Here is a 115343-nt window from a genome sequence, read left to right on the forward strand (position 1 = left end):
ACCATTGCTGCCAAACCATTGCTGCCAAACCATTGCTGCCAAACCATTGCTGCCAAAAGGTGGGGACATATAAAAAAAGCCAAAACCACATTTTTTTATCGACAATCGCTTATTTTTCGCCACCCAAAGTCAAGCCAGCCAAATTCAAGATAGACGGCAAGCGTATTCAATACCCCCGAATTTTGTTAAAATAGGCAAAAATTTATCTAGCTGAGAGCCCCATGAATTCAAATAACTCAAATAACACGACAACTAACCAATTACTGTTTAAACAAGCCAAAGCCCATATCCCTGGCGGTGTAAATTCACCTGTGCGGGCATTTGCAGGCGTGGGGGGTACGCCTGTCTTTATCAGCCGTGCCCGTGGCAGCAAAATGTATGATACCGAAGGCAAACCCTACATAGATTATGTGGGCTCATGGGGACCGATGATTTTAGGTCATGCGCACCCCCATATTATCGAAGCGGTCAAAAATGCGGCAGATGACGGGTTAAGCTTTGGTGCCCCCACTACGTTTGAGACCACGGTGGCGGACAAAATCTGTGAATTGATTCCCAGTGTTGAATTAATCCGTATGACCAGCTCAGGGACTGAAGCCACCATGTCCGCCATTCGTCTAGCACGGGGCTATACAGGGCGCGACAAAATTGTCAAATTTGAAGGCTGTTATCACGGTCATAGCGACAGTCTACTGGTCAAAGCGGGTTCGGGCATGCTAGATATCGGTGAACCAAGCTCAAAAGGCGTCCCTGCCGATTTTGCCAAACATACTATCACCATTCGTTACAACGACCCGCAAGCCATCAAAGACTGCTTTGCGCAATTTGGCAATGACATCGCTTGTGTAATTGTCGAGCCTATCGCCGGCAACATGAACATGATTGTACCCACGCAAGAATTTCACGATACCTTGCGTGCCGAGTGTACCGCGCATGGCGCTGTGCTAATTTTTGATGAAGTGATGACAGGGTTTAGGGTTGGCTTACAGTCAGCGCAAGCCCATTTTGGCATTACCCCTGATTTGACCACGTTTGGTAAAATCATCGGTGCAGGTCTGCCAGTCGGGGCGTTTGGTGGTAAACGTGAGATTATGGAGTGTATCGCGCCGTTAGGCGGTGTGTATCAAGCAGGCACCTTATCGGGCAATCCACTGGCGATGCGTGCCGGTATTGCCATGTTTGATTTGCTCACGGCTGAAGGTTTTTATGAAGCATTAAGCGAAAAAGTCGTTTACTTGACTGATAATCTTGAACAGTTGGCGAAGGAGGCGGGTATTGGCTTTAAAACCACGCGCTGTGGCGGTATGTTTGGGCTGTTCTTTACCGATGGCGCTTTTGACAACCAGCTACCACAAAACTTTGAAGAGGTGTGCCAATGCGATGCGCAAAAATTTGCGACCTTCTTCCACGGTATGCTCGATCGCGGTGTGTATCTTGCGCCATCCGCCTTTGAGGCAGCCTTTATAAGTAGTGAGCATTCACAAGAAGATTTGGATGCGACCTTGCAAGCGGCAAAAGAAGTCTTTGCGATAATGGCGAAAGTATAACGGTTGCACATAAAAAATTTGCCAAAGGATTTTTAATTGCGTTTGGACGGTTGCCTTTGGTGAAGTTTGCCAAAGGTCAGAGCGCAAATAGTGATTTAAAGACTATCAATTTTCAATCAAATAGATTTTAGAGAATAAAAACCACCCATGCGACAACTCCCCCAAGCGTTAACCCCAGAATCTATTGCACAGCGTAATCTTGAAGAAAGTCAGCAGCCGCAACACTTTTTTGATGAGTTTGCCAAATCTGTTACCCTCTATCGTGATGACGACATTTGGGTCGTCGACAAACCGCATGGGCTGTTATCAGTCGATGGTAAAGAATTAAAAGTCAGCCTACAATCGCGCCTGCTAAAAGCCGACCCCAACGTCAAACTTATTCACAGACTTGATATGGACACTTCAGGGATTATTATTTTTGCGCGCCATAGCGAGGCGCAAACCCATATCAGCAAACAATTTATCGACCGTATTCCGAGCAAAGAATACCAAGCGCTGGTCTGGGGAACGCCGCCGCAGCAAGGCGAAATCGATGTGCCGGTGCGCTACGACCCACCACAAAAACCCAAGCATATCGTCGATATGAGTTGGGATAAACGCGCCTATACGAAATATGAAACCTTGCACCACGAACTGCGTGAGGGTAAGGCGGTGAGCCGTGTCGCCTTGTACCCTGTCACAGGGCGCAGCCATCAACTACGCGTTCATATGCTGCATATCGGGCATGTGATGCTTGGCGACCCCATCTACGCGCAAGATGTATTGGATGGTCAAGCGTTTGATTTATCGCCTAGGCTTTGCTTACATGCACGCAAATTGCGTTTAAAGCATCCCAATACGGGTGTGTGGATGGAATGGGAAAGCCCCGTGCCGTTTTAACCGCGTGGGTTGTTAGCAATCTATCTTTTAAAATGATAACGTTTAGAGTGCTGTTTTCATCCTACTGTTAGCGTCAAACAAGGGGCATAATCACCATGCCCCTTGTTTAATTATCCATGTTGGTGCAACCAATCAAGGGTTTGCTGCCAGAGCAGTTGGTTTTGTCGGCTAAAAAACTTCATATGACCGATATGCTGTAAGCCATAATCTTTGGGCTGTAGTGTTTTGGTGGTCGCTTGCATGTTGGGGAACACCCGAATCATATCAGCGACATTCTTATCATTGGCGATATCATCATCTGGGGCATTCACCCACATAGCAGGCAAGTTAACCTCATTGTAATAGTGGGTTTTCACTGTTTTACCAAAAGCGGTTTTGATATAGCCTGCGCCATTGCACCAATCTCGCCACTGTTTGGCAATATTTTTGGGCAAGTCTTCGCCCATGCCAATCTTGCTTGATTGGGTATAGCCAAACAACACATTGGACACGGGAATAAATACATCCATAAACCACATGGCTTTGGCACGATAGGGCATCGCCATATTGCGAATTTGCCCAGACGAACAGGCAACGTTAAACACGGATGTGAACTTGTGATGATTGGGCATCAAACCAAATAATTGACCGCCCGCGCTATGACCGACCAGATGATAGCTGGTATTGGGAAACTCTTCAATCAGCCTATCAAGCACCGCAGTCATATCGTAGCGTCCCCAACTAATCAATGACGCATTAGAGTGCTTGAGGTCGCCTTGCATCGACTCGCCAATATCTTCATTGTCATAGCTGATGACGCCATAGCCATGCTCCATTAAATACTGCGCAAAATTTTGATAAAACTGCCGTTTGATACCTGTTGCGGGCGCAATCATCACTGCTGCTTTAACCGTATCGGGTCGAAACACAGTCGCCGCCAGTGTGGCAGGGCGTTTGGTGGCTATTTGAATGGTTTGCTGCGTAGTGTGTGTGGCTAATGCTGACGGTGTTTTTAGGTTCAGGTTAGACATGACGGTTATCTTCCTTGGTAATCAACTTTTTATACAAGCTTATACGAGCGCTTTTTATACGAGTAGTAAGCCAAATTTTGACAAATGATGAGCAGACTCGTTTAAAAGCGACTATACCAAACAATTTATGGGTGCAAAAAAGTTATCATGAACATAACAGTCATAAAAAAAGCAATCAGCGGCGGCTAATTGCTTGCTTGAATCGTTGACGAAAAAGCTAAGGGGTTTTAACGACAACTTTTTGGTTGGTGTTGATTAAAATCTCAGAAGGTCCATCAACGGTGACGCGCACTTGGTTATTATTAGGGCGCTGTGAGCGAAAATATTGGTCTTCAGCAGGGGTACAGCCCAAGCAGCGATCGAGTGCCGCCAGTGGCTCAAGAATCAGCTTGCGTTCTACCTGATCGATTTCATCGTTATAGATGGTAAATGGCATACTGGCAATCGCCGTCACCACGCCGCCCACCACTGCCAATGCACCCAATGGCTTACCCACAATGGTATCAGCGACCATGGAGCCATAGGTTGGACCAAAATCTTTTTCATCAATTTCGGTAGCGGCAAAGCTGCAAGTCATCGTTGCAACCATCAAGGCTACGGCTGACGCAATTGTAGTTAATAGTTTCATAGCAGGTTCCTAACTGGCAGCAAGCCCCCATTAACGAGGTAACTAGCTAACTAACTAAATTAAATGAATAAATAATTAGGCAACTAGATAACCAAATAACTGGGGTTGACTGACGGGTTGTACCTAACAAGTTTTGCTAGGTTGTTGCTGAATAGTTCAGGAACATTACATCAATTTTGCCAAGAATTATCAAGTAAAATTGTCTTTGGCGCAGGTTTTTTTACGTTAATGCAGAGCATTTATTTTCTGAACGTTTTTTTGAGGGGTTTTTTCATTGATTTTTTCACGGTTTTTTTGTGGGTTATCAGCGGCTGGCAAGTGGGACAGAACGTGCTCGCCCGCTGATTAATTTTGACATTTTCGATGGTAGTGCCACAGCTCGGACAATCGCCGCCTTTATACCCATACACCAGTAACGTTTGCTGAAAATACCCCGTTTGTCCATCCGCTACGGTGAAATCTTTTAACGTTGAGCCGCCTTTTTCAATCGATGTTTGTAGGACTTGTCGAATATGGGCGACCAAGGTGGTGAGCTGTTCGTGGCCGATAAGATGGGCAGGGGTCAACGGATGAATTTTTGATAAAAATAGGCTTTCGGTTGCATAGATATTGCCCACACCGACCACAATCTCTTGCGCCATAATCAACGATTTGATGGGGCGTTCAATCGGTTTTTTGCGATTATGGATATGGTGATATAGATAGTCAGCGCTAAAGTATTCTGACAATGGCTCTACACCCAAATGGGCAATCAGCTTGTCTTTATAGTCCTCTAGCCACAGTAACATGCCAAACCGCCGTGGGTCATGATAATGCAGTTGGGTGAGTTTTTTGCCATTATTAAACGTCAAAATCACGTGATCGTGTTTACGCTTGTCAAAACCCATAGTATGCTGCTGTAAGCTACCCGACATCCCCAAGTGGATGAGCAGTTTTTTTTGCGCCGCGCCGCCTTTAAAGGTGAGAATCAGATATTTAGCGCGGCGCTCAATGTCGATAAGTTGATAATCTACCAAACTTACCAAGTCATCAGGCACCGCCCAACGCAATTTGGGCTGAAAGACGCTAACTTTTTCAACGGTTTGATTGAGCAAAGGTTGCAGACTCGTCGCTGTCGTCTGCACTTCGGGCAATTCTGGCATATGCCGTGTGACTCCTATTTAAAGCATTAAGACTTGTTGTTATTGACGATACGACGCGCCAAGATAATACCATGTTGCTGCTCTAGTTTTGCCAAAAGCTTGGACAACTGACTTAGCCCTGTCACTTCTATGGTAAAATTCAACCGCGCGATATCATCATCCCCGCTTAGGGTATCGACTTGGCGGATATTGACATTTTCTTGGTCGATAATTTGGGTAAGATCTTTGAGCAAGCCACGTCTGTCATACGATTCAAGGTATATTTGTACCAATTGGCTTTTGCCTTTATTGCCATACCAAGCGGCACTAATGGCGCGTTCAGGCTCACGCTCCACCAGTCGCTCGTATTCGACGCAATCACTGCGATGGACGGATACGCCATTGGACTGGGTGATATAACCCGCAATTGGCTCACCTTGCACGGGCGAGCAGCAATTTGCCAAGTGAATAGCGATGTTATCTAAGCCATCGACTTCGATTTTATACGCATCTAGCTTGCCTGTGGCTTTGGGGTGAATACTGGGGATAAGCTCAGTATCAGTGACTTCGGGTTCTAAATCTAGATGACGACTGATATGACCGGTCAAATTATGCAATTCAACGTTGCCGTTGACTAGCCCTACCAAAATATCATCACTGTTTTTGGCATTAAAAAATTTGACGTAATCATTTAAATCGATACTGTTAGGGTGTACCGACATGCGCGCCAATTCTTTGGTTAATATGTGCTTACCTGTTTCGATATTTTTATCACGGTCTTGCTTATTAAACCATTGGCGCAGTTTGCTGCGAGCGCGACTGGTATTGATATAACCTAAGGATGCCACTAGCCAATCACGGTTTGGCTCGCGTGATTGCTTGGTAATAATCTCAACTTGTTCGCCTGTTTTGAGCTGATAGGTCAGCGGCACATAGCGTTTGTTGACGCGAGCGGCTTGGGCGCGATTGCCGACATGGGTATGCACATGATAGGCAAAATCGAGCACGGTTGAGCCTTTGGGTAATTCGATGATATCGCCATCACGACTAAACACATAAATCCGCTCAAATTCCCCAAAATCAACGACTTGTTCTTCTTCATCGAGCTCGCCATGCTCATGCTCAACATGTTTATCTAGTACAAATTTTAAGGGGTCATGATTGTCAGCATTTTCTTGATTGAGCAATAACTGACGCAGTGAGCTGATTTTTTTGGTCAGATAGTCGTCTTTTTTGTTTTTGGTGCCTTCTTTGTAGTTGACGTGTGCACACATGCCAAGTTCAGCTTCATAGTGCATGTCAAAGGTACGAATTTGTACTTCTAGCGATTTGTTCTCAGCAATCACTGCGGTATGTAATGAGCGATAGCCATTGGTTTTTGGATTGGTGATATAGTCATCAAACTGTTCGGGGATATAACGCCACAAACCATGCACCAGCCCCAATACGTGATAACAATCGGCATTGTTATGCACCAGTACCCGCAGTGCGCGGATGTCATATAGCTGGTCAAACGACAGTGATTTGAGTTTCATCTTACGATAAATCGAATAGATGTGTTTGACACGACCGGTGATTTCCCCGTCAATCCCTTGGGCAGCTAACGCCTCGCGCAGTTGTTGGGCAACACGGTCGATATAGGTTTCGCGCTCGCTACGTTTTTCAGAGAGTAATTTGGCGATTTCTTTGTAGCGATCAGGCGCAAGATAACGAAACGATAAGTCCTCAAGCTCCCATTTAAGCTGAGCAATACCCATACGATGCGCTAGCGGCGCATAAATTGTCATGACTTCACGCGCGACCCGTTGCTGACGCTCTGGACTGGCATACGACAACTCTCGCATCGCAAAAGTACGCTCAGCCAATTTGATGAGCACCACGCGCACATCGTTGGTCATCGAGATGAGCATGTTATAAATGCCCGATAACTGCTCGCGCTGGTTGTTGTTAAAGTGGTCTTCTAAGCGCTTGTTGTTTTCTATCAAATCCGACAGTCGCCCCAGCGCTAGGGTTTCTTGAACCAGCTCTGCGACTTCATCGCCAAAGGTGGCTTGGATTTGTTTGGGGGTAAAAATTTGGATACGCGCGGCACGATATAACATCGCAGCAACGAGCGTGGCTTCATCTTGGTACAGATAACCCAAAATATCGGCAATCCCAATCCCAGTCAAAAACGCATTAGAGCGGTTGCTTTCAGTACTTAAATCTTGATTTTTGAGTAGTTGACAGGCTTTGGTCAGCTCAGGCAGCTCGGTGAGATGGGCGCGTTTTGCCATCGATACCAGCCAAGCTTCGGTATCAATGGTATGCTCATCGATGATGTGGCTGGCAGGCTCAGAAACAATGGGCAAGTCAGTATGGGTGAAATGACGCTGGCTGGCAGTAATACTCGCAATCATTGTGGTACTATCATGATCAACGTCTTTTCCATCCAATAGCGGCAAACTTTCTCGTATTTTTACCATGTCAATTCTACACCTTACTTACCAGATTTCCTCAAAGAGCAAAAAAACTAACCTTGTTCGTTTAAAATTATCAACTCACTTTCCCTGTGAATTTTTGTGTGATTAAGTTTGAGTTGATACTGCCCTAGCAATAATAAAATATGACAGAGTAGTCGCTATAGCAGCGCGTTTTAGCTATGATAGTGCGTTGGTTTTGGGCATGTTAACCCTTAAAATAAATGTTAAAGGTTAAAATAAAATAAATGCCATAGCCACTTTATATATCTTAACCGTTTTATATATCATAACCGTTTTGGGGTGCCCACGTTTAGCCATTTAACACTAACTTTATTACGTTTACTCATGTGTTAATTTTATTAAGATGTGTCTATTAGCAAACAATTGCAAGTCAACACGTCGATAAAATTTTTGTATCATTCAAATGAGTGTTAGGCAACGACCCAATCAGCGATTTGAGTGAATCTCAATCCAAATTAAGATAAAACTATCTTGTTCAGTATAGGTGAGTTTAATGAAATTACCATCTCATTTTGTTACAAATGCGACTACTGTAGCGTCAGATTTTACCATGACCCGCTCAACAAGCCTTGCGAACTTTGGTAAAACCCTGTCGATGTTGGCGATAACGCTGACTTTATCGCTTGGGTTGACAGGGTGTGATTATTTTCAAACGCAAACCGACGTTAACTCGCCCATTGGTGCCAAACAAATTGCCAAACTGATTCCCAAACGTGGACAAGATAGCAAAAGCTGGGCACAAGACATCAACCAAATATTTGATACCTTAAAAATAGAAAAAAACGCGCAAAATATTTGTACCGCTGTCGCCATTATCGACCAAGAGTCTAATTTTAAAGCCAATCCGCCCGTCCCAAATTTAGGGCAATCAAGCCTAAAAGCGATGAATGAGGAGTTGGAAGAAAAATTGGGCTCAACGCTAGCCCCGTATTTTCGCACCATGCTAAAAACTGAGCCTACGCCCGATAACAGCTTTGAAAAACAAATCGCTAAAGTCAAAACCGAAGAAGAACTTGACGACATTTATCATCAGATGTTTGCGTATTTTTCAAGCAAATATTATGCCAGCAAGCTGAACAGCGTCACCAAATTGGTGGGCGGGGATATCGAAGAAAAATTAGACCCGATTACCACCTTAGGCTCAATGCAGGTGCAAGTAAGTTATGCGCGTGACCATCGCCGTATGAATGGCAATAACCTTGAACTGCGTAAAGACCTATATAGCCAATATGGCGGATTGTACTACGGTATCCATCGCTTGCTACTGTATAAAGCCAATTATCAAGACCCGATTTATCGCTTTGCTGACTACAACTCAGGGATGTATTCAAGCCGTAATGCGGCTTTCCAAAAAATGCTAAAAGAGTTATCCAAAGCCGAAATAGACTATGATGGTGATTTATTGATTTATGAAAAAGGCAATAAAATCAGTGCCAATATCAGCCAAAGTGAGCAGGCGCTGATATCAATGATACAACAAGGCATGATTAGCCTAACAGAACGGCAAATACGTATGGATTTGGCAAAAGAAAAAAGCCAAGATTTTGAAAATACCGAAACCTACCGCACCATTGGTAGTCTTTACAAAATGAAAACTGGCAAAAACGCACCTGCCGCCATCATGCCACAAGTGGTGATTTCTGGGGCAAAACTCAGCCGCGATTACAATACCAAATGGTACGCCGACAAAGTCAACGTACGCTATTTAAATTGTATGAATAAAGCCAAATTTTAGCGTTTCTCAAATCGTGCAATGCTTTCCACATGCCCTGTGTGGCAGAACATATCCATCACGCCCGCGTGGGTGAGTTTATAGCCTTTGTCAAGTAGCACAGCGGTATCGCGAGCAAGCGTGATGGGATTGCACGATACATAGACTATGCGTTTGGCATTGAATTTATCCAGATACTGCATCACTTCTAAGGCACCTGAGCGGGGTGGGTCAATTAGTAGTGCATCGACTTGCCCCACCCAAGGCTCAGCAGAAAAATCTTTGGTCAAATCTTGGGCAAAAAAGTCGGTATGGTGCAAGCCGTTGGCGTTGGCGTTCATTTTGGCACGCTGTGTCATCTCACTGCTGCCTTCCACCCCAATCACAAAGCCAGTTTCACCCACTTGACGCGCCAGTGGCAGACTAAAATTGCCCAAGCCGCAAAACAAATCAAGCACTCGCTCGCCTGGCTGCAATGCTAACAAATCAATTGCCAGCTTGGTCATTTTACGATTGACTGACAAATTGACTTGGGTAAAATCCAGTGGCGAGAATTCAAACGTCACATCAAACTCAGGCAACCGATAAAACAAACCGCCCGTCGGTGGCACAGTCAGGCTTGATGGGCGAGCGTGGGGATTATTTTCATATAATGGGTCAATACGATGTACCGTATCGCTACCTTTGGGCTGTAAGAATAACTGCCAGTTACGCTCGGCAAAAAAGGCTTGCAGTTTTGCGATATCATGCTCACCTAAATCCACCATGTGACGGACAATAACGGCAATTGATTTTTTGCTATCGATAACATCCTCAAGCGTTTCACCCATCGCTAACTCAAGCTGTGGAATATGGTCACGGGCGTCAAGCGAACTGATAAGCGCTTTTAAGTTCTCAATTTCAAAGCCGACACGCGGGTCAAGCACATGGCATTCATTTAAATTTGCCAAAAAATTGCTGGCGCGCTCACGAAAACCGACCAATGCCGTGCCTTTTTTCTCGACATAGCGCACGCCCATACGTGCCTTGGTGCGGTAGCCCAAACGGTCAGCAACCAATGGGGGAAGCCAGTGTTCAGGCTGGATATGGGCTTGGTGTTCGAGCAGCTCTGCCAGTACCGATTGTTTAAATTGAATCTGCCCATCGGGTTGCCAGTGCTGTAAGCTACAGCCACCACATACCCCAAAATGCGGGCAAGGTGGGGTGGTGCGTTCAGGGTTTGGGTTTGCCAACACTTCGACCGCGTCACCTTCTTCCATACTTTTACGTGAGCCTGTGATTTTGACGCTCACGGTCTCGTTGGGCAGAGCAAAGCTAACGAATACTTTTTTGCCATGTTTATCGAGGTGATGGTCGGGTTGGTCACCGTAACTTGCCACGCCCCGTCCGTCATGGGCAAGGTTGGTCACTGTTAGGGTAACGGGTGGGGCGTCTTGCAAACGTTTACGCACCCGCGCGGTGGGTTTGATTTTTTTGCTTGGATTTTTGGTGAGTTGTGAAGACGACGTTTGGTCAGCGGTAGCGTTTGGCATTTATTAAAAAACCTATTTAATCGAGGGTCAGTGTAAATATTTATTACAAAATTCATCAAAATTTTGTGGTTATGATAGCTTAAAATGGATTTTTTTTATATCAATACCTGACTTTACATCGCTCAAAGAAGAAGGTTTGGATGTGATTGCGTAACTGGCCATCATTTATCATAGGGCGTTATGTAAATGCTTTAAAATTTTACCAACAACAAATGAGCCAAGTGGTTATTTTTAAAAAGCAAAGTTGTGCTATTATGGTGTTTTATCCGTTAGCTATATAGGTTAATCGACACCATCATGCACGAACTAGAACTCAAGTTTGCTGTCCCAAGCTATCAACAAAGCGCCTTAAGAAAAAACATCGATACCAAAACTGCGCAGCAACAGCGGCTATCGGCGTATTATTTTGATACCCCCAATCAACATCTTGCCAAAAAAGGCATTGCCCTGCGTATCCGCTTTGAAGACAGCCAATGGGTACAAACCCTCAAAACAGCGGGTGATGGCGTTGCCAAACGCGTTGAGCTCAATACCGTGCTGAGCCTGACGGGTACGCCAGATACCCTTGATGTTAGTAGCCTTGTGCCCGATGTTTCACTGATTACAGAGCCAACAGTCGTAGCGCAGTTGACTAGCATCATGCCGCTTGATGAGCTCGCTCAAGCCTTAACTGTCCAATATTTTACCGATGTCCAACGCACTTCTCGCCAAATTAAGAAAAATAACAGCCGCATCGAAATCGCTTATGATATCGGCAAGGTTGGCATAGGTCACCTAAATTCACAAAAATCCGCCAATAATCATGGGTTAACCCAATCGGATATTCATGAAATTGAATTTGAACTCCTTGAAGGTGACCCAAGTGATTTGATTGAGGTGGCTAAAACTTGGTGCAAAAAATACAAATTATATTTATCAACCGTTACCAAAGCCCAGCGGGGTAGTTTGCTACTCACGAATAAGCAATTTGCCCAGCCTGTCAAAGCGGATTTGGCTGTGCTGCAATTACACAAAGGCATCAGCCAATTTGCGTTTTTGCAGGCAGTGGTCAATAACTGCCTAGTGCAGATTTTGCCCAATGCCTCTGCAATTGCTGAAGGCAGTCCCGATGGCAACTTAGTGCACCAACTGCGTGTCGGCATTCGCCGTTTGCGTACTGCTCTCAAACACTTCAAATTTGCCCCAGATTATATCGACCCAAATTGGCTGATGGTACTCAAACAAACCTTTAGCCTGTTAGGGGAGTATCGCGATAAAGAAATCTTGAAAATAAAAACCCAGCCGCTGCTAGAATCAGTCGGTGCACCGCATGTCGAGTGGTCAACGGCAGTCGATATCATGCCGATTGATGCCGTCAGAGCCAATGATTTTCAAATTCTGTTGTTAGAGCTGATTGGTTTTACCCATTTGCCCGTACCTGCGGATAACCCAAAAGCCAAAGCCACTGTTGCCAAAAAGTTGGAAAAACTATTTACCGCGATTGCCGCGGCGAGTGATAAATTTGCCAGTCTTGATACTGACAGCCAGCATGGTGTCCGTAAAGACCTCAAAAGCCTGCGTTATGTCAGTGAGTTTGCTGCGCCGCTTTTTGCCAGCCAAACCAATGGCAAAAAAGGGAAAAAAGCAGCTGAGCTCAATGCTTTCTTGCAATACTTAGAGCCTGCACAAGACGTACTCGGTGAATACAATGACAATGTGGTCGGTCATGCCAATTATTTGGAAAAAGCCAAAACCGACCCAAATGCACTATTTGCGGTGGGTTGGTTTAGCGGGCGTGAGCAAGCGAGTGCCGAGCAATGCGCGGTGAGTCTAAAAACGGTTAAAAATGCGCCAAAGTTTTGGTAGTAGTTTGGCTTGATTGTAGACATGTGAATTAAAGAAAATTGCCTCTGCAGAAAGCACTAATCAGTCAATCACTGTATGACTAGTTAGGTCAGTCATGGATGACAGCATTTAGCCGCTAATTTCGATACCGACAGTAGATAATATGCGGTATATTGTCGGGTTTTTACTGAGCTAATTTTTTAGTTAATGGCAATCAAATTTATATAAAAAAGCCAATACCGTCAGATATTGGCTTTTTGCTGTCACTAGCACTAGCACTAGCACATGCATTGTAGTGCACATTAAAAAATTATTTTCCGTAAACTTTTAAGCGTTTTTCAATAGGTTCAAAGGTTTTTTCACCTGCTGGGGCGGCGATACCACCAAATACCATCTGCGCAATAAGTTTCCAGTTGCTATCGATGTTCCATGTTTCTGCCACTTTTTCATCAATCACGCCATTGTAATGCTGTAAGTTTGCACCGATGTTGAGCGCGGCTAAGGCGTTCCAAATCGCATATTGGTGCATGGCACTGGTGTGTTCTGCCCATACTGGGAAATTATGCGCATACAGCGGGAATTGTTCTTGTAAGCCTTTGACCACTGATTGGTCTTCAAAATACAAGATAGTCCCTGCACCGGCTTTAAACATGGCCATTTTATCGGCAGTTGATTTGAATTTTTCATCATCATTCACCATCGCACGTAGCAAATCTTCGGTGATTTGCCAAAGTTTTTGATGGTCTTCACCAAACAATACCACCAAGCGGCTTGATTGTGAGTTGAATGAAGAGGGGGTATGTAACACGGCATGTTCAACCAGTTTAACTACCTCATCTTTTGAGACAGGTAATTGGTCATTGAGCATATAGATAGAACGGCGAGTTTCTGCAATATTGTGTAATGTTTCGACTGACATAATCAGCTCCTTTTCATTGTTATTTGATAATCAATCTACCTTATTAATTAAAGTTAAAGCCGATTGATGTGACACGGCTATTATATGCCTAAAATACTAATAAATAAAAACTATTTTGTAATTTTTTTTAACCATTAATTGTATTTATTAATTTTATCTAATATATTATTAAGGTTAATTTTGATAAATTTACGGCAAAATTTCGACCGCTGTACCAATATCCACTTGGTCATACAGTGTGATAATGTCTTGATTGCGCATGCGGATACAGCCATGAGAAAGCGGAATGCCCATCGGCTCGGTATTGGGCGTCCCATGAATGTAAATGTAACGCGCCTTGGTATCACACACCCCTTGCTCATTGGCGCCTTTATTAAAGCCCGTTTCATTTCCCTCTAACCACAAAATCCGTGTCAAAATCCAGTCTCGATTGGGGAATGTAGTTGCCAAATGATCGTCATAAATTTCGCCGGTAAATTGACGTGCCACAAATACACTGTTGATAGGTAAATTATCACCAAATTTTTCGCTAATCACGTGCGCACCGAGCGGTGTGCAGCCAGTATCCTGCAGTTGTCCAATACCATTTTTGGCGGTAGAGATGGGGTAAGTTTGTGATTGGTTGCTACTAAGACATAAAGTAAGCTGTTGTTTTTCAATTGAAATAATGATTTTTGGGTAAGGCATAATCGACTCGTTCAATATTAAGCTTAGACTATCATAACAAAAAAGCCCATCATATTCATGACAGGCTTTTTAAGAAAAATTTGAAAACACACAATCAGTTATTTGATGTCAGCAGTGGATACCCATAAGGTAGAATCAGCAATGTTCACAAAGCCATTTTTGGCTAATACCCAGCTAAACTTGACGCCTTTGGGCAGGGTCTGCACCACGGGGCATAGACGATTGGGACAAGAACGTACAATCGCCTCTTTTTTGGTTTGTGCTTGATGAACGCTATCGGCTTGCGCAGTGAGTGGTAAAACCACCCATACCAAAGCCGCAGCCAAATTTGTCAGTTTATAGTTAGCAAGGAATGATTTAATGATCGCGCTCATGATTTTTCAAAAAATACAGTCAAATAAATACAGCCAAATAGTGAGAAAATTTTATCAATAAATTATCTATTAAAACGAAAAAACTATTGTCATATTCACGTAAAAATACTGTGACAATAGGTATAACAAAAACTTAAAAAAGAAAAAGGCCTACGAAAACGTAAGCCTTTTTAATTTGGTCGGAACGGCGTAAACCAAACTAAAGGCTGTAGGTAAGTTGTATCAAGGCTTTCAAAAATTGAATTTAATTTTATACCACCAAATATACCACCAAATTAAAAAGTCACCGCATATTCTAGCTTATTTTTGGCTTAAAATTTAGCTTAAATTACTTTCTGTAACCTTCTAAATCATGCCGCCTAACGTATGCAAAAAGTAGGGGTTACTGCTCCGAAAAATCACTTTCTAACGTGTGCAAAAATTCCTGCTCGTACTGTCCCGAAAAGTCCACCGCCTAACGTGCCTAAAAATTAACTTCCCTACTAGGATAATCAGCCTTACATGGGGTTAAATTTCAAAAGGCTATTAAATGCCTAAATCCATTAAACCTTTTAACGGGCTGTTACGTTCTTTTTCTCTGTACTCGATAGCCCTGCCACCGCCAAATAACTTTGCTTTGGATAGCGTACATAATAAGGCGGTTTTGTAATCGTCATTATCTAGGGCTTGCTGCCTAACTTCGTTGATCTCATCTAGTAAGTTATCTAATGTAATCGTGTCTTTGGTCTGCATGGTTATAACTCTCTTTGACTAGGTAACGTGATATTCATACGTTGACAAGTAACGCCTAGTATCTGCTCTACTAACTTGGTGTGTTGCCATGTCAATTTAAAATAGGTTTGGTAGTGCATACCCTTAGGCTTTGCCCCATGTCCGTTTGCAATGCCTGCTTGCCATCCTAAGCGGTGGCGTATCTTTTCCACTTTGTGAAACAATTTATCATAGGGCTGTTCTAACTGGCTGGCATAGTTTGCACCAATGCAATGCCTGCAGACAAATACCCCTGCTAAATATAAAACGCCTACACGTTTATTGCAGTTTGGACAATTAAACCAATAACGATACCCGCCATAATTACACGCTGTTTTTGATACATTAACTCTATAGCTGTAGGGCTTGCCCTTGAAATTGTAGCTTAGGTTTAAATGGTCTGATTGACTTTGCAGCAAACTATCCTTAAAGGCGGCTATTTTTAATTTTTGATAGTTGCTAAGGCTGTGAGTAGTTGCTAACTTTGGCATTTTGATATCTAAATTATTAAGCAAATTTGCTTTATCCTATCATATAAGCAAAATTTAAATAAAAAAAGCTAACTAAAATATATAGTTAGCTTGAAAAAAAACTAAAATTTATTAATTTATATTATTTTTGGTTCTTAAAATTTTCAAAAGCAGCTTTAATAATAGTAGATGTTTTCATATTGGAAGGAACATAATTCAAATTATCACTGTTATCTTTGACTGCAAGTAAGCACAAATCTGCAGTTTTCATACTGTCTGGAAGTTGTCGAAAATAACTAGGATCATTTTTGTATAAAGTATGATGCATATTTAATGTAAAAAATTCACTTGGAATCAAATCTTTTACTGAAAGGTCTATAGCAAGTGCGTTTGAGCAAAGTTTTTGTGTAATCTCATTTTTTTCTAAATATGCTAGATTAAATGGATTTTCTTTTATCAAATCTAAGTACATTTGCTCAGCAATATGAGAATCAGTAACGTTTTCTCTAATCCATAAAAATAGGTCTTTAGAATGTTTATTTCCCAAATTCTTTTTGATTTTTCTTTCTGAAAACAAAGAGGTTATTGCAGATATTAACGGCATTTGAAATTACCTAGAACATTTCTAAAACAACTAAATAGTATCTAATTACTTAGTACTAAAAAGATTAGTTACTTTTGAGCAATAAAATGATTTAAAGCAAACAAATTTAAACAATTTTACAGTATTTAATGTAACTTGTACATTCTATAGAATTATTAAATCTTTGATTTTTTTTTCAATTTTAATTATTAAAAGTTTATTGTTTATCTAAAATATGTGTTGTCTAATCAATCATGCTTATAGTTTGGCTTTGCCGTTCAATAGGCTGTTCACTTTCTGCCAATGCCTTGTTATTGCTGGCTGTGGTGGTGTTCATTTTTGGGCGTTCTCGTAATGTCCCCAAAATCCCCCTTTTTTATGGACTCTAATTATTATTTACTGTGCCTTTTGATGGACTAAAAGAATTACTACTAAAATTTTAATTTTGCGGTGGTATTTTTTTAGTGGTGTGGGCGGTCATTTATCATTAATCGGCTAAACTTTTACTATGCCCCTACCATGCAAAAACTGTAAAAAAATTAAGTTTTTGGAAAATAGGATTTTTTTTCTAAATGAAAGGGCGGGCGGTGTCCGTTGGTGGTGTCGCTTTCAATAATCTGATACCCCCCGCCATTGCTCACCATTTGCGCTATGTGGTGGCTTTGGTTGTTGGTGCTATGTTTACCTATCTAATGGGTTAAAGTGGCTATAGGGTGCTATGGGTGGGCTTGGCTTTCAAACTGTAACTAGGTTGTCTTAATCATGCCCGCCTAATGTATATATATCTAACACTAACGTGAAAACGGTGAAAGCGTGAAAATGAATACCTTTACCCCTTGATATATCTAGCATTTAGCATTTCACCAAAATAATAACCATGTGAAAACGGTGAAAACGGGCATTAATGGCTGGCTAGTTGGTGCTATTTTCACTTTACTTTCACCACTTTCACCAATCACAAAAAAAGGTGAAAACATGAAATACCTTGATATTACTAGCTTTCACAAGGTCAATTTCACACTTTCACCATTTTCACCACTTTTAAATATAAATACTAATTTAATGCCTGCGGGTTAATCTCAATAAATCGGCTGTTATCCTGTGTAGTCACTTGAATATAACCTTTATCAGTTAACAAACTTATGGCAAGTTCAAATTCAGCTTTACGCCTTAAGGCTCTTACACTTACCTTGCTTTGGGCTTCTGCATAACTTAACCGCTTAACACCCTTTGTCTTACACTGTTTAACTAGCCAATCCATTAACTTTTGGCTGTCGCTTTTTTCATGGGCTTTAATATCTAAATAACGTAACCTTTCGGCTGTTGAATACTCTACTAACTTAAAGGCTCTTTGTAGATCATTCACTTCTACCGCTTGGCGATTATCAAAAAAAGCCATTAATGAGGCTATGCGGGTAGCATTTTCAGCCATACGGCTAGCAAAAGCCTTTAAATATTCAAGGGTTCGCCCTTTAGCTTGGCGGTGTTCTATTGATTGTTGGTAATCTGCTAAAGCCTGCCTTGCCCCATCACCAAAAGGCATATTTACCCTTATTGGCTTGCCAGCTTCATCTAAGGGCTGTTGCTGGTTTGGTGGTGGCTCTAAAAGTATATCGCACCTTGTCCAATAGGCTAACAATCTTGGATCATCATAGGGGCTTTGGCTCATGCGCTCGGCTGTATTCCACACCCTTTGTCCTTGTAAGCTATCGGGGCAAGCTATCAAGCTACGGGCTAAAAATCCTTGTCCATTCATCACGGGGTCAGTTAATGCGGGTTCAAGTATTACCCGTTGCCCCATGATATCTAGTGTTAATCTAGCGTCATAGGCGTTTGTTTGTGGTACTGCAGTTTTACCCCGTTGTGATCGTAAACGGCTAGCCTCTCCATCACTCCATAACTTTGTAAGGCTTGATAGGGCATTGCCTGCGGTGTCGCTTTTCATAGTATGCCCGTTAAAAAACTGCCCCGCCTCGTCAGTTGTCCATGATAGGTTAGCTAATTCATCTATGATAAATTTATCTAAAACCGCTTCAATCGTTGCGTCAGTAACTAGGATTGTATTGTTTTTAGGCTTTGGGGTGTCTTTGATATATTCGGCTTTCTCTTTACCCTTAAGGCTATCTAGATCCGCTTGCCATTCTCTAAGTAAAGTTAAAAATACTTGATAGGCGTTTTTATCCCATTGCTTAATGCTGTAGTGTGATAGCTTGCTGGCAAAAGTTTTACCGCTCCCGCTTTCGCCCTCTGTGACTAGGTAAAGGCTAGCGGGTATGTGGCTATGTCCAAAAGGTGCATTAATATAGCGTTGTCCTATGGTTGCCAATGCCCCTAAAATACATTGCCCCGCCATTGCTAGGGGTACTTGTGCATGGTGGGCTATGGCTTCAATCGCTTGTCTTAAAACGCCTTGCCATGCTTCAATAGGGTAACGGGTGGCGGGCGTGTTTGTGTCCTCTAGTGGTTCAAGTTCACCCCATTCAATACCGTTTAGCTCTATCACTTTGGTATCGCTTAAGGTCAAAATATCATCAATACATTGTTCAATGATTAAATCATCTATAAGGTCAACGATTGATACAATTTTGACGTTATCGCCCTTAAATGTCCGCTCGTACTCTTTGCCATGCTCATAATCGGTTAATATCATAACTTGGCTTTGGCTGGCATGGGCTTTAACTAGGCTGTCAAAATGCCATGTATTAAGGGGTGTTATCACGGTGTAATTTTCGCCCCGTGTTTTAGTGTAGATTGCTACGATCATGGCAATAGTTAAATCACGGATTGCCACCACTTGCCCGCCATTACCAAAGATAAACCCATCATTGTTGAACCCATGTAATAAAAAAGGCTCTTTATTGTCTAATGGAAATATAGCAAGGTTTGATTGTTGGTAATGCTGATTGTATAGAACCGTTGCTATGCTATTGGCGGTAGGCTTAACATTTTCATCTATAGTAATATCACAATCTACAATCTTTAACTTGTCATCATCTAATAAACAAGATAAATTACTTAGCGTCTGTGTAGTTAGATCTGTTTGGTTTGCTGTTTTAAAATCCGCTATGAATTTTACGAAGTCCATGCCGCTATCGGTGTGGGCTTTTTCATTTGTCGGTATCGCTAAATTATTCATTATTCCCCCTTGCCAATGGCTGTAAATTCGTTTTGTAGCTGTTTTGCGGTGTTGGTGGTATAACTGCACCGTCTAAGCAAATAAAGGGCGTTAAGCCCCTTATTTTTGCCACAATTTAGGGCGGTTTTATTCATTCTTTGCCCCCGTTTGGTGTAATGGGTGTTTTTCAATTTCCCAATTAACGCCATCTAAAAAATCACTCGTTAAATGCTGGGCAATGAATAGGGATTGTTTAGCCTGTTCTATCGCATAGTAAGGGGCGTTACCGTTGGTTAGGTCATCAATAGCAGTATTAACCATTTTCCATAGCATAGTTAAATGCTCACGGTTAAGGGTCAATTTGTCGTAAACTTCACTGTTTAAGCTATCAATTTGGCTTTGTAGTTCGGCTTGGGTGGTTGCCTGTAGGCGTGGGGTGTGGTTTTGATTAGCCATGATTAGCTACTCCTTTCGATTGTTGAGTTAATAAAGATTGCCAATCCCAAAAAGGGGGAAGGCAAGGCTCACTCTTGGCTCGAAAGAAACCACCTCGCATATTCACCGTAAAGGCTATTTTATTTTGCGATGTCACCTCGCCATAATTGGTTACGCTGTGGGCGTATATATGACGGTTTAACCCTGTGAAATGGGTTAGGGGTGCTATGCTGTCTATATCGTTGACTTGAGAGGTCAGGCGATAGTTAGGCATAAAAAAAGCCAATGAATAACGGCTTGGCTGTCCGCTTTCGAGTTTTGAGAGGTCTTTATTATCAATCACGCCCGCCACACTTTGCAAGTTATTTTTAGGGTGGGCTTGGTGATAACTGCTAATGAGTAGCAATAAACCAATCATCAAAACCGCTAGTAATATGCTTTTTATCACATCACTAAAAGTTACCTTTGTGCTAGTGTCAATTTGCCCATTTTTAAGCGTTTCTAGCGTGTTTGGCTGTTGGGCGGTGTCTTTATAGTGGTTCATAATTCTGCTCACTGTATGCGGTTAATATTGCCTTGATATACGCCCAATTCATCTAGGCGGCTTATCACTTCACTTTCATCTATGCCAAGTTTGGCGGCTATATCTGCTGCGCTATAAAGCGGTTCGCCATCATCACTGTAACCGCTTATAGGTGGCATCAAGTCCAATTCTTTAGCCTTTGCGTGGGCTTCTTGCTTGATATACTCGGGTGATAACTCAAACACTTTCATAAACTGGTTAAGGGCTTGTTCGCTGTCCTCGCCGTGCTTTTCTACGATACGTTTATACTTATCAAATTCAGTAAAAAACGCTGGGTTTATTGGCTCATTCATGCGCTGGTTTCCTGTAGGTAGTATTTAACAAACGGTTCGCCCGTCACTGGGTCTTTGCAATCAAGGCTAATGATATCCATGCCCTTTTTGCGTAATAGCCATATGATATCGGTGGGGCGGTTAATACCCATTTTGATAATGTCACGCACGGTTAAAACCTCGCCCGCTAAAAGGCGGTTTTTGACTTGTTGAATTTTGGTTATGCGCTTTGGTTTGCTTGGCTGTGTATTTTTGCTAGTAGTCATGGCTGCCCCCTTATGCTGTTGCCTGTTGTTCTAGGCTTTCAAGCCATGCCAATACATCAGCATTGCGCCATACGGTAGTATTTGCGCCTAATTTGATTGGGGCGGGGAATTTTCCCTCTTTGACAAGTTTGTAAAATGACGTTTTGCCAATCGGTAAAAGTTGCAAAATTTGCTTGGCACGGCTTACGCCTTGAGGGGGTAGGGTAAAAGGTTGGTTTTTGTTCGTCATGGTGTGATAACTCCCAAACGTGGTTAATTAAGAACCGCTTAACTCTTTTTGGTTCGCTTGGGTTTATTTTATGTTCAAAAACTAAGAAATTAAAAGCCTTAAAAAATCGTAAGATATTGATAATCAAAGTTTTATGTACATGTACAGACATGTACAGACATGTACGGACATGTACGGACATGTACGGACAATCAAATAATTTTGTTAGTTTTTGTAAAATATTGCATTAATGCATATCAAGCGTATTTATTGAATACCGATATAAAGTTTTGCGGTTCGCTTGGGTGTAGTTTAGGCGGTGGGGTAAATACAAAAAATCCCCTAACCGCTAAGGGTAAGGGGATTGCCTAGTGTTTTAAAAGGATAGGATAATTATTTTTTCAAGGTTAGGATAATTGGCGGCTGACTTTTCGGTGTGTTACCTGCTTTGCTTGCATACTTTGGGGCGTGGGGTCTTATCCAATCCTTAATTGTATCATTGCCTTGTGGTAATGCGTTGTTATCAAACTCATGTATCAATGGGTAAAGCTGGGTTGCCATTTCGCCAATGCGTAATTGTTGGTTGGTGTCTATATTCCATAAAAATTTAGCCACAATACTAGCAAAAGCCTTTGCCTTATCTTTATCATAATTAACCTTTGCAATTCCCTTTAGTGGCTCATCTGCTGCCATGTCGCTTGGCTGGTTTGGTTGTTGCTCAAGCTGGGCTTTTAGGTCTGCTATCTCTTTGGCTTGCCTGTCTATGGTCTCTCGTTGCTTTTGTATTAACTTATCCTTATCAAGGGTCTGTTCTATAAGATTTGACTTAGTTGTAAAAATTATAGGTATAGCATCATAAATTTTATCTAAATCAGATTTTAAAATAACGATATCATCAAAAGAGAAATATTTAGGATAATCAATTGACCAATTGCGAGTATTATCAAAAATACTGATTTCACCTTTTACTTCGAATATAGGTTTATGATTTTCACCATTGATATAATCTAAGAAATTATTCAGTAAATATTCTCTTAAATGTCTATCAATCATCATAGGGTTATGAAAACCTAAGAATAAATCAATATTTTCTGTTTTTATTAAATCTAAGATTATTTTTAAATTTTTCCGTTCGGCTGATTTATGACTATCACCTAAAGGAATAATGTTTTTTAACTGCAAATATTTTCTTACATCATCTATTTTTAAAAAAGTTTTTCTTGGTAAATACATTAAAAAAAAATGTTTTAAAAGCTGTATTTCCCTATTTAAATCATGTGAAATATTTTCCATCATTCGCACCATACGCACCAATAAAAGAGGGTGCAAGGCGGGCGGGGTTTGGTGCGAAAATTCCCCGCTTTCGGGCTGCAGTTCCTAGCCTTGCAAAACTGGTATTAATCGTTCATAGCTTTTTTAATGTTGTTACTACCAAAATGAATAACATTGTCCATCTTGCCTGCCTTAACATCATCAATAAACTTTGCCCATTCATTCATCATCTTCACCCTGTAGGGCAAGTGCTTCGCCCCGTTGTAGGCTTTACTGGTCTTGCTTTCGCTATCGTGGGCAAGCTGTAACTCAATGGCTTCATGCATATATTGGCGTTCGTGTAGGGTCGTGCTTGCCAATCCCCTAAATCCGTGACCTGTCATTACATCACGATAACCCATCTTTTTAAGGGCGTTGGTAAATACATTTTCGCTATAGGGTTGCTGGCGTGATGAATTAAAAAAAACATAAGTATCGGATAAGCCAAAATCTTTAATCTGTTTTAGGATATCTAAAACCTGCGGGGCTAACGGTACAATATGCGGGCGGTTCATTTTCATGCGTTCGGCTGGTATGCGCCATAACTTACCTTGCCAATCCACTTCATTCCATTGCATAAAGCGTAACTCGTTAGTACGAACGAACGTATAAGCCAAAAGGTAAAAACCTAGCTTTGTGAGCGGGTCGCCTTTGTAGCTGTCTATATCGCTTAGTAGTTGCGGTAACTGATTGATAGTAATGCGTGCAAAGTTTTTTTGCTGGCGTGGTGTCAATGCTTGGCTTAGTTTGTAAGTAGGGTTGTAAGTGACAATACCTAAACGCATAGCATAGGTGAATACTTGTCCTATTTGTCCAATGGCACGCCTTGCCATATCACCTGCGCCCCTGTTCTCGATACGGTGGGCAATGTCTAATATTTCAAGGGGGGTAATGGTGGTAATGTCTTTATCACCAATGAAAGGCTTAATATCACGCTCATATAAACTATAGTCACGGCTAAAAGTTCCCGCCTTAATAGTTGTTTTGCGTTTGTCATGCCATTGCTGGGCTAAATTAGCAAATTGATTTATACCACTATCTGCGGTGGTATATTTTTGGGCTTTAGGGTCAATGCCTTGTTTGATTAACTCACGAACTTCATTATTTTTAAGCCTTGCTTGCTGTAGGCTCATAGCTGGGTATTTGCCAATCACTAGATTTTGACGCTTGCCATGTAATCTGTAATCTAATACCCATGTTTTGCTGCCTGTGGTTCTCACCCATAATTGCAAGCCATTACCATCACTTACCTTATCGGGCTTGTTTGGCGTGCATTTATCGCTAGGTAATAAGGCTTTGATTTTTCTGTCGTTGAGTAGCATGGTGGTATAAAAAGCCGTGAAAATGATTTATACCACCAAATATACCACCAAAATAAAATATGTTCTATACAGTTCAATAGGGTTTATATAGTTCAAAAACCCTGCAAAACCGCATAAAAAGGGGGCTTACGAACTAACGTAAACCCCCTTGATATTGTGTTTGGTCGGAACGGCGGGATTCGAACTCGCGACCCCTTGCACCCCATGCAAGTGCGCTACCAGACTGCGCTACGCCCCGAAAGGTGTACTATTCTACCAAAAATGACAGAATTTGCAATACAAACTTATCCAATTAGTTCTTTTAACAGCTGATTAACTTGAGCCGGGTTGGCTTTACCTTTAGAGGCTTTCATCACTTGACCGACAAGACCGTTAAAGGCTTTTTCTTTACCTGACTTGTACTCATCGACCATCGCTTGGTTGTTTTTCAACACATCTTCGACAATCGCTTTAATCGCGCCTGTATCGGTTTCTTGTTTTAAACCTTTATCGGCAATGATTTTATCCACGGCTGTTTCATCGTCACCGCCTTCGCCAGCGAATAGGGCGATAAAGGCTTGTTTAGCCAGCTTGCCTGATAGCGTATTGTCTTTGATACGCTCTAGCAGTTTGGCAAATTGGCTCACTGAAATCGGGCTTTGCTCAATGGTTTTTTCATCTTTGTTGAGCGCGCCGAGCAGGTCACCCATTATCCAGTTAGCAGCCAGTTTGGCGTTATCGTGACCGACTTTTGCCACTACTTGCTCAAAGTAATCAGCGAGCGAACGGCTAGCGGTTAAAATACGGCTATCATATTCAGGTAAGCCAAGCGCCGATTGAAAACGCTCACGACGTGCCACTGGCAATTCTGGCATGGCGTTTTTGATTTGTTCAAAAGTTGCGGTATCAATATGCACAGGTAAAAGGTCTGGGTCTGGGAAGTAGCGGTAGTCGTTGGCTTCTTCTTTGGTACGCATTGAGCGCGTTTCGTCTTTGTCGGGATCGTACAGGCGAGTGGCTTGTATGACTTTGCCGCCGTCTTCAATTAAGTCAATTTGACGCTCGATTTCCACCGTGATGGCGCGCTCGATAAAGCGAAACGAGTTAAGGTTCTTAATCTCACAGCGAGTACCCAAGTCGGCACCGGGTTTTCGCACGGAGACGTTACAGTCGGCACGGAACGAGCCTTCCGCCATAATGGCATCAGAAATACCGAGCCAAGTGACCAACTGGTGAATGGCTTTGACATAGGCAACCGCCTCGGCAGCTGAGCGCATATCAGGCTCCGAGACGATTTCAATCAGCGGCGTACCGGCACGGTTTAAATCCACGCCTGTCATTTGTGGCACCGCATCATGCACCGATTTGCCCGCATCTTCTTCTAAGTGAGCACGGGTAATGTGAATACGTTTGGGATATTCGTTTTTTTCACCTTCATTGACCACGATGTCGATATAGCCTGTACCGACAATCGGGTGCGCCATTTGGCTGATTTGGTAGCCTTTTGGCAAGTCGGGATAAAAATAATTTTTACGGTCAAAGGCGTTCATCATGCCAATTTCAGCATTGACGCCAAGCCCAAACATCACCGCTTTTTCTACCACATTTTTGTTGAGTACAGGCAGCGCCCCTGGCATGGCTAGGTCAACGATATTGGCTTGGGTGTTGGGTTCTTGCCCAAATAGCGTTGATGCGGAGGAGAAAATTTTAGTGTTGGTGTTGAGTTGGCAGTGGATTTCGATACCGATAACCACTTCATAGCCATCCACTAAAGGCGCTTGCGGTTTATTTTCGTTTGTCATAACAAGGCTCCTTAGGCTTTGGCGATGGGTGATAGTTGTTGGTGAAAATCAGTGACTTGCTGATACGCATCGGCAGTTTGCAGTAGTGTCTCTTCATCCCATGCTTTTGCAATCAGCTGTAAGCCGACAGGCAGATTGTCACTATCAAAACCCACTGAATGGCTTAATGAAGGTAAACCGGCTAAATTCACGCCAATGGTATAAACATCCCCCATATAAATTTCGGCAGGGCTAAGGCTTGCACCGATTTTATAAGCCGTCGTTGGCGCAGTTGGGGTGGCAATGACATCACAGCTTTCAAAGGCTTTGGCAAAATCTTGGCTGATGAGGCGGCGCACTTTTTGCGCTTTGACATAATAAGCATCAAAATAACCCGCTGATAACGCATAGGTACCCATCAAAATACGGCGCTGTACTTCGGCACCAAAGCCTTCAGAACGTGAGCGGGTGTATAAATCTTCCAAGTTTTTTGGGCTGTCACAGCGGTAGCCATAACGCACCCCATCATAACGCGATAAGTTAGATGAAGCCTCGGCTGGGGCGAGCAAATAATAAGTGGCAAGGGTGATTTCAGGTTTGGTCAAATTCACATCCACCAAGCTTGCACCCAGGGCCTGGTATTGTTTTAATGCCGCTTCTACACTGGCTTTAACCTTGCTATTTAAGCCATCGGCAAAGTATTCGGTTGGGATACCGATGCGTAACCCTTGAAGCGGTTTATCATGGCTGGCATTGGCTTGGCGTTTGCTGGTCAAACTAGCGACAAAATCCGGCACATCTTTGTTGGCGGATGTTGAGTCTTTGCTGTCATGACCTGATAACACGTTGAGCAAATAGGCGCAGTCTTCTGCGGTTTTACCAAAACTGCCAGCTTGGTCAAAACTTGACGCATACGCCACCATGCCATAACGTGAAACACGCCCGTAAGTTGGCTTAATCCCTGTCAAACCACAAAATGATGCAGGTTGGCGAATCGAGCCGCCGGTATCTGAGCCTGTGGCAAAGGGCGCAAAACCTGCCGCAACCGCAGCTGCGCTCCCGCCCGATGAACCGCCTGGTACACGGCTGATATCCCAAGGGTTGTGCACGGCGCCAAAGTAAGATGACTCATTGTCCGAGCCCATCGCGAACTCATCCATACTGGTTTTGCCAAGCATGACTAAGCCTGCATTTAGGCAGTTTTCAACGATGGTGGCGTTGTAAGGCGCTACAAAATTTTCTAGCATTTTTGAGCCACAAGTGGTTAAAACGCCTTGGGTACAAAAAATATCTTTATGAGCCAGTGGCACGCCCGTCAAGTCTGTACCTTTGCCTTCTGCCAATAATTTATCGGCGGCGGCAGCTTGCGCTAACGCTTGTTCAGGCGTGACTGTGATAAAGCTGTTGATGGCTTTATCATGCTGGGCAATCCGATTGAGAAAGTGCTTGGTAAGTTCGGTACTGCTAAAGTCTTTATTTTTTAGACCTGCTGCCAATTGGGCAACCGAAAACGTATGTAGTTCAGACATAATTTTCACTTATAATTAATTAACAAAAATTTGACAAGTTATTCGATGAGCTGTGGTTTATTCAATGACCTGTGGCACAAGGTATAAACCATCAGCGACACTTGGCGCAATGGACTGATTTAGCTCACGATTGACTTCGACCCCATTACCGCCAATAACATCTTCACGCAGTGGCTGGGTCATATCATGGACATTGGTAAGCGGTGCGATATTGTCAGTATTGACCTCTGCCAAAATATCCATCATCGATAGGATTTTGCTTAGGTCATTAGCATAACTATCTGCCTGCTCAGCGGTCACGCCAAGTCGAGCAAGTTTGGCGATGTTCATAATTTCATCAGTTGAAAGAGTCTGCGACATGATGAGTTCCTTAAGTACAAACAAAAATAAAAAACGGACAAACAAGGCAAATGTTCGATGCGATTTTAAACCAGCCCATTATAGCAACAGCCTATAATAAAAGAGGATAAAACCTGATAAAAAACAGTTGCTTTAGTTTAGTTACTTTTAATAACAAATTTGAAAAAATAGGGTGATGTGACCTAAATAATTTGTCACAAAAAATTCGTGAATAAAGATAGAATGTGATTAAATCACTATATTTTGCGATATTTTACCGCTATAATCTAGCACTATTCTTACTAAACGCAAATTAATCGCATTAAAGTCACTATTGCCTAAACCTCTTTAAAATCATCGTCACCTTTTTTATCTAAAAAGATAGCCTTTTAACTGTGAATCGTTAAGAGTTTCTTGCTATTTTTTATGTAAAATACAGCGGCTGTAAGTAGCTTGCTTCAGATTTTTTGCTAGTGGGCACAATAGGGTGGTTTTGAAACATGGGCATTAGAAACATCGGCATTAAAGGCTTTTAAATAAACTCTTTTAAAAAATGCGTTGTTGACTCGATGTGCGATTAAACACCCCGCTAATTTCTGCTTTGCTTGCAGTGTAGTTTTGTTATCACTGGGAAATGATACATGAGCCTTTTCGGATTTTTATCAAGTAATATCGCCATCGACCTTGGCACTGCCAACACGTTAATTTTCACCCCAGGTAAAGGTGTGGTCCTCAATGAACCAACGGTTGTTGCGCTTCGTAGTAACCGTACCCAAAATCCTACCGTTGCGGCCGTCGGTCTTGATGCCAAACAAATGCTAGGTCGTACCCCAGATAATATCACTGCGATTCGTCCACTCAAAGACGGTGTGATTGCCGATTTTGAAGTGACTCAAAAAATGCTCAAGCATTTTATCAACAAAGTGAAAGTGAAACGTTTTTTGGCCAATCCAAACGTGATTGTTTGTGTGCCTTGTAAATCTACTTTGGTAGAACGTCGTGCGATTCGTGAAGCGGTTGAATCGGCAGGCGCAAACAAAGCCTTATTGCTTGAAGAGCCTATGGCAGCTGCGATTGGCGCAGGATTACCCGTTCATGAAGCCAGTGGTTCGATGGTGGTGGATATTGGTGGCGGTACCACAGAGATTGCGGTGATTGCACTATCAGGCTGTGTGTATGCCGACTCCATCCGTATCGGCGGTGATGTGTTCGATGAAGCGATTATTACTCATGTCCGCCGTACCCATGGCTGTGTGATTGGTGAAACCACGGCTGAACGCATCAAAACTGAAGTAGGGACGGCAATTGAAGATCCTGAAAACCCCTTGGAAGTGGAAGTGCGTGGTCGTAGTATGGCAGAAGGGGTGCCTAAATCATTTGTGGTGACATCCGCCGAAATCCAAAAAGCCTTAAGCGACCCTATTGCTGGTATTATCTCAGGTGTCAAAGCGGCGCTTGAGCAAACCCCGCCTGAATTATCAGCCGATATCGCAGAGCGTGGTATTGTATTAACCGGTGGTGGTGCACTATTACGCAATCTTGATGAGCTGATTTCGCGCGAGACAGGCTTGCCTGTCACGGTAGCCGAAGACCCTTTGACTTGTGTCAGCCGAGGTGGTGGTAAAGCGTTAGAGTTTATCAATAACAGAGCATTGAATATGATTTTTGTCTGATGTTAACTGATGTGTTACCGTTAACCGCTATTTTTTAATAGCGGTTTTATTGCTTTATTGACAAGATGATTTTACGATAGCTTTGTTTAAAAGATTTTTGCTATCCTGATGGCTTGTTATCGCGCGCTGTATTGGCCGTCACGGATTTTGCTTGGATGTTACTTATGTCACTTACTATTTTTACCCAACAACCGCTCGCCATTCGCAAGACCATTATTGTGGTGTTTGCGGCGATTGTGCTGATGTTATTGGATAGTAAAAATAGCAGTTGGTTTCAGCCAGTACGTACCGCGACCCATGCCGCCATGCAGCCCATCTATCAAGTATCGGCTTATCCAAGTTTTTTTGCAGGCTGGCTTGATAGTACTATGACCGAAAAAGAAGCGTTACGCCGTGAGAATGTCCAGTTAAAAGCTGAGCTTGTGCATGCCAAAGCGCAATTACAGCAGCAAGATTATCTTGTTGCGCAAAATGCCCGACTGCAAGGGATTTTATCCGCCACCACGCCAGACCAGTTTAATTTGCTGTTGTCGCACGTGATTGGTACCGATAGCAATCCACTGCGGCAAATGGTGGTCATCAATAAAGGCAGCAAAGACGGAGTGATTGTCGGGCAAACGGTGATTGATGAAAACGGCATTCTTGGACAAGTCGTCAATGTTTATCCCGATACCTGCCGTGTGGTGCTAATCAGCGATGACCAACAATCGGTTGCCGTGACTATCAAACGTACCGGGCAAAAAGCCATCGTGTCGGGCAAAGGTAATCCACAGTATTTGGTGCTAGATTATATCTTTAAGGCATCGGATGTACGCATTGGTGATGAGCTAATTTCATCGGGGCTTGGTGGTCGTATTCCTGCCGGATTTCCTGTTGGGCGGGTGGCAAAAGTAGAGGCCGAGCAAGCGGGGGGCTATGCCAAGATTATGGTGAAACCCGCTGCCAATTTTATCAATACGTCTTATGTTTTACTGCTTCAGCAAAAGGTTTAAAATCACTGATTATGGTCGTCGTTCAGCGCAAAAAAACCAAACAGCATTTATATATTGTGATGGCAATCAGTTTTATCATCGCATCGCTACTTAGTGTGTATCCGCTGTCGGCAGAGATTGCGCTATTTCGTCCGATGTGGATGATTATGATGCTGATTTTTTGGCTGATATTTCAACCGACTTTGATTGGCATGGGATTGGCGTTTGTGGTTGGTCTGTTTGCTGATTTACTCACAGATAGCCGAATCGGTCAGCAAGCCTTATGTGCGGTGCTGGTGGCATTTTTTATCAAATTTGTCAGTGGTTATTTACGCCAACTGTCCTCAAACTTGGTATGGCTGCTTGCTGGCGCCTGTTTGCTGATTTATCAACTTGCGTTAATTTTTCTGCATTTATTTACCCAAGGGGTGTTTGCACCCCAATTACTTTATACCGTTGCCGTCAGTACCTTAATTTGGCCGCTGTTAGTCGCTGTCATGCTCCGTTATACGCGATAAGCGTATTAAGAAGTTATTATGTATCAATTTAATGCCACTATACCGATTATCTTGGCGTCCACATCACCTAGACGGCGTGAGTTGTTAGATCAAGTTGCGGTGCCACATACTTGTGTGGCAGTCAACATTGATGAAACACGGCGAGCAGAGGAATCGGCGATTGACTATATTGGGCGTATGGTGAGTCAAAAAGCGCAAGCCGCTTTACAAGTTTTGCCAACTGCTATGACCGAGTGTGTGGTGATTACCGCCGATACTATTGGCGTATTGCCGGATGGGTCAGTGCTGCAAAAACCTAACGATTTTGCCGATGCCTGTGCGATGTGGCGGCAAATGAGCAATGCCTCGCACCAAGTATGGACTGCAGTGCAAGTGAGCCGACTGGCGCAGCGTGGCGGTCAATGGCAGATGGATTATGCTGAGCGCACTGTGGTGAGAACTGATGTCAAATTTATCGCACTCACTGACAGCATGATGACGCATTATTGGCATACGGGTGAACCACAAGACAAAGCTGGCGGTTATGCCATTCAAGGGCTGGGCGCTGCGTGGGTCAAAGCGATTGACGGTAGCTATAGCAATGTGGTTGGACTGCCACTGGTAGAAACTTTGGACTTGCTTTCTCAGGTGATGCAAGCCCATTAGTAAAAATAAACTTAAAAAAAGCCATAAGTGCAAATCTTACGGCTTTTTTTAGGATGCATGGATTAAGCCAATGTTGCTTTGACCAACTTTGAAATCAAAGCGGGGTCAGCGCGACCTGCGGTTTTGACTTTTAACGCATTCATCACAGCGCCCATTTGCTGCATTGAAGTGGCACCTTGCTCAGCAATTTCAGCAGCTACCAGATTGGCAATTTCTGCTTCACTCATGGGTTGTGGCAAGAATTGACTAATCACATCAATCTCGAATTGTTCTTTTTGTGCCAAGTCTTCCCGACCATTGGCGGCAAAAATCGCGAGCGACTCTTGGCGCTGCTTGGTTTGCTTTTGTAAGATGTCTAGTACACCTGCATCATCGAGCGTTAGTTGGCGATCAATTTCGATTTGTTTTATCACCGCTTGTACGCTGCGTAGCACTTTAACTTTTTCAAGCTCACGCGCTTTCATGGCGGTCTTGACCACATCGGTCAAGGTGTCTTTTATGGTAGTCATGGTTTTAACGCTCCTTAATGTTAGCTAATGGCGTTTTTAAAATTGTGGTTAGCAACATAGCATAAAAAAATCCACTTAACAAAGTGGATTTTATCATTTACTGGTATTGGGTTGTCTGTCGACAAATTACCTTAGTAAAGACGAGTCGTGCGTACTGATTCACGTGACATTTTCTTTTTGTAACGTTTTACCGCAGCTGCTTTTTTGCGTTTACGTTCTTGAGTTGGTTTTTCATAGAACTCATGTTTACGTACATCTGCTAAAATACCGGCTTTCTCACAAGCACGTTTAAAGCGGCGAATTGCGATATCTACAGGTTCGTTCTCTTTTACCTTTACTGCTGGCATGTAGACTCCTTAAGTCTAGGCTTATTGATAGATAGTTACCGTGCTATCAACAAAGCGGGGTTAGTGGGTCAGGAACATTAATCTGGCTGTATAGGTGATTATTAGCCAACCTACCCATGGTTTGGCATCAGCTCAGATTAGGATAAAAATAGGTGCGAATTTTAACTAAATATTGCATGTAAGTCAATGTAAATTTTAGCTTTTTCATAACCTGTTAAATTAAAAAATCTTCCTCCTAGCCAATTGCCCTGTTTTACCTAGCCAGTAAAAAAATTTTTGCCGATTAGCGTAACAAAATACACAATGATAGTAATGATTTAGCAAGGTGGCTTTAAAATGTTATTTTATTCATACGGCAGTAATGCTAATATACTCATTAATCATCTTATGATAACCACATACCGCTAAATGCCGTGCTAGCCATTTGCCAGTCGACATTACCACGTAAAACATTACCATGCAAAAACAGTTTGTAGGGCTATTAAAAATTTATACATTGATGTGAAATTAGATTTCACCTTATTTGAAAGGAAAAGGTTATGCTACCGATATCAACACGCAATGCCACGCTAGCCAGTCTTATGCTTGCCTTAGGTCTTACCATGAGCGCATGTAGTAAGCATGAGTCAGCTGAAAGCAAACCAACCGAAGAAATTGCCGCACAGCAAGGTGAAATCGCTCGTGCAAACCATCCCATGCCAGTGGCTTCACAGCCTGCTTCATTTGTGCCACCGACAGCCGCCTCAGCCGCTGCCACCACGACGACAGCAACCGCTACCCAAGTTTCTGCTGATGCTGGCGAAAAATTGTTTGGTAGTGTATGTACCACTTGTCACACAGCAGGCTTGATGGGCGCACCAAAATTCGGTGATAAAGCCGCTTGGGCACCTCGCATTGCGCAAGGTAAAGACACGCTTTATAAACACGCCATCGGCGGCTATCAAGGAAAATCCGGTGTAATGCCAGCCAAAGGCGGTAGTCAAGCCTCTGATGATGAAGTAAAAGCTGCCGTTGATTATATGGTCTCAAAAGCAAGCTAATGGGTAATGCGCCATTTATAAAATAAAGGCTATACATTAAAGCCTATGCAACAACTAGTATCTAGCACTTCACTAAATCCAGTCACTAGCAAAATAGTTGGCTGGTTTTTTTATACGTTTTTTATACCCAATGTGCTTTGTTTTAACCCGCAGTTTGGTTATGATGAATCACTATGTTCAATCACCAAACCCTGTTAAGAAACCGCTATGACACCTGCCGTTAATCTTGCCAAAAAACTAAAAATCAAATTCCAATTACATGAATACCATCATGACGCGCATAGTGAAAGCTATGGGCTTGAAGCAGCAGAAAAACTACAAGTTGAGCCAAAGCGGGTTTTTAAAACCTTGGTAGTGCAAGACGACAATGACAAACTCGCTGTTGCGATACTGCCTGTTGAGCATTTACTAAACCTAAAAAAAATCGCCAAAGCCATCGGCAGTAAAAAAGCACAAATGGCAGACCCCAAATTGGTAGAACGTACCACAGGCTATGTGCTAGGTGGGGTAAGCCCGCTCGGTCAAAAAAAACGCCTGCCCACGGTCATCGATCAATCGGCACAACACTTTGCGACCATTTATTGTAGTGGCGGTAGACGCGGCTTAGAGATTGAGTTGTCACCGTCGGATTTAGCAGGCGCAGTAAACGCCAAATTTGCAGATTTAATTCAAGAGTAAAGGATAACACCATGCCCAATGTCATTATTGAAGTGAGTCACGACCACATTATTAGTCAGCCTGATAACCTACTAGCGCGGGTCAATGATACGCTATGGCAGTCTGGCAACTTTAAGCTACAAAGTGATATCAAATCACGTATCTACTACCCAAACCACGTATTGGTGGGACTGAGCGATAGCGGAGATGAAGCCTTTGTTATGGCGCATTTTTATCTGATGCCAGGGCGTGATGACGCTACCATTCAATCATTGGCGCAGCGGATTGCCGATGCTATCAAAGCGCATCTGCAGGAGTTCGAAAGTGAGGTGCCTGTTGGCAGTTTACAGATTTGCGTCAACTCCACCACGCTAAGCGCCAATTATGTCAAGCAGTATGTCGAATTCAAATAGAGGGGTTAGTGATAAAAATTGGCTACTTTAAGCACATTTTGCTGACTTTTGCCAACTGGTAAGATAGTAAGTTTGGCAACAAAACCCGCAGCAGCGGCCCCGTTGCTAGCCAATGACTAAACAGTCATTTGCGTTATTCTCAACTTATCGCAAACATAGTAAACTAGTCAAGATTTTGTTTTGTCTGCGGTATGTAAAAATTTTAATAAGCATCTTTTCACAAGCATCTTTTAAAGACATCATATAAAGACATCGTGCAAAACATCATTTTTCGGTTTTCCCCGTTGATTTCAACATAACTCAAGGAGTTAGCAATGATTTATCAAGGAAATAGCATCTCGGTATCGCTACTCGAAGACGGTATTGCTAAATTAAACTACGATAATCAAACTGAGAGCGTTAATAAATTTGACCAAGCCACCATCAAAGAATTTGGCGAAGCAGTCACGGCATTAGAACAATCTTCAGACGTTAAAGGTCTAATCGTTACTTCAGGAAAAAAAGTTTTCATCGCTGGTGCAGACATCACTGAATTTGTTGGTAACTTCAAAAAACCAGAAGGCGAGATTGCTTCGTGGGTACTTGACATCAACAAAACATTCAACCGTTTTGAAGACCTGCCTTTCCCAAAAGTTGCGGCAATCAATGGCGCATCCATGGGCGGCGGTACAGAGATGACGTTGGTGTGTGACTACCGTGTCATGAGTGACAAAGCGAGCATCGGTTTACCCGAAGTTAAATTGGGCATCTTCCCAGGCTTTGGTGGTTCAGTGCGCTTGCCACGTATCATCGGTATCGATAACGCCTTAGAAATCATCGCAACTGGCGAAGCACAAAAACCAGCCGCTGCATTGAAAGTCGGTATGGTGGATGCGGTTGTTGCCGCTGACCAGTTAGAGGCTTCAGCGATTGATTTAGTCAAAAAATGTATCGCAGGCGATCTAGATTGGAAAGCACGCCATGACGAAAAAATCAATCCAGTCAAATTAAACGCCCTAGAACAAACCATGGCATTTAACTCAGCCAAAGGTGTATTGTTCTCAAAAGCCAATCCAGCCCAGTACCCAGCACCAAAAATTGCCTTAGAGTCCATCGAAAGACACGTGAACCTACCACGTGACAAAGCGTTAGAAATTGAATCTGCAGGTTTTGCAAAAGCAGCAAAAACCCCACAAGCAGAAAGCCTAGTCGGTCTATTCTTAAACGACCAAGCGGTTCGTAAACTCGCTAAAACTCACAGCGCCAAAGCGCATGATATTAAAGAAGCTGCTGTATTGGGCGCAGGTATCATGGGTGGCGGTATCGCTTACCAAGCTGCCTCAAAAGGCTTGCCCATCATCATGAAAGACATCAAGGCAGAGCAACTTGACTTAGGTATGCGCGAGGCCAGCAAACACCTATCAAGCGGTATGGCACGCGGTAAAGTAACCCCAACACAAATGGGCGAAACTTTAAGCCGTATCCGTCCTACGCTCAACTACGGTGATTTTGGTGAGACTGACATCGTGATTGAAGCGGTTGTTGAAAATCCAAAAGTTAAACACGCGGTATTAAAAGAAGTTGAAGGGCTAGTTAAAGACAACTGTATCCTAGCATCTAACACCTCGACTATCTCTATCACCTATTTAGCTTCGGTACTAGAGCGCCCAGAAAACTTCGTCGGCATGCACTTCTTTAACCCAGTCCATCGTATGCCGCTAGTTGAAGTAATTCGTGGTGAAAAATCAAGCGAAGAAGCGGTAGCGACTACGGTAGCGTTAGCAGAAAAAATGGGTAAAGTGCCAGTGGTGGTAAATGACTGCCCAGGTTTCTTAGTTAACCGCGTATTATTCCCTTACTTCGGTGCGTTTGACTTATTGATCAAACAAGGCGCTGACTTTGTTCAAATCGACAAAGTCATGGAAAAATTTGGTTGGCCAATGGGTCCTGCCTACTTGATGGACGTTGTGGGTATCGACACAGGGGTTCATGGGGCAGAAGTCATGGCGGAAGGCTTCCCAGACCGTATGAAACCAGACTACAAAGTGAGCGGTCAGATATTGTTTGAAGCCAATCGCTTAGGTCAAAAAAATGGCGTTGGTTTCTACAAATACGAAACGGATAAAAAAGGCAAGCCAGTTAAAACTGCCGATCCACAAACCGTTGAATTATTAAAACCATTTATCGATGCGCCAAAACAGTTTGAAGACCAAGAAATCATCGATCGTTTGATGATTGCATTATGTAATGAAACGGTTCGCTGTTTAGAAGATAACATCGTATCGACCCCTGCAGAAGCAGACATGGCGATGATTATGGGTATTGGCTTCCCGCCATTCCGTGGTGGCCCATGTCGTTACATCGACCAAATCGGTCTACAAAATTACCTAGCCCTTTGCGACAAATACGCAAGCTTAGGTAAAGCCTATGAAGCGCCACAAATGATTCGTGATATGGCGGCAAATGGTAAAACTTTTTACCCACAAGTGTAATCGACGATTATAAATTTTAAGGAGAATAAAATGACTACATTAAGTCCAAAAGATGTCGTGATTGTCGATGGCGTTCGTACCGCAATGGGCAAATCAAAAAATGGTATGTTTCGCAATGTACGCGCTGACAGCATGTCTGCCGAGCTTGTTAAAGCCTTGGTAGCGCGTAACCCGTTTGATACCAAACTTGTAGAAGATGTTATCTGGGGCTGTGTCAACCAAACCCTAGAGCAAGGTATGAATATTGGTCGTAACATTGGTTTATTGGCTGAATTACCACGTACTACGGCAGGTCAAACGGTCAACCGTCTATGTGGTTCATCCATGCAAGCGCTTCACACCGCAGCGGCACAAATCATGACCGGTCAAGGTGATGTGTTCATTATCGGCGGTGTTGAGCATATGGGTCACGTGGGCATGATGCACGGTATTGACATCAACCCAGAGGCTTCAAAATATTATGCAAAAGCCTCTAACATGATGGGTTTAACCGCTGAAATGCTTGGACGTATGAATAACATCAGCCGTCAAGAACAAGATGCGTTTGGTGTAGAATCACATCGCCGTGCCTGGGAAGCGACACAGCAAGGTCGTTTCAAGAACGAAATCATCGGCATTGAAGGTCATGACGAAAACGGTAACCTACAACTTTGCACCATCGATGAGGTGATTCGTCCTGATGCCAATATGCAATCATTTGCGGCATTACGCCCCGTATTTGATCCTAAAGGCGGTACCGTAACAGCTGCCACCTCATCAGCCTTATCTGATGGTGCATCTGCGATGCTTATCATGTCTGCACAAAAAGCCAAAGATTTAGGTCTAACACCGCGTGCCCGTATTCGCGGTATGGCAGTTGCAGGCTGTGATGCCGCTATCATGGGTTATGGTCCAGTGCCTGCCACCAAAAAAGCCTTAAAACGCGCTGGCATGAGCATCGACGATATGCAAACCATCGAGCTAAACGAAGCATTTGCCGCACAAGGCTTATCGGTTCTTAAGGGCTTAAACCTACAAGACAAGCTAGACATCGTTAACCTAAATGGTGGTGCTATTGCGTTAGGTCACCCTCTAGGCTGTTCTGGTGCGCGTATCACCACCACACTTCTAAATGTGATGGAGCAACAAGACACCCAACTCGGTCTTGCCACTATGTGTATTGGTCTGGGTCAAGGGATTGCCACCATTATTGAACGTGTATAAGCAGTTTGTTGTAACAAAAACCCTTGATTTCAATCAAGGGTTTTTTTACGCGACCAGTTTTCTTCACCCATGTTTTTTACTAATATTGCTTTACTATAAAGTCTAAGAAATTTTTTACCAAATCTGTTATGTTGTCTAGATAAAAATAGATAAATATAGGTGTATTGTGAGTTTATTCCAAAATCTACTAATTATTTGTATATTAGTGTTGATTTCCAGTTTTTTCTCCATTTCCGAAATTGCCTTGGCAGGTGCTAGACGCATCAAGCTAAAGTTGTTGGCAGAATCGGGTGACAATCGCGCCAATAAAATTTTACATTTACAAGAAAATTCTGCCGAATTTTTTGCTACCTCACAAATAGGGCTAAATGCCGTGGCAATTTTGGGCGGTATTGTCGGTGAGTCTGCGCTTCGTCCCTACTTTATTGACCTTATTTCGCCATTTTATCAAGGCAAAATGCTTGATAATATCGGTTTTATAATGTCATTTTTGCTAGTCACTTTGTTGTTTATTTTGTTTGCTGATTTGATTCCCAAACGCATTGGCATGATTAACCCAGAACGCGTGGCGTTAGCGGTGATTGAGCCTGTCTTGTTGTCAATCAAAGTATTTAAGCCGCTGGCATGGATTATCAACGGGCTGGCAAATCTGATTTTTAGAATTTTCAAAATCAACATGGTAAGAGAAGAAAATATCACCTTTGATGATGTTTCTGCCGTGGTGGATGCAGGTGCACAAGCGGGGGTGCTGCTCAAGCAAGAACATCACTTTATCGAAAACGTTTTTGAGCTTGAAGAACGTAATGTGCCCTCTAGCATGACCACCCGTGAGGATGTGGTTTATTTCACCCTTGGCGAGTCTGAGCAAAGTATTCGCCAAAAAATCGCCAATTACCCGTATTCAAAATTTTTGGTATGTAAAGACCATATTGATGAAGTGATTGGCTATGTCGATACCAAAGATATTTTGGTAAAACTTCTTAGTAACCAGTCGCAAATTTTGCTCAATGAAACTACGATTCGTAATGTATTAATCATCCCCGATACATTAACCTTATCCGAGCTGCTAGATCGTTTTCGCTCCAGTAAAGAAAAGTTTGCCGTGGTGATGAACGAGTATGCGCTCATTGTCGGTGTCATTACGCTATCTGATATCATGATGACAGTGATGGGGGATTGGGTAGCACCAATTGAAGATGAGCAGCAGATTATCCAGCGTGATGAATTCTCATGGCTGATTGAAGGTACCACACCGATTGAAAACGTCAAACATGCGCTCGGTATCGAAGATTTTCCTGATTGGGATAATTATGAAACTTTAGCGGGTTTTATGATGTACAAACTGCGCAAAATTCCTCGCCCTGCGGATTTTGTTGAATATCAAGGTTATAAATTTGAAGTAGTCGATATTGATCATCATAAAATTGACCAGTTACTTGTGACGCGTAATCTCAAAGATGAAGAAGAGCACATTATCAGTGATAGTTAGTCAAAGTGATTGAGTAATACGGCCGCTTTGACTTGAAATTGATTAACTTTTTTCACGTTTCTTGTTAAAGTAGTTCATGGTTTCACCAAATCGTGAACTTTTTTCTTTTGGGCTTGGCAAACGGTAAAATTATTTTATGCTTGAAATCCGCCACCTTCAATTATTGACCGCACTACGTGAGCAAGGCTCGCTTGCTGCCGCGGCTGAGGACTTGTATGTCACGGCATCAGCGGTGTCCCATCAGCTCAAAGAAATCGAAAATTATTATGGTGTTAGCCTTGTCAATCGCCGCTCAAGACCGCTAAGCTTTACCCCAGCAGGCAAAGAAGTACTCAAACTTGCGGACAGTGTGCTACCGCAATTTAATCGTACCACCGCCAACCTTAAAAGACTGGGTCGTGGTCAAACGGGACAATTGCGTTTGGCCTCGGAATGTCATAGCTGTTTTGATTGGTTGATGCCTATCCTTAATCGTTATCGCAGGGAATGGCAAGATGTTGAGCTGGACTTTAGCTCAGGCTTTGAACCTGAGCCACACCAAATGCTACTCGATGAAGAAATTGATGTGCTTATCACAGCCAGTCGCTTACCCTTGGAGGGAATCAGCTATCTGCCGTTATTCCAATATGAAAGTCGCTTGGTGTTGTCACCGACGCACCCATTGGTCGATAAAAAATCGCCGATTTTGCCAGAAGATTTGATTGATGAAACGCTCATCGTCTATCCTGTGGAGGCCAAGCGCCTTGATATCATCGCGCATTTTTTTGCCCCTGCAGGACTTGCGCCCAAGAAACTAAGAACCACAGAATTGACCGCGATGTTAATTCAGCTGGTTGCGAGTGAACGAGGGGTTGCCTCGTTACCGAATTGGGTGGTCAATGAATACGAAAAAAAAGGCTGGGTCATATCAAGGGCATTGGGGGAAGGCGTGTTTTGCCAGCTTTATGCGGCGACCCGTACCACAAGTAAAGAGGTGGCTTATATCCAAGGGTTTTTGGATTTACTGCCAGAGATTAGCCATAAATCAACATTACCCGCCCATCATCGAGCCTAATTGATTAAACCTAATCAATTAAAAATGCTGGGTGTGACATTCATAATGCCACTATTATGTTGATGTATGCCACACCCAAATTACATACCAACACACGCCAACAAAAGACACACCAACAGAAGCTAAGGCGAGCTCATCCAAACAAAGTAGAAAGGAATTACTTTGAAACCAAGTTAACATCTTCAGGGGCGATATGCGTTGTCGCTAATACCGTGGGCTCATCGTATTCAACTTTTTCAGTGACCAATTCTTCATGACGCAATGTCACAGGGATTTGCGTTTCATGACTGACATTTTGGGTCATTAACTGTACTTTTTCCGCCACAATGGTTTCAATATTCACTTTCGCTGTTTGTTGAAGTAGCGGAATCTCAATCGGGGTATCGCCTAAAGTAATCGCTTGCCCATTCACCATCAATTGTGGCACATTGACGTTATTAGTAACCACACTAACTAAATTATCATGAGAGGCACTAGGCTGGGTAAACACATGTTCAATCACTAACACTTCTTGATTGAGTGTCACAGGAACGTTAACCGTTTGGCTGATGATTTTTTTTGATAATTTAATATTGTCTTTGATAAATCGCTCAATTTGCACTTGGGGGCGTTCAGCTAATAGCTCTAAGGTGTTAGTGGTATCTTCACGAAGATCGACGGTTTTAACAATGTTATCGTGAGTATGGGTATCATTAGTGTTTAGTTCGGTAGTATTTGTCATCGGGTTTTTCATAAAGTGTTTTCCATTGCAAAGTTATTGTTCCAAAATACTGTAATAATATATAACAATCACAAAAAAGGCAGATGAAATCATCTGCCTTTTTCAAGCCAATGGCAACACCGTTGGCAGAAGTTAAACTCTATAGTAATCAATTATCTAATGATATTAATTATTAAAGTTTACGGGGCGCATTTGGATCAATTGCAGGTGATACATTACCATCGACGGTATCAACACCCGTTACACGCTCAACGCCATCTTTTTGTACATCTAACTCTTCACGGCGAACGGTTTCATTAAAGGTCTCAGTGCGAGTTTGTGCCACTTTATCTACGTTAACTTCTTCAGTGACATAAGTTTGTTTGTTGACATTTGCACGTTCTGCTTCAAGTTCAACCTCAATAGTGGCATTGTCATTATCACCGATGCTGCGGTCAGTAGGTCTGTTAACTGGCGTACGCTGGATATGCGCTTGTTCTTCAGTTAACTCAACGTTGACAGTGCGTGGCTCAGACACAACGTGTTTACCAACTTTTAGTAACCCCGCTACGATTTTGTCTTTATTGACTGAAATGCGTTCTTCAAGTAACTGTAATGTATTAGGTGATTGGTAATCGTTATCAGTAAGCTTAACAGGTGTGGCAGCACGGTCAAATACGTGACGGTCACGAACCGTTTGTTCTTCAATACTGTAGTTGTAGTCAGGATCGTAGCTATCCATTGTTTCAACAGTATCTCGGCTGAGCGAATCAAAGTATACATTGTCGTCTTGAATACGAGCTAAACCCGCTGGTACTAAAACTTCTTTCGAGCTAAACCAGCCACCTACATCAACAATGAAGTAGCGAATACGGCCTGTGCTCTCATCAACTAAAGCACCTTGAATACTACCCACTTTGTCGCCATTGGCGCCATAAGCGGTTTTACCAGTTGGATCAAAATAATCGTTACCTAAAAGGTCAACGTGGGTGTCTTGGATATCGCGTAAACGTATTAAACTTGCCATGGAAAAATCTCCTTTAGATATCTTATTGTTTATTTTTTATTAAGGTAGTTAAGTTAAAAACTAAATAAATATAAGATAGTTTTTTATAGTTAAATGAAAATTGTTATAATAAAATTTTTAAAATTCAACAAATTAGATGTTTCACAGCTACTTGGTTGTTGAAACAGATGCTTGATTGTTGAAATCGCCGATGATAAAAACGATGAAAAATGTCATACGCTTAATCGTTCGACTTGCAAACAAGATTACTGAAAAAAGCTCCCATTAAGTAGTAGGATTTGATAAATTTTTGTTTAGAGGGTGTAATTGGCAGTTGTCTTAAGTAACTTTTGCAACCAAGCGTAAAAAAAATTGGCTTTTAGCAATAAATTAAAAACATAGAAAAAAGTCGGGTAGAGCACTTAGCGCGAAACACCATTGCCCGCCCAATAAGGCGTTATAAAAGATAAGTTATAATAAATAATGAGTTATCAACATATATATTAGGTGATTTTTAATGACAAAATATCAAGGCAAAATAATCCGCTGGCAAGATGACAAAGGCTTTGGGTTTATTGAGCAAACCGATAACAATTGGCAAGACCCAGCTATTTTTTTTCATATCAGCGAATACCGAGCGAACCAACGCCCTGTGCTTAATGAAGCGGTAGTTTTTGAAATAGGGCAAGGCAGAGATGGCAAACCCTGTGCTATCAACGTGCAGCAACAGACGTTTGTCAGACAAAAAATTGCCCAACAAAATGCCCGCCAAGTTCGTCAAGCTCAAAATGACCTTAAAAATCAAACATTACTCACGTGGGTGGCTATTGGGGTGCTGTTTTTTGTGTTACTGACCGCTATTGTGCTGGTTAAGCACTTACCCTTATGGATTATTGGTTGGTATTTTGCGATAAGTTTAGCGACCTATCTGCTGTACGCGCATGACAAAAAAGCTGCCAAAAATGGTGATTGGCGTGTGCAAGAAGCGTCACTCCATAAATTAGCTTTTGCTGGGGGTTGGGTAGGGGCGGCGTTTGCCCATTGGTTATTGCGCCATAAATCAACCAAACCAGAATTTCGTAGGGCTTTTTACTTGACAGTGATGGGTAATCTTTTAGCTTTGGCAATCATAAGTTATATCAACCTAAAAATCAGATGATTGCTTGATAGATTGATTGTTATAGATCGATCGTTGAGTAAAAAAATCCCTAATATAGATTAGGGATTTTTTTTAGCATGAGACAATTAGATTAATTCAATCGCTAAGGCAACCGCTTCACCGCCACCGATACATAGGCTAGCAATGCCTTTTTTACCGCCTGTGCGTTTGAGTGAGTTGATGAGTGTGACTACGATACGCGCACCCGATGCCCCCACGGGATGACCCAATGCACAAGCACCGCCTTCGATATTAACCTTAGCATGATCAAGGTCATTTTCTTGCATAGCAAGCATGGTTACCATGGCGAATGCTTCATTGATTTCCCAAAGATCAACGTCTTCTTTGCTCCAGCCAGCTTTTGCTAAAACTTTTTTCACACACTCGATAGGTGCGATAGTAAATTCGCTTGGGTGTTGTGAGTGAGTGGCTTGGGCAACGATACGTGCAAGTGGTTTTAAGCCTTTTTCTTTGGCTTTGTCTTCTGACATCAATACAACGGCGGCTGCCCCATCAGAGATTGAGCTTGAGTTAGCGGCAGTGACTGTACCATCTTTTGAGAACGCGGGTTTTAAGGTTGGGATTTTGTCTACATTGGCTTTACCGGGTTGTTCGTCCGTGTCAATGACTACATCGCCTTTACGAGTTTTGACAGTAACCGGAACGATTTCGTTTTTGAAGTGACCTTCATTGATGGCGGTGTTGGCGCGTTTTAGCGATTCGATAGCAAATGCATCCATCGCCTCACGTGTGATACCCCGTTTATCTGCCATTTCTTGCGCAAATGCACCCATTAACTTGCCGGTATCAGCATCTTTAAGACCATCTAAGAACATGGTGTCTTTGATCTCGCCATCTCCCATGCGATAACCACCACGTGCCTTTGGTAGCACATAAGGGGCGTTGGTCATTGATTCCATACCACCTGCTACCACGATATCAAACTCACCACTACGAATTGAGTTGGCACCTAGCATAATGGCTTTCATACCAGAACCACAAAGTTTGTTGACATTGACTGCGCCTGTGGCATCTGGGATACCTGCTTTACGCATCGCTTGACGCGCTGGGCTTTGACCTGCACCTGCGGTTAAGATACAACCCATGATAACTTCGTCAATCTCTTCTGGTTTTACGCCAGCACGGTTAACGGCTTCTTTAATGACGGTTGCACCAAGCTCTGGCATTGATACTTCGTTCAAATCACCTTGGAATCCACCCATTGGGGTGCGAACGCCATCTACGATTACGACTGAATTTTCCATATTAAATTTCCTTTGAGTTAGGGTTTCTGTTGTCACAAGCAAACTACGACCTAAATCACTAGGGTTTATAAACAGGGTTGTAAACGGCAACCATGCCAATCACAATAGATGTTTTAAGTTTTGCTAATGCGATACATTTCATATTATCATAGTTAAAATGTAAATTAAACTACTGAAAATACTGTAAAATATCTCAGTCAAGTCTACCTAAATTTTACTGCATTAACTCATCCAACCGAATGCGCACCACCTTATCTGTCACGGTATCTAACGCTTCGATTTTAGCAATCGCTTCATTCATATTGCGCTCAACAACGGGGTCAACCATAATAATGACTGGCAAATCAGTGCTAGTATCATCATGCGCTGGCTGTTGCAAAATTGCATCAATACTAATTTTAGACTCACTTAAAATGCGGGTAACTTCTGCTAGTACACCCAAATCATCTTTGACTTGTAGGCGCAGATAGTAGCCTGTGATCATTTCATCGCTCGATAAAATACGTGTGTTATTGAGTGTCTCAGGCTGGAACGCCAAATGTGGCACCAAATTGGCAGTTGAATCATTGGTCTCTGCAAGGGCGCGTACCATGTCCACCACATCTGCCATCACGGCTGATGCAGTTGCCCCTGCGCCGGCACCCGAACCGTAATACAAGGTTTGTCCAACAGGCTCTGCGTCAACCATGATGGCATTTTTTACCCCATTCACATTGGCAAGTAACACCTGTTTTGGAATCAAAGTCGGATGTACACGTAATTCAATACCTTCTTCGCCACTGTCTAAAATACGACGTTTGGCAAACCCTAAATGCTTGATACGGTAGCCAAGCTCGTTGGCATAACGCACATCTTGCTTGGTGATTTTGGTAATGCCTTCACAGTAAACTTTGTCAAATTGTAGTGGGATACCAAACGCAATTGACGCAAGTAGCGTTAATTTATGCGCAGCATCAATCCCCTCGACGTCAAATGTCGGATCGGCTTCGGCATAACCCAGCGCTTGGGCTTCAGCGAGGACATCTGCAAAGTCCCGCTTTTTATCGCGCATTTCAGTCATGATAAAGTTGCCTGTACCATTGATGATACCTGCAAGCCAATCGATTTTGTTGGCAGCTAAGCCTTCACGTAAGATTTTGATAATCGGAATACCACCTGCAACCGCGGCTTCATACGCCACTTTGACGCCCTTGGCCTCCGCCTTGGCAAAAACCTCATTGCCATGTTCTGCTAGTAAGGCTTTGTTGGCAGTCACAATATGTTTGCCATGCTCGATTGCCGCTAAAATCACCTCTTTAGCCGTGGTGGTACCGCCCATTAATTCCACCACAATATCCACATCATCTTGCTGAACGATATCAAGCAAATCGGCAGATTGTTTGATGTCTGTTGGGATATCGGTACGGTTGCGACGCGTGCCTACGTGGGTAATTTTAATCTCACGTCCTGTGCGACGCGTCATTTCATCAAGGTTGTTTTGTAGTAGTTCAACCACCCCAGTACCCACAGTACCAAGCCCTAAAATCGCTAATTGAATAGGTCGATTATTCATAAAAAAAATTCTCAAATGTCAAAAATATAAAAATAAAAGTTTAAAAATTGGCTAGCTAAATATACCATGCTAACTTGTGATTGGTAAGGTATAAAATCCAATTGCCCAAAAAAATTAAAATAAAAAAACCAGCTAATGAGTACTAGCTGGTTTGTATTCCATCAGGGGTGAACTTATTTGAGGTTGAGCGCCTGTGCCAATTCAGCAGGTGGCACATAACCGCCAAGTTGATGACCTTCTGTGTCAAACACGGCTGGGGTGCCATTGATACCCAAATTTGCGCCTAACTCATAAATTTTACGTACGGGGTTACTGCAAGTCGGTGCATTGATAGGCAGGCCCAATTTGGCATCGGTTAAGGCTTTTTTGCGGTCACTGCTACACCAGATTTTTTCCATGATTGGCATGGTCTGTTCACTACGTGGCCAAGGTAGATAACGTACTTCGATACCCAGTGCATTTACTTCATCAATTTCACTGTGGAATTTACGGCAATAACCACAATCTGCATCGGTAAACACATATATTGCCGCTTTCGTCTGCCCCTTGGCAGGGAAGATAATCATGTCTTTTTTATCAATGGTGGCAAGGCTGGCTTTCGCATCTTGCGCTTGCAAGTTCGCTGAGATGTGCTCAGGTTTGGCACCACCGACTTTGATGATATCGCCTTGTACTACATATTGACCTTTCGCATCGGTGAAAAATGCCGGTAAACCTTCGGCTTTGACCCAATAGATGTTTGGCATACTCGTCGCTGTCACCGAGGTGATTTTGGCGGTGATACCTGATTTGGCTAAATTCGCCGCTAGCAGTTGCTGTAGCTGTGATTCATTTTTTGCCGCGGGGGCTGAGCTGTTAGTCGCTTCAAGTTTCTGAGTTTCAGACTTGGCGGGTGTGCGCGATTGGGCATTATCACAGCCTGCCAAACCAACCATGCCAGCCACGGCGATGACACTGGTAATTAAACGGGTAGCTAATGAGGTTTTAGAACGATAAGTTGCAAAACGAATGAGCATGAGAAAACCCACAGAACGTTAATATAGGTTTTTATTTTACCATATTGTTATGGCGTATGAGCGCTACCCCTGTCAACTTATTGTTAATAATCTATCAGGTCTACTAGGTCGGGGCTCACATTTTTGCCCGTTCCAATCTTTCTGCTCGTCTCAATCTTTCCGCTTGTTTCAATCTTTTGGTGCGCTAAAAGCAACCGGCTCAAAGCCAAGTTCTATTAATGGATTAAAAGGTTGTTTAACAAAGTTTGCTTAACTAGGTTTTTTAAAAAAATTCAGCGTTTAAGCAAATAACTTTTGATAAGTTGCAATACAATTTAAACATTGTGTTTGAATGACAAATTTGTAAACTAATAAATCGTCAGCTAGTTATAACTATTATTATTTTTTCATCTTTTACTATTTTTTAGGAATTTATCATGGCAATTGCTAGTTTGTTAACCTTACTCGACGATATTAGCGTCATCCTAGATGATGTATCGGTGATGACAAAAGTCGCTGCCAAAAAAACGGCGGGCGTGTTGGGCGATGATTTGGCACTTAACGCCAATCAAGTGTCAGGGGTAAAAGCCGATCGCGAGTTACCTGTGGTGTGGAGTGTCGCCAAAGGCTCCTTAGTCAATAAAGCGATTTTGGTGCCACTGGCTTTGATTATTAGTGCGATTTCGCAAGCCTTAGTGACCGGGTTATTGATGATTGGTGGTTTATATCTATGTTATGAAGGGGCAGAAAAAGTGGTGCACAAATTTTGGCCACATTCTGGCAGTAATGACCCCGAGCAAGCCGAGCGGGTAGCAGCCAATGCCGATGAAAGTGTGGATTTGGTGGCGCATGAAAAAGAAAAAATTAAAGGGGCAGTGCGAACGGACTTTATTTTATCGGCTGAAATCATTGTGATTTCCCTCGGCACCATTGCGGCAACGGTGCCTTTACTGGATAAAGCGATAACACTGGTAGTAATTTCACTCATCATGACAGTGGGTGTGTATGGCTTTGTAGCTATGATTGTCAAGATAGATGATTTAGGGCTGCACTTGCAGCAAAAGTCGTCATCAGCGGCACAAAGTATAGGTAAGGCGTTATTAGCCTTTGCGCCTATTTTGATGAAAGTGCTATCAATCGCCGGTACTTTGGCGATGTTCTTGGTGGGTGGTGGTATTTTGGCACATGGCGTTGGCGCATTACATCATGGGATTGAACATTTAGGTGACTTGTCAGGGGCGTTTTCAGGCTTAACCACCAACTTATTAAATGCACTGGTTGGTTTGGTAGCAGGTTTAGTGGTAGTTGCGATCATGACAGTCATTTCAAAAATTCGTAATAAGCCTGCCCATTAAACAAGCCCGCCCATTCACTGTATCTAAAATTTGTAGCTAAAATAAAAAAGCAGTTCATGTTGAACTGCTTTTTTATTGCTATACGTGCACGCAAACAAGATTGATTTACTGATTGTGCTGCGGCGCTTCCGATTCATCGTGAGAGGGCGCCAATTCAGTTTGGGCGGTGGTCGTTGATTTTTTAGTGACAACCACGGCATTTTCCACCTTTTTACTGGTACGCGTTTTGGGTTTGGCTGCTGGTTTTTCGCTCGCCTTAGCTTTACGCGTCCGGGTTTTGGGTGCTTTTGGGGTTGCCAAGGTCAGCATACCAACGGTTGCCGGTTTCATTTGCTCTGCCACACTTTCAATCATGTTCTTATAACTTACCGGTGTGGTTTTACGTTTTTGCGCCGCTGCTTCTGCGCTATCTTCTACGTCCGTTGCTTCAACACCTTCGCTGTCAGTATTAAAGGCTACTGCGGATTCATCAGCTGTTGGCACTAAGTCAACGTCCTGATTCACTATAGCATCATCCGCTATTGTTGTCGCAGAGACTGGCGTATTGTGCGCTTGCAAGTAAGCTTCGACCAATTTACCTTGCTCAATCAACGCATGACCTTGCTCGCCCAAACGCGCCACAATCCATGCGCCTACGCTACCTGTTTGATATGGCAGGTGGTTTTGGCTAGGCGACGCTGATTGAGTTGAGGCTGCTTCTACTTGACCTTTGCCACTGTCAGTTTCATTCGAGATAGGCTCAGCAACTGACGGGTTTGAATCAGTCGGCGCTTGAGCGACAGCAGTATTAACCAAAGAACCGCGTGGGTCATTGATGGCGCGTTTAGTTACCGCTGGTAGTGCAGCGTCAGTTTTGCCTGCTTGGCGTTGGAACTGATTGGCTGGCAAAATGGCCGTATGATAATCATCCAAATTTTGCGCGGATAGACTGGCATAGCCATAATTTCTAAAGTACTGCCCAAAACGCTGTTGTTCAGCCACTACGACATTATCTTTTGCGGGGGTAGTGGTAGTAGCAGCTTGATGATTAAAAGCATCGATGGCTTGGATAAAGCAGCTAACCACGCTGTCGCTTGCCATTTTTTCAGCGGCATTATCTAAGTACTGGTTAATAAACTGACTGACCGTACCTGAAATTTTTGTCACCGAAGTGCTCACTACAGAGGCAACTGGGCTAAATTGCGCTTGATAAGCCTTGTAAACTTCGCGTGGGTCATTTTTGGCACGACCTTGGCTCGGTGTCACTGCCAGCTGTGCAGTGACTGGCTCAGCTGATGGCGCAGATGGTTTGGATGCTTTAGCAAGCTCTGCTACCTCGTCATTGGACACTGTAACGTTGCTAGGGTTAACTGGCGTCTGAATTGCCTGTTCGGGCATCGAAGCTGATGCTATTGGCTGCGCCTCAGGTTTTGCAATTTCCCCTTTGCTATCATCTAACGAGAGGTGCGTTGTTTCAACCGCAGCTATAGGTTGTTGTTGTTCAGTTTTAAATACTTGAACTTGCACACTGTTGGGGTCACGTTGTTTGGTGCCTTTCGGTTTTTCTGCTCTGGATTGGTTGTTTTTTCTACCATCGACAGGGGCAACAGCGGTATCAGTCGCTGTCACATCAATGACTGCCGCGCTACTATCATCATTCGCTAGTGTAGCACGACGTTCTTTGACCCCACGGCTGTCACGGCGACTATTCGGCTCGCGTTTTGGCAGCTCACTCGTTTTGGCAGTTTTTGACGCATCGTTTGATTTGTCTTTGTTGCTGTCAGTGTCCTGTGATGAAACTTCTGCCTCAGCCGCCTCAGATTGATAACGGTTTGGTTTTTTAGCCTTTGGTTTGCGGTTACCACGTTTACGGCGCTCGGCATCTTTATCACTTGATTCAGCCGTGGCTGAAGGTTGTTGAGGCGCTTCTTGATAAGGGTTGGCGCTAGTTTCGCTGGTGTTTGCGCTCACCGCAGGGATGCTTGCCGTCAATGCGGCATGATTGATTTGACCTTGCACACCCAAACTTTGCGCGCCGGTATTGACGAGACTTTCAATCGCCGAAGCGGCATCTTGACCACTAAAATGTGGAGTGACTTGTGCTTGCTGGGTAGGGGCAAACAAGTTCGATAGCCAAGCGACTGCTGAAGTCGCAGGGACAGTGGCGGCCGGCTGCACGGGCTGTGGCGCGGCAGCTTTGGGGGCAGTCGTATTGTTGTCAGTTTGCTGAGGTTTGTTGGATGGCGTTGCAGGGTTAGGCGTGGTGTTGGCGGCTTTGCTAGCATTGCTCCAGGCATTATGATTACCTGTTGGTGCTACACGGCTGACTTCATTGTCATCGGTGTGCCAGTTGCTAGTATCGTAGCCACGGTCTTTATATTCTTGTTGTTGGCTTTCGGCAACACGCTCATAGCTCGATGGCGCGAACCCATCACTGTTATAAGTGATATTAAACTCAGGGGATTCAAGATGGGCATGCGGCAAGATAGTAATGCGCGTGCCACTTTCTTGCTCAAGACATACCAGCGTTTCACGTTTTTCGTTGAGTAAAAATGCCGCGATGTCAGTTGGCACTTCGGCTTGTATTTCGCCATGACGTTCTTGTAGTGCCCGTTGTTCGATTTGACGCATGATTGATAAGGCAAGTGAACGCAAGTCACGAATCATACCGGTACCGTGACAACGCGGGCAGAGGTAACCTGTCGCTTCTTCAAGTGATGGGCGCAAGCGTTGACGACTCATTTCAAGTAGTCCAAAACGTGAAATTTCAGCGAATTGGATACGCGCGCGGTCGTTTTTGGTGGCTTCTTTGAGACGATTTTCCACTTGTTTTTGGTGGTCATCAGTTGCCATGTCAATGAAGTCAATAACAATCAAACCACCCATATCACGCAGGCGTAATTGACGAGCGATTTCATCTGCTGCTTCCAAATTGGTATTAAACGCCGTTTCTGAGACATCCGCGCCTTTGGTGGCTTTTGATGAGTTAATATCAATCGATACCAAGGCTTCAGTTTGGTCAATCACAATCGAACCGCCGCTTGGCAAACGTACTTCACGTTGGTAGGCGGTTTCGATTTGTTTTTCAATCCCAAAACGGGCAAACATCGGCTCATAGTCAGTGTATTTGCGCAGTTTATTCGCTTGCTGCGGCATCACCGCTTCAATAAAATTCGCCGCTTCATTATAGGCGTATTCATTGTCGACCCAAATTTCCGTGATATCATCACGCAAGTAGTCGCGTACGGCACGGGTGACTACGCCAGCTTCTTGGTGCAACAGGCGAGGTGAGGGAAATTTTTGGCTTTGTTGTTGGATGCCTTTCCAAATGTTTAATAAATGGTCAAGGTCATGTTGCAATTCATCCGTGGTTTTACCAATCCCTGCAGTACGGATGATAACGCTCATGCCTTTGGGTAGTCTTAGCTCACTTAACGCTTGCTTCATCTCATCGCGCAACTTGCCAGAGATTTGGCGAGAGATACCGCCGCCACGCGCATTATTGGGCATCAATACCAAATAACGACCCGCCAATGAAATCAAAGTAGATAACGCCGCGCCTTTATTACCGCGTTCTTCTTTTTCCACTTGCACGATGAGCTCATCGCCTTCTTTAATCAGTTGTTTGATGTTAGTGGTAGAGCGAGGGTCGCCTGCTAGATACTCTGGGGCGATTTCACGAATCGGTAAAAAACCTTGACGTTGTGAACCGTATTCCACAAATACGGCTTCAAGCGATGGCTCGACACGGGTCACATGACCTTTATAAATATTGGCTTTTTTTTGTTCGCGGGTACGGTTTTCTAAATCGAAATCATATAAATGATTACCATTGCACAGGGCAACACGGATTTCTTCAGCGTGGGTAGCATTGATGAGAATGCGTTTCATGTGTTTTCTCCTAAACACACAAAACATACGAGCGTAGATAAATGTTGCTATCAAACATTACTATCAAATATTAGATGAAACAACGTCAAACAGTCTTGACTAGATTCGCTGATAGCAAGCGTAGGCGGCTTGATAACAAGGTTTGTTGTTCACCAAAAATTGCATGATTAAGTTGTATTATTGCCATAGCGAGGTTGTAAGCCTGTTAGGTAAATACAGCCGTCATGCCGGATTGGGGGTTGTTGCCCAAAACAATGTGTGTTTTAGGACAAATGAATGAACCCTTTTTCCCTATTGGTCAAAAAGTGTTAGCGTTAGTTTTCGCTTTAAATGGCAAGCCTGATAAGTTAGGTTTTACAAAGGCGTGGGCAATTTAAAATGGTAAATCGTCCAAAACCGTAAACGTTTATCTCAAAATCGCAACTACTGAGTTCATTTACCTAGGCGCATAATACACTAATCGTTACCAGCAGTTTTGTGGTCGTAAGGCACAAAACCCACCATTTATCTGTTATCTCTATATATCACTAATCTTTACAAACTATTTGAACATGTTTTCAAATGACAATTATCTTCGTTACTCGTATGTCGTGTGCTGATATTGATTAAAATCAGTCTTAAAATCTATAAATATTGGCAGTTTAGTGCGCCCTATCGTGAGTCATACTGCCATGAATAAATTTCGGCGGTATGGGCGACAGCAAAAGCGACAGTTTAATTATCCCACATAAACTACTTTGAAATGAAGCTTAACAGGGTTTAAGTCGAATTGATGGCGCGAATTCATAGCGGCACAGGCACTAAACTGCTAAACTATAGCAAATTTTTATGTAAACGGCTATTAAAATATGACAGAGCACTCGCAGTCTCCCAAACGTCCTGCCCATCCTAGCAAAAAACGCGACACCCTATCGCAGCAATCGGCTCATCAAACTCCAAAACGTACGCCTAGCAAACAACCGCCTAGCAAACAGCCCCAGTCTGCAGATGACGATATTTTAGATTTTGCTAAAGTCAATTACCTGACCGTCACGCGCCAGCAGCATGACCAACGTGTTGATAACTTTTTGTTGGGTCGTCTTAAAGGACTGCCGCGCTCACACGTCTATAATATGATTCGTTCCGACGAAATCCGTGTCAATGGCAAACGCTGTAAACCCCACGACAAACTGCAGCGTAATGACGTAGTGCGCATTGCACCCATCAAGCTTGCCACGCGTGAAAAACCCGTGATTAGCCCTGACTTTGCCCAGAGTTTGCTTGAGCGCATTGTGTATGAAGATGAAGGTTTAATCGTACTCAATAAGCCATCGGGTATGGCGGTGCATGGCGGCAGTGGCGAGAGTTTTGGCGTGATTGAAGCCATGCGAGAAGCAACGGGTAAAAAATACCTTGAGCTGGTACACCGCATTGACAAAGATACCTCTGGCTTGCTGATGATTGCCAAAAAACGCTCAACCCTTAAAACTTTACAAGAACATTTGCGAGAAAAAACCTTGCAAAAAACCTATCTGTGTTTGGTGGTAGGTTGGATAAGTAGCGAAACACAAACCATTGATAAACCGCTATTAAAATACACGTTGCCTGCCACACAAGAAGGCAAAAGCGGTGAACGCCGTGTCAAAGTCGATATAAAATCCGAAGATAGTAAGCCAAGTCAAACCCAAATTAACGTGTTGCAAAAATTTGAGTTAAATGGTCAGAAAGTCAGCTTAATTGAAGCCAAACCGCTCACAGGGCGTACCCACCAAATTCGGGTGCATTTGGCGAGTATCGGGCATCCGCTGTTGGGTGATGATAAATATAATCCGAATGTGGCTAAAGGCGATAAAAGCGTGCGCCGCTTGTGCTTGCATGCTTATCAGCTCGAAATTCCGGAATATGAAACGATTACAGCCGAATTGCCAGTCGATATGCAAAATTTGCTAGAGAATCAACATGATTAACATGAAAAACAAATCGCTAATCATTTTCGATTGGGATGGCACGCTGATGGATTCGGTTGGCTTAATCGTCGATGCCATGCGCTATGCTGCTGAAAAGCACGGTTTAACCGTCACCGATGACGCCACCAAATCTATTATCGGCATTGCGTTAGTCGATGCGTTTCCAATTTTGTTTCCTAATGACAGCGATAAATATGATGAACTTTTAGCCACTTACTCTGAGTATTATGTCAAGCATTGCGACAATGACAAATTGTTTGATGGTGTCAAAGAATTGATTCAAGATTTACACGCACAAGGCAAAACCTTAGCCATTGCAACAGGGAAAAAACGTAAAGGTCTGGAGCGCGTGCTACCCAATTCTGGGATTCAAGCGTTTTTTACGTTCACCAAAACCGCTGACGAAACTGCAGGTAAGCCAAATCCCTTAATGCTTGAGCAAATCTTGGTAGAAACAAGCACAAGAATTGAAGACGCTGTTTTTATCGGTGATAGTATTCATGACATCCGTATGGCAAATGCAATACAGATGGATAGCATTGCTGTAAGTTACGGCTGTGAAAAAGCCGATGTTTTGGCAAAAGAACATCCAACCAAGCTTGTAACAACAATCAATGAACTAAAACAACAGCTAATTTAGTTTAGCTTTGTGCAGATAACTAACTTCGAGTAGAATAACGGCAACTAAAAATTTTAAAAAGCTGTTAATAATGACCGAAGAACTACTCATCAACATCAGCCCATCTGAGAGCCGAGTCGCGGTGCTCGAAGATGGGATACTGAACGAAATCTTTATCGAACGCCATAGCAAACTTGGCTCAGTGGGCAATATCTACCTTGGCACAGTGGTGCGCGTACTGCCAGGAATGCAGGCGGCGTTTATCGACATTGGGCAATCGCGCACCGCGTTTTTGCATGTCAATGATATGCAGACCCTGCGTCCTAAGCTTTCAGCCATTGAACCGTCCAAACCGCAAAACCCCGCGATTGACAACACCTTAGACCCTGACACCACTACGCTGGCGATGACCACAACCACCTATCAGCCACCGCCTAGCGAGTTGATAGAAAACCGCTTGTATGAAGGACAGCGTATCTTGGTGCAAGTGATTAAAGACCAATTAGGCAGTAAAGGGGCACGATTGACGACGGATGTGTCATTGCCTTCGCGTTATTTGGTGTACTTGCCGTATGGTGAACATATCGGCATCTCACAGCGGATTGATGGCGATGAGCGAGAGCGGTTAAAAACACAGCTTGGCGAGCTGATGCACCAAGTCAATCTGCAAGGCGGATTGATTGCCCGTACCGCTGCCGAAAATATCCCGCAATCCAAACTTGAAGAAGATATTTATTATCTACTGCAGCTTTGGCGGATGGTACAAGCCCGCCGTGAGCAAACGCCGACCCATCGTCGTTTTGAGCTGATTTATCAAGACTTGTCGCTACCTTTGCGCGCAATTCGAGATTTGATTGGTGAGCAGACTGAAAGGGTGACGGTCGATAACGCCCGAGTGTTTGACGCTATTCGTCACTTTGCCAAAGAATTTGTCCCACTGATTTATCCACGTATTCAATTGTATGATGGCGAGCAGGCGTTATTTGATGTTCACCGCGTTGAAGATGATTTAAAAGACGCGCTCAATCGCCGTGTTAATCTCAAATCAGGCGGTTATCTTATCATCGATCAAACCGAAGCCATGACCACCATTGATGTCAATACAGGCTCATTTGTCGGAGGGCGTTCTCTTGAAGATACGGTGTATAAAACCAATTTGGAGGCCACCCACGCTATCGCCCGTCAGCTGCGACTGCGTAATTTGGGCGGGATTATCATTCTTGACTTTATCGATATGCAAGAGCAACAACACCGCGATGAAGTGCTAGCAAGCCTGCAAGAACAGCTCAAACGTGACTATGCCAAAACCAACATCAGCGAAGTCTCAGCGCTTGGGCTCATCGAGATGACTCGCAAGCGCACGCGAGAGAGCCTACAACAACAGCTTTGTGAGCCGTGTCCAACCTGTGGCGGTAAAGGCTTTGTTAAAAGTGCCGAAACCGTGTGTTTGGAGATTTTTCGCGAGTTGATGCGCTGCGCCAGAACCTACAACGCCCCTAAGAAATTTACCGTGGTCGCAAATAGCGGGGTGATTGATTTGCTTGAAACCATTGAAGCAGACACAGTGGCAGAGATGGAATATTTGCTGGGTCGTCCGATTAACTTGGAGAGTGATAACCGTTTTAATCAAGAACAATATGATATTTTGCTAGATTAGCCTATTGCTTTTACCCAAAAAATCGGTATAATACAGCCCACTTAACTTATTGCAGGGCGACGAAGATGATTCGTCAATTCATAAAAGAATAAGCCCTTTAATACAGTCGCTCCATTGTTTGCGACACGAAATTAAAGAATACAGTTTCACCGACTATTAATAATGCTATCTATGTATTGCAAGTTAATGGTTTGAGTGGGACTGAAATTTTTTTATTTTCAAAAAGTGCCTGTTAAAAACAGGTAAAAAATGCAAGTTAGGTGTTTACTCAATAACAGCTTAACACCCAACGCAAATTAACCCATATCAAACTTTATATTAGGAGCTTACTGGCATGGCTAACCAGAAAATCCGTATCAGACTTAAATCTTTTGACCATCGTCTGATTGACCAATCAGCTCAAGAGATTGTTGATACCGCAAAACGCACAGGTGCACAAGTTCGTGGTCCAGTACCGCTACCAACTCGCATTGAACGCTTTAACATCTTAACCTCACCACACGTGAACAAAGATGCCCGTGACCAATACGAAATCCGCACATTTAAACGTATGGTAGATATCGTTCAGCCTACTGACAAAACAGTCGATGCACTGATGAAGTTAGATTTAGCGGCGGGTGTTGATGTACAAATCGCATTAGGCTAACCCCTTAGGGTAACACCTATATTGAATAACAGTAAAAATTAAGAGGTTAACAACATGGCGATCGGTTTAGTCGGAAAAAAATGCGGCATGACTCGTATCTTCACAGAAGCAGGTGTTTCAATTCCTGTAACTGTTGTTGAAGTTACTGCCAACCGTATCTCTCAAATCAAAACACAAGACACAGACGGCTACCAAGCTATCCAAGTAACAACTGGTGAACGTCGTGATTCTCGTGTTAATGCAGCTCAAAAAGGTCACTTTGCAAAAGCTGGCGTTGCTGCAGGTCGTGGCACTTGGGAATTTCGCGTCGAAGATAGCGAACTCGAAGGCCGCGAAGCAGGTAGTGAAATCGCTGCTGACTTGTTCCAAGTAGGTCAAATCGTTGACGTAATTGGTACCAGCAAAGGTAAAGGTTTCCAAGGTGGTATCAAACGCCACAACTTCCGTTCACAAGATTGGACACATGGTAACTCAGTATCTCACCGCGTTGTGGGTTCTACAGGTCAAAACCAAACACCGGGTCGTGTATTTAAAGGCAAAAAAATGCCAGGTCAAATGGGTAACAAACGTGTGACCGTACAAGGCTTAGAAGTGATTTCAGTTGATGCTGAAAAAGGTATCCTAGTTATCAAGGGTGCAATTCCTGGTGCCAACGGTGGCGACGTTATCGTACGTCCATCAGTTAAAGCTTAATCAAGGGGATTAACGTGAATCTAAATACAGTAACAGGTTCGGCGGTTGAGCTATCAGACGTAGCATTTGGTCGTGAATTCAACGAAGCACTTGTACACCAAGTAGTTACCGCTTATTTAGCGGGTGGTCGTCAAGGTAGCCGTGCTCAAAAAACGCGTGGTGAAGTATCTGGCGGTGGTAAAAAACCATGGCGTCAAAAAGGTACTGGCCGTGCACGTGCAGGTTCCATCCGTAGCCCAATTTGGGTCGGTGGTGGTCGCGCATTTGCAGCCAAACCACAAGATTGGTCACAAAAAGTGAACCGTAAAATGTACCGTGGTGCCATGCAATGCATTCTTGCTGAATTGATTCGTCAAGACCGTTTGGTATTGGTCGATGACATCAGCATTTCAGCACCAAAAACTAAAGAGCTTATCGCTAAACTTAAAGACTTAAATGCCCCTAAAGCATTGATCGTTACCAATGAAGTTGACGAAAATCTTTACTTAGCTGCTCGCAATATTCCATACGTCAGCGTACTAGGTAGCACTGAAGTTGATCCAGTTAGCCTAATTGCGTTTGACAAAGTCATCATGTCTGTCGCAGCCGCCAAAGAAATTGAGGGAGTGTTAGCATGAATAACGCAAGACTATATCAGGTACTAAAAGCACCTGTATTTTCAGAGAAATCTCAAATCTTGGGCGATACTTTAGGTGTGCAAGTATTCAAAGTTGACACCAACGCGACAAAAAAAGAGATTAAAAAAGCCGTAGAATTAATGTTTGAAGGTGTTGAAGTAGTTAAAGTTAACACTTTGAATGTTAAAGGTAAGACAAAGCGATTTGGTCGCACGGTAGGTCGTCGTCAAGACTTCAAAAAAGCCTATGTGACCTTAAAAGCTGGTCAAGATGTTCAAGTAGCCGACGTAGCAGAACAACCTGCTGCTGACAACGAATAAGGATTACACAATGCCTATCGTAAAAGCCAAACCGACATCACCAGGTCGCCGATTTGTCGAGAAAGTGGTGCATCCACACCTTCATAAAGGTCGTCCTTATGCAGCATTAGTAGAGTCAAAAGGCAAAACTGGTGGTCGTAACAACAACGGTCGTATCACTACCCGTCATATCGGTGGTGGTCATAAACAGCATTACCGTGTTGTTGACTTCAAACGTAACAAAGACAACATCCCTGCTGTTGTAGAGCGTATTGAGTACGATCCAAACCGTACTGCACACATCGCACTACTTAAATATGCAGACGGTGAGCGTCGTTACATTATCGCACCAAAAAAATTGCAACAAGGCGATACCGTTATTTCTGGTGAAACTGCACCAATTCGCCCAGGTAACTGCTTACCACTACGTAGCATTCCAGTGGGTACAGTGATTCACAATATCGAACTTAAAATCGGTAAAGGTGCACAGATCGCTCGTTCAGCAGGTGCTGCGGTTCAATTATTGGGTCGTGATGGTATCTATGCAATCGTTCGTTTACGTTCAGGCGAAACTCGTCGTATCCACGTAAATTGTCGTGCGGTTATCGGTGAAGTATCAAACACTGAAAATAACCTTAAATCATTGGGTAAAGCAGGTGCCAACCGCTGGCGTGGCGTTCGTCCTACCGTTCGTGGTACTGCAATGAACCCAGTTGACCATCCACACGGTGGTGGTGAAGGTCGTAACTTCGGTAAACACCCAACCAGCCCATGGGGTCAAAAGGCTAAAGGCCTTAAAACACGTTCTAACAAACGTACTGACCACATGATTATCCGCCGTCGTCGCGTCAATAAGAAATAAGGAATAATTTCATGCCTCGTTCATTGAAAAAAGGTCCATTCATCGATGCGCACTTGTTTGCCAAAGTTGAGAATGCGTTAGAAAATAACTCACGCAAACCAATCAAAACTTGGTCACGTCGCTCAATGATTTTGCCACAAATGGTCGGCTTAACTATTTCTGTTCATAACGGTCGTACACACGTACCTGTTATCGTAAACGAGCAAATGGTTGGTCATAAACTTGGTGAATTCGCCCCAACCCGTACATATCGTGGTCATGGCGTTGACAAGAAATCTAAGAAATAAGGTGCTCATCATGGAAGTAACTGCAAAATTACGCGGTGCCGCCATTTCGGCACAAAAAGTACGCTTAGTTGCTGACGAAGTTCGCGGCAAATCAATCGAGCGTGCATTAGATATCTTAACCTTTAGCAACAAAAAAGCCGCTAAATTGGTTAAAAAATGCTTAGAATCTGCGATTGCTAACGCTGAGCATAACAATGGTTTAGACATCGATACATTGCGTGTTTCTACCATTTATGTGGATGAAGGTATTACGTTAAAACGTGTTTTACCACGTGCCAAAGGTCGTGCTGACCGTATTAGCAAACGTACTTGCCACATCACAGTTAAGGTAGGAGCATAATATGGGACAGAAAGTTCATCCAATCGGCATCCGTCTTGGCGTAATCCGTAAATCAAACGCTAACTGGTATGCAGATCCAAAAAAATACTCTGAATACTTAATCAACGACTTACAAGTTCGTAAATATTTAGAGAAAAAGCTTAAAGCAGCGATGATCAGCGGTATTAGCATCGAACGTCCTACGGGCGCAGCTAAAATCACTATTGCCACTGCACGTCCTGGTATCATCATTGGTAAAAAAGGCGAAGATATTGAAAGCCTACAAAAAGAACTTACCAAATTAATGGGCGTACCAGCACAAGTTAGCATTGAAGAAATCACCCAACCAGACTTAGACGCACGTCTAGTGGCTGATGGTATTGCTTCACAACTTGAACGTCGTGTCATGTTCCGCCGTGCTATGAAACGTGCTGTTCAAAACAGTATGAAAGCTGGCGCACAAGGTATCAAAGTTGAGCTATCAGGTCGTCTTGGCGGCGCTGAGATTGCTCGCTCAGAGTGGTATCGTGAAGGTCGTGTACCTTTGCATACATTACGTGCAGACATTGACTACTCAAATGTACGCGCAGAAACCACTTACGGTACTATTGGTGTAAAAGTTTGGATTTTCCGTGGTGAAGTGCTTGACGGCATGAACCGTGTATATAATCCAGTCAAAGAAGAAAAACAAGCACGTGCACCTCAAAAACGTCGTGCTCGTAATGATCGTAGCGACCGCCCACGTAGTGAGCGCCCAGCTAAAGACAGAGGTTAATCGATATGTTACAACCAAAACGTACCAAGTTTCGTAAAGTACAAAAAGGACGTAATACGGGGTTAGCTCACCGTGGTAGTAGCGTATCTTTTGGTACAATCGGACTTAAATCAGTAGAACGTGGTCGTATGACTGCACGTCAAATCGAAGCTGCTCGTCGTACGATTTCACGTCGTATCAAGCGCGGTGGTAAAATTTGGATTCGTGTATTCCCAGACAAACCAATTACCGAAAAACCACTAGAAGTTCGTATGGGTAAAGGTAAAGGCCCAGTAGAATACTGGGTATGCGAAATCAAACCAGGCAAAATGCTTTATGAAATCGAAGGGGTTTCTGACGAGCTAGCAACTGAAGCGTTCACGCTTGCAGCTGCCAAGTTGCCTTTCAAAACCACCATTGTTAAACGGACGATAATGTAATGAAGATCAGTGAACTTAAAGACAAATCAGTCGAAGAGCTGACCCAATTACTAGACGAAAAACAATTAGAAACATTTCGTCTTCGTATGGCAAAAGCCACTGGTCAGTTAGGCAACACCCATGAGATTAAAGCAAATCGTCGTACGATTGCTCAAATCAAGACTCTTATCTCTGAAAAACAGAACACCGAAAACCAAGGGGCTTAATCATGAGTGAGCAAAATACCAACCAAGCTAACGCTACTGAACAAAGTACAGTCACTGGTAAAGTTGTCAGTGACAAAATGGATAAAACCATTACGGTACTTGTTGAGCGTCGTATTCGTCATGCCAAATATGGCAAAATGATTCGCCGTTCTACCAAACTACATGCTCATGATGAAAACAATGAGTGTGGCGTTGGTGATACAGTTCGTATCAAATCAACACGTCCACTATCAAAAACCAAATCTTGGGTGTTAGTAGACGTCGTAGAAAAAGCAGTTAATATTTAATTTAACTTAAATAGATAGTTATAATTGCAAAGTAAGTCAGTAACTGCTACAATACGCCACCTTAAAAATGGCTTATTGTGGCAAAGACTTGTTTTGCCAATTTATGGAGTAACGCGATGATTCAGACTGAAACAATGCTGGAAGTTGCAGACAACAGTGGTGCAAAACGAGTTATGTGCATTAAAGTGCTAGGTGGCTCACATCGTCGTTATGCATCAGTAGGCGACATCATTAAAGTGACTGTGAAAGAAGCAATTCCACGCGGTCGTGTCAAGAAAGGTGATGTAATGAACGCGGTAGTCGTACGCACGAAGTTTGGTGTACGTCGTCCTGACGGTTCAGTACTACGTTTTGATGATAATGCAGCTGTGTTGTTGAACAACAATAAAGCACCAATTGCAACACGTATTTTTGGACCAGTAACCCGCGAACTACGTGGCGAACAATTTATGAAAATTGTTTCATTAGCCCCAGAAGTATTGTGAGGAAAACATGGCAAAATTACGTAAAGGCGACCAAGTGATTGTAATTGCTGGCAAAGATAAAGGCAAGCAAGGTACAGTACTAGCAGTAAAAGAAGACCGTGTAAAAGTTGAAGGCATCAACATCGTTAAAAAACACCAAAAGCCAAACCAACAGACTGGCGTTGAAGGTGGGATTATCGAGAAAGAAGCATTTTTACACATTTCAAATGTTGCAATTTATAATGCAGCAACCCAAAAGGCAGATCGTATTTCTTACCAAGTGAACGACGAAGGCAAAAAACAACGCGTTTATCGTTCATCTGGTGAAGTTGTGGCGACTGCATAACCATCTAAGGGTATCAGTAATGGCAAGACTTAAAACACAATATAACGAACAGCTTAAGCAAAAAATTCAGCAAGAGCTTGGTTTAGCCAACGTTATGGAAATCCCTAAAATCACCAAAATCACCCTAAACATGGGTGTGGGTGATGCAGCTCAAGACAAAAAAGTTCTTGAAGGCGCATTAGCGGATATGACGGCAATTGCCGGTCAAAAACCTGTAGTAACCAAAGCTCGCAAATCAGTTGCAGGCTTTAAAATCCGTGAAGAATGGCCAATTGGCTGTAAAGTAACGTTACGTGGCGAACAGATGTACGAATTTTTAGATCGTTTAATCTCAATCGCTATTCCACGTATTCGTGACTTCCGCGGGTTTACAGATAAAGCATTTGATGGCCGTGGTAACTATTCACTAGGTATCAAAGAGCAAATCGTTTTCCCTGAAGTTGACTTTGACAAAATCGATCGTATTCGTGGTTTAGACATTACCATTACGACTACCGCAAAAACTGATGATCAAGGTCGTGCATTGCTTAAAGCATTCGGCTTCCCATTCAAGGGCTAACAGCAAGGATAAGGCAATATGGCAAAGAAAAGTATGATTAATCGCGAATTTAAACGCGAAGCGACTGTTGCTAAATATGCTGAGAAGCGTGCAAAGCTTAAGGCAATTATCAGCGACATTAACGCAACTGATGAAGAACGTATGGACGCCATGCTGGCATTACAAGCATTGCCACGTGACGCTTCACCTGTACGTTTACGTAACCGTTGTGCATTGACAGGTCGTCCACATGGTTATTTCCGTAAATTTGGTCTTTCACGTAACATGATTCGTGAAAAAGTAATGCAAGGTGATGTACCTGGCGTTCATAAAGCAAGCTGGTAAGGGGAAACAATATGAGTATGCAAGATACCGTTGCTGATATGTTGACTCGTATCCGTAATGCACAAATGGCTCAAAAAGCGTCTGTGACTATGCCAAACTCAAAACTACGTAAATCAATTGCTGATTTGCTAGTGAAAGAAGGTTATGTTGCGACCGCAGAAACTCAAGAAGTTGGTACAGGTAAAGCTGAATTAACCATCGAGTTAAAATATTTTGAAGGTAAACCAGTTATTGAGACGATTAAACGTTATAGCCGTCCAGGTTTACGTCAATACCGTGGTAAAGATGCACTACCAAGCGTCCAAAAAGGTCTAGGTGTAGCAATCATCTCTACCAATAAAGGCATCATGAGCGACCGTGAAGCTCGTGCAGCTGGATTAGGCGGCGAAGTTATTGCGTTCGTAGCTTAATTAACATTAAGAGGGACAGGCATAGTTTGTTGTGCCTGTTCGTTTTTTTATCACTTTTATAGGAATTACCCGTATGTCTCGTGTGGCTAAAGCCCCTGTAGCACTACCAAATGGTACAAGTGTTACTTTGAACGGTCAGCAGGTTGAAGTTAAAGGTAGCAAAGGTACGCTAACTTTACGCCTGCATGATTTGGTCGAGCTAAAACAGGAAGATAATCAACTTATTCTTTCACCAAAATCTGACACCAAAGACGGTTGGATGCACACTGGTACAGTTCGTGCATTATTAAGCAACATGGTTAAAGGTGTTACTGAAGGCTTCGAACGTCGTCTACAATTGATTGGTGTTGGTTATAAAGCCGCTGTTGCTGGCAATAAAGTTAACCTAAACTTAGGCTACTCACACCCAATCGAATATGTACTACCTGAAGGTGTTACTGCTGAAACCCCAACTGCGACTGAAATCGTGTTAAAATCTAGCGACAAACAAAAGCTAGGTCAAGCAGCAGCAAACATTCGTGGCTATCGCCCACCTGAGCCTTACAAAGGCAAAGGCGTTCGTTATAGCGATGAGTATGTCGCTCGTAAAGAAGCTAAGAAAAAATAAGGTGAAATGACATGTTTGATAAAAAAGCTGCTCGCCTTCGCAGAGCGAAAAAAACCCGTGCACATATCCGTGGTTTAGGCGTAAATCGTCTATCTGTTAATCGTACTAACACCCACATCTATGCACAAGTTATCTCACCAACGGGTGGTGAAGTGTTAGCCCAAGCTTCAACGTTAGATACTACTTTACGTGCTGGCCAAACTAGCAACATCGAAGCTGCAACTGCCGTTGGTAAATTAATTGCAGAACGCGCTAAAGCTGCTGGTATTACTAAAGTTGCGTTTGATCGTAGCGGTTTTAAATATCATGGTCGTGTTAAAGCATTAGCTGAAGCCGCTCGTGAAAATGGATTGGAGTTCTAATCATGGCAAAAGTTGAACAAACAGACGGTTTAGTAGAGCGCTTAGTCACAGTTGGCCGTGTATCTAAAGTTGTAAAAGGTGGTCGTATCTTTTCTTTCACTGCACTCACAGTGGTAGGTGATGGTAATGGTCGTGTTGGTTTTGGTCGTGGTAAAGCGCGTGAAGTGCCTGCAGCGATTCAAAAAGCACTAGAAGCTGCCAAACGTAATATGATTACCGTTGATTTAGCGGGTACAACCCTTCAACATCCTATTACTGCTAGCCACGGTGCAAGCCGCGTATATATGCAACCAGCCTCTGAAGGTACAGGTGTTATCGCAGGTGGTGCAATGCGTGCAGTATTAGAAGTTGCAGGCGTAGAAAACGTATTAGCAAAATGCTATGGTTCAACCAATGCCGCTAACGTTGTACGTGCAACTTTCAACGGGTTAAAAGAAATGTCTTCTCCTGAAAAAGTTGCGGCAAAACGCGGCAAATCAGTTGAAGAAATCTTGGGCTAAGCTAAGGTGATAACATGAAAAAAATGAAAGTTACTCAAGTAAAATCGAGTGCCCATCGCCTAGCAAGCCATAAAGCTTGTTTGAAAGGTTTAGGGTTACGTCGTATTGGACATACTGTCGAAGTTGAAGATACCCCTTCGACCCGTGGTATGGTAAACCGCGTTAACTACTTAGTTAAAGTGGAGGAAGTATAATGGGTCTACGTTTAAATGAATTGAGCCCAGCTGAAGGTTCAAGAAAAAATAAACTTCGCCGTGGTCGTGGTATCGGTTCTGGTATCGGTAAAACCGGTGGTCGTGGTGTCAAAGGTCAAACCTCACGTACAGGTTCTGGTATTCGCTCAGGTTTTGAAGGCGGTCAAATGCCTTTATACCGTCGTTTGCCAAAATTTGGTTTCACCAGTAAACTTGCAATGGTAACCGCAGAAGTGCGTTTATCAGAATTGAACCAAGTTGATGGTGACGTGGTAAGCGTTGAGTCTTTAAAAGCAGCGAATATCATTCGCCACGATATGCAACGTGTTCGTATCATCCTTTCAGGTGACGTAACCAAAGCATATACTTTTAAAGGTGTTAAAGTGACTAAAGGTGCTAAAGCGGCTATTGAAGCAGCTGGTGGTACTGTTGAGGAGTAATCCTACATGACTAAGCATTCAACATCGATGAATCCTCTAGCATTTATTCGTAAGTACGATGAATTATTTAATCGTTTACTATTTTTGTTGGGTGCTTTAGTCGTCTATCGTTTCGGTTCACACGTACCTATTCCTGGTATGGATCCAGAAAGCTTATCGAAATTTTTTCAAACCAATGAAAATACTATTTTAGGTTTGTTTAATATGTTTTCTGGCGGGGCATTAGAGCGGATGTCAGTCATGGCACTCGGAATTATGCCTTATATTTCTGCTTCAATCATTGTCCAAATGATGACAGCAGTTATACCATCACTGGATGCATTAAAAAAGGAAGGCCAAGCCGGTCAACGCCAAATCAACAAGTATACACGCCAATTAACCCTTGCCTTAGCTTTGGTTCAATCAATTGGTATGTGCACAGGTTTGATTAGTCAGAATCTTACATTGACCAGTGGTCTTGGTTTTTATATTCCTGCGGTAACCTCGTTGGTTGCAGGGTCGATGTTTTTGATGTGGTTAGGTGAACAGATTACTGAACGTGGTATTGGTAACGGTATTTCAATGCTAATTTTAGCGGGTATCGTAGCGACTTTTCCACAAGTAGTCACACAGTCAATTAACTCTGTTCAGCAAGGTCAAATGAATATGATTGCCTTGTTGATATTTAGTTTATTGGCGTTAGCGGTGGTGGCGGGGATTGTATTTATTGAGCGTGCACAGCGCCGTATCCCAGTCAACTATGCCCAAAAGCAATCGCAAGAACGAAAAATATATGCACAACAGCAATCGCATTTGCCATTAAAAATTAATATGGCAGGGGTTATTCCAGCGATTTTTGCCAGTTCACTGTTGTTATTCCCAGCGAGTTTGGGACAGTGGGTGGGTCAATCCCCCAATCCCAATATTTTTCAAAGTTTCTTGCAGAATATGGCATTAGTGTTATCACCGGGTCAGCCGCTGTATTTGGTAATTTTTGCAGCCTTGATTATTTTCTTTTGTTATTTTTATACCGCGTTGGTATTTAGTCCAAAAGAAGTATCAGAGAATTTGAAACGAAGTGGGGCGTATATTCCAGGTATTCGTCCAGGTTTACAAACTCAACGTTATTTAGATCATGTATTAAATCGCTTAACCTTTATTGGTGCGATTTATATGACAATTATTTGTTTGATGCCGATGATATTGCAATCTGCGTTTGGTATTCCGTTTCATTTAGGCGGTACCTCAGTACTGATTAGTGTGGTCGTGATTATGGACTTTATTGCCCAAGTTAAAGCGCACTTAATGACTCACCAATACCATGATTATTCGCTGATGCAAACCATGGAAGTCAAGCATTCATAACTACTACTAGGAGCTGAAAATGAAAGTTCAAGCATCTGTAAAAAGAATCTGCGGTAGCTGCAAAATTGTACGCCGCAAAGGCGTTGTTCGCGTTATTTGTAGTGCAGAACCGCGCCATAAACAACGTCAAGGTTAATCTAAATTGTTAGATTGGACTTGAAATCAGGTAGCGGATACTGTATTATCCGCTACTTGTCGTTATTTTGACACATTTGTAGATAACCAAATGTCTCAAAATGCTACATCAGTAGATGATTAACTCATCTTTTCCTTATAATTGGAGAAATGTCAATGGCTCGTATTGCCGGTGTAAACATTCCGGACAACAAGCATGCTATCATTTCACTCACTTATATTTTTGGTATTGGTCGTACCACTGCTGCTAAAATTTTAGAAGCGGTAAACATTGCGCCAACTACTAAAATCAGTGAACTAAATGATACTCAGCTTGATGCTGTCCGTACCCAAGTTGCAGAATATGCGACTGAAGGTGACTTGCGTCGTGAAATCTCGATGAATATTAAACGTTTAGTAGACTTAGGTTGCTATCGTGGTTTGCGTCATCGTCGCGGTTTACCAGTAAATGGTCAACGCACAAAAACAAATGCGCGTACTCGTAAGGGTCCACGTAAAGCAATTAGAAAATAATTAACTTAGGAAGCTAAAAGATGGCAAAAGACACTCGTAGTCGCAAAAAAGTGACTCGCCGCTCGGTAGCTGAGGGCGTAGCGCACATCCATGCGTCTTTTAATAACACCATTGTAACAATTACCGATCGTCAAGGTAATGCTTTGGCTTGGGCCACCGCTGGTGGGCAAGGCTTCCGTGGTTCACGTAAATCTACACCATTTGCTGCACAGGTTGCGGCTGAAGTTGCTGGTAAAGCAGCACAAGAATATGGTGTCAAGAATGTTGATGTCTTGGTTAAAGGTCCAGGACCTGGTCGTGAGTCTGCGGTAAGAGCCTTAGGTGCATTGGGTTATAAAATAAACAGCATTAGCGATATAACCCCGATTCCTCATAACGGAACTCGTCCACCGAAAAAACGTCGCGTATAAGGAGACTTTCATGGCCCGTTATCTAGGTCCAAAATTAAAACTTTCTCGTCGTGAAGGTACTGATTTACAATTAAAATCAGGCGTAAAAGCGTACGAAGAAAAAACCAAAAAAGCTGACCGTGCCCCTGGTCAACATGGTAATCCACGTAGCAAAACGTCAGAGTATTCTGCACAGCTTCGTGAAAAACAAAAAGTAAAACGCATTTATGGTGTGTTAGAGCGTCAATTCTCAAACTACTATAAAGAAGCTGCGCGTATGAAAGGCGCAACTGGCGAAAACTTGCTTCAAATGTTAGAACGTCGCCTCGATAACGTTGTTTATCGTATGGGTTTTGGTGCAACTCGCGCAGAAGCTCGCCAATTAGTTAGCCATCGTGCTATTCTAGTAAAAAAAGCGGGTCGTGATGAGTTTGTTCGTGTGAATATTCCTTCAATCCAATTACAAGATGGTGATGTGATTGCTGTACACGAAAAAGCCAAAGAACAATTACGTATTAAAAACGCAATTGAATTGGCGGGTCAACGTGGGACACCCGTATGGTTGGAAGTTGATCATAGCAAATTGCAAGGTACTTTTAAACAAGCGCCAGAGCGTGCTGATTTACCAACCGAAATCAACGAAAGCTTAATCGTTGAGTTGTACTCTAAATAATTAATTTTACTATAAAGTCGAGGTGACAAATGATGCTAAATGCTACTGAGTTTCTTACACCGAATGCCATTCATGTGGATACGGTCAATGAAACACACGCCAAAGTCACGCTCGAACCGTTAGAACGAGGTTTTGGGCATACATTAGGTAATGCCCTACGTCGTATTCTATTATCTTCATTGCCTGGTGCAGCTGTAATCGAAGCTGAAATCGAAGGCGTTGATCATGAGTATTCAACCCTTGAAGGGTTGCAAGAAGATGTGCTAGATCTATTGTTAAATTTAAAAGGTTTAGCGATCCAATTGCATGATCAAAATGAAGTATTCTTGACCCTTGACAAACAAGGTCCTGGCACTGTACTAGCATCAGATATTGAGTTACCTCACAATGTAGAGATTATCAATCCTGATTTAGTTTTAGGTACTTTAAGTGATCGTGGTCATTTAAAAATGCGTTTACGTGTAGCAGTAGGTCGTGGTTATGAGCCTGCCAATGTACGTAAAGATTCTGGTGATAACAAAGTTATTGGTCGTTTAAAATTGGACGCTAGCTATAGCCCAATCTTACGCGTGGCATACCAAGTTGAAAATGCCCGTGTTGAACAGCGCACTGACTTAGACCGTTTGGTTATCGAACTTGAAACCAATGGTACCATCGATCCAGAAGAAGCGATTCGCAAAGCCGCAACGATTTTGCAGCAGCAGATTGCCGTATTTGTTGACCTTGAAGCGGAAGCTACCCCAGAACCTGTTAAGGAAAAAGAAGAAGTTGACCCTGTGCTACTTCGCCCAGTGGATGACTTAGAATTAACGGTTCGCTCAGCAAATTGCTTGAAGGCGGAAAATATCTATTACATTGGCGATTTGGTACAACGCACCGAAACTGAGTTGTTAAAAACCCCAAATCTCGGTAAGAAATCATTAACTGAAATCAAAGACGTCCTTGCTTCTAAAGACTTAGAACTCGGTATGCGCCTTGAAAATTGGCCACCTGCTGATTTACGTGTTGATGACCGCTTCTCTTACCGTAGCCGTTAAAATTTAAAGGAAGTTTGACCATGCGACATCGTAACAGTGGAGTTAAGTTGGGTCGTACCAGCAGCCATCGTAAGGCCATGTTCCAAAATATGACCAACTCACTATTTGAACATGAACTCATCAAAACTACTCTTCCTAAAGCTAAAGAGCTTCGCCGTGTGGCAGAGCCGCTAATTACTTTGGCAAAAGAAGATTCAGTTGCTAACCGTCGTCTAGCGTTTAACCGCTTACGTAATAAAGCGACTGTAGGTAAATTATTCACGACACTAGGCCCACGCTACAAAGCGCGTCCAGGTGGTTATTTACGTATCATCAAATGTGGTTATCGCGATGGCGATGCTGCACCGATGGCATACATTGAATTAGTAGATCGTGACTAATCATACTGATTAAAAAAACCCCATAGGTTCGCGCTTATGGGGTTTTTTGTTTATAGTGATAAATCCTCAATTAACCTTTGGAAATATGATGCAATTGAGTTTTGATGTACTAGTGATGTTAACGTTGGTCGCGGGGATTGCAGGATTTTTAGATGCCATGGCAGGGGGTGGCGGCTTATTGACCATTCCTGCCCTGTTAATGGCAAATGTTCCTACGCTTTATACATTGGGCACCAATAAGCTGCAAGCGACTGCAGGTTCGCTTTCTGCTTCTATTACCATGATACGCAAAGGCAAAATTCACCCCAAGCAAATTTGGCGTTCGATTATCGCCTGTTTTGTGGGCGCTGTGCTAGGCGCCATGGCTGTGCAGCTTTCTCCACCAGTGCTATTAGCCAAAGGCATTCCTTTTTTAATTGCGCTTATTGGTATTTATTATCTGTTTGCACCCACTATCGGTGAGGTCAAATCTGCACCACGAATCAGCAAAAATAAATGGCAATACGGGATGTCACCCTTGATTGGCTTTTATGATGGCTATTTGGGCCCTGGTACAGGCATGTTTTTTGCGCTAGGCGGTATCACTATGCGGGGATTAGATATGATTACCGCGACTGCCAATGCCAAATTACTCAACTTTACTAGCAATGCAGCATCGTTGATGTTCTTTGTGTTGGGTGGAAAAGTGCTTTGGTCAGTGGGGTTTGCTATGATGTTGGGGCAATTTATTGGTGCTTCATTGGGCGTGCAGATGGTGGTCAAAGGCGGTACCAAGTTTATTCGACCGGTCATTGTGGTGATGTGTTTTGCGATGCTAATTAAATATGTGTTTTTTTCTTAATAATTTTTATTTATGATAGCGGTAAAATTATTCATACTTTGAGTATCGAGAATATGACAACTGAAATGATTTTAAGTATCTTTCTTGGGATTGGCTTGGCGGCAAGTAGCGGGTTTCGTGTTTTTGTACCGCTGTTTGCGCTCAGTTGTGCGGCATATTTTCATATTATTCCCCTTAATGACAGCTGGCAGTGGGTAGGCTCTACGCCTGCGTTAATTATTTTAGGCGTAGCCAGTATTGCAGAGTCGATCAGTTATTTAATCCCGTTGGTTGATCATATGTTAGATACGGCTGCTGTACCGCTCGCAGGGATTGCAGGGACATTGGTTATGGCTTCGACATTGACCGATATGAGTCCTGCGATGACTTGGGCGCTAGCGATTATTGCTGGCGGCGGCGCTGCGGCTACGATAAAAGGTACAGCTGCCACCACGCGTGTGGCTTCGACTGCGACAACTGGCGGTTTGGCAAATCCCGCTGTTTCAGTGGCAGAGACCGGGACAGCGATAGGGCTGTCGGCTTTGTCTATTTTTTCACCGATTTTTGCGATGATTGCGTTAATCATTGGTTTACTGATGATGATTTGGGTGGTAATAATGGTTAAAAACCGCGTCAAACGCTAAGGCATCTTGCCTGTTTCTTGTAAAGAAAGCGTGCCATCTTGACCCACGATAATATGGTCAATCAAGGTCATATCGACAAGCTGACATGCCTTTGCCAAACTTGCGGTAATCTCTAGATCTGCCTGTGACGCTCTGGCAGAGGTGCTTGGGTGATTATGGGCGATGATAAGCTGACTTGCCCCGTATTTTAACGCGCAGCGCAACACTTCCCTCACACATACTGAGCACGATGAAATACCGCCTGTGAATAATACCTCATACTGGATTAAGGTGAGTTGATTGGTCAAAAACAGTACCGCAAACACCTCGCGATTGAGCGGTCGCAGCTGCGTAGTCAGATAGTCTTTGACCAACTGACTGGCGTTAAGGGTAGGGGCTTGTTTGACTTGGCTGGCAAGGTAGCGTTTGCCCATCTCAAGGCTTGCCAAAATCTGCGCGTATTTTGCCATGCCGATACCATGACACGCCATGACTGCTTCACTAGGCGCAGATAGTAACTGAGCCAGACTGCCAAATCTTTCAATCAAGCCACGAGCCAGTTCGATAGCGGATTGGTCTTTGGTGCCTGTGCGCAGAAATATTGCCAAAATCTCACTATCGGATAGACTCTCAGCGCCTTTTTGCAGTAGCTTCTCTCGGGGGCGCTCGTCTTGGTGCCAGTCTTTGATTGCCATAGGCATTTCCTAATAAATGATGATTAATCATACCTAAAATGGCAGAAAATTGTTACTATAGGCGAAATTTTTTAGTGCTATTATCTTATGAAAAATATCCTTCTTGGTATCACAGGCGGTATTGCTGCCTACAAATCTGCCTCGTTTGCCCGACTATTGATTAAAAATGGCTATGACGTCCGTGTTATTATGACGGCAAGCGCGCAAGCCTTTATTACACCGTTAACGCTGCAGGCCTTGACGGGCAACCAAGTGCATATCGACTTGTTGGATGAGAGTGCTGAGCTGGGAATGGGGCATATTGAACTGGCAAAATGGGCGGATTTGTTGATTATCGCGCCTGCTACCGCGAATACGATTGCTAAATTGGCCATGGGAATAGCGGATGATTTACTCACTACCGTCTGCCTTGCCACCACGGCACCGATTTTGGTGGCACCTGCTATGAATCAGCAAATGTGGCAACATCCATCGGTCAAACTTAATTTGCAGACGTTAACCGATTATGATTATGAGATCATCCAACCAGCCAGCGGTGAACAAGCTTGTGGTGATATCGGTGAGGGAAGATTGCCAGAGCCAGAGCAGTTGCTTGAATACGTGCAATATTTCATCGCAAGACAAATCACCCCACAAGTATTGGCGGGTAAAAATGTGACAATCACCGCAGGTCCGACGATTGAAGCCATAGACCCTGTGCGCTATCTATCCAATCATTCCACGGGCAAAATGGGTTTTGCGCTGGCAAAAGCGTGCCGTAATGCAGGCGCGAGGGTAACCTTGATCGTTGGGGGTAAAGTACCGCTGCCAACGCCACTACTGGTCAATCGTATCGATGTGTTATCGGCTGAAGAAATGCTAATGACCGCTCGCCAATGCGCCAGTGACGATATATGTGAATGCCATCATGATCACGACCATGACCACCCTCATCATGACCATGCTCATCACCACCCTCATCATGACCATGATGAATTCGGCAATGATATCGAAGTCGAACCTGTCAGGACAGCGACCGATATTTTTATTGCCACAGCTGCGGTCGCTGATTATCGCACGCGTGATGTCGTGCCACAAAAGATTAAAAAAACGCAAGATCAGATGTCGCTGGATTTGGTGAAAAACCCTGATATTTTGGCGACCATTGCCGAAGAATTCCCTGAGGTTTTTGTGGTAGGATTTGCGGCAGAAACCCAAGATATCGAAAAATATGCTCGTGGCAAGCTTGACGCCAAAAACTTAGATATGATTGCTTGTAATGATGTGTCGCGCACCGATATTGGTTTTGGCAGTGATGACAATGCCATGACGGTGTTTTTTAAGGGCAAAGACGCCGCAGTCAGCCTCGAAAAAGCCAGTAAAGATAAAATTGCGGAACAATTGGTTGCCCTAATTGGGGAACATTTGCATTAACCACCCAAAAAAGCTGGGCGCAATCACACAGCTTTTTTGCATTAACTAAAGTGTGTCTTAGGTTGTTTTAGCTATCAGCCGCTAATTAGTTTGGTGCTAATGATTAATGATAGTTGCGATTTTAGCGATAGCTAGTATCTCTCATAGCCTTACGGGTGTCGGGGTAACGCTGATGGCTGCTACGGCGTCAGCGTTTATTCTACTATCCGTTGTAATTGTAAAGCTCTGTCATACAAAGCATTTTTTTTCGTTCCTGTGATATCGCTGGCGAGCTGTGCGGCTTTTTTCACCGACAAATCTTGCAATAGTCGTTTTAGCAAGTCATCGTGTTGATTATCATTATTCTGTAATTCACTTGCCCCAGCGACCACCAGTACCATTTCCCCTTTTTGCTGATTGGCATCGCTTGCAACAAACTGCTTTAGTTCACCGAGCGTTGACGGATAAATGGTTTCAAACGTTTTGGTTATCTCACGGCAAAACGTCACTTGTCGATTGTCGCCAAGCACCGTAATCATGTCATCGATACACTCAACAATACGATGGGGCGCTTCATAAAAAATCAGCGTAGCGGTTAAATCTTTGATTTTAGTCAATTCACTTTGTCGTCCTGCGGTTTTGGTAGGCAAAAAGCCATAAAAATAAAACTTGTCTGAAGGTAATCCTGCGACCGATAACGCGGCTATGGCAGCGCTGGCGCCGACAACCGGTGAGACTTTGATACCGGCTTGGTGACAGGCGCGCACCAGTCGAAAACCAGGGTCGCTAATCAGCGGGGTACCGGCATCACTGATAAGCGCGATACTTTGCCCCGACTGTAATATCTCAATCAGTTTAGGGGTCTGTACTTCGGCATTGTGGTCGTGATAAGCCCAAGTTTTGGTGGGGATGTTAAAGTGGTTGAGCAGTTTGCCCGAGGTACGGGTGTCCTCACAGGCGATGATAGCCACGGTTTTTAGGCAGTCGATGGCGTGGGCGGTGATATCGGACAAATTACCAATTGGGGTGGCGACGATATAGAGTGTGCCGTTTTGCTGCATGATTTTCTCAAATTTTGCTAAATATTGGTGCTATTATAAGGTTTTCTGCGGAAAAAAGGATTTGTCATGAAAACAATTTGCTTTGCTATTTTAAGTGTAAGTTTAATTTCAACGGCAGAGGCTTGTTTACCCTCATCCCCGGCTGATGTGTTGGTCGGAAGAATTGCCAGTATCGAAAATGGCGGTGAATTGCAACGTGAAAGCCAATCTAAGCAAGGTTTTGGCTTAAAATTCACTGATTATCACTGGGTATTTCGCACATGGCATCAACGGCTTATTTTGCCATCGGCGCAGCGTTTTGAAGGTGTTTTTGCTATTACCTCATTAAAACCCAACGATATCGTTGTGGCATTAGCGAGTTATTATGATGGGGGTAAACCGCATAATTACCGCATTGATAGTGTGGCAAAGCTGACTTGTCAAAACAACAAGCTGATTTTACAAAACCTGTTGGTGATACCGGTCAGTTGGAATCGACAGCAGAAACGATGTGGGATTGGTCAAAATTACGCAGGGATTTTGGATGGCTTTATCGACAACAACCAGGCCTATTATTTGGCAAAATTACAGCAAAAATACCCAACTTGTGCCGCTTTAGAAAAATCCTTTGCAACAGTGAAATAACGCAACAATGAAACTCACCGCCCCAAAACAGCGCCAAGGCGACTATTATGAAACTCTCGCCAAAGGCTACCTTGAAGCGCAAGGCTTAACGTTTTTTGCCAAAAACTGGCACTACAAAAACTTGGGCGAGCTTGATTTGGTGATGCTTGAGCCGACGCAAAAAACCCCATGCTTAGTCATTGTCGAAGTGCGTCAACGCACCATTTCTAGGTTGGGCAGCAACTTTGGCACAAGTTTAGACAGTATCACCCCCGCCAAACAACGTAAGATCATTAAAACCACCGCAGCTTTTTTACAAGCGCATCCGCAATTTGATAACTTTGACATTCGCTTTGATGTGGTAAGTTATGAAGGTGTTCAAGCTACAGGACAGGCTGTCATACCAATGCCTACGTGGATTAAGGACGCTTTTAGCGTAAATTAAGCATTTTGTATAACGTATAAACTTAGCAAAAATTATGCTATGCTACGCAGCAAAATAGTATAATTTTACCCCTCTTTTATTAGGTATTTCCCATGAACGCACAAGATTTAATTACTTTACTACAACCCCATTTTCCGAGTGGCAAAATCGAAGCCGCCAATCAAGGCAACAAATTTGATGTGCGCGTGGTGGATGACAGCTTTGAGGGTAAACGTCCTGTCGCGCGTCAACAAGCCGTATTGGGGTTGGTGTCTGATAAATTTGCGTCAGGTGAAATCCATGCACTGAATATCCAAGCGTTGACCTATACCCAGTGGCATGAGATGCAAGCCAAACAAGCTGCGCAATAAGCCATTTTTAGGAGAAACACATGGATAAATTTTTAATCACGGGTGGTACCCAGGTCAAAGGTGAAGTGGTCATCTCTGGCGCAAAAAATGCAGCATTGCCCTTGCTTGCGGCAATGATTTTGGCAGAAACCCCAGTCACCCTGCACAATGTACCGACACTCAAAGACGTCAATACCTTGGTCAAATTGATTGCGGGCACGGGTATCACCATTGAAAAGAACGGCGATACGGTGACTTGCGATACCAGTACCATCAATAGCTACTATGCCCCGTATGAGCTGGTCAAAACCATGCGCGCATCGATTTTGGTATTGGGGCCGCTGCTTGCGCGCTTTGGGCAGGCTGAAGTGTCGCTACCTGGTGGCTGCGCAATTGGCTCACGCCCTGTCGACCAACATCTAAAAGCCTTGGAAGCGATGGGAGCGACCATCACCGTTGAAAATGGCTATGTCAAAGCCAAAGCACCCGCGAGCGGTCGGCTAAAAGGTTGTCATTTCACCTTTGATATGGTCACGGTTGGCGGCACTGAAAATACCATCATGGCAGCGGCATTGGGGGAAGGAATCACGCACCTAGAAAACTGTGCGCGTGAACCAGAAGTAGTTGATCTGGCTAATATGCTTGTCAAAATGGGCGCAAAAATTGAAGGCATTGGCACCGCTTATATGACCATTGAAGGCGTTGACAAATTAAATGGCTGTGAGTACTCAGTAGTACCAGACCGTATCGAAACAGGCTCATATCTTGCGCTTGCCATGATGACAGGCGGGGAAGTGACTGCCAAAAAAACCGAAGCCAGTTTGATGCAATCCGTGCTTAAAAAATTTGAAGAAATGGGCGCCCAAGTCACTGTTGGCAGCGACTGGATTAATGTCAAAATGGCGGGTCGTCCAAAAGCCGTTGATATCCGTACATTACCACACCCGGCGTTCCCAACTGATATGCAAGCCCAGCTCATGACAGTTTGCTGTATTGCAGAAGGCACCAGTACCATTATTGAGAATATTTTTGAAAATCGCTACATGCATGTCCCTGAGCTGCAACGTATGGGGGCAAATATCAAAGTCGATGGCCATACTGCCGTTGTTCAAGGCGTCGATAAACTCAATGCCGCGCCTGTCATTGCAACCGATTTACGCGCATCTATGTCACTGGTAATGGCCGCGGTGGCAGCCCAAGGCGAGACCTGTATCGAGCGCATTTACCACATTGACCGTGGTTATGAGTATGTGGAAGATAAACTGCGCGGCTTGGGCGTCACCATTGAGCGGGTGAAAGGCGAATAACAGGTATAAGACAATGACACAAGCAAATGATGCCAATTATAACGGTCTTACCTTAGCGTTATCCAAAGGGCGAATCTTAAAAGATACCTTGCCCCTGCTAAAAAAGGCAGGTATCGAACTACTTGAAGACCCCGAAGAATCACGTAAACTGATTTTCCCGACCACGCATGCTGATGTGCGGATTTTGATTTTACGCGCCAGTGACGTGCCAACCTATGTGGAGCATGGGGCGGCGGATTTTGGTGTAGCGGGTAAAGATGTGCTGATGGAGCATGGCTCAAGCAATTTATATGAATTGCTTGACCTACAAATTGCCAAATGCCGTTTGATGACGGCAGGTAAAGTGGGGCTACAACTACCCAGTCGTCGTCTTCGAATTGCCACCAAATATGTCAATGTGACGCGCGCGTTTTTTGCCAGTCGCGGTGAACAAGTCGATGTGATTAAACTCTATGGTTCCATGGAACTTGCGCCCTTAGTAGGCTTGGGTGATTTGATTGTGGATGTGGTCGATACCGGTAATACCTTAAGGGCCAATGGTCTAGAGCCGCGCCAAGAGATTTGCCAAGTCTCTTCGCGTTTGATTGTCAATCAGGTCAGTTATAAACGTAAATTTGCGCTGCTTGAGCCAATCATTGAAAGTTTCAAGCAAAGCATCGCTGATAACACCCAGTAACGGTTCAAAAATCACCATGATGCAGCATCTTTTTGTGTATGGCACGTTAGCGCCCAATCGCGACAACCACACCATCATGACACCTATCAACAACGGCAGTTGGCAGCCTGCGACTATTCGTGGGCATTTGATGCCAGATGGCGGTTGGGGCTCGGCGCTAGGATTTCCTGCAGTCATCCCCGATGAACAAGGCGACATGGTAGCGGGCTTGGTGTTTTCGTCGGATGATTTGGTCAATCATTGGAAGCGGCTAGATGAGTTTGAAGGTGAAGCCTATCAGCGCATTGAAGTAACAGCCACGCTTGACAATGGTGCGAAAATCCAAACCTTTGTGTATGCACTCGACAATTTACAGCATTATTAAAGCTGGCTATGCCGATTAAAACATGGAAGATGAAAACATTGAAAATGAAAACATTGAAGATTAAAAAAAGACGTTATTAAAACGTCTTTTTTTAGCTTGGTGAATTTTAATTGGGCGAAAACTAAAAGTGGTGACGGATTGGCTCAGTTTAGCTGATTTTGATGCGTCGATTTTGATGCGCTAGCTTTGATGCGCGAATTTTGATGGGTTGGCGAATGGCTGTGCAGGCTAAAAAGCCGCTTTCATCCATGAAGAAATTTGTTATGCTATGGGTTAGTCATTTTTTATTCTTAGAGGAATACCATGCGATTGTTAAATAGCCAACAAGCGAGTTTTGAGCAGGAATTGACAGAGCTGCTTGCTTTTGAAACGGTAAATGATCCAGCGCTACTGGCTACGGTTGACGATATTATCGTACAAGTGCGTCAGGGTGGGGATGAGGTGGTGTTAAAACTGACCCAACAATTTGACAACCATCCTGCCAAAACCTTTGCTGAGCTAGAGATTTCACAAGAAAAGCTCAAACAAGCATTTGATGGATTAAACCCTACAATCAAGCAAGCGCTTGAACTGGCGGCACAGCGCGTCACATCTTTTCACGAGCGCCAACGGCAAGAAAGCTGGACGTATCAAGATGCGCTAGGTAATACGCTTGGACAACAAGTTACGCCACTCGATAAAGTGGGTATCTATGTGCCAGGTGGGCTGGCAAGTTATCCATCCAGCGTCTTGATGAATGCGTTACCCGCAAAAGTGGCAGGGGTCGGGCAAATTATCATGGTGGTGCCTGCCCCTCATGGTGAACTAAATCCCTTGGTATTGGCGGCCGCTTATTTGGCGGGTGTGGATAAAGTGTTTACCATTGGGGGCGCGCAAGCGGTGGCAGCGTTGGCTTACGGCACTAACACCATCCCGCAAGTTGATAAAATCACAGGACCTGGCAACAAATACGTGGCAGCCGCCAAACGCGCCGTGTTTGGGCAAGTGGGCATTGACATGATTGCTGGTCCCTCGGAAGTACTGGTATATGCCGAAGGTGTGGCCAATGATAAAGCCGACTGGTTAGCCATGGATTTATTGTCGCAAGCGGAGCATGACACTGTCGCGCAAGCGATTTTTGTCACCCCATCTGAGCCATTACTCAAAAAAGTTGCGCAGGAAATCGAAAAAGCCTTAGCAGATTTGCCAAAAGCTGACATTGCTAAAGCGGCGATTGCCAACCGTGGCGCGCTGATTTTGGTGAAAGACCGCGCAGAAGGTATTGAGGTGATTAACCGCATTGCCCCGGAGCATTTGGAATTGTCGGTAGATGACCCAGAGGCGATGGTCAAAGATGTCCGCCATGCGGGCGCTATCTTTATGGGTCGCTATACCCCTGAAGCCATTGGCGATTATTGCGCTGGCCCTAATCACGTGTTGCCAACGTCAGGTACCGCACGTTTTAGTTCACCGCTCGGCGTGTATGATTTTCAAAAGAAATCTTCGATTATTTATTGTAGCGAGCAAGGTAGCCAAACGTTGGCAAAAACTGCCGATATATTGGCGGTGGAAGAAAATTTGGATGCCCACGCGCGTTCAGCCCGTTACCGTGTAAAATAGGTTCAAACGCGCCTGTGATAATTCAACAGCTTATGGCAATTCAACAGTGCATTTAACTCATTTAACTCATTTTAACGGGGAAGTTAACGCTGTTTTGTCAATACATCGAGGCGTAGCTGTTCTTCAGGCGTAAACATCGTCTGCTGTAAAGCCACAATTTGTTGCTGTGCTTGCGGCACATTACCCAATTTGCCCAGTATTTGGTTAGACTGTGTCTGATAAGTTGCCACACGCTGCGCAAATTGCGCTTCAGATTGGTCAAGCTGCTCAAGCCGTTTGACCGCTTCAGGGGAGACATATTGACTACGCATGGCATTGATTTGGCTTTGCGTTGCCCCTTGCTGCTGCATTTGCTGCGTTTGCGCTAATAACTTGTCAATATTGCGCTGCTGGGTTAGCTTTGTCTGTAGATTTGGGTCTTTAACGCTGGCGATATAGGCAGTTTGCGCCTTATCAATGATGGCTTGGCGCTGGTCATTGCTCAGTTGCGCGTTTTGGTTGGCTTCGACGACCGTCATGTTGTAGTCATTGAGGGCTTGTTCATCCCCAAAAAAAGCTTCGCGGGTTTTGGCGTCAAAATAGCGGGCTTGCAGCTGTTGTACTGCGCGTAATTGGTTCTTAATGGCAGATAAATCTAATGCACTGACGTTGGGATTGGGATGTGCTTTAGGCTTATCTAGCTGGCTGACAGCGGTCAAATAGGTTAGATAATTTTGAAAAATCTGAACCGCTTGGCTTGCGGCAGGCTCAGGCGTATGTTCACGAATATAGGCAATCACCCGTTGTTCAATCTGGGTTAAGGGCTCTTCCCCTTGTGCGGACAAAAAATAATCAAACAGTCGGCGCAAACCCGCGGTCACCACCAATTGCTTATTCTCATCGATAATAATTTCGCCATCGACTTGGGTGCCTTGTAGTGATTTGGGCAGTGATGTGGCCAGTGATATGGGCAAGGGGTTAGCGTTCGCGCTGACGGAGGATGCATTGACTAGCGTTACGGTTTGATTGGATGGCAATATACCAGATGGCATCGTACTAGCGGCATCATTTTGCAAAGGATTGGCTGTTTTGACAGCGTCCTTAGGTTTTAACCACAGTATGCAGGCTATCAATAATGCGATGATACCACTGGCCAATATTATTATTAGCCAGTTTATCGATCGTTGGTTTGTGTTAGGATTGTTTGATGGAACCATAGGCATAAGCTTACAACGATTGACCTTTTAAGCGATTGACTTGGTTGCGATAGACAGTCAATGGATTGGTGTCTAGCAAACTGACAATGCCAAATACCTGATTGACTGAATCCATATGATTCATTTTATAGTTATCACGAATCACTTCACCCAGACGACTTGAACAGGGTGAGACAAGCCCATCATTGGCTTCGCCATTGAAGGATAAACCCGTCAACCCCAACACCGTATCAGACGGATCGACAAGCATGGTCATAGTTTGGGCACCACTAAGTGAGTAGTAACGTACATTATTGACCACCGTGTTTTTTGGGTATCCACAATAACTGGTCGGCATGGCTGCAGGGAATTTTTGGTTAAATTTGGCTGCGTAATTGGTGGTGAGTGAATTGACGGCTGCCCAACCATCTTGCTGCTGCAGTTGATTGAGTGGCACGCCAGATCCGATGTCCATCACACCGCCCACCAATTCAAAAAACTTGATTGCCATTAAAGAGGCGGTATTAAATTCGCCAGCCGGTAAGCCATCAGCCGCGCTGCCTTCAGTCACCATTTTGACCGTCCAATCCGCCATTTTTGAGCCTTGCTCAGGGCTGGAAATCGCCGTCACAGATGAGACTAGCGATGGCGCAACCCCCGCCACATAGCGAATATCAATCCCACCTTGGCTATGACCGATTAAGTTAACCTTCGGGCTGCCGGTGATGGCAATGATGGTTTTGATTTGTTGGAGTAGCTGCTCACCGCGCACTTCGGTGTCATTGACACTTGATGTCTTGGTCACATACACACTGGCGCCATTTTTGGTGAGATCTTGAGGGATGCCATTAAAATAATCGACCAAACCAAACATTTTGCTCCAGCCACCAAGCCCATGAGCAAGCACGATAGGGTATTTGGTTTTTGCATAATCTGAGGTGGCGGTGAGGGTGGTGACTGCGACACAGCCAGTGGCATTGGCACAGTTGTAATAACTTGAGGCATAAGAAGACGCAGAAAATGCGATGGAAGAAAAAAGCAATCCTTTGGCGGCACGGCGCATAAAGCGATGATTTGACATATACTGATCCTTGTAAAGTCATAATGAAGTTTCGCTGTCCTATGGATTAATTTAACCTAAATCAAGAATTTGTGAATCAAATGAAATGACTGGTCAGTATATTTTTTGGCAAAGTCAGTTGATTCAGTATGTAGATAGGGTTAAAGATCAAGTGATGTATTGGCACAATTGGCGTGCCATCTACAAAAGCAGACACAAATTGTCATTGATTTTCTGCTAAGATTTGCTAAGGTAACGGCTGATTTTTCGTTTTTGCTGTTTATTGATTTTTTGCCCCTCATTACAAGAGAATAACTGACCCACTATGTTAGAACTACTATCTGACCCGTCAGCGTGGCTAAGCCTTGCGACGCTTGTCATTCTTGAGATTGTTTTAGGTATTGATAATCTTGTCTTTATTGCCATCTTAGCCAATAAACTCCCGCCGCATCAGCGCGCTAAAGCCCGTAATCTAGGTCTAGGTCTAGCACTACTCATGCGATTGGTGCTCTTATCCATGATTTCATGGCTCATTACCTTAACCGATCCTGTGCTCACCTTGGGAAGTTTTGATTTATCGGTTCGCGATATTATTTTATTGGTAGGCGGGGTTTTCTTGCTGTTTAAAGCAACGACAGAGCTGCATGAGCGGCTGGAAGGAAAACCTGAGCATACCAACCAAAGCAAAGTGCAAGCTGGGTTTATGGCGGTTGTTGCACAGATTGTGATTTTAGATGCGGTGTTCTCGTTTGATGCGGTGATTACCGCTGTAGGCATGGCAAAACACCTTGAAATCATGATGGCGGCAGTAATCATTGCCATGGCATTGATGGTGGCTGCGTCTAAAGCGCTCACAGAGTTTGTCGGTCGTCATCCAACCGTGGTGATTTTATGCTTAAGTTTCTTACTGATGATTGGCTTTAGTTTAATTGTCGAAGGACTAGGCTTTCATATGCCAAAAGGTTACTTGTATGCGGCGATTGCGTTCTCAATTTTAATTGAAGCGTTTAACCAAGTAGCCAAACGCAATAAAACCAAATATGAAAATCAAATTCCGATTCGTGACCGTACCGCGGATGCGATTTTACGTTTAATGGGTGGTAAAACCGAAGAAGCGGTTACCCCAGAGAATAATTCAGAGCATTTTGATTTTGATAGTATGCCTTTTGCGCAAGAAGAGCGTTATATGATTAGTGGCGTATTAGCGCTCAATGAGCGCGATGTACATACCATCATGACGCCGCGCAATGATATCTCTTGGGTCAATATCAACGGTAGCCGCGAAGAAATGCGCGCGCAATTGCTTGATACGCCGCATAGTTTGTTCCCTGTGTGCCGAGATACCATTGATAAAGTGCTTGGGGTAGTACGCGCCAAAGACTTTTTGGATTTGCTCGATAACAATGTCGCAGATATTGAAACCGCCATTAAACCCTTACTTAACAAGCAGCAGCCTGTGTTTGTGTCAGAGAGCATTGACAATCTAAAACTGCTCAATATGCTCAAAAAAGCCAAAGGTAATTTGGCAATGGTGATTGATGAATACGGTCAAGTCGCAGGATTAGTGACACCGCTTGATGTGCTAGAGGCGATTGCAGGTGAGTTCCCTGATGAAGATGAAACCTTAGAAATTATCCCCTATGACGATTATTGGATTGTGAATGGCACAGCAAGTTTGCACCAACTACGTTTGGAGCTTGACGATCCAGATTTTCTACTCGATGCCGATCAGTTCACCATTGGCGGGTATTTGATTTCGCAGCTGACCGATGCCCCAAAAGTCAATCAAACCATTGATATCGGTGCCTATAAGTTTACCATTCTAGAAACTTCAACATCGCGCATTTTGAAATTAAAAGTTGAACGTGAAGCCCCGATGGTGGCAACGGTTTAAATCACTGATTGGGTATAAAAGAAGGGGTAATTAACCCCTTTTTTTTGTATGACTTTTTTAGGGATATAACAATTAAGGAATTTGCTTAATTGTCAAGGTGATAGTAGGCAGTTTGCTGGTTGACGTGGCAGTAGATTGACTGGACACAGGCGTGGATGATAGCGCAGTCAAGGTAATATCCATATTGGCAAAACGCTGTGTTTGACGCAAGTCTCCGCGCAAATCCCCAATCGATAGGTTGAGGGTTTGTGGGCGAGAGGCGGTAGTCATAGCCGTGACCGCTACTGTGGCATTACCTGCCCAAATACACTGTACGCCTGTGGCACAGCGGCTATCATTGAGCACTTTATCAAAAGTCAGATTTAGCTGGTGTTCTTTAACAAAGATGTTTTGACCCAGTGCAAGCGTGACCGTGCGAGTGGCATTGGCTGGCTGGTTGACTGTTGAAGGCATTGGCTTGGCGGGCAACGTAGGCGCAGTCATACAGGCGGTTAATACGCCCGTAGTGAGTAAGGCGATACTTGTGGTTTGAATGATTTTTTTCATGGGTGATTTCCTTTTTTTCTTAACGGTTAATTTTAAGTTTTGGTTTTTATTTCTAGTTATTAGTGTTATTTTTGGCGGCAAAAAAACGCTGTAGTCCCGCCAATACCAAGTCTTGCCGAATTTCCACGCTGGCTGATAGGTGCGGCTCAAAAGTATGGGCATCACCGCCTGTCATGGTGATTTCAAATTGTGGGTAGCGATGAATGGTTTCATTGATGGCCCCAACAATGGATAACATAATACCATGATGCACCGCGTCTTGGGTATTGGTGCCTGAATCTATACTATCAAAAGTGCCATCAATAATACTAATCTGGCGCGTTCCTGAGAATAGCGACTCGCGCTGCAAATAGATACTGGGGAAAATATAGCCCCCCAAGTGATGACCCTGATCGACCAAATCAATGGTAACGGCAGTGCCGCAGCCAATCACGCATTGTTTTTTGCTAGGCTCGATGATACCGAGCATTTGTAGCCAGCGGTCAACGCCAAGTTGGGCGGGATTATAATCGCTCGACATCAGCGCGTGCTTGGCATGGACTTGGGCAAATTCAAACGGTTTTTGCAATCGCTCTAGGCTTTCTGCGACGTGATTATTGACGGCTTGTCCGAGTACGGATGACACCCCGATAAAGTCAGGATTGAGTCGTTCAAGCCGAAAGGTCAACCCTTTGAGCAATTCGGCAGGCGCTTGCAAATGCTGCTCAGCCGCATGATCGAGCACTTGACCCTTATCGTCCGTGAGCCAATATTTTAAGCGGGTATTACCCAAGTCTAGCCAAAGTTTTGTCATAAATAATAGCCTTTGAATGGGATGCTTTATTTGTGTCTATTTGTCTGCAACGATGAAATGGCTGAATCCAAAACTTGAATGGTGCCTGTCCAAATCGTTTGTGTGCTGCCATCTGCTTGCTCAATCAATAGACAGCCTTGCGCATCGATACCGGCTGCAATGCCTGTTATTGATTGCTCAGATAAGGCATTATGAATTTGCAAATGCTTGTTTTTTAATACGTCTTTTTGGGCAAAATCATGGATAAATTGCTCGCTCGCTTCAGTCGCTTGCAGCTGATTAAATTGCCCAATCGCATTAGCTATGGCATCGCTAATGGGCTGATAAAACTCACTGGGTTGTAAGCGCTGCGTTGTCAAGTCTTGCAGGCTTACCGCTTGGTAGTTTAAGCCTTCTTGGGTTTGCTGGGTCAGCACAGGGGCATGGGCAATATTGACCCCCACACCGACAACGACCCCTAGCATGTGACCTGCGACATTGACCGGCTCTATCAAAATACCTGAGAGTTTTTGAAATTGGTCAGGTAGGTTGTCTTGTGGTTGATAAAAACCCACATCGTTCACCCATTTGACGCCAATGGTGGGCAAATGCTTTGCCAGTCTTGTTTGGTTGATGGCTTCTATGATAGGGATTTGACTGAGCTGATAACCCACGCACAGTGACAAGCGACCATCTAATCGATAAGATAAGCAAAGATTTTGCTGCCAAGCATAGGCTTGTGTCGGCACATACAGCGATAAATAAACATTGCCTAGCGGTGATTGCCATGTTCTGCCATGTTGACCACGTCCGCCTGATTGGGTATCGGCAGTGAGTAAATGGGGGCGGCTAAAATGCGGTCGGTTATGGTCGGTAGGCGACTGCGCTTGATAGCTGAGCACCATCCACTCAATCAGCTGGCTGTTGGTTGAGTGGGTGCTGGCTAAGTGGGTATGGCAAAGCGAATCAATTTTCATGGCGATGGGTACATAGGGTGGGTTTTATAAGCTTAGGTACAATGTTACAAACGACAAAATAAAGTTTGCTATACTAACGCTATTTTTAATCAAAGGAAATGCAAAAAATGATGTATCTGTGGTTTTTGCTGGCGGGGGCGTTTGCTGGCACTTGTGCGGGTCTGTTTGGTGTCGGTGGCGGATTGATTATCGTACCTGTGCTGATGGCGATTTTTAAAGCGTATGGCTATCCAAGCGATGTTATTACCCATTTGGCGGTAGGGACATCGCTTGCCACGATTGTGGTGACATCCATAAGCTCCATACAATCGCACAATAAGCGCGGTGGCGTGCGCTGGGATGTATGGCGCAATATGTCAATTGGCTTGGTGGTGGGTAGTTTCGTTGGTGCTTATATCGCAGATTTATTGCATGGTAAGGTATTGGCGTTTTTGATTGCTGGTATGGCGCTGTTTATGGGGCTAAAAATGCTTTTGGCTAAAAAATCGGAAGTTATCGCAACTACTCACTTGCCATCCGCTGCTGTGCAAACAGGGGTTGGGGGCTTGATTGGCGCAGCATCGGCGATTTTTGGTATTGGCGGTGGCAGTTTTACCGTGCCGTTTTTGAGCCGTTTTGGTTTGACCATGCAACAAGCGGTGGGTACGTCAGCAGCCTGTGGCTTACCGATTGCCATTGCAGGTGCGCTCGGGTTTATGTTTTTTGGTAAAGACGTGCAAGGCTTGCCCGCTGAGGCGATTGGCTTTGTGCATATCACCGCGTTTTTGTGTATTTCAGTGATGAGTTATTTATTTGCCAAGGTGGGGGCAAAATTGGCGCACCAATTGCCTGCCAACACTTTAAAGCGCATGTTCGGTGGTCTGCTGCTGATTGTGGGTGCAAAAATGATGCTGGGCGCGCTTGGGATTAATTTATGGTAAAAATAAACATGGGTTTTGTGTCATGTCATGAGAATGAATTTTATAATCCATTCTCAATCATATGCCCCATACGCTCTTTCTTAGTGTTGAGGTAGGCCTCATTGTGGGGATTGACACCCACCAACAGCGGCACGCGTGCTACTACCTCAATACCAATCTCATTGAGATAGTCAATTTTGTTGGGGTTGTTGGTTATCAGCTTTACCTTATCCACACCGACATGCTCAAGCATCGGCTTGCACATCTCATAGGTGCGAGCATCGGCAGGTAAATCGAGCAGCAAATTGGCATCAAGCGTATCATGTCCTTGGTCTTGCAATGCGTAAGCTCGGATTTTGTTGGTCAGTCCAATCCCACGCCCTTCTTGGCGCAAATATAAAATCGCCCCGCAGCCGCCATTTTTAGCATAAGCTTGAATCATCTGCATGGTGGCATTGAGCTGAGGCCCGCAGTCGCATTTAAGCGAACTAAAGGCATCCCCTGTCAAACATTCGCTATGAATGCGTACCAATGGGATTTTGGATTTATCAGCCGTGGGCAAGCCAACCGTCAGCATGACGTGTTCATGTTTGCGATTGCCAAGCGCATCGCGTGCCGTGTCGTCCGTATCTTCAAACACATGAATGTCAAATAACCCATGCGCTGTTGGTAAGGTTGCTTGCGTGATAAATTGATACGACACCCACTACTCCAAAAAAATGTCCAAAAAAATGACCCACTGACCCAAACAACTGAACCAAGTCGGTAAACCCAAAAATAAAAGTGCCCTTTACATGAAGGCATTGATTAAAATATCAAGAAGGATAGCGTCATTACGCATCTTATCAATAAGCCGCAAGCTAGGTTGGCATGCTATCTGAGGTAACTTTTTTGTCAAAATTTATCAAAAATTCAAGGCGCTAAGCTAAACTTTATAGAAGCTATAAGATACAATCTAAAATAGCGAGGTTTGATGTTTAATCAACAAAAAAATGCTATTATGCCACATTCATGCGCCACATTGGCAATTCAAAGCTGGTAATGCTAGCTTAGTCACCTCGATTTTCAAGCGCCCAACGCTTTGGCAGTCTGTCAACTTTGTGCCCGTATCTTGTGCCAATTTTGTGCCAACAATAAGGTGTTAATAGTCATTGTGCGTTTTACCATTTATTTTTTTCACCTGTGTCAACAGGGCTCATCGAGTGCCTGTAAGCAATGAAAAGTGTCAGCCAAGATATGTCAAAAACTAAAATAGCTAACCAAAAATACCCATTAAAAACCTTTGATACCATCCCTATGCTAAAGCCGCATACGCCGCTGCTCGATGGGGTGGACAGCCCTGCTGACCTAAAAAAATTCAGTACCGCGCAATTGCAGCAATTAGCCGATGAACTGCGCGAGTTTTTGCTGTATGCAACGGGCGTCAGCGGCGGGCATTTTGGTTCTAACCTTGGCGTCGTTGAGCTTACCATTGCACTGCATTATGTCTTTAATTCACCCAAAGACCAAATTGTCTGGGACGTAGGTCACCAAGCCTATCCCCACAAAATTTTAACGGGTCGCCGTGACAAGCTTACCACCATTCGTAGCCAACATGGGCTGACTGCTTTCCCTGAGCGTCATGAGTCTGAGTATGATACCTTTGGCGTTGGGCATTCATCGACGGCGATTTCTGCAGGACTAGGCATGTCGCTTGCTATGCGCTATTTAGGCAAAAATGACAAAGTAGTTAGCATCGTCGGTGATGGTGCTATGACAGGTGGCATGGCGTTTGAAGCGATGAATGACGCGGTGCAGCAAAATGCCGATTTGATTGTGGTGCTCAACGATAATGACATGTCAATCTCACAGGCAACGGGCGGATTTTCTAAACATTTAGCCACCCTTTGGCAGCGTGGTTTGGCAGTCGATATCGATAAAAATGGTGATGCGATTTTTACCAAGCGCGTCATCTCCAGTGAAGACCGCCGTATTCGTCATTATTTGCACATGGCGAATGAAGCTTTAGATGACTGGACATCGCGCCTGCCCAATAAAATTGTCGAAAAATTGGCAGAAAAAGGTATTCCTAAACCCTCTCAGTTAGAGACATTACCTGAGAAAATCGCCAATAAACTTATTGATGAAGTGTTCCCTGAAAACTTGTTTAAAGCCATCGGTTTTCAGTATTTTGGACCGTTTGATGGGCATGATGTTGCCAAATTGACTCAAATATTTGAACGGGTCAAGCAGTTACAAGGGGCGGTACTCGTCCATGTACATACGGTCAAAGGTAAAGGCTTTTTACCGGCAGAATGTGACCCGATTACTTATCATGCCATTACCAAACTTAAGAAAATCAACCCAGCGCAAGAAAAATCTGTGCCAGTTGACAGCCAAAAGCCGGCACCCACCCCCGCCAAAAAATACTCGCAAGTGTTTGGCGAGTTTATCTGCGATAAAGCCGCCACTGACAAACAACTGATGGCGATTACCCCTGCGATGGCTGAAGGCTCAGGCATGACCGAATTTGCCAAGCGCTTTGCTAGCCAGTTCTTTGATGTGGCGATTGCCGAGCAACATGCAGTGACCCTAGCGGGTGGTATGGCAACCCAAGGCGTCAAACCAATTGTCGCGATTTACTCCACATTTTTACAACGTGGCTATGACCAACTGATTCACGATGTGGCTTTGCAAAATCTCAACGTGATGTTCGCCATTGACCGTGCAGGCTTGGTCGGTGAAGACGGTGCGACCCATGCGGGGGTATTTGATATCGCCTTTATGCGAACTGTGCCCAATATGGTGATTGCTTGTCCCAAAGATGAGAATGAGTGCTATAACTTACTTAATACCTGTTATGAGCATATTGGACCCGCTGCGGTGCGTTATCCACGCGGTAATGGCATTGGCGCAGAAATTGATAAAAACCAAGCGATGTATCCAATCGGTAAGGCAGCGCTTGAGCAGACTATCGAAGCCACTGCAGCAGATACGAGCAACGTGGCGAAAAAAGTTGCGGTGCTTGCTTTTGGTACCATGGTAAAGACGGCGGTCACGGCGTGTCAAAACTTAGCCGAAACTTACCCAACAACGACGTTTTTTGTTTATAATATGCGGTTTGTTAAACCGTTAGACAGCGAATTACTGGATACTCTATTGGCGCAAAACTGCTCCATTGTTACCCTTGAAGAACACCAAGTCATGGGCGGTGCCGGTAGTGCGGTCAATGAATACCTAGTTGCCCAAGCAGCAAAAACAAGCCAAGCCTTGCCAACGCTAATCAACATCGGTATCCCCGATAAATATATCGCGCATGGCAGCCCTGAGCAGCAATTAGCCGATTGTGAGCTAGATGTCGCGGGTGTGGTCAAACAGATGCAAACGATTTTGTCATAAATTTTAGATTTTTATCCTTCAACAAAAGGTCAATTATGGAACCGATGGTCGTCATGGCAGCCCGCGCTGCACAAAAAGTAGGTCAAGAGATTTTAAATGCACACAACAATCGCCACAAGCTAGAGTTCACGATTGAAAGCAAAGGCTTAGATGGTTTGGTGACCCAAATCGACCGTTATAGCGAAGAATTATTGATCGCGATGCTCAAAGAAAGTTACCCAACCCACTCATTTTTGGGTGAAGAGTTTGGGCTACAAGAAGGCAAGGGCAATGATAAAGACTGGTGCTGGGTCATTGATCCATTAGATGGTACCCACAACTTTATTCATGGCTTACCGCATTTTTGTGTCTCAATCGGCGTGCAAAAAAATGGCGTCACCGAACATGGCATCATCTATGACCCAGTGCGTGATGAGATGTTCTCAGCCAGTCGTGGTAAAGGCGCCCGTCTCAACCAACGCCGTATCAGCGTCAGTGAGCATAAAACCATTGATGGCGGCTTTTTTACCACAGGTCATCCGCTTGAGCGTAACCGCGCGGAAGGTAGAGTATCGTATGCCAAAGAGCATTTTGAAAGCTTACAAAAAATCTGCGAACAAGGCGGTCAAGTGCGCCGTGTGGGCTCGGCCGCGTTAGATTTGGCCTATGTAGCAGCGGGACGGTTTGATGGTTATTTTGAAATGTCTATCAAACCTTGGGATATCTGCGCCGGTGAGTTAATTGTCACGGAAGCGCGCGGTACTGTGGTTGACCATACAGGCGCACACAATGCGATGCAAACAGGTTCTATCTTTGCGGCAAATATCAAACTGTTAAAACCATTGATGCAAACTGTGGTGCCAGTTTGGGGCAGTGCCGTAAAAGGCTGATGTTACTGTGACATTAAAAACGCGCTAACTAATGGCGCGTTTTTTTATTTCATAATCAATTTGCAAAAAAATAGGCTAAGCTAAAGAGGTTAAGTTAAGCAGATAGACAACAACGTTGGCATAATACCAAGGCTGGCATAATAAGAGATGGCAATATAAAAACGGCAATCAGTATTCACTGATTGCCGTCCTCGTTCTATATGCTGTTTTATAGCATCTTATTTATAGTATCTTGCTAAAAATCACCTAAATTGCGTATGTTAGAAAGGCTATCTTTCAATATACTGTAATTTATTGGGTACGCCATCCCATTCTTTGGCATCGGGTAGTGGGTCATGCATGGCTGAGATGTTTGGCCATTTTTCGGCAAGTTCTGCATTCAGTTCGATGTATATTTCTTGACCTTTTGGCACTTCATCTTCTGAGAAAATCGCATTGGCAGGGCATTCTGGCTCACACAGCGCACAGTCAATACATTCATCAGGATGGATGACCAAAAAATTCGGACCTTCATAGAAACAGTCCACAGGACAGACTTCAACGCAGTCAGTATATTTACAACGAACACAGTTATCAGTAACGACGAAAGTCATGGCGGTGGCTACCTTTTTTTAGTTGCACAAATGTTAAAAGTATAAAAAATACAATCATATTATTTTAGCGCGTTACGCTTTTTTTAACAATTCCTTTAATGAATAAATAAATTCTAACGCCTGTTTCGGCGTCAGCTCGTCAGGGTTTAGGGTGTTTAGTTGTTGGCTAAGTTTATATTCATCAGTCTTCAAAGCTTGATAGTCAGCCGCTGCACTTTGCAAATCCAGACCTATTTGTTTCTTGTCTTCTGATGGATAGGGTAAAGAATTGTTGGGCAAACTTTTTTGCTCGCTTTGGTTATCCAAATAATATTGCGCTTGGGCTAATAAGTCTTGCGGCAAACCTGCCATTTTGGCGACATGCAATCCAAAACTGCGATGCGTTGCCCCGGGTGCGATTTTATGCAATAGCAGCAACTGTCCGTTGATTTCTTGGGTGACAAGGTGCTGATTAAACATTTTGGGGTGGCGCTCAGCCAGTTCCGTGAGCTCAAAATAATGGGTGGCAAAGAGGGTCAAACAGCCAATTTTTTCTGCTAAATAATTCACGCACGCATGCGCAATCGCTAGACCATCTTGGGTGCTGGTGCCACGACCGACTTCATCCATGAGTACCAATGAGTTGGCATTGGCTTGGTTCATGATATTGGCGGTTTCGATCATCTCGACCATAAAGGTTGATTTACCACTTGCCAAGTCATCTGCCGAGCCAATGCGGGTAAAAATCCGCTCAATACGACCGAGCGTCACCGACTGCGCAGGGACATACGCGCCACAACAAGCAAGTAGCACGATGAGGGCGGTTTGACGCATGTAAGTTGACTTACCGCCCATATTGGGCCCTGTAATGAGCATTAATCGTTCAAGTTGGGTGGCTGTTCCCATGACACAGTCATTGGCGACAAATGGGTCAAGCGATGCCGTCTGATGGTGAGCTTGACGCTGTTGACCTGCTTCAACCACGATATGGCGTCCGCCTTGGATATTGAGGCTTGCGGTATCATCCGTGGTATTAAACAACGGGCGGCACCAGTTTTTATTATGGTGAGAGCGATTCTGCAAACGCGTTAGGCTGACCCAATTGGCAAGTACGTCCAAATACCCAATCGCTTTGGCAAGGCGCTGCAGCTCACCAAGCTGTGACTTGAGCTGACGCAGCAGATTTTCATAGATACGCTTCTCAAGGGTCAACGCTTGCCCTTGAGCCGATAAATAGGATTCTTCAATGGTTTTGAGCGCTGGCGTGATAAAGCGTTCGGCATTTTTGAGCGTTTGACGGCGAGTAAAATATTCAGGCGCGTTCTTGGCTTGTAGGGCGCTGAGTTCAAAATAAAATCCGCTCACTTTATTAAAGCCCACTTTGAGCATGGGCAAGTTATTTTTTTGCCGCTCTTGCACCGCCAATTCTTCCAATGTTTGCTCGATATTGCCATGCAGATTTTGTAATTCATCAAGCTGTGGGTCATAGCCCTTTTTTATCATGCCGCCATCACGGATGTGGGCGGGCGGCTCATCGACAATCGCTTGCTCTAGCAAGGCATAGATATTGGCAAAGCTATCAGTTAAGGCTAAGTCAGGTAGCTGTTTGCTAAGCATGGCAAGCAAAGGTGTCTCGGCAGTTAGCGTCGTTATGGTGGTAAAATCAAAATGTTGCTGTAACTGCTTTGACAACGCTAACGCTTGCGCCAGACTCAGACGCAATTTGAGCAAATCGGTCGGTTTTGCTGAACCCAAGCCAATGCGTCCCCCAATCCGTTCGATATCGCTGATTTCGCTTAAGGTTTGTTTAAGCAATTCAAACGCTTCTATCGGCAATGTCATCAGTTGTTCAACCGCATCAAGCCTGCGGTTAATCAGGGTGACATTGCGTAGCGGTCGGTGCAAATGATGCACCAAAGCGCGTTTGCCCATCGGCGTTTGGCAGTGATCAATCACCGATAATAGCGAAATACCCGATGCCAACACGGGTTTAAAAATTTCCAAATTTTGCTGACTGATGGTATCAAGCTGCAAAAAATCGCCGTTATGCTCGAGCTGCAGGCTGCGAATATGGCGTAAATCAGCTTGCTGGGTCTGTTTGCCGTAATGCAGCACAACCGATGCCGATGAGATGGCAAGCGGTTTTTGCTCAATGCCAAACCCTGCCAGCGTGGTGACGCTTAGATGCTGGGTCAGATGTTCAAGCGCGTTATTGGGCAGAAAATAACTGTGCGGCTGTGACAAAATCGGCGGCAGACTAGCTGTTGGACTATTTGCGCTCAGACAATCCTGCAAAAAATGTTGCCATGCCTCAGACAGCTGCTCATCTATCAGCACTTCACTGGGATCAAAGCGGGCGAGTGCGTTAGCAAGCTCGCTTTGTAACGCAGTATGGCTATCGCAGTTAAGCTCAGTGACGCGGATTTGCCCTTGCGCCAAATCCAGCTGCGCCAATCCCACCGACATTTGCTGTTTGGCAAAGCTGATCGCGACGACCGTTGGCGTCTGCCCTTGGGTGATGAGGTTATCATCGGTCAGCGTTCCTGCGGTCAAGGTACGGACGACTTTACGTTCCATAATCTTAGCGGCATTGGCTTTTGTTTTGCTGGTTTTTTTTGCTATGCTCTTGGCTGCAGAGTCTGTTGCTGCAATGTTGTCTTCAAGGTTGTGTTCTGGATTCTCTTCTGAGCCGTATTCAGGCTTTTCTTCTTCGACTTGTTCACAGACCACCACGGTTTGCCCGGCATTAATCAGCCGAGCAATATAGCCGTCTGCCGAATGAAACGGCACGCCTGCCATCGGGATGGTATTGCCCTGTTTATCTTTGCCACGTCGGGTCAAGGTGATGCCCAAAATATCGGCAGCAAGCTTGGCATCATCGAAAAACAGCTCATAGAAATCACCCATCCGGTACAGCACCAAGGCATGCGGATAATCCGCTTTTAGCGTGAGATATTGCTGCATCATGGGGGTGTGATGGTCAAGATTGTGAGGCATGGTCTGGGGCATAATAGTTAGACGTTATGAAATTAAGCATCAGGTGCGTTTGTCGCACCATGTTGGGTGTGTGAGGTTGGTTAAGGCTGGCATGCACAAATGCACATTAGTTCCAACCTATTTTTTCGAACTTATTTACCAGCTTATTTAAAAGCTTAAAGCGATGCGATTTTTGAGATCCAATGCTGTTTTTCAGCATCCCCTATAAAAGACGCGTTAAAGCTGTTGATTGCCAATTGTTTGATATCGTCATTTGATAGCGCTAACGCTTGCTCAATAGCGACAAAGTTGTCATTCATATAGCCACCAAAATACGCCGGGTCATCTGAGTTCACCGTCACGCACACGCCTCGGTGCAGCATGGTTTTGATATTGTGCTCGCCCATGTCTTGCACCACTTTTAGTTTAAGATTACTTAATGGACACACCGTCAACGGCATTTGCTCCGCTATCAAGTATTGCATGAGTTTATCATCTTCTGCCGAGCGCACACCGTGATCGATACGATTGACCTTTAGCAAATCCAACGCTTGCCAAACATACGCGGGATCGCCTTCTTCGCCCGCATGCGCAACCGTCAAAAACCCAAGCGCTCGAGCTTTGGCAAATACCCGTTCAAACTTGGCTGGTGGATTGCCCACTTCGCTAGAGTCAAGCCCCACGCCAATGATATTATCTTTAAATGGCAACGCCTGCTGAAGGGTGGCAAACGCGCTGTCTTCGCTCAAATGACGCAAAAAACACAAGATCCAATGCGAGGTGATGCCCATTTTTGCTTTGGCATCTAAGCTTGCTTGATAAAGCCCTTGAAAACAGGTAGCAAAATCCACCCCCCGCTCTGTATGGGTCTGTGGGTCAAAGAAAATCTCCGTATGCACCACATTATCAGCCTGGCATTTTTCAAAATACGCCCACGCTAAATCATAAAAATCCTGCTGTTTGACCAAAACGTTTGCGCCGGCATAGTAGATATCCAAAAACGATTGTAAATTATGAAAATTGTAGGCATTTTTGACGTCTTCAATGGTTTGGTAGGGTATATCGATTTGGTTGCGTTTAGCGATGGCAAACATCAGCTCCGGCTCAAACGTGCCTTCGATATGCACGTGTAGTTCGGCTTTGGGTAATTGATGAATCAGTTGTTGTGGCGTCAATGTGGCAGTCATAGCAAACTCGATAGCATAATGGCAAAGATGGCGTTAAAATCTTCCAAGAAAATTTCAACAATGAAAATTTCGAAAATAAAGCTCAATTATGGGGATGGATTCATAAAGATAAAGATAATAGAGGCGAGCGGTTCAAACTTACAGGCTGTCATAACCTTGTATCTAAAAAAAGCAAACCCATATATAATAGCAAAATTTATTTTGAACACCTTTATTAACCGTCATCGTATTAAAAGTCATCGCACTTATTGATTTGAGCACTTTAGGAAAATCCTCGTATGTTAGGCAAAATGATAGGCAAGGTTATCGGCACCAAAAACGACCGTGAGCTTAAGCGAATGCGTAAGTTGGTCGACAAAATCAACGCCTTAGAACCCAAAATCCAGCCCCTCTCTGACGAGGCATTAAAACAGAAAACTGCGGAATTTAAAACCCAGTTTGAGCAGGGTACTAGCCTAGATACCATTTTACCTGAAGCCTTTGCGGTCTGCCGTGAAGCCTCAAGCCGTGTCCTTGGCATGCGTCACTACGATGTACAGCTCATCGGGGGTATCACCCTGCACGAAGGTAAAATCGCCGAGATGCGCACGGGTGAAGGTAAAACCTTGATGGCAACGCTTGCGATATATCTCAACGCGATTAGCGGTAAAGGCGTGCATGTGGTCACCGTCAATGACTACTTGGCAAGCCGTGATGCCGAATTAAACCGCCCGTTGTTTGACTTTTTGGGCTTGACTGTCGGCGTGATTTACTCACAGCAAGACCCGATGGAAAAATTTGAGGCCTATGCCGCAGATATTACCTACGGTACCAACAACGAATACGGCTTTGACTACCTGCGTGACAATATGGTATTTCGCCTAGATGAGAAAAAACAGCGCGGACTCAACTATTGTATCATCGATGAGATTGACTCGATTTTGATTGATGAAGCGCGTACGCCGCTGATTATCTCGGGTCAAGCCGAAGACTCATCCGCCATGTACAGGCTGATTGACACCATCATCCCGCGCCTCAAACGCTCAGAAACCGAAGAAGGCAACCGCGAAAACCGTGAGCAGGATTTTTGGATTGATGAAAAAAATCGTCAAATCGAAATCAGCGAAAAAGGCTACGAGAAAATCGAAAAATTCTTGGTAGAAAAAGGCGAGCTTGGCGAAAATGAGAGCCTATATAGCCCAACGCGCTTGCCACTACTAGCCCACGTTCAAGCCGCGATTCGTGCGCACCATTTATTTGTTAAAAACATTCACTATATCGTGCATGAAGGCGAAGTCATCATTGTCGATGAAAACACAGGGCGTACCATGCCGGGTCGCCGCTGGTCAGAAGGTTTGCACCAAGCGGTTGAAGCCAAAGAACAAGTTGAAATCCAAGCCGAAAACCAAACGCTTGCCACCACGACATTCCAAAATTATTTCCGTCTGTATGACAAACTCTCAGGCATGACAGGTACAGCCGATACCGAAGCTGCGGAATTTAAACAAACTTACGATTTAGATGTGGTGATTATCCCCACCCACAAACCGATTCAGCGTATTGACCTTGATGACCAAATTTTCCTAAGTAAAATGGGCAAATATCAAGGCATCATTCGCGAAATCAAACGCATTCAAGAAAAACAGGCACCGATTTTGGTGGGGACGGCAACCATTGAAGCCAGTGAAGTGCTTTCAGAGTTACTGACGCAAGAAGGCATTCAACATAACGTCCTCAATGCCAAACAGCACGAGCGTGAAGCCGATATTATCGCGCAAGCGGGTAGACCCAATGCGGTCACTATTGCCACCAACATGGCAGGTCGCGGTACTGATATTATCTTGGGGGGTAACTGGCAAGCAGAGCTCGCCAAAATCGACAACGTCACCCCTGAAATGAAAGAGCAAGCCTATGCCGAATGGCAAGTGCGAAACCAGCAAGTGCTGGAAGCGGGTGGTTTACATATCATCGGTTCTGAGCGTCACGAATCGCGCCGTATTGATAACCAATTGCGCGGTCGTGCGGGTCGTCAAGGTGACCCTGGGGAGTCGCGTTTTTTCTTGTCGCTTGAAGATGACTTGATGCGGATTTTCGCTGGCGATCGCGTGGTGAATATGATGCGCGCCATGGGGCTAAAAGAAGACGAAGCCATTGAGCACAAAATGGTGTCACGCTCGATTGAAAACGCCCAAAGAAAAGTGGAAAACCGCGACTTTGATGCCCGTAAGAGCCTACTCAAATACGATGACGTTGCCAACGAACAACGTAAGGTTATCTATAAACAGCGCGACGAACTGCTTGCCGAAAGTAATCTACAAGCAGGTATTGAAGCGATGCACTACGATGTATACAATGCCTTGATTGACCAATTCGTGCCACCAGGCTCGATTGATGACCAATGGGACATTGATGGGCTTGAAGACGAGCTTGAAAATGAGTTTCGTATTTATATGCCAATCAATGACTGGCTAGATGCCGATCGTCGTTTGGATGAAGAAGGTTTACGCCAAAAAATCATTGAGGCTGCGCTACTCAACTACCGCGCTCGCCGTGAGCAAATGGGTGAAGAAAATGCTGCCCAGCTTGAGCGTCACTTTATGCTATCTAGCCTAGATAAGCATTGGAAAGAACATTTAAACCAAATGGATCAACTGCGTAAAGGTATCCATCTACGCGGCTATGCGCAAAAAAATCCTGAGCAAGAATATAAATCTGAATCTTTCTCATTGTTCCAAAGTATGCTCGGTGCTATCAAGTCTGAAACCGTGCAAGATTTAGCGCGTGTGCATATCCCAACGCCAGAAGAAATCGCTGAGCTTGAGCGCCAGCAACGTGAACAAGCCGAGATGATGCCTCTGCATTTTGAGCACCAGGAAATGAATGGCGTGACCAGTGAGCTGAGTGACGATGAAGACATGATTGCGCGTAACAGCCAACAACGCACGCGCGCCACGTATTCATTTGGTCTTAGCGGCTCAGCCGCGGCAACCGCTCGTCCTGAGATGGCTGAAAACGGTGAAAATCCTTATGCCAACTTAGCCATTAGCCGAAATGCCCCTTGTCCATGTGGTTCGGGTTTAAAATACAAGCAATGCCATGGCAAAATTTAAGGTGATATCATTATCATCTTTGAATTAGCAACCTCATTGATTGAACAATTTTTACTATATAGACTATCAAGTACGTTGTCGGGTTGAGCGATTTATTGATAGTAGAGGATTACCCATGCAAAACACCCTAGCAAAAATCACCATGCTGAGTTTAGTATCGGCGCTTACGTTGACAGCTTGTGATAAAAAGACAGACAGCACAGACAATGCCGCGGCAGCATCAGCGGCAGAATCACAAGCCGTACCAATGTCAGCTGCGCCTGCCGATGAAAAAAATAGCGCCGCTGTGACCGAAGCCAATGCCACCGTAGATGCCGGTCCTGACGCTACCAGCGCCAGTGGCACGGCAGCGACCCCTGTTGATGCGATGCCAGCGAGTAGCACTGAGGCAGACGCTACAGATGACGGCGGCGCGGATAATTCAGACATGGATAAGATTACGGAAAATGATACCGTCATTGACAATGCACCTGCTTCGCCCAACGCACCAAAAGCCAGCGATGATGCAGCGCCTGCCGTCGGTAACCAAAAGGTTGGTCAATAACAACTAAACCCACAAAAAAAGCTGATACCCATCAGCTTTTTTTAACGCTTCATCTAAACGCTATTCAAACTAAATGCTGTTCAAATAATTATCAAAACGCACGATATCATTTGATAGGCTTAGGTTGGGCGATTGGTTTGCAAGAAAAGGCGCTGATTTAGGTCGTTTGACTACCACCATACCATTGGGGGTTATTTGCGCCAACGCCGCCGACAATAATTGTTGGGCTTGCGCAATCGACGGTGGGGTGGTCACAGTATGCAACATCTGCATATGTTTATTAACCGCTGATTTGTAGCTATCGGCGGGAAACATCGGATCTAGATAGACACGGTCGACTTTTGGCAATTTAGCCAGCAATTCTATCGCATCGCCGTGATAAATCGTTAATCGACTCATCAATTTTTGCCAGTTGCGATGCTGCGCCATTTTTTGCTGTTCTAGTTGCAGTAGCAAAAACATGATTGGCTGCTGTTCAAGTAAAGTCACACTGGCACCGGTACTTGCCAAGATTAGGCTATCATGCCCAAACCCTGCGGTTGCATCAATGATAGTCATGTTAGCTTGTAGCTGCATGGCTTTGAGTAGCAGCTCAGTTTTTTTGCCCGCTTTGACCACCCGCTGTTGTAGGCTTTGCCAATTGGGGCTGACTTTCATGCCCGCTGCGATGACAAAAACATCGCCTAGCTCATCAATCAGCACACTGTTATCATCGACTGATTTCAGCCATTTTTGAGTTACTTTGCTAGTAATCTTTTGTGGTTGTAAATTGACGGATAGAAGGGTGAGTATGGTTTCGACGTTTGCCAAACGCTGCTCGCTTGGCAAAGTGTCAACGTAATACAGTTGGATTGATTGATGAGATAGCATGGCGAATTAAATATAGCCCAGCATACCAGCGATGAGTACCAGTACGCCTACCACGATGCGCCACCAAGCAAAAATCGTAAAATCACGGGTACTGACCCAGTTAACCAACCATTTGATGAAAATCATAGCAAAAATAAATGAGACTACCACACCCACTGCCATGATGGTCCAGTCTTCAGCGCTGGTCAAAATATGATGGTTTTTGGTCAGGTCTAATAGCCCAGCACCCACTAATACAGGAATCCCTAAAAAGAAAGAATATTCTGCCGATGCCTTACGTGATACCCCCAAAAATAGGGAGCCAATAATGGTAGAACCAGAGCGAGAAGTACCAGGAATCAAGGCAAGACATTGAATCAAACCAATGATAATCGCCGTTTTAATATCAATATCTTCGGCTTCGGCATATTTGACCGTATGTTTGTGTTGTTGGCGCTCTGCCCAAAAGATAATCAAACCACCGACAATCAATGAGATTGCCACCACAGTTGGGTTAAATAACGCCGCTTTTAACGCTTTATCAAACAGCAAACCTATCAGCATAATCGGGATGGTGGAAATAATCAGCGAGATACCCAATTGACGCGGGTTTTTACGTTCAGGGTCTTTACCCGTAATAAGTCCCATCAAGGCACGCCATAACCGTCCCCAGTACAAATAAATTACCGCTGAAATCGCACCCAGCTGAATGACGACGATAAACAAGTCGGCTTTATCTTTGGTCCAAAAATTTAACAGGGAATCGGCAAGAATTAAATGCCCGGTACTTGAAATCGGTAAAAATTCGGTAATGCCCTCAACCATGCCCATGATGATGGCTTTAAAAATCAAAATAAGATCCATAACGTATCCAACAATGTTAGTTATTAACAGTCAAAGCTAACAATTTTTGCGCTTATAACAATATAAAGGGTAGCGAGTCAAACTTAACACAATCTGAGTACTCATCCGACAACTTAAGGGTTTTGTTGTTCGGCTAGCGTTTTCCACGCATTATTTCTTAAATAAACCGGCAGTGCCAGCTCAGCAGGAACGGATTGGTGCTGCTGATACAAGGCTAGCCCAAGTTTGGCAATGATAACTGCTGATGGGCGAATATCGGCAAAGATGGCTTGACCTAACTTCGCATTGACCAAGGTTGCGCCATTCCCTACTAAGGCTACGTCTTTATCTATCACACTGTCATAATCAAGTAAATGCTCAGTAGCGCCTGCCACAAGCTGCATGATACCATCGCTCATGGCATATTCACCGGCGTACACTTGGTTCATGCGCGCATCTGTCAGCGCCAATACGTGGGGGCGTTGGTGTCGTTCAAATGCCGATTGGGCGATAGCTTGCAGGCTTGATACCGGCAAACAAGGCACATCATGGGCAAAGGCGATGGCTTGCGCTACCGCCGTATTAATGCGTATGCCACTAAAAGCACCGGGACCTCGATTAAAAGCAATCGCAGTCAGTTGTGACCAATCAATCGATGATGCTGTCATCAGCGCGTGTATCATCGGCAAAATTTGCTGAGTTTGTAGACGATTTCCCGTAAGCGTCTGTTCAGCGATGACATTACCTGCTAAATCTACGAATGCCACTGAGCATTGGTCAAACACACTTTCAAGTGCCAAAATCATAACAAATTGCCTTTACCGTTTGCAGAAATCATGCGCTTAAAGCACACAAATTTTGCCTAAAAAATTGCTTGGTATAATACCACTAAAAACAAATTTGAGCATAATTTAGTTAACAGGGATTTAAGCAAAAATGCCCTCAATCCCGTCAATAAAATGCTATAATCCTCACTATTTCTAAGGGTTTAAGGGCAGTTTATTGAGGCAAATAACGAACGGTTAACAATGGTTTGCAAAGTCATTCAAAGTCCCTCAAAGTCACTTTGCTGCACAATTTTATAGCGTGTGTTATAGCGTTTTTTATCAGTAATTTAAGTTTTATTTGTCGGTTAAATGGGTAGATAGGTTATGAGCGGTAAAATAATTTTTGATAATGGCAAGCATCAGTGCATTATGTTTAGTGATTTGGTAAAAGGTGATGGTATTCAGTCCAATCAATTTTTAATTTTGCACTCAGATGAAGAAACTGTCGGCGCGATTATTGACCCAGGTGGAGATTTGACCTATACACCGCTAACACTAGCACTGCTCAAACATACGGATATAAGGCATATCCGCTATGTGATTGGCTCACACCAAGACCCCGATATCATTGCGTCATTGCCACGTTGGCTACTGCATACCCAAGCCAATATCGTCATCTCAAGGTTGTGGGAGCGTTTTTTACCGCATCTTAACTCCGCGTTTACCACTGACCGTCTGCAAGAAGGGTATCTTAAGCGCTTGATTGCGTTGCCAGATGAAGGCGCGGTGTTGCCTTTGGGAAAAACCCAGTTATTTGCTTTGCCTGCGCATTTTCTGCATTCAGAAGGTAATTTTCAGTTTTATGACCCCATCAGCAAAATTTTATTTTCAGGCGATATGGGGGCTTCGTTGCTCGGTGATGCGAATGTGCCAGTGGAAGATTTTGACGCGCATATTCCGACCATGCGAGGGTTTCATCAGCGCTACATGGTCAGTAATAAAGTCACCCGTTTTTGGGCAGATGCGGTTCGGCAGTTAGATGTCGAGATGATTGTGCCGCAGCATGGCAAATCTTTTGTTGGCAAAGCCATGATTAATCGCTTTTTGGATTGGATAGGCAATTTGCCTTGCGGGGTTGATTTGCGTACACAAGACGATTATGACTATGCAGGGCTGATTAATAGTGTTAAAGTTGACTGATTTGTTGTTTTAGTCGATGATGTCTTGTACTGTTACCCCTGTTTTTGGAAAATTTGCCAACTCATACGATGCCGCCACGCCGATTCAATCGCAGGTGGCAGAGCACTTGGCACAGCTCATTGTGCGTAACCATACCGGCGTAACCGATATGTGCGTGGTGGATGTGGGCTGTGGCACAGGAAAATTGACCCAAGCGGTGATGTCAAAGTTTTTACAAAATGCAGCGTTAGCTTCCGCTCAGTTATATGGCGTCGATACTGCTGCCAGTATGCTTGCAATTTGGCAACAGCGAGTCGAGCATCTTTTGTCGATGCCGCAGTCATCTACCTCATCCCCACCAACTTCTCCAATGACGCTATACAGCCAAGCGCTTTGCGCCAATATGGCAGATACGGCATTGGCAAATCAATCTGCCGATTTGGTGATGAGTAGTTTTGCCCTTCATTGGACGTCGCCAAGCGTTATCGCAGAGCTTGGGCGCATCGTCAAAACCAAAGGTCAGCTGCATTTGGCGATTCCGGTGGCAGGTTCTTTTCATGAAGTCAGTCAGCGCTTTCCCAAGTTACCTGTTTTTGATTTTTTACCCAGTCACGCTTGGCTAGCGGCGATACACACTTTGCAGCAACAGCGTCAAGGTACGCTAATTTATCACACCGAGCAATCGTTTGCTGCCTCTTATGACAATCTAAAAAGTCTGTTAAAAAATCTCAAGCAAATGGGCGGCGCCGTCTCTGGCAAAGATAGCATCGATACGGCGACATTTAGACGCTATCTGCAAGACCAATCGCCGATTGGGCTGGATTACCAACTGCTGATGATTGGCTTACAGCTGTAAGGGTAACAAATTTATCGACGATTTGGCTAACGTTTAGCGTTACACTATTGCTTAGTGTGACACTATTGGCTAGCGCTATGCTAGCGTCAACCTTCTATTCCTTTTTGATTAGTTTAATTAAACATGCTATGACTACACACACTCTGTCTTTTAAAGATAAGCTACAAGCCTATATTCACTTGACCCGCTTTGATAAGCCTGTGGGCATTGAACTGGTGTTTTGGTCGACTTTATGGGCGGTGTTTTTGGCGGCAAAAGGATTTGAGCAACTCCCACCTTGGCATGTGGTGGCAATCTTTGCGGTGGGTGCGGTGTTGATGCGAGCGGCAGGCTGTGCCATCAATGACTTTGCTGATAGAAAAGTCGATGGCCATGTGTCGCGAACCAAAGGTAGGCCGCTGGCGGATGGTCGCTTGACGGGTAAAGAAGCGGTTTGGACGTTTTTAATTTTATCTTGGGTGAGTGCAGCGCTATTAGTATTTTTGCCCGTGCAGGTTTTTATTTGGTCATTTGGTGCGGTGGCGCTGGCATTTATCTATCCGTTTATGAAACGCTTTACCCATTTGCCGCAAGTGTTTTTGGCGGCGGCTTTCGGCTGGGCGATTCCGATGGCGTATGTTGCGGTATCGCAAGTATTAACGGGGCAGACCGAGGTTGATATTTGGTGCTGGCTGCTGTTTTTCGGCTATATGTGCTGGACGGTGGCTTATGATACCCAATATGCGATGGCAGATCGTGAGGATGATTTAAAAATCGGGGTCAAATCCACCGCGATTTTATTTGGTAAACACGATGTGTTGATAATTAGCCTACTTCAAGGGGTGTTTTTGCTCAGTTTGTCGGGCGTGTTTTGGCATTATTTTGGCGCGCTTTCAGTATTGGCGCTGCTACCTATCGTTGCCATGTTTTACCGACAAAATAAACAATGTCTGACCTACGATCGTAAGCTTTGCTTTAACGCATTTTTAGACAACGTGTGGGTAGGGCGCTATGTATTTTTGCTAATCGTGATACTGAGTGTATCGGCACTTCGAGGATAAACTGTGATAAACATAAAAAACGCCTAAATTTGATTGTAAGCGTTTTTTTTGATTAGAGCCATAATTTGACTATAACCATAATTTTATAGGCAGATTGAGTCCAAGGCGGTTGGTGAGTTGGTTATTGTTAAGCGAAACAATCCGCTCAGCAAATAACCCCACCACCATAGGCAGCAGTTGGTGTTCCATCGCATGAACGCGCTGCTGTAATTGGCTAGCATTTTCAGCCGCGTTGACGCAGGTCACCGCTTGGGCGATGACTTCCCCCGCATCGAGTTCGCTCGTTACCAAATGCACGCTGCAACCATGATAGCGCTCGCCAGATTGTAGCACACGGGTATGGGTATCTAAGCCTTTATAATTGGGTAGCAGTGACGGGTGCAGATTTATCATGGGCACGTTTAATCCATCCTTGCTGGTGACACCATCAATAAACAGCGGCGTTAAAATCCGCATAAATCCTGCCAACACCACCAAATCAGGTTGCCACGCGCGCAATTCTTGCAGTGCCCGTTGTTCAAAACCGACACGGGTATATTTTTTGCCATTATCGTCACGCGCAATCACTGCGGTTGCAATATTAGCTTGCTGCTCATTGGCAAGGCGGATGCGCTCAAGTGCATAGGCATCGGCTTTATTACTAATCACGCCCACGATTTGAATGTTTAATAATTGCTGCAGCTGCTTATCAATTAATACTTGCAGGTTACTGCCACTGCCAGAGACGAGGACGGCAATTTTTAACGGGGTAGGGTTTGTCATGTTCAACTTCATAAGGATAGCAAAGCAATAGGTTGGAAAAACTAAGGTGCGTAAAAACGCACCTTTTAAATTAACGCAAGGGTAAACTAGCTTAAGGGTAAAATAGCCCAATAGTAAAGTAACCGATTGAGTCGCGGATAACATTAGCGATAGGTTACCGCATCGCCTGTTCTTTCAACGATTTCACCCAATTTCCATGCGGTTTCGCCTTGTTCATTGAGTAATTCAATGGCTTGGTCTGCTTTATCTGCCGGTACCACGACGACAAAACCCACACCGCAGTTAAAAGTGCGGTACATTTCCATCTGCTCGATATGACCTTTTTGCTGAAGCCATTGGAATACAGGCGGGAATGTCCAAGATTTCACATCAATTTGCGCCGCCAAATGGTCGGGCAATACGCGTGGTAGGTTCTCCGTCAAGCCGCCGCCGGTGATATGTGCCATCGCATGCAAGCTTGCGTTGCCCAAGGTTTTTTGCAGTTGTCCAATGGCTTTGACATAGATTTTTGTCGGTGCCATCAACACGTCTTTTAATGCTTTGCCGTCTAATTGTTCAGTGGCAACATCGGCACCGCTGACTTCAATGACTTTACGCACCAATGAATAACCATTTGAATGCACGCCGCTAGAGGCGATACCGATTAACACATCACTGTTGGCAACGTTTTTACCCGTGATAACTTCCGACTCTTCGACGACGCCCACACAAAAACCTGCCAAATCATAGTCGTCATCTTGATACATACCCGGCATTTCAGCCGTCTCGCCACCGATGAGCGCACAATTTGCCAATTTACAGCCGTCACCGATACCACTGATAACCGTTGCTGCGGTATCGACGTCCAGTTTTCCTGTGGCATAATAATCCAAGAAAAATAACGGCTCGGCGCCACAGACTAGCAGGTCATTGACACACATCGCGACCAAGTCTTGACCAATGGTGTCGTGCTGCTGCAGTTGTAAAGCCAGTTTGAGTTTGGTACCGACACCATCAGTCCCTGAGACCAATAAAGGGGATTTATAGCCTTGTGGAATACGGCACAAGGCGCCAAATCCACCCAAACCACCGACTACTTCAGAGCGGCTAGTTGCTTTGGCAACTGATTTAATGCGCTGAACTAACGCTTCGCCAGCATCGATATCGACGCCAGCATCTTTATAACTTAACGAAGTGGGTTGTGTAGTCATGGTCTTCCTATCGCCAGAATCATTGGGAAAAGTAATACGCGCATTATACCCAAATTCCTATCAAAAAGAAAAATAATCCATCGCTTTCTAGCTGGCTAGCATTATGCTTTTCATCGTTCATGACGCCTTCTAGCCCCACAAATGTGATAGGGCTTTATAACATAGCTTTGAATATTTGTATGAGTTGTGCAGTTTGTGCTATCTATTTTTGTCAAATTACCTAAAATTAGTCGAAAATACAACGATGGCAGTGACCGTCTTTTATTTGACATTACCCTTATATTTTTGGCGTATTTGGCTTTTTTGAGGAACCTATGTACAACCCATCCCCTTATCGATTTACGAAAGATGTATTTTTCAAACGGGTATTTATATCGCTATTTTTGGTTGCAATAGGCTATATCATTTATCAATTACAATCAGTAATTTTGCCATTTTTGGTAGCATTTATTTTATCGTATGCGATTAATCCGCTCGTACAAAAATTACAGGACAAGGCACACATTCGCCGCTGGGTGGCGATTTTGCTGGTATATTTGTCCACTGGGCTGATAATTGGATTGATACTATGGTGGCTTATTCCACTGGTGTGGGAGCAGTTACAATCGGCATGGAAGTATGTACCGACGGCAATTGACTATTATAACAATACGCTGCGAGGCTGGGTGCGTTCTCACACACCCATACGCTTACCTGCCCTGCAAGTACGCGATATGTCCAAAGGCTTGGTGGATTATCTCAAAGAAAACTACAATATCACCGATGCGCGCTCATTTTTTACCAATTTAATGTTATCAGGCATGAATGTAATCAATGTGGCGGGCATTGTGGTGCTGGTACCGATTTTGATGTTTTATTTTTTATATAATTGGGATGAGCGCTTGGTAAAAATGCGTCATATGATTCCTAACCGTTATATTCCATCGGTCTATCGTATCGCCAAAGAAAGTGATGAAGCGTTGATGTCATTTATCAAAGGTCAGCTACTGGTGATGGTGCTGCTTGGTATGGTGTATGCGGTGCAACTGCAACTCATTGGACTTAAAGTCGGTCTTATCATCGGTATGCTGGCCGGTATCGCAAGTTTTGTGCCGTATCTTGGCTTTACCCTTGGCTTTATTGCGGCGATTATTGCAGGGCTATTTCAATTTGGCGTGGACTGGGTACATTTAGTGCTAATTGTCGGTGCCTTTATGGTAGGGCAGGCGGTGGAAGGTTATATTTTGCAGCCGTTATTGTTGGGTGATAAAATTGGTTTATCCCCTCTGTGGGTGATGTTTGCGGTACTTGCAGGGGCAGCACTGGCAGGCATTGCAGGTATGCTGATCGCTTTGCCGCTCGCCGCTGTACTCAATGTGCTATTCCAACATGCGTATGACAGTTACCGTGAAACTGAGTTTTATAAAGGCGATGCCCAATATAGTCTATTTAAAGAAAAAAATCTGATGGATATCAAGCTTGAGCAGCAACAAAAACAAATCGAGGCGCAAATGAAGAAAGAAAATACCAGTTGGATGACGCGGATAAAAAATATCTTCTAAAACAGCAAGATGTCATTCAAATGACTACAAGCGCGTAATTTTGCCGTATAATAGCCGACTATGTGATAGGCGTTTTCTATCTGATAGGCGGCTATAGATACGCTCAATCAAGCATTTGTTGTGAGGGATTGGTCAGCCTTGCGTTAAATGCTTTTTTTTATTTGCAATTTTCCCCATAAATTACGCGTCGTTGATAGCCGATAGCGTCCTCATAGGTTTATTTATTGGTTTATCATTAGTTAGGTATCTTATGCAATCAAACAATTCTGTAAGCCCAGTAGCAGCCATGTCTGCCGCTCAATTAAATCCCCAATTATCAGCCCAACTAGTAGAGAGTGACGTAGACTCAGATAGTGACATAGATGGGCTTGATGATAATGATTGGGATGATGATGCGTCAAACAATGAAGCGTTAAACAATGAAGCGCAGCAATCCTTGGGCGATGCTAAAGGTGACAGCCAAGGCGATGACATCAAGTCCGCGCGTTTTCGCAAGCTACAAAAAAAATTACGTAAGCTGGTCTCTTGGGCGATTCGTGACTACAACATGATTGAAGACGGTGATGTGGTCATGGTGTGTATTTCAGGCGGCAAAGACAGTTTTACCTTACTGGATATTTTATTGTTCTTAAAGAAAATAGCACCGATTCAGTTTGATGTGATTGCCGTCAATCTTGACCAAAAGCAACCTGACTATCCTGAAGATATTTTGCCCAACTATCTGACCGAGCACGGCATTCCGTATTATATTTTAGAAAAAGACACCTATAGCGTGGTCAAGCAAATCGTACCAGAAGGTAAAACTTACTGTTCTGCGTGTTCACGGCTGCGCCGTGGTTCGTTATATGGTTTTGCCAAACAAATCGGCGCAACCAAAGTGGCACTGGGTCATCACCGTGATGATATCATGGCGACGTTTTTCTTAAATTTATTTCACGGCGGTAGTCTCAAAGCGATGCCACCAAAACTGCTATCGGATGATGGGCAAAATATTTTGATTCGTCCGCTTGCGTATGTGGAAGAAAAAGACATTATCAAATATGCCAATTACAAGCAGTTTCCGATTATTCCTTGTAACCTGTGCGGCAGCCAAGAAAACCTACAACGGGCAATGATTAATGACATGCTGCGGGCATGGGATCAACAATACCCGAATCGCTTGGATTCGATATTCGGCGCGATGCAAAATGTCGCACCGTCACAGCTCGCTGACCGTGAGTTGTTTGACTTTGAAAATTTGCAGTTAAAGCGTGATGAGCATATCCGTGTATTTGAAGGGGAAAACATCCAAGCGGGGCAGATTGATGAGCAGCTTCAGCAAAAAGGGATGCCAACCGCACCTGATGTGCAAACCTTTGACCCCACCAAATCTCAAAAAAACAAAGCGCCTCAAAAATCCAACGCCAGCCAAAACGCTGAGAGCCAAAAAATACCGACAATCAATCCTTTGATTTGATAAACAAGCGGGTCAAGCACACGGCTATTTTGGTTGCTGTAATGGGTTAAGCTATTAAGGTGATAAGCGGTTGATTTAATAAGCTACTGGTTTAATAAGAAAGTTCGGTTAAATACACCCGAACTTCTTTTTTAGTTTTAACCTATAAATGATTGTCATCACGCAGCGGGTCGTATCGCTAAACGAGATTGCTCAACCAGATTTCACGATAAGTTTGTCACGTTGTTTTTTATCTTAGCTGCGATTATTTTTTGAACCTATGGTTGCATCATTGCTAGGGGTAACGGGGCTAGGCGCTACAGGTTGGCTTGATGTAGGCTGATGGGTATCAGTGTATTTTGGGTGGCGGTTGTTAGGTACACTCCGTGGATAATACGGGCGTGACCAGCCGCCGTAGCCGCCAAAACCGCCGAGCCTCCCATAAAATGGTGAATCCCAAAATGGATCGGTGATGTACCACAGTTGATTTAGCCTTTGCTCACGTTGGTAGTTGAGATAACCTTCGTCATGCGCTTTTAATAAATCAAGCGTCATCGATTGTGGGCATACATCATTATAGTCATAGCCCTCACGTCCCAACTGATAAGCGCGTAGCGGCGTGCAATAACGTTTTAACCCTGCTTCACGACCTTGCCGCCACTGTTGCTGGTTGGGTGTACTATTAGCTTTAGCGCATTGCTTGATATGCTTTTGAATATAATCTTGACTGCGACCCAGTAAACCATCTTGATGACCAATGGTTTGCCAATTGCTTTGTTGGCATTGAGTGGGCGTTAATCCGCCGCCCAAGGTGGCACAACCTGTCATCGAGGCAGTGACAGCAAACAGTCCAAGCATTTTTTTTGAGGTGGTTGCTGGGTGATAGGTTTCTATAAGTGAAAGCATCGTCATGGTGGCACCTTTGAAGTTTACAGTCGCCATTAGCCAGTCAAAAACTGGCTAAACCGATCAAACCGTTAATGAATTGATATTTTTTAATTTAGCAGATTATTTATATAAAAGCATTTATCAATGGTTAAAATTTTGTTAGGCTACTTAATACAACCAAATGAATAGCGTCAAATTAACAGGGTCAAATTTTTGAGTTAATGTGGTGATATTGCATTAATTTTTTTATCAATAGGGTGAGGGTCATGCAAAAAATTTTAATCGCCAATCAAAAAGGGGGATGTGGTAAAACCTCGATTGCGGTGAGTCTAGCGGCGGCATTGGCAAACCAAGGCAAAACAGTGGCATTGGCAGATGCAGACCCCCAAAAATCAAGCCTACAGTGGCTAAAAATGCGCCCAGCGGACGTACCTGCCATTATTGGTATTGACTGGCGCGATAGCAATGATATAGGTGATATCCCAAAAACCTTGGGTAAAAACGACTGGCTGATTATTGATGCCCCAGGTGCGTTATCAGGCACTAAAGCCGAGCAGCTGATTGCCGAATGCAAGGCGATTTTAATTCCTGTTTTGCCTGCTTTTTTTGATATTGACAGTACCAAACGCTTTTTAAAAAGCCTAGAAGACATCAAACGTATTCGCAAAGGCAAAGTCGATATTTATCTGGTGGCCAATCGCGTGCGTAGTCAATTGATGCAGGACAATGAGCCGACCGAAAAACTGATGGCGTATTTTGCTGATATCGGGCAGCAGCCACTGGCTTGGCTATCTGAGCGTAGTATTTATCAAGCCTTGGCAGAGCGCGGCTTGACGATTTTTGATAAAAGCCAAAAACCGTATCGAGACATTCAAGCCCAGTGGCAGCCAATTATGGATATGCTAGCTTCCGAGCCGCAGCCAACTGACAAAATTGACGCCAAAGCCGAAAACAAAGCTGACACCAAAACTGAAGCAAAAACGTCATCTAAAAAATCCAAAAATAGCAGCTGGTACGAGTAATATAATCAATGGGAATATGGATAGCCATCGCCATCGGGGTGTTTATTGTCGGTAGTATCATGGGGTTAAAACCATCTGCACGCGAGACCATGCGTGATAATCTGCGCATGGCAGCCAGACGCGTGGGCGTGCAGCCAAAACTGGTCGCATGCCCCGATTGGATTATCGGCGATACAGGCGAACGCGGTAAAGGCATGATGGCGCAATACGGTGTGGTGATTGAGGACGCGAAGATGCGCCCCTGTGATTATCAAGTGATTGAGGGCAAATGGCGACCCTTTACCGGGCATTATCCCGCTAATTTTGCGCTTGATAACCGGGAGGTGGATTTACCAGCATCCATTGCAACAACTGTTAAAGGTTTAAGCTGTAAAGCCAATTTTGTGTGTATTTATTGGCAAGAAAATAGCCAACTGGGCATGAAATCAGAACTTGAAACCACCGAAAAAGACCTAATCATGTTAAAAAGTAAATTGCATGATTATGCCAAATTGGTGCAGAATAACTAACTTTTCGTATTTTAACTTACCCTTTTTAATGATTTTGTGAACCCAACATGAGTAAAACACCGACAGCGAGAAAATCAACCAAAACCACGGATACGGCTGATACAAAAACAGACACCAAAGCCGCCGCGCCCAAATCAACAGCCACATCAAAAGCATCAAAAACAGCGCCTAAAACGTCGGGGCAAGGCAAAGCCTTGGTGATTGTGGAATCCCCTGCCAAAGCCAAAACCATCAATAAGTATCTGGGAAATGATTTTATCGTCCGCTCTAGTGTGGGGCATGTGCGTGATTTACCTGTGTCGGGTTCTGGCGCAGCAAAAACCGACGATAAGTCGGATACCAAGCTCACCAAAGAGCAAAAAGCGCAGCAAGCCTTGGTACGGCGCATGGGCATTGACCCCGAGCACGACTGGGTGGCACATTATGAAATTCTACCCAGCAAAGTTAAAGTGATTAAAGAATTAAAATCCCTCGCCAAAGACGCCAAAGAAATTTATCTTGCAACCGACTTGGATAGAGAAGGGGAAGCGATTGCTTGGCATCTCAAAGAAGTCATCGGTGGCAGTGATGACAAATACAGCCGCGTGGTATTTAACGAAATCACCAAAAACGCGATTCAAAATGCCTTTAAAAGCCCCACCAAGCTTAACTATGACCGTGTCAACGCGCAGCAAGCTAGACGATTTTTAGACCGTGTCGTAGGCTTCATGGTATCGCCATTGCTATGGCAAAAAGTAGCGCGCGGATTGTCGGCAGGACGAGTACAATCTGTCGCCACGCGTCTAGTGGTGGAGCGTGAACATGAAATTCGCGCTTTTACCCCAGTGGAGTATTGGGAAATCCACAGCAATACCCACAGTCAGCAAGCCAAACAAGAGACCATTCGCCTAGAAGCGGTAAAAAAATCGGGTAAACCCCTTGAACTAAAAAACGAAGAAGCGACCAATGCGATTGTTGCGCTGCTTGAAACATCCGATTTTATCGTGGCGGATCGGGAAGAAAAACCTACCCAGTCAAAACCCGCTGCACCCTTTATCACCTCGACACTGCAACAAGCCGCAAGTACTCGCCTTGGCTTTCCAGTCAAAAAAACCATGATGCTGGCTCAGCGCCTGTATGAAGCAGGTCATATCACCTATATGCGAACCGACAGTACTTTTTTGTCAGCGGATGCACTCACCAGTGTGCGCGGTTTTATTGACAAGCAATACGGCGCAAAATATGTCCCAACATCGCCCAATGTGTATGGCAACAAGCAAAACGCCCAAGAAGCGCATGAAGCGATTCGCCCCTCAGACGTCTTGGTGCAATCTGCCTCGCTAAAAGACATGGAACGCGATGCGCAGCGTTTATATGAGCTGATTTGGCGCCAGTTTGTGGCGTGTCAGATGCCACCTGCGCAGTACCAATCTATGACGTTGATTGTCAATGCCGGTGAGATTGAGCTTAGAGCCAAAGGTCGCGTGATGACCTTTGATGGGTACACCAAAGTACAGCCCCCTGCCAAAAATGAAGACAATCTATTGCCTGATGTAAAAATCGGGGAAAAATTGGTGGTCGATAGTATCGAGCCTACCCAACATTTTACCAAGCCACCGGCTCGCTATACTGAAGCAAGCTTAGTCAAAGAATTGGAAAAACGTGGGATTGGTCGTCCGTCCACGTATGCTGCTATCATCTCAACCATCCAAGAACGTGGTTATGTCAAGGTAGAAAACAAACGTTTATTCGCCGAAAAGATGGGTGATATC

Annotated in this window: 120 protein-coding genes and 1 tRNA gene (1 of these 121 running past the window's edge); 73 read left to right on the forward strand and 48 right to left on the reverse strand. The window is 44.1% G+C overall.

Annotated features, from left to right (window positions below; genetic code table 11):
• Window positions 1–221 precede the first annotated feature (221 nt).
• Window positions 222–1547 carry a glutamate-1-semialdehyde 2,1-aminomutase gene (gene hemL / locus RT422_RS06260; protein ID WP_313421682.1) on the forward strand — a complete coding sequence of 442 codons (1326 nt, stop codon included), beginning with the start codon at window positions 222–224 and terminating at the stop codon, window positions 1545–1547.
• Window positions 1548–1694: 147 nt separating this feature from the next.
• Window positions 1695–2426, forward strand: coding sequence for an RluA family pseudouridine synthase (locus RT422_RS06265; RefSeq protein ID WP_313421683.1), 732 nt, complete (start codon window positions 1695–1697; stop codon window positions 2424–2426).
• A 110-nt stretch (window positions 2427–2536) separates the two neighbouring features.
• Here RT422_RS06265 and RT422_RS06270 read toward each other — a convergent pair whose 3' ends face one another.
• The 4 genes from RT422_RS06270 to RT422_RS06285 all read right to left on the reverse strand — a co-directional run bounded on the left by RT422_RS06270 (window position 2537) and on the right by RT422_RS06285 (window position 7650).
• The gene (locus tag RT422_RS06270) at window positions 2537–3436 is read right to left on the reverse strand and encodes a serine aminopeptidase domain-containing protein (protein WP_313421684.1); all 900 of its coding nucleotides are present in this window, start codon (window positions 3434–3436) and stop codon (window positions 2537–2539) included.
• 217 nt (window positions 3437–3653) lie between these two features.
• A complete protein-coding gene (locus tag RT422_RS06275; protein WP_313421685.1) occupies window positions 3654–4064 on the reverse strand; it encodes a hypothetical protein in 411 nt (136 codons plus the stop codon).
• A 239-nt stretch (window positions 4065–4303) separates the two neighbouring features.
• A complete protein-coding gene (gene mutM, locus RT422_RS06280) occupies window positions 4304–5206 on the reverse strand; it encodes a bifunctional DNA-formamidopyrimidine glycosylase/DNA-(apurinic or apyrimidinic site) lyase (RefSeq protein WP_313421686.1) in 903 nt (300 codons plus the stop codon).
• A 26-nt stretch (window positions 5207–5232) separates the two neighbouring features.
• Window positions 5233–7650 carry a bifunctional (p)ppGpp synthetase/guanosine-3',5'-bis(diphosphate) 3'-pyrophosphohydrolase gene (locus RT422_RS06285; RefSeq protein ID WP_284034740.1) on the reverse strand — a complete coding sequence of 806 codons (2418 nt, stop codon included), beginning with the start codon at window positions 7648–7650 and terminating at the stop codon, window positions 5233–5235.
• 568 nt (window positions 7651–8218) lie between these two features.
• Here RT422_RS06285 and RT422_RS06290 point away from each other — a divergent pair.
• Window positions 8219–9403 carry a DUF1615 family protein gene (locus RT422_RS06290; RefSeq protein WP_313421769.1) on the forward strand — a complete coding sequence of 395 codons (1185 nt, stop codon included), beginning with the start codon at window positions 8219–8221 and terminating at the stop codon, window positions 9401–9403.
• Here the strand turns inward: RT422_RS06290 and rlmD are convergent.
• A complete protein-coding gene (gene rlmD / locus RT422_RS06295; protein WP_313421687.1) occupies window positions 9400–10911 on the reverse strand; it encodes a 23S rRNA (uracil(1939)-C(5))-methyltransferase RlmD in 1512 nt (503 codons plus the stop codon). The two genes, RT422_RS06290 and rlmD, sit on opposite strands and share 4 nt — an antisense overlap.
• 297 nt (window positions 10912–11208) lie before the next feature.
• Between rlmD and RT422_RS06300 the strand changes: the two genes are divergently transcribed.
• Window positions 11209–12756: a CYTH and CHAD domain-containing protein gene (locus RT422_RS06300; protein ID WP_313421690.1), complete on the forward strand. Its 1548-nt coding sequence runs from the start codon at window positions 11209–11211 to the stop codon at window positions 12754–12756.
• 289 nt (window positions 12757–13045) lie between these two features.
• Here the strand turns inward: RT422_RS06300 and RT422_RS06305 are convergent, their stop codons facing one another.
• The 18 genes from RT422_RS06305 to gatC all read right to left on the reverse strand — a co-directional run bounded on the left by RT422_RS06305 (window position 13046) and on the right by gatC (window position 27679).
• Window positions 13046–13654, reverse strand: a complete 609-nt coding sequence (locus RT422_RS06305; protein WP_050324646.1) for a nitroreductase family protein — start codon at window positions 13652–13654, stop codon at window positions 13046–13048.
• 189 nt (window positions 13655–13843) lie between these two features.
• Window positions 13844–14341, reverse strand: a complete 498-nt coding sequence (locus tag RT422_RS06310) for a L,D-transpeptidase (RefSeq protein WP_159676655.1) — start codon at window positions 14339–14341, stop codon at window positions 13844–13846.
• A gap of 98 nt (window positions 14342–14439) precedes the next feature.
• Window positions 14440–14715: a hypothetical protein gene (locus tag RT422_RS06315; RefSeq protein ID WP_313421692.1), complete on the reverse strand. Its 276-nt coding sequence runs from the start codon at window positions 14713–14715 to the stop codon at window positions 14440–14442.
• A 525-nt stretch (window positions 14716–15240) separates the two neighbouring features.
• Window positions 15241–15447, reverse strand: a complete 207-nt coding sequence (locus tag RT422_RS06320; RefSeq protein WP_099834408.1) for a hypothetical protein — start codon at window positions 15445–15447, stop codon at window positions 15241–15243.
• A gap of 2 nt (window positions 15448–15449) precedes the next feature.
• Window positions 15450–15956 (reverse strand): hypothetical protein, encoded by a 507-nt coding sequence (locus RT422_RS06325; RefSeq protein WP_157797032.1) that lies wholly within the window; start codon window positions 15954–15956, stop codon window positions 15450–15452.
• A gap of 121 nt (window positions 15957–16077) precedes the next feature.
• Complete coding sequence (locus RT422_RS06330; RefSeq protein ID WP_099834406.1) at window positions 16078–16539, reverse strand: hypothetical protein; 462 nt, start codon at window positions 16537–16539, stop codon at window positions 16078–16080.
• A 1033-nt stretch (window positions 16540–17572) separates the two neighbouring features.
• Window positions 17573–19654, reverse strand: coding sequence for a DUF3987 domain-containing protein (locus tag RT422_RS06335; protein ID WP_313421694.1), 2082 nt, complete (start codon window positions 19652–19654; stop codon window positions 17573–17575).
• A gap of 126 nt (window positions 19655–19780) precedes the next feature.
• A complete protein-coding gene (locus tag RT422_RS06340) occupies window positions 19781–20089 on the reverse strand; it encodes a hypothetical protein (RefSeq protein ID WP_313421695.1) in 309 nt (102 codons plus the stop codon).
• Entirely contained in the window at window positions 20082–20612 is a 531-nt protein-coding gene (locus tag RT422_RS06345) for a hypothetical protein (RefSeq protein WP_099834403.1), read from the reverse strand. The genes RT422_RS06340 and RT422_RS06345 overlap by 8 nt, the downstream gene beginning before the upstream one ends.
• 8 nt (window positions 20613–20620) lie before the next feature.
• Window positions 20621–20944, reverse strand: a complete 324-nt coding sequence (locus RT422_RS06350) for a hypothetical protein (RefSeq protein WP_099834402.1) — start codon at window positions 20942–20944, stop codon at window positions 20621–20623.
• Window positions 20941–21189 (reverse strand): hypothetical protein, encoded by a 249-nt coding sequence (locus tag RT422_RS06355; protein ID WP_099834401.1) that lies wholly within the window; start codon window positions 21187–21189, stop codon window positions 20941–20943. Before RT422_RS06355 ends, RT422_RS06350 begins: the two co-directional genes overlap by 4 nt.
• 10 nt (window positions 21190–21199) lie before the next feature.
• Window positions 21200–21418, reverse strand: a complete 219-nt coding sequence (locus RT422_RS06360; protein WP_099834400.1) for a helix-turn-helix transcriptional regulator — start codon at window positions 21416–21418, stop codon at window positions 21200–21202.
• A 372-nt stretch (window positions 21419–21790) separates the two neighbouring features.
• Entirely contained in the window at window positions 21791–22690 is a 900-nt protein-coding gene (locus tag RT422_RS06365) for a hypothetical protein (protein ID WP_099834399.1), read from the reverse strand.
• A 104-nt stretch (window positions 22691–22794) separates the two neighbouring features.
• A complete protein-coding gene (locus tag RT422_RS06370) occupies window positions 22795–24030 on the reverse strand; it encodes a site-specific integrase (RefSeq protein WP_282841392.1) in 1236 nt (411 codons plus the stop codon).
• A 161-nt stretch (window positions 24031–24191) separates the two neighbouring features.
• Window positions 24192–24268 (reverse strand) — tRNA-Pro (locus RT422_RS06375).
• A gap of 46 nt (window positions 24269–24314) precedes the next feature.
• The gene (gene gatB, locus RT422_RS06380; protein ID WP_050324649.1) at window positions 24315–25811 is read right to left on the reverse strand and encodes an Asp-tRNA(Asn)/Glu-tRNA(Gln) amidotransferase subunit GatB; all 1497 of its coding nucleotides are present in this window, start codon (window positions 25809–25811) and stop codon (window positions 24315–24317) included.
• A gap of 11 nt (window positions 25812–25822) precedes the next feature.
• On the reverse strand, window positions 25823–27319 hold the full coding sequence (gene gatA / locus RT422_RS06385) for an Asp-tRNA(Asn)/Glu-tRNA(Gln) amidotransferase subunit GatA (protein ID WP_313421697.1): 1497 nt from the start codon (window positions 27317–27319) through the stop codon (window positions 25823–25825).
• Between the two features lie 57 nt (window positions 27320–27376).
• Complete coding sequence (gatC, locus tag RT422_RS06390) at window positions 27377–27679, reverse strand: Asp-tRNA(Asn)/Glu-tRNA(Gln) amidotransferase subunit GatC (RefSeq protein ID WP_060995645.1); 303 nt, start codon at window positions 27677–27679, stop codon at window positions 27377–27379.
• A gap of 620 nt (window positions 27680–28299) precedes the next feature.
• On the opposite strand from gatC, the gene RT422_RS06395 reads away from it, so the two are divergent.
• The 4 genes from RT422_RS06395 to RT422_RS06410 all read left to right on the forward strand — a co-directional run bounded on the left by RT422_RS06395 (window position 28300) and on the right by RT422_RS06410 (window position 31465).
• Window positions 28300–29331 carry a rod shape-determining protein gene (locus tag RT422_RS06395; protein ID WP_312115696.1) on the forward strand — a complete coding sequence of 344 codons (1032 nt, stop codon included), beginning with the start codon at window positions 28300–28302 and terminating at the stop codon, window positions 29329–29331.
• A gap of 164 nt (window positions 29332–29495) precedes the next feature.
• Window positions 29496–30323: a rod shape-determining protein MreC gene (mreC, locus tag RT422_RS06400; protein WP_309592717.1), complete on the forward strand. Its 828-nt coding sequence runs from the start codon at window positions 29496–29498 to the stop codon at window positions 30321–30323.
• Between the two features lie 11 nt (window positions 30324–30334).
• The gene (mreD, locus tag RT422_RS06405) at window positions 30335–30820 is read left to right on the forward strand and encodes a rod shape-determining protein MreD (protein WP_309596543.1); all 486 of its coding nucleotides are present in this window, start codon (window positions 30335–30337) and stop codon (window positions 30818–30820) included.
• A gap of 18 nt (window positions 30821–30838) precedes the next feature.
• The gene (locus tag RT422_RS06410) at window positions 30839–31465 is read left to right on the forward strand and encodes a Maf family protein (protein WP_099808461.1); all 627 of its coding nucleotides are present in this window, start codon (window positions 30839–30841) and stop codon (window positions 31463–31465) included.
• Between the two features lie 62 nt (window positions 31466–31527).
• Here the strand turns inward: RT422_RS06410 and RT422_RS06415 are convergent, their stop codons facing one another.
• Both RT422_RS06415 and rpsU read right to left on the reverse strand, forming a co-directional pair.
• A complete protein-coding gene (locus tag RT422_RS06415) occupies window positions 31528–31974 on the reverse strand; it encodes a GatB/YqeY domain-containing protein (RefSeq protein ID WP_050324656.1) in 447 nt (148 codons plus the stop codon).
• Between the two features lie 131 nt (window positions 31975–32105).
• A complete protein-coding gene (gene rpsU / locus RT422_RS06420) occupies window positions 32106–32321 on the reverse strand; it encodes a 30S ribosomal protein S21 (RefSeq protein ID WP_007115522.1) in 216 nt (71 codons plus the stop codon).
• Window positions 32322–32860: 539 nt separating this feature from the next.
• Here rpsU and RT422_RS06425 point away from each other — a divergent pair.
• The 7 genes from RT422_RS06425 to RT422_RS06455 all read left to right on the forward strand — a co-directional run bounded on the left by RT422_RS06425 (window position 32861) and on the right by RT422_RS06455 (window position 40648).
• The gene (locus tag RT422_RS06425) at window positions 32861–33361 is read left to right on the forward strand and encodes a c-type cytochrome (protein ID WP_313421698.1); all 501 of its coding nucleotides are present in this window, start codon (window positions 32861–32863) and stop codon (window positions 33359–33361) included.
• Between the two features lie 207 nt (window positions 33362–33568).
• The gene (gene ybaK / locus RT422_RS06430) at window positions 33569–34039 is read left to right on the forward strand and encodes a Cys-tRNA(Pro) deacylase (protein ID WP_312535118.1); all 471 of its coding nucleotides are present in this window, start codon (window positions 33569–33571) and stop codon (window positions 34037–34039) included.
• An 11-nt stretch (window positions 34040–34050) separates the two neighbouring features.
• Entirely contained in the window at window positions 34051–34431 is a 381-nt protein-coding gene (locus RT422_RS06435; protein ID WP_313421699.1) for a 5-carboxymethyl-2-hydroxymuconate delta-isomerase, read from the forward strand.
• A gap of 314 nt (window positions 34432–34745) precedes the next feature.
• Window positions 34746–36902 carry a fatty acid oxidation complex subunit alpha FadB gene (gene fadB / locus RT422_RS06440; RefSeq protein WP_313421700.1) on the forward strand — a complete coding sequence of 719 codons (2157 nt, stop codon included), beginning with the start codon at window positions 34746–34748 and terminating at the stop codon, window positions 36900–36902.
• Between the two features lie 30 nt (window positions 36903–36932).
• Complete coding sequence (gene fadA / locus RT422_RS06445) at window positions 36933–38105, forward strand: acetyl-CoA C-acyltransferase FadA (RefSeq protein ID WP_007115528.1); 1173 nt, start codon at window positions 36933–36935, stop codon at window positions 38103–38105.
• A gap of 166 nt (window positions 38106–38271) precedes the next feature.
• The gene (locus tag RT422_RS06450; RefSeq protein ID WP_284034723.1) at window positions 38272–39594 is read left to right on the forward strand and encodes a hemolysin family protein; all 1323 of its coding nucleotides are present in this window, start codon (window positions 38272–38274) and stop codon (window positions 39592–39594) included.
• A gap of 136 nt (window positions 39595–39730) precedes the next feature.
• Complete coding sequence (locus RT422_RS06455; RefSeq protein ID WP_007115530.1) at window positions 39731–40648, forward strand: LysR family transcriptional regulator; 918 nt, start codon at window positions 39731–39733, stop codon at window positions 40646–40648.
• Between the two features lie 157 nt (window positions 40649–40805).
• Here RT422_RS06455 and RT422_RS06460 read toward each other — a convergent pair whose 3' ends face one another.
• The gene (locus RT422_RS06460) at window positions 40806–41369 is read right to left on the reverse strand and encodes a DUF2382 domain-containing protein (protein WP_284034722.1); all 564 of its coding nucleotides are present in this window, start codon (window positions 41367–41369) and stop codon (window positions 40806–40808) included.
• 172 nt (window positions 41370–41541) lie between these two features.
• Complete coding sequence (locus tag RT422_RS06465; protein ID WP_050324662.1) at window positions 41542–42375, reverse strand: DUF2382 domain-containing protein; 834 nt, start codon at window positions 42373–42375, stop codon at window positions 41542–41544.
• Between the two features lie 496 nt (window positions 42376–42871).
• Here RT422_RS06465 and RT422_RS06470 point away from each other — a divergent pair, with 496 nt between their 5' ends.
• Window positions 42872–43513: a cold shock and DUF1294 domain-containing protein gene (locus RT422_RS06470; RefSeq protein ID WP_313421701.1), complete on the forward strand. Its 642-nt coding sequence runs from the start codon at window positions 42872–42874 to the stop codon at window positions 43511–43513.
• Between the two features lie 86 nt (window positions 43514–43599).
• Here the strand turns inward: RT422_RS06470 and RT422_RS06475 are convergent, their stop codons facing one another.
• The 3 genes from RT422_RS06475 to RT422_RS06485 form a co-directional block, all read right to left on the reverse strand.
• Entirely contained in the window at window positions 43600–44778 is a 1179-nt protein-coding gene (locus tag RT422_RS06475; RefSeq protein WP_050324664.1) for a thiolase family protein, read from the reverse strand.
• Between the two features lie 214 nt (window positions 44779–44992).
• Window positions 44993–46330: a homoserine dehydrogenase gene (locus tag RT422_RS06480; RefSeq protein WP_099808453.1), complete on the reverse strand. Its 1338-nt coding sequence runs from the start codon at window positions 46328–46330 to the stop codon at window positions 44993–44995.
• A gap of 173 nt (window positions 46331–46503) precedes the next feature.
• A complete protein-coding gene (locus RT422_RS06485; RefSeq protein WP_313421702.1) occupies window positions 46504–47346 on the reverse strand; it encodes a DsbC family protein in 843 nt (280 codons plus the stop codon).
• Window positions 47347–47762: 416 nt separating this feature from the next.
• On the opposite strand from RT422_RS06485, the gene RT422_RS06490 reads away from it, so the two are divergent.
• Window positions 47763–48680: a DUF808 domain-containing protein gene (locus tag RT422_RS06490; RefSeq protein WP_313421703.1), complete on the forward strand. Its 918-nt coding sequence runs from the start codon at window positions 47763–47765 to the stop codon at window positions 48678–48680.
• Window positions 48681–48785: 105 nt separating this feature from the next.
• On the opposite strand, the gene RT422_RS06495 is transcribed toward RT422_RS06490, so the two are convergent.
• Entirely contained in the window at window positions 48786–52550 is a 3765-nt protein-coding gene (locus RT422_RS06495; protein ID WP_313421704.1) for an Rne/Rng family ribonuclease, read from the reverse strand.
• A 224-nt stretch (window positions 52551–52774) separates the two neighbouring features.
• On the opposite strand from RT422_RS06495, the gene RT422_RS06500 reads away from it, so the two are divergent.
• From RT422_RS06500 to RT422_RS06665, 34 genes are all read left to right on the forward strand, one after another.
• Entirely contained in the window at window positions 52775–52927 is a 153-nt protein-coding gene (locus RT422_RS06500; protein ID WP_284034718.1) for a hypothetical protein, read from the forward strand.
• Between the two features lie 471 nt (window positions 52928–53398).
• Window positions 53399–54496, forward strand: a complete 1098-nt coding sequence (locus RT422_RS06505; protein ID WP_313421705.1) for an RluA family pseudouridine synthase — start codon at window positions 53399–53401, stop codon at window positions 54494–54496.
• Window positions 54489–55136 carry an HAD-IIIA family hydrolase gene (locus RT422_RS06510; RefSeq protein WP_312115663.1) on the forward strand — a complete coding sequence of 216 codons (648 nt, stop codon included), beginning with the start codon at window positions 54489–54491 and terminating at the stop codon, window positions 55134–55136. The genes RT422_RS06505 and RT422_RS06510 overlap by 8 nt, the downstream gene beginning before the upstream one ends.
• Window positions 55137–55206: 70 nt before the next feature.
• Window positions 55207–56772: an Rne/Rng family ribonuclease gene (locus RT422_RS06515; RefSeq protein ID WP_312115660.1), complete on the forward strand. Its 1566-nt coding sequence runs from the start codon at window positions 55207–55209 to the stop codon at window positions 56770–56772.
• Window positions 56773–57106: 334 nt separating this feature from the next.
• A complete protein-coding gene (rpsJ, locus tag RT422_RS06520; RefSeq protein WP_007115544.1) occupies window positions 57107–57418 on the forward strand; it encodes a 30S ribosomal protein S10 in 312 nt (103 codons plus the stop codon).
• Window positions 57419–57472: 54 nt separating this feature from the next.
• Window positions 57473–58111, forward strand: coding sequence for a 50S ribosomal protein L3 (rplC, locus tag RT422_RS06525; protein WP_007115545.1), 639 nt, complete (start codon window positions 57473–57475; stop codon window positions 58109–58111).
• A gap of 14 nt (window positions 58112–58125) precedes the next feature.
• The gene (gene rplD / locus RT422_RS06530; protein WP_007115546.1) at window positions 58126–58728 is read left to right on the forward strand and encodes a 50S ribosomal protein L4; all 603 of its coding nucleotides are present in this window, start codon (window positions 58126–58128) and stop codon (window positions 58726–58728) included.
• On the forward strand, window positions 58725–59048 hold the full coding sequence (rplW, locus tag RT422_RS06535; RefSeq protein ID WP_007115547.1) for a 50S ribosomal protein L23: 324 nt from the start codon (window positions 58725–58727) through the stop codon (window positions 59046–59048). The genes rplD and rplW overlap by 4 nt, the downstream gene beginning before the upstream one ends.
• Before the next feature lie 10 nt (window positions 59049–59058).
• Window positions 59059–59889: a 50S ribosomal protein L2 gene (gene rplB, locus RT422_RS06540; RefSeq protein WP_007115548.1), complete on the forward strand. Its 831-nt coding sequence runs from the start codon at window positions 59059–59061 to the stop codon at window positions 59887–59889.
• 11 nt (window positions 59890–59900) lie between these two features.
• Window positions 59901–60176: a 30S ribosomal protein S19 gene (gene rpsS / locus RT422_RS06545; RefSeq protein ID WP_313421706.1), complete on the forward strand. Its 276-nt coding sequence runs from the start codon at window positions 59901–59903 to the stop codon at window positions 60174–60176.
• Window positions 60177–60186: 10 nt separating this feature from the next.
• Entirely contained in the window at window positions 60187–60516 is a 330-nt protein-coding gene (rplV, locus tag RT422_RS06550; RefSeq protein ID WP_007115550.1) for a 50S ribosomal protein L22, read from the forward strand.
• 1 nt (window position 60517) lies between these two features.
• Window positions 60518–61270, forward strand: a complete 753-nt coding sequence (rpsC, locus tag RT422_RS06555; protein WP_007115551.1) for a 30S ribosomal protein S3 — start codon at window positions 60518–60520, stop codon at window positions 61268–61270.
• Between the two features lie 5 nt (window positions 61271–61275).
• Window positions 61276–61689 carry a 50S ribosomal protein L16 gene (gene rplP / locus RT422_RS06560; RefSeq protein WP_007115552.1) on the forward strand — a complete coding sequence of 138 codons (414 nt, stop codon included), beginning with the start codon at window positions 61276–61278 and terminating at the stop codon, window positions 61687–61689.
• Entirely contained in the window at window positions 61689–61895 is a 207-nt protein-coding gene (gene rpmC, locus RT422_RS06565) for a 50S ribosomal protein L29 (RefSeq protein ID WP_007115553.1), read from the forward strand. The genes rplP and rpmC overlap by 1 nt, the downstream gene beginning before the upstream one ends.
• Window positions 61896–61897: 2 nt before the next feature.
• Window positions 61898–62182, forward strand: a complete 285-nt coding sequence (gene rpsQ, locus RT422_RS06570; RefSeq protein ID WP_007115554.1) for a 30S ribosomal protein S17 — start codon at window positions 61898–61900, stop codon at window positions 62180–62182.
• Window positions 62183–62298: 116 nt separating this feature from the next.
• Complete coding sequence (rplN, locus tag RT422_RS06575) at window positions 62299–62667, forward strand: 50S ribosomal protein L14 (protein WP_007115555.1); 369 nt, start codon at window positions 62299–62301, stop codon at window positions 62665–62667.
• A 7-nt stretch (window positions 62668–62674) separates the two neighbouring features.
• Window positions 62675–62992: a 50S ribosomal protein L24 gene (gene rplX, locus RT422_RS06580; RefSeq protein WP_313421707.1), complete on the forward strand. Its 318-nt coding sequence runs from the start codon at window positions 62675–62677 to the stop codon at window positions 62990–62992.
• Window positions 62993–63011: 19 nt separating this feature from the next.
• Entirely contained in the window at window positions 63012–63551 is a 540-nt protein-coding gene (gene rplE / locus RT422_RS06585) for a 50S ribosomal protein L5 (RefSeq protein ID WP_007115557.1), read from the forward strand.
• An 18-nt stretch (window positions 63552–63569) separates the two neighbouring features.
• Window positions 63570–63875 (forward strand): 30S ribosomal protein S14, encoded by a 306-nt coding sequence (gene rpsN, locus RT422_RS06590; RefSeq protein WP_007115558.1) that lies wholly within the window; start codon window positions 63570–63572, stop codon window positions 63873–63875.
• Window positions 63876–63886: 11 nt separating this feature from the next.
• Window positions 63887–64285: a 30S ribosomal protein S8 gene (gene rpsH, locus RT422_RS06595; RefSeq protein ID WP_313421708.1), complete on the forward strand. Its 399-nt coding sequence runs from the start codon at window positions 63887–63889 to the stop codon at window positions 64283–64285.
• Between the two features lie 73 nt (window positions 64286–64358).
• A complete protein-coding gene (rplF, locus tag RT422_RS06600) occupies window positions 64359–64892 on the forward strand; it encodes a 50S ribosomal protein L6 (protein ID WP_036593421.1) in 534 nt (177 codons plus the stop codon).
• An 11-nt stretch (window positions 64893–64903) separates the two neighbouring features.
• A complete protein-coding gene (gene rplR / locus RT422_RS06605; RefSeq protein WP_007115561.1) occupies window positions 64904–65254 on the forward strand; it encodes a 50S ribosomal protein L18 in 351 nt (116 codons plus the stop codon).
• Between the two features lie 2 nt (window positions 65255–65256).
• Window positions 65257–65754, forward strand: a complete 498-nt coding sequence (gene rpsE, locus RT422_RS06610; RefSeq protein ID WP_007115562.1) for a 30S ribosomal protein S5 — start codon at window positions 65257–65259, stop codon at window positions 65752–65754.
• Window positions 65755–65768: 14 nt separating this feature from the next.
• The gene (rpmD, locus tag RT422_RS06615) at window positions 65769–65948 is read left to right on the forward strand and encodes a 50S ribosomal protein L30 (RefSeq protein ID WP_007115563.1); all 180 of its coding nucleotides are present in this window, start codon (window positions 65769–65771) and stop codon (window positions 65946–65948) included.
• Window positions 65948–66388, forward strand: a complete 441-nt coding sequence (gene rplO / locus RT422_RS06620; protein WP_007115564.1) for a 50S ribosomal protein L15 — start codon at window positions 65948–65950, stop codon at window positions 66386–66388. The genes rpmD and rplO overlap by 1 nt, the downstream gene beginning before the upstream one ends.
• Before the next feature lie 6 nt (window positions 66389–66394).
• Window positions 66395–67732, forward strand: coding sequence for a preprotein translocase subunit SecY (secY, locus tag RT422_RS06625; protein ID WP_007115565.1), 1338 nt, complete (start codon window positions 66395–66397; stop codon window positions 67730–67732).
• A 19-nt stretch (window positions 67733–67751) separates the two neighbouring features.
• Window positions 67752–67868 carry a 50S ribosomal protein L36 gene (rpmJ, locus tag RT422_RS06630; protein WP_040403280.1) on the forward strand — a complete coding sequence of 39 codons (117 nt, stop codon included), beginning with the start codon at window positions 67752–67754 and terminating at the stop codon, window positions 67866–67868.
• Window positions 67869–68023: 155 nt separating this feature from the next.
• Window positions 68024–68380: a 30S ribosomal protein S13 gene (gene rpsM, locus RT422_RS06635; RefSeq protein ID WP_007115566.1), complete on the forward strand. Its 357-nt coding sequence runs from the start codon at window positions 68024–68026 to the stop codon at window positions 68378–68380.
• A 20-nt stretch (window positions 68381–68400) separates the two neighbouring features.
• Window positions 68401–68790, forward strand: coding sequence for a 30S ribosomal protein S11 (gene rpsK, locus RT422_RS06640; RefSeq protein ID WP_007115567.1), 390 nt, complete (start codon window positions 68401–68403; stop codon window positions 68788–68790).
• A 10-nt stretch (window positions 68791–68800) separates the two neighbouring features.
• Window positions 68801–69442 carry a 30S ribosomal protein S4 gene (gene rpsD, locus RT422_RS06645; protein WP_007115568.1) on the forward strand — a complete coding sequence of 214 codons (642 nt, stop codon included), beginning with the start codon at window positions 68801–68803 and terminating at the stop codon, window positions 69440–69442.
• Between the two features lie 29 nt (window positions 69443–69471).
• The gene (locus RT422_RS06650; protein ID WP_007115569.1) at window positions 69472–70479 is read left to right on the forward strand and encodes a DNA-directed RNA polymerase subunit alpha; all 1008 of its coding nucleotides are present in this window, start codon (window positions 69472–69474) and stop codon (window positions 70477–70479) included.
• Window positions 70480–70499: 20 nt separating this feature from the next.
• A complete protein-coding gene (rplQ, locus tag RT422_RS06655; RefSeq protein WP_282849973.1) occupies window positions 70500–70859 on the forward strand; it encodes a 50S ribosomal protein L17 in 360 nt (119 codons plus the stop codon).
• A gap of 88 nt (window positions 70860–70947) precedes the next feature.
• On the forward strand, window positions 70948–71700 hold the full coding sequence (locus RT422_RS06660; RefSeq protein WP_313421771.1) for a TSUP family transporter: 753 nt from the start codon (window positions 70948–70950) through the stop codon (window positions 71698–71700).
• A 53-nt stretch (window positions 71701–71753) separates the two neighbouring features.
• On the forward strand, window positions 71754–72323 hold the full coding sequence (locus RT422_RS06665; RefSeq protein ID WP_313421709.1) for a DUF4126 domain-containing protein: 570 nt from the start codon (window positions 71754–71756) through the stop codon (window positions 72321–72323).
• Here the strand turns inward: RT422_RS06665 and radC are convergent.
• Window positions 72320–72997 (reverse strand): RadC family protein, encoded by a 678-nt coding sequence (gene radC, locus RT422_RS06670; RefSeq protein ID WP_313421710.1) that lies wholly within the window; start codon window positions 72995–72997, stop codon window positions 72320–72322. The genes RT422_RS06665 and radC overlap by 4 nt on opposite strands.
• Window positions 72998–73084: 87 nt before the next feature.
• Between radC and coaBC the strand changes: the two genes are divergently transcribed.
• Window positions 73085–74410, forward strand: coding sequence for a bifunctional phosphopantothenoylcysteine decarboxylase/phosphopantothenate--cysteine ligase CoaBC (gene coaBC, locus RT422_RS06675; protein ID WP_313421711.1), 1326 nt, complete (start codon window positions 73085–73087; stop codon window positions 74408–74410).
• A gap of 194 nt (window positions 74411–74604) precedes the next feature.
• On the opposite strand, the gene rsmI is transcribed toward coaBC, so the two are convergent.
• Window positions 74605–75450 (reverse strand): 16S rRNA (cytidine(1402)-2'-O)-methyltransferase, encoded by an 846-nt coding sequence (gene rsmI / locus RT422_RS06680; protein WP_313421712.1) that lies wholly within the window; start codon window positions 75448–75450, stop codon window positions 74605–74607.
• A gap of 66 nt (window positions 75451–75516) precedes the next feature.
• Here rsmI and RT422_RS06685 point away from each other — a divergent pair, with 66 nt between their 5' ends.
• The 7 genes from RT422_RS06685 (at window position 75517) to hisD (ending at window position 80773) form a co-directional block, all read left to right on the forward strand.
• Window positions 75517–76074, forward strand: a complete 558-nt coding sequence (locus RT422_RS06685; protein ID WP_313421713.1) for a hypothetical protein — start codon at window positions 75517–75519, stop codon at window positions 76072–76074.
• 7 nt (window positions 76075–76081) lie between these two features.
• The gene (locus RT422_RS06690; protein WP_313421714.1) at window positions 76082–76498 is read left to right on the forward strand and encodes a YraN family protein; all 417 of its coding nucleotides are present in this window, start codon (window positions 76082–76084) and stop codon (window positions 76496–76498) included.
• 92 nt (window positions 76499–76590) lie between these two features.
• On the forward strand, window positions 76591–76848 hold the full coding sequence (locus RT422_RS06695) for a BolA/IbaG family iron-sulfur metabolism protein (RefSeq protein WP_313421715.1): 258 nt from the start codon (window positions 76591–76593) through the stop codon (window positions 76846–76848).
• Window positions 76849–76868: 20 nt separating this feature from the next.
• Window positions 76869–78134, forward strand: coding sequence for a UDP-N-acetylglucosamine 1-carboxyvinyltransferase (gene murA / locus RT422_RS06700; protein WP_312535088.1), 1266 nt, complete (start codon window positions 76869–76871; stop codon window positions 78132–78134).
• A gap of 13 nt (window positions 78135–78147) precedes the next feature.
• Entirely contained in the window at window positions 78148–78810 is a 663-nt protein-coding gene (gene hisG, locus RT422_RS06705; protein WP_007115580.1) for an ATP phosphoribosyltransferase, read from the forward strand.
• Between the two features lie 16 nt (window positions 78811–78826).
• Window positions 78827–79174 (forward strand): gamma-glutamylcyclotransferase family protein, encoded by a 348-nt coding sequence (locus RT422_RS06710; protein ID WP_313421717.1) that lies wholly within the window; start codon window positions 78827–78829, stop codon window positions 79172–79174.
• Between the two features lie 303 nt (window positions 79175–79477).
• The gene (gene hisD, locus RT422_RS06715; RefSeq protein WP_313421719.1) at window positions 79478–80773 is read left to right on the forward strand and encodes a histidinol dehydrogenase; all 1296 of its coding nucleotides are present in this window, start codon (window positions 79478–79480) and stop codon (window positions 80771–80773) included.
• A gap of 83 nt (window positions 80774–80856) precedes the next feature.
• On the opposite strand, the gene RT422_RS06720 is transcribed toward hisD, so the two are convergent.
• Together RT422_RS06720 and RT422_RS06725 are read right to left on the reverse strand one after the other, a co-directional pair.
• Window positions 80857–81975, reverse strand: a complete 1119-nt coding sequence (locus RT422_RS06720; RefSeq protein ID WP_313421721.1) for a lipase secretion chaperone — start codon at window positions 81973–81975, stop codon at window positions 80857–80859.
• 4 nt (window positions 81976–81979) lie between these two features.
• A complete protein-coding gene (locus RT422_RS06725) occupies window positions 81980–83029 on the reverse strand; it encodes a triacylglycerol lipase (protein WP_313421722.1) in 1050 nt (349 codons plus the stop codon).
• 304 nt (window positions 83030–83333) lie between these two features.
• Between RT422_RS06725 and RT422_RS06730 the strand changes: the two genes are divergently transcribed.
• Window positions 83334–84902 (forward strand): TerC family protein, encoded by a 1569-nt coding sequence (locus tag RT422_RS06730; RefSeq protein WP_313421723.1) that lies wholly within the window; start codon window positions 83334–83336, stop codon window positions 84900–84902.
• A 72-nt stretch (window positions 84903–84974) separates the two neighbouring features.
• Here the strand turns inward: RT422_RS06730 and RT422_RS06735 are convergent, their stop codons facing one another.
• From RT422_RS06735 to RT422_RS06745, 3 genes are read right to left on the reverse strand one after another with little or no spacing between them, the layout of a single operon-like run.
• The gene (locus tag RT422_RS06735) at window positions 84975–85448 is read right to left on the reverse strand and encodes a hypothetical protein (RefSeq protein ID WP_313421724.1); all 474 of its coding nucleotides are present in this window, start codon (window positions 85446–85448) and stop codon (window positions 84975–84977) included.
• A gap of 52 nt (window positions 85449–85500) precedes the next feature.
• Window positions 85501–86241, reverse strand: a complete 741-nt coding sequence (locus RT422_RS06740) for a pantothenate kinase (RefSeq protein ID WP_313421725.1) — start codon at window positions 86239–86241, stop codon at window positions 85501–85503.
• A 26-nt stretch (window positions 86242–86267) separates the two neighbouring features.
• On the reverse strand, window positions 86268–87197 hold the full coding sequence (locus RT422_RS06745) for a biotin--[acetyl-CoA-carboxylase] ligase (protein WP_313421726.1): 930 nt from the start codon (window positions 87195–87197) through the stop codon (window positions 86268–86270).
• A gap of 107 nt (window positions 87198–87304) precedes the next feature.
• Between RT422_RS06745 and RT422_RS06750 the strand changes: the two genes are divergently transcribed.
• A complete protein-coding gene (locus tag RT422_RS06750; RefSeq protein ID WP_313421773.1) occupies window positions 87305–88117 on the forward strand; it encodes a sulfite exporter TauE/SafE family protein in 813 nt (270 codons plus the stop codon).
• A 40-nt stretch (window positions 88118–88157) separates the two neighbouring features.
• Here the strand turns inward: RT422_RS06750 and ribA are convergent, their stop codons facing one another.
• Window positions 88158–88799, reverse strand: a complete 642-nt coding sequence (gene ribA, locus RT422_RS06755) for a GTP cyclohydrolase II (protein WP_313421728.1) — start codon at window positions 88797–88799, stop codon at window positions 88158–88160.
• A 533-nt stretch (window positions 88800–89332) separates the two neighbouring features.
• Between ribA and RT422_RS06760 the strand changes: the two genes are divergently transcribed.
• Together RT422_RS06760 and RT422_RS06765 are read left to right on the forward strand one after the other, a co-directional pair.
• Entirely contained in the window at window positions 89333–91474 is a 2142-nt protein-coding gene (locus tag RT422_RS06760; RefSeq protein WP_313421729.1) for a 1-deoxy-D-xylulose-5-phosphate synthase, read from the forward strand.
• Window positions 91475–91509: 35 nt separating this feature from the next.
• Window positions 91510–92343, forward strand: a complete 834-nt coding sequence (locus tag RT422_RS06765; RefSeq protein WP_313421730.1) for an inositol monophosphatase family protein — start codon at window positions 91510–91512, stop codon at window positions 92341–92343.
• Window positions 92344–92612: 269 nt separating this feature from the next.
• On the opposite strand, the gene fdxA is transcribed toward RT422_RS06765, so the two are convergent.
• The 3 genes from fdxA to RT422_RS06780 all read right to left on the reverse strand — a co-directional run bounded on the left by fdxA (window position 92613) and on the right by RT422_RS06780 (window position 97078).
• Window positions 92613–92936 carry a ferredoxin FdxA gene (fdxA, locus tag RT422_RS06770; RefSeq protein ID WP_007115596.1) on the reverse strand — a complete coding sequence of 108 codons (324 nt, stop codon included), beginning with the start codon at window positions 92934–92936 and terminating at the stop codon, window positions 92613–92615.
• A gap of 72 nt (window positions 92937–93008) precedes the next feature.
• Window positions 93009–95924, reverse strand: coding sequence for a DNA mismatch repair protein MutS (mutS, locus tag RT422_RS06775; RefSeq protein ID WP_313421731.1), 2916 nt, complete (start codon window positions 95922–95924; stop codon window positions 93009–93011).
• A gap of 143 nt (window positions 95925–96067) precedes the next feature.
• Window positions 96068–97078 (reverse strand): adenosine deaminase, encoded by a 1011-nt coding sequence (locus tag RT422_RS06780; protein ID WP_409520117.1) that lies wholly within the window; start codon window positions 97076–97078, stop codon window positions 96068–96070.
• Between the two features lie 278 nt (window positions 97079–97356).
• Between RT422_RS06780 and secA the strand changes: the two genes are divergently transcribed.
• Both secA and RT422_RS06790 read left to right on the forward strand, forming a co-directional pair.
• Window positions 97357–100167, forward strand: a complete 2811-nt coding sequence (gene secA / locus RT422_RS06785) for a preprotein translocase subunit SecA (RefSeq protein WP_313421732.1) — start codon at window positions 97357–97359, stop codon at window positions 100165–100167.
• Between the two features lie 115 nt (window positions 100168–100282).
• On the forward strand, window positions 100283–100711 hold the full coding sequence (locus RT422_RS06790; RefSeq protein ID WP_313421733.1) for a hypothetical protein: 429 nt from the start codon (window positions 100283–100285) through the stop codon (window positions 100709–100711).
• Between the two features lie 69 nt (window positions 100712–100780).
• Here RT422_RS06790 and RT422_RS06795 read toward each other — a convergent pair whose 3' ends face one another.
• From RT422_RS06795 to tsaB, 3 genes are all read right to left on the reverse strand, one after another.
• Window positions 100781–101581 carry a class I SAM-dependent methyltransferase gene (locus tag RT422_RS06795; RefSeq protein WP_313421734.1) on the reverse strand — a complete coding sequence of 267 codons (801 nt, stop codon included), beginning with the start codon at window positions 101579–101581 and terminating at the stop codon, window positions 100781–100783.
• Window positions 101582–101587: 6 nt separating this feature from the next.
• Complete coding sequence (locus RT422_RS06800; RefSeq protein WP_313421735.1) at window positions 101588–102424, reverse strand: undecaprenyl-diphosphate phosphatase; 837 nt, start codon at window positions 102422–102424, stop codon at window positions 101588–101590.
• A 113-nt stretch (window positions 102425–102537) separates the two neighbouring features.
• A complete protein-coding gene (gene tsaB, locus RT422_RS06805) occupies window positions 102538–103209 on the reverse strand; it encodes a tRNA (adenosine(37)-N6)-threonylcarbamoyltransferase complex dimerization subunit type 1 TsaB (protein ID WP_313421736.1) in 672 nt (223 codons plus the stop codon).
• A gap of 345 nt (window positions 103210–103554) precedes the next feature.
• Here tsaB and RT422_RS06810 point away from each other — a divergent pair, with 345 nt between their 5' ends.
• The 3 genes from RT422_RS06810 (at window position 103555) to ubiA (ending at window position 106245) form a co-directional block, all read left to right on the forward strand.
• Entirely contained in the window at window positions 103555–104370 is an 816-nt protein-coding gene (locus RT422_RS06810) for an MBL fold metallo-hydrolase (RefSeq protein ID WP_313421737.1), read from the forward strand.
• A 16-nt stretch (window positions 104371–104386) separates the two neighbouring features.
• On the forward strand, window positions 104387–105205 hold the full coding sequence (locus tag RT422_RS06815) for a methyltransferase domain-containing protein (RefSeq protein WP_313421738.1): 819 nt from the start codon (window positions 104387–104389) through the stop codon (window positions 105203–105205).
• A 128-nt stretch (window positions 105206–105333) separates the two neighbouring features.
• A complete protein-coding gene (gene ubiA / locus RT422_RS06820) occupies window positions 105334–106245 on the forward strand; it encodes a 4-hydroxybenzoate octaprenyltransferase (RefSeq protein WP_313421739.1) in 912 nt (303 codons plus the stop codon).
• 69 nt (window positions 106246–106314) lie between these two features.
• On the opposite strand, the gene purN is transcribed toward ubiA, so the two are convergent.
• Window positions 106315–107007: a phosphoribosylglycinamide formyltransferase gene (gene purN / locus RT422_RS06825; protein WP_099808424.1), complete on the reverse strand. Its 693-nt coding sequence runs from the start codon at window positions 107005–107007 to the stop codon at window positions 106315–106317.
• A gap of 143 nt (window positions 107008–107150) precedes the next feature.
• Window positions 107151–108197 (reverse strand): phosphoribosylformylglycinamidine cyclo-ligase, encoded by a 1047-nt coding sequence (gene purM / locus RT422_RS06830; protein WP_313421741.1) that lies wholly within the window; start codon window positions 108195–108197, stop codon window positions 107151–107153.
• Between the two features lie 314 nt (window positions 108198–108511).
• Here purM and RT422_RS06835 point away from each other — a divergent pair, with 314 nt between their 5' ends.
• Both RT422_RS06835 and ttcA read left to right on the forward strand, forming a co-directional pair.
• Entirely contained in the window at window positions 108512–109738 is a 1227-nt protein-coding gene (locus RT422_RS06835) for an AI-2E family transporter (RefSeq protein ID WP_313421742.1), read from the forward strand.
• Between the two features lie 250 nt (window positions 109739–109988).
• Complete coding sequence (ttcA, locus tag RT422_RS06840; RefSeq protein ID WP_409520118.1) at window positions 109989–111194, forward strand: tRNA 2-thiocytidine(32) synthetase TtcA; 1206 nt, start codon at window positions 109989–109991, stop codon at window positions 111192–111194.
• Between the two features lie 234 nt (window positions 111195–111428).
• Here ttcA and RT422_RS06845 read toward each other — a convergent pair whose 3' ends face one another.
• Window positions 111429–112085: a DUF2799 domain-containing protein gene (locus RT422_RS06845; protein WP_313421743.1), complete on the reverse strand. Its 657-nt coding sequence runs from the start codon at window positions 112083–112085 to the stop codon at window positions 111429–111431.
• Between the two features lie 242 nt (window positions 112086–112327).
• On the opposite strand from RT422_RS06845, the gene RT422_RS06850 reads away from it, so the two are divergent.
• The 3 genes in view from RT422_RS06850 to topA are tightly spaced (at most 47 nt apart) and all read left to right on the forward strand, a layout consistent with a single transcriptional unit that may run on beyond the window.
• The gene (locus tag RT422_RS06850; protein WP_219299069.1) at window positions 112328–113083 is read left to right on the forward strand and encodes a ParA family protein; all 756 of its coding nucleotides are present in this window, start codon (window positions 112328–112330) and stop codon (window positions 113081–113083) included.
• An 8-nt stretch (window positions 113084–113091) separates the two neighbouring features.
• Window positions 113092–113592, forward strand: a complete 501-nt coding sequence (locus RT422_RS06855) for a hypothetical protein (RefSeq protein ID WP_095355881.1) — start codon at window positions 113092–113094, stop codon at window positions 113590–113592.
• A gap of 47 nt (window positions 113593–113639) precedes the next feature.
• Window positions 113640–115343, forward strand: the 5' portion of a protein-coding gene (topA, locus tag RT422_RS06860) for a type I DNA topoisomerase (RefSeq protein ID WP_313421744.1). Its footprint extends 1041 nt past the window's final position; 1704 of the gene's 2745 nt are visible here — the first part of the coding sequence; it begins with the start codon at window positions 113640–113642; its stop codon lies beyond the right edge, outside the window.

The organism is Moraxella sp. CTOTU49803, assembly GCF_032097965.1.
Taxonomy (GTDB): Bacteria; Pseudomonadota; Gammaproteobacteria; order Pseudomonadales; family Moraxellaceae; genus Faucicola; species Faucicola tetraodonis.

Excerpts from the sequence above, each read along its gene's own strand:
- hisG (WP_007115580.1), top strand. The coding sequence starts at position 78,148 with ATGACACAAGCAAATGATGCCAATTATAACGGTCTTACCTTAGCGTTA.
- RT422_RS06270 (WP_313421684.1), bottom strand. The coding sequence starts at position 3,436 with ATGTCTAACCTGAACCTAAAAACACCGTCAGCATTAGCCACACACACT.
- rpsH (WP_313421708.1), top strand. The coding sequence starts at position 63,887 with ATGAGTATGCAAGATACCGTTGCTGATATGTTGACTCGTATCCGTAAT.
- RT422_RS06330 (WP_099834406.1), bottom strand. The coding sequence starts at position 16,539 with ATGCCGTTAATATCTGCAATAACCTCTTTGTTTTCAGAAAGAAAAATC.
- RT422_RS06740 (WP_313421725.1), bottom strand. The coding sequence starts at position 86,241 with ATGACAAAACTTTGGCTAGACTTGGGTAATACCCGCTTAAAATATTGG.
- rpsE (WP_007115562.1), top strand. The coding sequence starts at position 65,257 with ATGGCAAAAGTTGAACAAACAGACGGTTTAGTAGAGCGCTTAGTCACA.
- RT422_RS06730 (WP_313421723.1), top strand. The coding sequence starts at position 83,334 with ATGTTAGAACTACTATCTGACCCGTCAGCGTGGCTAAGCCTTGCGACG.
- RT422_RS06465 (WP_050324662.1), bottom strand. The coding sequence starts at position 42,375 with ATGGCAAGTTTAATACGTTTACGCGATATCCAAGACACCCACGTTGAC.
- fadA (WP_007115528.1), top strand. The coding sequence starts at position 36,933 with ATGACTACATTAAGTCCAAAAGATGTCGTGATTGTCGATGGCGTTCGT.
- RT422_RS06475 (WP_050324664.1), bottom strand. The coding sequence starts at position 44,778 with ATGGAAAATTCAGTCGTAATCGTAGATGGCGTTCGCACCCCAATGGGT.
- rpsM (WP_007115566.1), top strand. The coding sequence starts at position 68,024 with ATGGCTCGTATTGCCGGTGTAAACATTCCGGACAACAAGCATGCTATC.
- RT422_RS06660 (WP_313421771.1), top strand. The coding sequence starts at position 70,948 with ATGCAATTGAGTTTTGATGTACTAGTGATGTTAACGTTGGTCGCGGGG.
- RT422_RS06275 (WP_313421685.1), bottom strand. The coding sequence starts at position 4,064 with ATGAAACTATTAACTACAATTGCGTCAGCCGTAGCCTTGATGGTTGCA.
- RT422_RS06320 (WP_099834408.1), bottom strand. The coding sequence starts at position 15,447 with ATGCAGACCAAAGACACGATTACATTAGATAACTTACTAGATGAGATC.
- rpsD (WP_007115568.1), top strand. The coding sequence starts at position 68,801 with ATGGCCCGTTATCTAGGTCCAAAATTAAAACTTTCTCGTCGTGAAGGT.
- RT422_RS06845 (WP_313421743.1), bottom strand. The coding sequence starts at position 112,085 with ATGACGATGCTTTCACTTATAGAAACCTATCACCCAGCAACCACCTCA.
- RT422_RS06815 (WP_313421738.1), top strand. The coding sequence starts at position 104,387 with ATGATGTCTTGTACTGTTACCCCTGTTTTTGGAAAATTTGCCAACTCA.
- radC (WP_313421710.1), bottom strand. The coding sequence starts at position 72,997 with ATGGCAATCAAAGACTGGCACCAAGACGAGCGCCCCCGAGAGAAGCTA.
- RT422_RS06765 (WP_313421730.1), top strand. The coding sequence starts at position 91,510 with ATGGAACCGATGGTCGTCATGGCAGCCCGCGCTGCACAAAAAGTAGGT.
- mutM (WP_313421686.1), bottom strand. The coding sequence starts at position 5,206 with ATGCCAGAATTGCCCGAAGTGCAGACGACAGCGACGAGTCTGCAACCT.
- mreD (WP_309596543.1), top strand. The coding sequence starts at position 30,335 with ATGGTCGTCGTTCAGCGCAAAAAAACCAAACAGCATTTATATATTGTG.
- RT422_RS06810 (WP_313421737.1), top strand. The coding sequence starts at position 103,555 with ATGAGCGGTAAAATAATTTTTGATAATGGCAAGCATCAGTGCATTATG.
- mutS (WP_313421731.1), bottom strand. The coding sequence starts at position 95,924 with ATGCCCCAGACCATGCCTCACAATCTTGACCATCACACCCCCATGATG.
- purM (WP_313421741.1), bottom strand. The coding sequence starts at position 108,197 with ATGACTACACAACCCACTTCGTTAAGTTATAAAGATGCTGGCGTCGAT.
- secY (WP_007115565.1), top strand. The coding sequence starts at position 66,395 with ATGACTAAGCATTCAACATCGATGAATCCTCTAGCATTTATTCGTAAG.
- RT422_RS06310 (WP_159676655.1), bottom strand. The coding sequence starts at position 14,341 with ATGCCTTACCCAAAAATCATTATTTCAATTGAAAAACAACAGCTTACT.
- RT422_RS06855 (WP_095355881.1), top strand. The coding sequence starts at position 113,092 with ATGGGAATATGGATAGCCATCGCCATCGGGGTGTTTATTGTCGGTAGT.
- RT422_RS06470 (WP_313421701.1), top strand. The coding sequence starts at position 42,872 with ATGACAAAATATCAAGGCAAAATAATCCGCTGGCAAGATGACAAAGGC.
- rplN (WP_007115555.1), top strand. The coding sequence starts at position 62,299 with ATGATTCAGACTGAAACAATGCTGGAAGTTGCAGACAACAGTGGTGCA.
- rplE (WP_007115557.1), top strand. The coding sequence starts at position 63,012 with ATGGCAAGACTTAAAACACAATATAACGAACAGCTTAAGCAAAAAATT.
- rpmC (WP_007115553.1), top strand. The coding sequence starts at position 61,689 with ATGAAGATCAGTGAACTTAAAGACAAATCAGTCGAAGAGCTGACCCAA.
- RT422_RS06795 (WP_313421734.1), bottom strand. The coding sequence starts at position 101,581 with ATGCTATCTCATCAATCAATCCAACTGTATTACGTTGACACTTTGCCA.
- rplX (WP_313421707.1), top strand. The coding sequence starts at position 62,675 with ATGGCAAAATTACGTAAAGGCGACCAAGTGATTGTAATTGCTGGCAAA.
- RT422_RS06800 (WP_313421735.1), bottom strand. The coding sequence starts at position 102,424 with ATGGATCTTATTTTGATTTTTAAAGCCATCATCATGGGCATGGTTGAG.
- RT422_RS06650 (WP_007115569.1), top strand. The coding sequence starts at position 69,472 with ATGATGCTAAATGCTACTGAGTTTCTTACACCGAATGCCATTCATGTG.
- RT422_RS06265 (WP_313421683.1), top strand. The coding sequence starts at position 1,695 with ATGCGACAACTCCCCCAAGCGTTAACCCCAGAATCTATTGCACAGCGT.
- RT422_RS06725 (WP_313421722.1), bottom strand. The coding sequence starts at position 83,029 with ATGTCAAATCATCGCTTTATGCGCCGTGCCGCCAAAGGATTGCTTTTT.
- rlmD (WP_313421687.1), bottom strand. The coding sequence starts at position 10,911 with ATGCCAAACGCTACCGCTGACCAAACGTCGTCTTCACAACTCACCAAA.
- RT422_RS06360 (WP_099834400.1), bottom strand. The coding sequence starts at position 21,418 with ATGACGAACAAAAACCAACCTTTTACCCTACCCCCTCAAGGCGTAAGC.
- RT422_RS06485 (WP_313421702.1), bottom strand. The coding sequence starts at position 47,346 with ATGCTCATTCGTTTTGCAACTTATCGTTCTAAAACCTCATTAGCTACC.
- rplR (WP_007115561.1), top strand. The coding sequence starts at position 64,904 with ATGTTTGATAAAAAAGCTGCTCGCCTTCGCAGAGCGAAAAAAACCCGT.
- rplF (WP_036593421.1), top strand. The coding sequence starts at position 64,359 with ATGTCTCGTGTGGCTAAAGCCCCTGTAGCACTACCAAATGGTACAAGT.
- rsmI (WP_313421712.1), bottom strand. The coding sequence starts at position 75,450 with ATGCAGCAAAACGGCACACTCTATATCGTCGCCACCCCAATTGGTAAT.
- RT422_RS06340 (WP_313421695.1), bottom strand. The coding sequence starts at position 20,089 with ATGGCTAATCAAAACCACACCCCACGCCTACAGGCAACCACCCAAGCC.
- RT422_RS06685 (WP_313421713.1), top strand. The coding sequence starts at position 75,517 with ATGAAAACAATTTGCTTTGCTATTTTAAGTGTAAGTTTAATTTCAACG.
- RT422_RS06365 (WP_099834399.1), bottom strand. The coding sequence starts at position 22,690 with ATGGAAAATATTTCACATGATTTAAATAGGGAAATACAGCTTTTAAAA.
- RT422_RS06325 (WP_157797032.1), bottom strand. The coding sequence starts at position 15,956 with ATGCCAAAGTTAGCAACTACTCACAGCCTTAGCAACTATCAAAAATTA.
- RT422_RS06710 (WP_313421717.1), top strand. The coding sequence starts at position 78,827 with ATGATGCAGCATCTTTTTGTGTATGGCACGTTAGCGCCCAATCGCGAC.
- purN (WP_099808424.1), bottom strand. The coding sequence starts at position 107,007 with ATGACAAACCCTACCCCGTTAAAAATTGCCGTCCTCGTCTCTGGCAGT.
- RT422_RS06370 (WP_282841392.1), bottom strand. The coding sequence starts at position 24,030 with ATGCTACTCAACGACAGAAAAATCAAAGCCTTATTACCTAGCGATAAA.
- RT422_RS06355 (WP_099834401.1), bottom strand. The coding sequence starts at position 21,189 with ATGACTACTAGCAAAAATACACAGCCAAGCAAACCAAAGCGCATAACC.
- rpsS (WP_313421706.1), top strand. The coding sequence starts at position 59,901 with ATGCCTCGTTCATTGAAAAAAGGTCCATTCATCGATGCGCACTTGTTT.
- RT422_RS06500 (WP_284034718.1), top strand. The coding sequence starts at position 52,775 with ATGCCGGATTGGGGGTTGTTGCCCAAAACAATGTGTGTTTTAGGACAA.
- RT422_RS06850 (WP_219299069.1), top strand. The coding sequence starts at position 112,328 with ATGCAAAAAATTTTAATCGCCAATCAAAAAGGGGGATGTGGTAAAACC.
- RT422_RS06335 (WP_313421694.1), bottom strand. The coding sequence starts at position 19,654 with ATGAATAATTTAGCGATACCGACAAATGAAAAAGCCCACACCGATAGC.
- rpsN (WP_007115558.1), top strand. The coding sequence starts at position 63,570 with ATGGCAAAGAAAAGTATGATTAATCGCGAATTTAAACGCGAAGCGACT.
- rplP (WP_007115552.1), top strand. The coding sequence starts at position 61,276 with ATGTTACAACCAAAACGTACCAAGTTTCGTAAAGTACAAAAAGGACGT.
- RT422_RS06460 (WP_284034722.1), bottom strand. The coding sequence starts at position 41,369 with ATGACAAATACTACCGAACTAAACACTAATGATACCCATACTCACGAT.
- RT422_RS06495 (WP_313421704.1), bottom strand. The coding sequence starts at position 52,550 with ATGAAACGCATTCTCATCAATGCTACCCACGCTGAAGAAATCCGTGTT.
- rplQ (WP_282849973.1), top strand. The coding sequence starts at position 70,500 with ATGCGACATCGTAACAGTGGAGTTAAGTTGGGTCGTACCAGCAGCCAT.
- rplC (WP_007115545.1), top strand. The coding sequence starts at position 57,473 with ATGGCGATCGGTTTAGTCGGAAAAAAATGCGGCATGACTCGTATCTTC.
- gatC (WP_060995645.1), bottom strand. The coding sequence starts at position 27,679 with ATGTCGCAGACTCTTTCAACTGATGAAATTATGAACATCGCCAAACTT.
- rplB (WP_007115548.1), top strand. The coding sequence starts at position 59,059 with ATGCCTATCGTAAAAGCCAAACCGACATCACCAGGTCGCCGATTTGTC.
- RT422_RS06510 (WP_312115663.1), top strand. The coding sequence starts at position 54,489 with ATGATTAACATGAAAAACAAATCGCTAATCATTTTCGATTGGGATGGC.
- RT422_RS06300 (WP_313421690.1), top strand. The coding sequence starts at position 11,209 with ATGCACGAACTAGAACTCAAGTTTGCTGTCCCAAGCTATCAACAAAGC.
- rpsC (WP_007115551.1), top strand. The coding sequence starts at position 60,518 with ATGGGACAGAAAGTTCATCCAATCGGCATCCGTCTTGGCGTAATCCGT.
- RT422_RS06780 (WP_409520117.1), bottom strand. The coding sequence starts at position 97,078 with ATGACTGCCACATTGACGCCACAACAACTGATTCATCAATTACCCAAA.
- rpmD (WP_007115563.1), top strand. The coding sequence starts at position 65,769 with ATGAAAAAAATGAAAGTTACTCAAGTAAAATCGAGTGCCCATCGCCTA.
- RT422_RS06505 (WP_313421705.1), top strand. The coding sequence starts at position 53,399 with ATGACAGAGCACTCGCAGTCTCCCAAACGTCCTGCCCATCCTAGCAAA.
- RT422_RS06690 (WP_313421714.1), top strand. The coding sequence starts at position 76,082 with ATGAAACTCACCGCCCCAAAACAGCGCCAAGGCGACTATTATGAAACT.
- RT422_RS06480 (WP_099808453.1), bottom strand. The coding sequence starts at position 46,330 with ATGAATAATCGACCTATTCAATTAGCGATTTTAGGGCTTGGTACTGTG.
- gatA (WP_313421697.1), bottom strand. The coding sequence starts at position 27,319 with ATGTCTGAACTACATACGTTTTCGGTTGCCCAATTGGCAGCAGGTCTA.
- fadB (WP_313421700.1), top strand. The coding sequence starts at position 34,746 with ATGATTTATCAAGGAAATAGCATCTCGGTATCGCTACTCGAAGACGGT.
- rpsU (WP_007115522.1), bottom strand. The coding sequence starts at position 32,321 with ATGCCAGCAGTAAAGGTAAAAGAGAACGAACCTGTAGATATCGCAATT.
- RT422_RS06305 (WP_050324646.1), bottom strand. The coding sequence starts at position 13,654 with ATGTCAGTCGAAACATTACACAATATTGCAGAAACTCGCCGTTCTATC.
- tsaB (WP_313421736.1), bottom strand. The coding sequence starts at position 103,209 with ATGATTTTGGCACTTGAAAGTGTGTTTGACCAATGCTCAGTGGCATTC.
- rplV (WP_007115550.1), top strand. The coding sequence starts at position 60,187 with ATGGAAGTAACTGCAAAATTACGCGGTGCCGCCATTTCGGCACAAAAA.
- rpsK (WP_007115567.1), top strand. The coding sequence starts at position 68,401 with ATGGCAAAAGACACTCGTAGTCGCAAAAAAGTGACTCGCCGCTCGGTA.
- RT422_RS06455 (WP_007115530.1), top strand. The coding sequence starts at position 39,731 with ATGCTTGAAATCCGCCACCTTCAATTATTGACCGCACTACGTGAGCAA.
- RT422_RS06315 (WP_313421692.1), bottom strand. The coding sequence starts at position 14,715 with ATGAGCGCGATCATTAAATCATTCCTTGCTAACTATAAACTGACAAAT.
- RT422_RS06760 (WP_313421729.1), top strand. The coding sequence starts at position 89,333 with ATGTCAAAAACTAAAATAGCTAACCAAAAATACCCATTAAAAACCTTT.
- RT422_RS06790 (WP_313421733.1), top strand. The coding sequence starts at position 100,283 with ATGCAAAACACCCTAGCAAAAATCACCATGCTGAGTTTAGTATCGGCG.
- rplW (WP_007115547.1), top strand. The coding sequence starts at position 58,725 with ATGAATAACGCAAGACTATATCAGGTACTAAAAGCACCTGTATTTTCA.
- RT422_RS06695 (WP_313421715.1), top strand. The coding sequence starts at position 76,591 with ATGAACGCACAAGATTTAATTACTTTACTACAACCCCATTTTCCGAGT.
- rpmJ (WP_040403280.1), top strand. The coding sequence starts at position 67,752 with ATGAAAGTTCAAGCATCTGTAAAAAGAATCTGCGGTAGCTGCAAAATT.
- RT422_RS06285 (WP_284034740.1), bottom strand. The coding sequence starts at position 7,650 with ATGGTAAAAATACGAGAAAGTTTGCCGCTATTGGATGGAAAAGACGTT.
- RT422_RS06345 (WP_099834403.1), bottom strand. The coding sequence starts at position 20,612 with ATGAACCACTATAAAGACACCGCCCAACAGCCAAACACGCTAGAAACG.
- ttcA (WP_409520118.1), top strand. The coding sequence starts at position 109,989 with ATGCAATCAAACAATTCTGTAAGCCCAGTAGCAGCCATGTCTGCCGCT.
- mreC (WP_309592717.1), top strand. The coding sequence starts at position 29,496 with ATGTCACTTACTATTTTTACCCAACAACCGCTCGCCATTCGCAAGACC.
- rpsJ (WP_007115544.1), top strand. The coding sequence starts at position 57,107 with ATGGCTAACCAGAAAATCCGTATCAGACTTAAATCTTTTGACCATCGT.
- RT422_RS06290 (WP_313421769.1), top strand. The coding sequence starts at position 8,219 with ATGACCCGCTCAACAAGCCTTGCGAACTTTGGTAAAACCCTGTCGATG.
- hisD (WP_313421719.1), top strand. The coding sequence starts at position 79,478 with ATGCGATTGTTAAATAGCCAACAAGCGAGTTTTGAGCAGGAATTGACA.
- rplO (WP_007115564.1), top strand. The coding sequence starts at position 65,948 with ATGGGTCTACGTTTAAATGAATTGAGCCCAGCTGAAGGTTCAAGAAAA.
- RT422_RS06720 (WP_313421721.1), bottom strand. The coding sequence starts at position 81,975 with ATGCCTATGGTTCCATCAAACAATCCTAACACAAACCAACGATCGATA.
- RT422_RS06415 (WP_050324656.1), bottom strand. The coding sequence starts at position 31,974 with ATGACTACCATAAAAGACACCTTGACCGATGTGGTCAAGACCGCCATG.
- RT422_RS06435 (WP_313421699.1), top strand. The coding sequence starts at position 34,051 with ATGCCCAATGTCATTATTGAAGTGAGTCACGACCACATTATTAGTCAG.
- RT422_RS06835 (WP_313421742.1), top strand. The coding sequence starts at position 108,512 with ATGTACAACCCATCCCCTTATCGATTTACGAAAGATGTATTTTTCAAA.
- ubiA (WP_313421739.1), top strand. The coding sequence starts at position 105,334 with ATGACTACACACACTCTGTCTTTTAAAGATAAGCTACAAGCCTATATT.
- RT422_RS06750 (WP_313421773.1), top strand. The coding sequence starts at position 87,305 with ATGATGTATCTGTGGTTTTTGCTGGCGGGGGCGTTTGCTGGCACTTGT.
- RT422_RS06425 (WP_313421698.1), top strand. The coding sequence starts at position 32,861 with ATGCTACCGATATCAACACGCAATGCCACGCTAGCCAGTCTTATGCTT.
- RT422_RS06745 (WP_313421726.1), bottom strand. The coding sequence starts at position 87,197 with ATGAAAATTGATTCGCTTTGCCATACCCACTTAGCCAGCACCCACTCA.
- RT422_RS06665 (WP_313421709.1), top strand. The coding sequence starts at position 71,754 with ATGACAACTGAAATGATTTTAAGTATCTTTCTTGGGATTGGCTTGGCG.
- RT422_RS06395 (WP_312115696.1), top strand. The coding sequence starts at position 28,300 with ATGAGCCTTTTCGGATTTTTATCAAGTAATATCGCCATCGACCTTGGC.
- rpsQ (WP_007115554.1), top strand. The coding sequence starts at position 61,898 with ATGAGTGAGCAAAATACCAACCAAGCTAACGCTACTGAACAAAGTACA.
- fdxA (WP_007115596.1), bottom strand. The coding sequence starts at position 92,936 with ATGACTTTCGTCGTTACTGATAACTGTGTTCGTTGTAAATATACTGAC.
- ybaK (WP_312535118.1), top strand. The coding sequence starts at position 33,569 with ATGACACCTGCCGTTAATCTTGCCAAAAAACTAAAAATCAAATTCCAA.
- gatB (WP_050324649.1), bottom strand. The coding sequence starts at position 25,811 with ATGACAAACGAAAATAAACCGCAAGCGCCTTTAGTGGATGGCTATGAA.
- coaBC (WP_313421711.1), top strand. The coding sequence starts at position 73,085 with ATGAAAAATATCCTTCTTGGTATCACAGGCGGTATTGCTGCCTACAAA.
- RT422_RS06410 (WP_099808461.1), top strand. The coding sequence starts at position 30,839 with ATGTATCAATTTAATGCCACTATACCGATTATCTTGGCGTCCACATCA.
- RT422_RS06350 (WP_099834402.1), bottom strand. The coding sequence starts at position 20,944 with ATGAATGAGCCAATAAACCCAGCGTTTTTTACTGAATTTGATAAGTAT.
- RT422_RS06515 (WP_312115660.1), top strand. The coding sequence starts at position 55,207 with ATGACCGAAGAACTACTCATCAACATCAGCCCATCTGAGAGCCGAGTC.
- RT422_RS06490 (WP_313421703.1), top strand. The coding sequence starts at position 47,763 with ATGGCAATTGCTAGTTTGTTAACCTTACTCGACGATATTAGCGTCATC.
- hemL (WP_313421682.1), top strand. The coding sequence starts at position 222 with ATGAATTCAAATAACTCAAATAACACGACAACTAACCAATTACTGTTT.
- RT422_RS06735 (WP_313421724.1), bottom strand. The coding sequence starts at position 85,448 with ATGAAAAAAATCATTCAAACCACAAGTATCGCCTTACTCACTACGGGC.
- murA (WP_312535088.1), top strand. The coding sequence starts at position 76,869 with ATGGATAAATTTTTAATCACGGGTGGTACCCAGGTCAAAGGTGAAGTG.
- secA (WP_313421732.1), top strand. The coding sequence starts at position 97,357 with ATGTTAGGCAAAATGATAGGCAAGGTTATCGGCACCAAAAACGACCGT.